General features: G+C 41.0%; 59 protein-coding genes and 1 tRNA gene. 19 read left to right on the top strand and 41 right to left on the bottom strand.

The window, feature by feature from the left end:
* Positions 1-202 (bottom strand): transposase (locus tag JMN32_RS17915; RefSeq protein ID WP_202857741.1); only part of this gene is annotated, 202 nt, incomplete at its 3' end.
* 803 nt (positions 203-1,005) lie between these two features.
* On the opposite strand from JMN32_RS17915, the gene JMN32_RS17920 reads away from it, so the two are divergent.
* Both JMN32_RS17920 and JMN32_RS17925 read left to right on the top strand, forming a co-directional pair.
* Complete coding sequence (locus tag JMN32_RS17920) at positions 1,006-2,133, top strand: hypothetical protein (RefSeq protein ID WP_202857742.1); 1,128 nt, start codon at positions 1,006-1,008, stop codon at positions 2,131-2,133.
* A 39-nt stretch (positions 2,134-2,172) separates the two neighbouring features.
* Positions 2,173-3,429 (top strand): MAC/perforin domain-containing protein, encoded by a 1,257-nt coding sequence (locus JMN32_RS17925; RefSeq protein WP_202857743.1) that lies wholly within the window; start codon positions 2,173-2,175, stop codon positions 3,427-3,429.
* A 17-nt stretch (positions 3,430-3,446) separates the two neighbouring features.
* Here the strand turns inward: JMN32_RS17925 and JMN32_RS17930 are convergent, their stop codons facing one another.
* The 29 genes from JMN32_RS17930 to JMN32_RS18065 form a co-directional block, all read right to left on the bottom strand.
* Entirely contained in the window at positions 3,447-3,587 is a 141-nt protein-coding gene (locus JMN32_RS17930; RefSeq protein ID WP_202857744.1) for a hypothetical protein, read from the bottom strand.
* A gap of 21 nt (positions 3,588-3,608) precedes the next feature.
* Positions 3,609-4,460, bottom strand: coding sequence for a toll/interleukin-1 receptor domain-containing protein (locus JMN32_RS17935; RefSeq protein ID WP_202857745.1), 852 nt, complete (start codon positions 4,458-4,460; stop codon positions 3,609-3,611).
* A 39-nt stretch (positions 4,461-4,499) separates the two neighbouring features.
* Positions 4,500-4,712: a hypothetical protein gene (locus tag JMN32_RS17940; RefSeq protein WP_202857746.1), complete on the bottom strand. Its 213-nt coding sequence runs from the start codon at positions 4,710-4,712 to the stop codon at positions 4,500-4,502.
* 99 nt (positions 4,713-4,811) lie between these two features.
* Positions 4,812-4,982: a hypothetical protein gene (locus tag JMN32_RS27385; protein WP_238354533.1), complete on the bottom strand. Its 171-nt coding sequence runs from the start codon at positions 4,980-4,982 to the stop codon at positions 4,812-4,814.
* Positions 4,983-5,828: 846 nt separating this feature from the next.
* Positions 5,829-6,152 (bottom strand): hypothetical protein, encoded by a 324-nt coding sequence (locus JMN32_RS17945; RefSeq protein ID WP_202857747.1) that lies wholly within the window; start codon positions 6,150-6,152, stop codon positions 5,829-5,831.
* A 268-nt stretch (positions 6,153-6,420) separates the two neighbouring features.
* Entirely contained in the window at positions 6,421-6,750 is a 330-nt protein-coding gene (locus tag JMN32_RS17950) for a hypothetical protein (protein ID WP_202857748.1), read from the bottom strand.
* A gap of 281 nt (positions 6,751-7,031) precedes the next feature.
* Positions 7,032-8,615 carry a S1C family serine protease gene (locus JMN32_RS17955; protein WP_202857749.1) on the bottom strand — a complete coding sequence of 528 codons (1,584 nt, stop codon included), beginning with the start codon at positions 8,613-8,615 and terminating at the stop codon, positions 7,032-7,034.
* Positions 8,616-8,628: 13 nt separating this feature from the next.
* Positions 8,629-8,853 carry a hypothetical protein gene (locus JMN32_RS17960; RefSeq protein WP_202857750.1) on the bottom strand — a complete coding sequence of 75 codons (225 nt, stop codon included), beginning with the start codon at positions 8,851-8,853 and terminating at the stop codon, positions 8,629-8,631.
* A gap of 603 nt (positions 8,854-9,456) precedes the next feature.
* Positions 9,457-10,617, bottom strand: coding sequence for a hypothetical protein (locus JMN32_RS17965; protein ID WP_202857751.1), 1,161 nt, complete (start codon positions 10,615-10,617; stop codon positions 9,457-9,459).
* Between the two features lie 200 nt (positions 10,618-10,817).
* Positions 10,818-11,075, bottom strand: a complete 258-nt coding sequence (locus JMN32_RS17970; RefSeq protein ID WP_202857752.1) for a hypothetical protein — start codon at positions 11,073-11,075, stop codon at positions 10,818-10,820.
* A gap of 291 nt (positions 11,076-11,366) precedes the next feature.
* Positions 11,367-11,438: transfer RNA gene (locus JMN32_RS17975), tRNA-Glu, on the bottom strand.
* Between the two features lie 77 nt (positions 11,439-11,515).
* A complete protein-coding gene (locus tag JMN32_RS17980; RefSeq protein WP_202857753.1) occupies positions 11,516-12,841 on the bottom strand; it encodes a cation:proton antiporter domain-containing protein in 1,326 nt (441 codons plus the stop codon).
* 10 nt (positions 12,842-12,851) lie between these two features.
* Positions 12,852-13,580 (bottom strand): thioesterase II family protein, encoded by a 729-nt coding sequence (locus JMN32_RS17985; RefSeq protein WP_202857754.1) that lies wholly within the window; start codon positions 13,578-13,580, stop codon positions 12,852-12,854.
* 108 nt (positions 13,581-13,688) lie between these two features.
* Positions 13,689-14,483: an aspartate/glutamate racemase family protein gene (locus JMN32_RS17990; RefSeq protein WP_202857755.1), complete on the bottom strand. Its 795-nt coding sequence runs from the start codon at positions 14,481-14,483 to the stop codon at positions 13,689-13,691.
* A complete protein-coding gene (locus tag JMN32_RS17995) occupies positions 14,483-15,430 on the bottom strand; it encodes a TauD/TfdA family dioxygenase (RefSeq protein WP_202857756.1) in 948 nt (315 codons plus the stop codon). The genes JMN32_RS17990 and JMN32_RS17995 overlap by 1 nt, the downstream gene beginning before the upstream one ends.
* A gap of 49 nt (positions 15,431-15,479) precedes the next feature.
* Positions 15,480-18,527 (bottom strand): cyclic peptide export ABC transporter, encoded by a 3,048-nt coding sequence (locus JMN32_RS18000; protein WP_202857757.1) that lies wholly within the window; start codon positions 18,525-18,527, stop codon positions 15,480-15,482.
* 93 nt (positions 18,528-18,620) lie between these two features.
* The gene (locus JMN32_RS18005; RefSeq protein ID WP_202857758.1) at positions 18,621-34,565 is read right to left on the bottom strand and encodes a non-ribosomal peptide synthetase; all 15,945 of its coding nucleotides are present in this window, start codon (positions 34,563-34,565) and stop codon (positions 18,621-18,623) included.
* A gap of 76 nt (positions 34,566-34,641) precedes the next feature.
* Entirely contained in the window at positions 34,642-36,201 is a 1,560-nt protein-coding gene (locus JMN32_RS18010) for an NAD(P)-binding domain-containing protein (protein ID WP_202857759.1), read from the bottom strand.
* An 80-nt stretch (positions 36,202-36,281) separates the two neighbouring features.
* Positions 36,282-37,745 carry a serine hydrolase domain-containing protein gene (locus JMN32_RS18015; RefSeq protein WP_202857760.1) on the bottom strand — a complete coding sequence of 488 codons (1,464 nt, stop codon included), beginning with the start codon at positions 37,743-37,745 and terminating at the stop codon, positions 36,282-36,284.
* Between the two features lie 64 nt (positions 37,746-37,809).
* A complete protein-coding gene (locus tag JMN32_RS18020) occupies positions 37,810-40,950 on the bottom strand; it encodes a non-ribosomal peptide synthetase (protein ID WP_202857761.1) in 3,141 nt (1,046 codons plus the stop codon).
* Between the two features lie 90 nt (positions 40,951-41,040).
* The gene (gene asnB / locus JMN32_RS18025) at positions 41,041-42,900 is read right to left on the bottom strand and encodes an asparagine synthase (glutamine-hydrolyzing) (RefSeq protein ID WP_202857762.1); all 1,860 of its coding nucleotides are present in this window, start codon (positions 42,898-42,900) and stop codon (positions 41,041-41,043) included.
* Positions 42,901-42,973: 73 nt separating this feature from the next.
* Complete coding sequence (locus JMN32_RS18030) at positions 42,974-44,086, bottom strand: cupin-like domain-containing protein (RefSeq protein ID WP_202857763.1); 1,113 nt, start codon at positions 44,084-44,086, stop codon at positions 42,974-42,976.
* Between the two features lie 47 nt (positions 44,087-44,133).
* Positions 44,134-48,732, bottom strand: coding sequence for a non-ribosomal peptide synthetase (locus JMN32_RS18035; protein WP_202857764.1), 4,599 nt, complete (start codon positions 48,730-48,732; stop codon positions 44,134-44,136).
* Between the two features lie 46 nt (positions 48,733-48,778).
* Positions 48,779-54,919 (bottom strand): non-ribosomal peptide synthetase/type I polyketide synthase, encoded by a 6,141-nt coding sequence (locus tag JMN32_RS18040; RefSeq protein ID WP_202857765.1) that lies wholly within the window; start codon positions 54,917-54,919, stop codon positions 48,779-48,781.
* A gap of 42 nt (positions 54,920-54,961) precedes the next feature.
* Positions 54,962-58,324, bottom strand: a complete 3,363-nt coding sequence (locus JMN32_RS18045) for a non-ribosomal peptide synthetase (protein WP_202857766.1) — start codon at positions 58,322-58,324, stop codon at positions 54,962-54,964.
* A 19-nt stretch (positions 58,325-58,343) separates the two neighbouring features.
* On the bottom strand, positions 58,344-72,110 hold the full coding sequence (locus JMN32_RS18050) for a non-ribosomal peptide synthetase/type I polyketide synthase (RefSeq protein WP_202857767.1): 13,767 nt from the start codon (positions 72,108-72,110) through the stop codon (positions 58,344-58,346).
* A 61-nt stretch (positions 72,111-72,171) separates the two neighbouring features.
* Entirely contained in the window at positions 72,172-74,541 is a 2,370-nt protein-coding gene (locus JMN32_RS18055) for an ABC transporter permease (RefSeq protein WP_202857768.1), read from the bottom strand.
* Positions 74,542-75,022: 481 nt separating this feature from the next.
* Positions 75,023-81,490: a non-ribosomal peptide synthetase gene (locus tag JMN32_RS18060; RefSeq protein ID WP_202857769.1), complete on the bottom strand. Its 6,468-nt coding sequence runs from the start codon at positions 81,488-81,490 to the stop codon at positions 75,023-75,025.
* Between the two features lie 492 nt (positions 81,491-81,982).
* The gene (locus tag JMN32_RS18065; RefSeq protein WP_202857770.1) at positions 81,983-82,861 is read right to left on the bottom strand and encodes a ParB N-terminal domain-containing protein; all 879 of its coding nucleotides are present in this window, start codon (positions 82,859-82,861) and stop codon (positions 81,983-81,985) included.
* A gap of 178 nt (positions 82,862-83,039) precedes the next feature.
* Between JMN32_RS18065 and JMN32_RS18070 the strand changes: the two genes are divergently transcribed.
* The 11 genes from JMN32_RS18070 to JMN32_RS18120 all read left to right on the top strand — a co-directional run bounded on the left by JMN32_RS18070 (position 83,040) and on the right by JMN32_RS18120 (position 95,332).
* Entirely contained in the window at positions 83,040-83,453 is a 414-nt protein-coding gene (locus JMN32_RS18070; RefSeq protein ID WP_202857771.1) for an avidin/streptavidin family protein, read from the top strand.
* A gap of 426 nt (positions 83,454-83,879) precedes the next feature.
* Positions 83,880-85,280 carry an MBL fold metallo-hydrolase RNA specificity domain-containing protein gene (locus tag JMN32_RS18075; RefSeq protein ID WP_202857772.1) on the top strand — a complete coding sequence of 467 codons (1,401 nt, stop codon included), beginning with the start codon at positions 83,880-83,882 and terminating at the stop codon, positions 85,278-85,280.
* Between the two features lie 456 nt (positions 85,281-85,736).
* Positions 85,737-87,080, top strand: coding sequence for an ATP-binding protein (locus JMN32_RS18080; protein WP_202857773.1), 1,344 nt, complete (start codon positions 85,737-85,739; stop codon positions 87,078-87,080).
* A gap of 21 nt (positions 87,081-87,101) precedes the next feature.
* Positions 87,102-90,455, top strand: a complete 3,354-nt coding sequence (locus JMN32_RS18085; protein ID WP_202857774.1) for a hypothetical protein — start codon at positions 87,102-87,104, stop codon at positions 90,453-90,455.
* Complete coding sequence (locus JMN32_RS18090) at positions 90,448-91,188, top strand: hypothetical protein (protein WP_202857775.1); 741 nt, start codon at positions 90,448-90,450, stop codon at positions 91,186-91,188. The genes JMN32_RS18085 and JMN32_RS18090 overlap by 8 nt, the downstream gene beginning before the upstream one ends.
* Before the next feature lie 41 nt (positions 91,189-91,229).
* Positions 91,230-91,742 (top strand): hypothetical protein, encoded by a 513-nt coding sequence (locus JMN32_RS18095; protein WP_202857776.1) that lies wholly within the window; start codon positions 91,230-91,232, stop codon positions 91,740-91,742.
* 281 nt (positions 91,743-92,023) lie between these two features.
* On the top strand, positions 92,024-92,695 hold the full coding sequence (locus tag JMN32_RS18100) for a hypothetical protein (protein WP_202857777.1): 672 nt from the start codon (positions 92,024-92,026) through the stop codon (positions 92,693-92,695).
* Positions 92,686-92,907 (top strand): hypothetical protein, encoded by a 222-nt coding sequence (locus JMN32_RS18105; RefSeq protein ID WP_202857778.1) that lies wholly within the window; start codon positions 92,686-92,688, stop codon positions 92,905-92,907. Before JMN32_RS18100 ends, JMN32_RS18105 begins: the two co-directional genes overlap by 10 nt.
* A 264-nt stretch (positions 92,908-93,171) precedes the next feature.
* Positions 93,172-93,591 carry a hypothetical protein gene (locus JMN32_RS18110; protein ID WP_202857779.1) on the top strand — a complete coding sequence of 140 codons (420 nt, stop codon included), beginning with the start codon at positions 93,172-93,174 and terminating at the stop codon, positions 93,589-93,591.
* A gap of 184 nt (positions 93,592-93,775) precedes the next feature.
* Positions 93,776-94,519 carry a helix-turn-helix domain-containing protein gene (locus JMN32_RS18115; protein ID WP_202857780.1) on the top strand — a complete coding sequence of 248 codons (744 nt, stop codon included), beginning with the start codon at positions 93,776-93,778 and terminating at the stop codon, positions 94,517-94,519.
* 51 nt (positions 94,520-94,570) lie between these two features.
* Entirely contained in the window at positions 94,571-95,332 is a 762-nt protein-coding gene (locus JMN32_RS18120) for a transglutaminase-like domain-containing protein (protein WP_202857781.1), read from the top strand.
* Positions 95,333-95,571: 239 nt separating this feature from the next.
* Here the strand turns inward: JMN32_RS18120 and JMN32_RS18125 are convergent, their stop codons facing one another.
* From JMN32_RS18125 to JMN32_RS18145, 5 genes are read right to left on the bottom strand one after another with little or no spacing between them, the layout of a single operon-like run.
* Positions 95,572-95,757, bottom strand: a complete 186-nt coding sequence (locus JMN32_RS18125; RefSeq protein WP_202857782.1) for a hypothetical protein — start codon at positions 95,755-95,757, stop codon at positions 95,572-95,574.
* 52 nt (positions 95,758-95,809) lie between these two features.
* Positions 95,810-96,649 carry a DUF6671 family protein gene (locus JMN32_RS18130; protein ID WP_202857783.1) on the bottom strand — a complete coding sequence of 280 codons (840 nt, stop codon included), beginning with the start codon at positions 96,647-96,649 and terminating at the stop codon, positions 95,810-95,812.
* A gap of 26 nt (positions 96,650-96,675) precedes the next feature.
* Entirely contained in the window at positions 96,676-99,159 is a 2,484-nt protein-coding gene (locus JMN32_RS18135) for a YbcC family protein (RefSeq protein WP_202857784.1), read from the bottom strand.
* A gap of 33 nt (positions 99,160-99,192) precedes the next feature.
* Entirely contained in the window at positions 99,193-100,875 is a 1,683-nt protein-coding gene (locus JMN32_RS18140; RefSeq protein WP_202857785.1) for a proton-conducting transporter transmembrane domain-containing protein, read from the bottom strand.
* Positions 100,876-100,909: 34 nt separating this feature from the next.
* Positions 100,910-101,206: a hypothetical protein gene (locus JMN32_RS18145; RefSeq protein WP_202857786.1), complete on the bottom strand. Its 297-nt coding sequence runs from the start codon at positions 101,204-101,206 to the stop codon at positions 100,910-100,912.
* Between the two features lie 97 nt (positions 101,207-101,303).
* On the opposite strand from JMN32_RS18145, the gene JMN32_RS18150 reads away from it, so the two are divergent.
* Both JMN32_RS18150 and JMN32_RS18155 read left to right on the top strand, forming a co-directional pair.
* The gene (locus JMN32_RS18150; protein ID WP_202857787.1) at positions 101,304-102,200 is read left to right on the top strand and encodes a LysR substrate-binding domain-containing protein; all 897 of its coding nucleotides are present in this window, start codon (positions 101,304-101,306) and stop codon (positions 102,198-102,200) included.
* Positions 102,201-102,481: 281 nt separating this feature from the next.
* On the top strand, positions 102,482-102,709 hold the full coding sequence (locus tag JMN32_RS18155; RefSeq protein WP_202857788.1) for a hypothetical protein: 228 nt from the start codon (positions 102,482-102,484) through the stop codon (positions 102,707-102,709).
* A gap of 271 nt (positions 102,710-102,980) precedes the next feature.
* Here the strand turns inward: JMN32_RS18155 and JMN32_RS18160 are convergent, their stop codons facing one another.
* From JMN32_RS18160 to JMN32_RS18175, 4 genes are all read right to left on the bottom strand, one after another.
* Positions 102,981-103,562 carry a DUF4303 domain-containing protein gene (locus JMN32_RS18160; protein WP_202857789.1) on the bottom strand — a complete coding sequence of 194 codons (582 nt, stop codon included), beginning with the start codon at positions 103,560-103,562 and terminating at the stop codon, positions 102,981-102,983.
* A gap of 337 nt (positions 103,563-103,899) precedes the next feature.
* Positions 103,900-106,158: a TonB-dependent receptor domain-containing protein gene (locus JMN32_RS18165; RefSeq protein WP_202857790.1), complete on the bottom strand. Its 2,259-nt coding sequence runs from the start codon at positions 106,156-106,158 to the stop codon at positions 103,900-103,902.
* 104 nt (positions 106,159-106,262) lie between these two features.
* On the bottom strand, positions 106,263-106,580 hold the full coding sequence (locus JMN32_RS18170) for a hypothetical protein (protein ID WP_202857791.1): 318 nt from the start codon (positions 106,578-106,580) through the stop codon (positions 106,263-106,265).
* 148 nt (positions 106,581-106,728) lie between these two features.
* Entirely contained in the window at positions 106,729-107,133 is a 405-nt protein-coding gene (locus tag JMN32_RS18175; RefSeq protein WP_262896727.1) for a DUF983 domain-containing protein, read from the bottom strand.
* A 476-nt stretch (positions 107,134-107,609) separates the two neighbouring features.
* Between JMN32_RS18175 and JMN32_RS18180 the strand changes: the two genes are divergently transcribed.
* From JMN32_RS18180 to JMN32_RS18195, 4 genes are all read left to right on the top strand, one after another.
* The gene (locus JMN32_RS18180; RefSeq protein WP_202857793.1) at positions 107,610-107,960 is read left to right on the top strand and encodes a MarR family winged helix-turn-helix transcriptional regulator; all 351 of its coding nucleotides are present in this window, start codon (positions 107,610-107,612) and stop codon (positions 107,958-107,960) included.
* Positions 107,961-108,021: 61 nt separating this feature from the next.
* Positions 108,022-108,711, top strand: a complete 690-nt coding sequence (locus JMN32_RS18185) for an NADPH-dependent F420 reductase (RefSeq protein ID WP_202857794.1) — start codon at positions 108,022-108,024, stop codon at positions 108,709-108,711.
* A gap of 24 nt (positions 108,712-108,735) precedes the next feature.
* Positions 108,736-109,536 carry an SDR family oxidoreductase gene (locus JMN32_RS18190; RefSeq protein WP_317191793.1) on the top strand — a complete coding sequence of 267 codons (801 nt, stop codon included), beginning with the start codon at positions 108,736-108,738 and terminating at the stop codon, positions 109,534-109,536.
* A 33-nt stretch (positions 109,537-109,569) separates the two neighbouring features.
* A complete protein-coding gene (locus JMN32_RS18195; protein WP_202857796.1) occupies positions 109,570-110,007 on the top strand; it encodes a nuclear transport factor 2 family protein in 438 nt (145 codons plus the stop codon).
* Between the two features lie 289 nt (positions 110,008-110,296).
* Here JMN32_RS18195 and JMN32_RS18200 read toward each other — a convergent pair whose 3' ends face one another.
* Both JMN32_RS18200 and JMN32_RS18205 read right to left on the bottom strand, forming a co-directional pair.
* Positions 110,297-110,488: a hypothetical protein gene (locus JMN32_RS18200; RefSeq protein WP_202857798.1), complete on the bottom strand. Its 192-nt coding sequence runs from the start codon at positions 110,486-110,488 to the stop codon at positions 110,297-110,299.
* A gap of 707 nt (positions 110,489-111,195) precedes the next feature.
* A partial coding sequence (locus JMN32_RS18205) for a DUF2326 domain-containing protein (RefSeq protein WP_202857797.1) occupies positions 111,196-111,733 on the bottom strand: 538 nt, incomplete at its 5' end.

Raw genomic sequence — 111,733 nt, forward strand, 5'->3', positions numbered from 1 at the left:
TGGCTCGTATTATTAAATGGCAGTGGTTACTCATCACAACCCACGCATATATTTCAAGGCCTTTTACCTTTTGACAATGCTTTAAACTGGCCAACAAAATATCTACATACTCAGGACGTGTAAATACATCTACCCACTGATGCACTGTAAATGTCACATAATGTACAGCCCCCTGATCTCGAACTACATATGCATATCCCATACTGCTAATTTAGCGTGCCACGTTGAAAACCCTACTAATCATTTTTTTATTATGTATGTGTGTCGCGTTGCAAACGCTACGATAAGGCTTCGACATTACAAATGTCGAAGAGCCAGGGGCTAGATGGGGCCGGCTTGCTTATAGCTGTTATTAGCGGTTCGGGCTTTTTTTCATTTGTCCGTAAAGTCATTTTTGTTCTGTCTAATGTAATCTACCAGAAATTGTTGCAAGTTTTCAGTCTGATAAAGTTCATAGAATTCACCTCCCTGTTTTTCAGAGCTCGTTGACCGATAGCTACTATGGTTTCTGCTAACTTCTTCCCCATGCCTGGAGCAGAACCCGAATGAGCTGGTAGGCAGTAGCTCTGAGTCCGGTTTTAGGAACTACAATAACCTTATCACACCTTAAAGGATACGAAAGTATGATGGGCTACTACTTGAAATTCAAACCCAAAATTCAATGAACCGCCGTATACGAGACCCGCACGTACGGTGGTCATACCTACATTTTATTCCGGTAGATAAATGTGAGAGGCGCACCGTGGGCTTATGGCTAACGGCCGTCTACTCATTTATGCTCTTTTCAAATTGATCAATTCTCCACCCCAGCTTTCATCGTACCCCAAAAGAGGTATCCACAAATACCCCCCTTTTACGGTAGAATTTCTATAAAACAATAGATCAACTTTGAAATGTAATCAAGAAACGAGATTCGATTGAGTAGCTATTATCAGTTTTTTGATTACAAAGGCAGGAACGGAAAAGCCTATATGAAATAATTAGAACTACTTAAAAAATAGAATTATGTCCAAAATAACTTGTTTCAAACAAACAACTAATCAAGTTTTCGAACTAGACACTAGCACAACTCTTGATAAGATAAGAACAACACTAACATCTGCAGGTTTTATGCCTCCTGATGATGAAGCTCAAAACATTGGTTACCGATTTGTCGCGTATCAAGCCAAAGACACCAGGAACCTTGATGATTGTTTAATTGCAAAAAGCGTTGAGCATCTAGTCCCTTTGAGTGGGGTTTTGGGACCAGCTCAACAGCTCATTATAACTAATGAATTTGCTACGTCTAAACCAGATTTAATGGGGATTGGCGTTGATTGGTGGTTCAATAGATATGTTGGAGCTCAGGTTACATTGAATCAGACTGATGCCAGCGCAATTGAGCAAAATCAAAAGATAGGGGCATTTCCTCCTTTGATGCTTACTAACGTAATACCTACAAGTAAAAATGTAACTGGAATCTATGATAACGTTTGCGTTTGTGTTGATGGTACCGTGGTGGATATGAGTCTTAGCTCTTGGGGGGCAGCAGGATATGCAGAATACATTGGTGCAGATTCAGGAGAACCAGTTGTAGATGGCTTGTTTTTACCCTACAATCAGAATGCCATTAACAGCTACTGTACTGGGGCACCATTTAGAAGATGGGCTGGTAACCCTCCTACCACAATTCAAATACAAGGTACGGATGAAGTAAGTATAGCACCCGGTAAAACTTTGTCATATCAAAGAGTAACCTTCAAAACAGCTCGAATAACTCATTGGAGCAGAGGGTCAGAAAGCGTAACTAGTAATGCTACTCCACCACCTTTGAATGCTCCGACAGAAATGGCCTTATTTGAAAATGGGCCAATGATGGCGATGGCTCATGAAACAGCTGCCTCGAATCAAAGGCAAATAGCTGATGCTAAGAAAGGCGCCGTAGTGGTACCCGGAAATGGTATAAAACCGGGAACTCCTACTCATGGAGGTAGTTCAAATCAACAATTTGGTAAGCCTATTTCAGTAACTGTAGATCCTTGGACCGATGCACTTGGGGAAGTGGTGGTTTATTTCTTCGTGTTTAAGAGTCACGCAGACGCTGTCGCCACTATTAATGGAATAAATGCTCCAGATCCCAATATCTGGAACTAATTGGAACCAATTAATTACAATTAAAGAAAAGAACAAAAAATGAAACTTATTACTGTAAATAACACGAACAGTGGCGCTGATAAAAGCGTCGAATTAGACATTAATGCAAAGCTTAGTGATACCAGAAAAACCCTTGAGAATTTAGGGTTAATGTCGCAAGAAGACTTCTTTCTTGAGAATGGCAAAACTGAAATTGAAAAACCTCAAGAACCACAAATTCCTCTATCGGAGGTAGTTTATGACGGGAAGTTGACCGTTGGAAGCCCTCAGCTCCCAGGAGGAAATGCTGTGGATCGTTACAACCAAATGTCAGTTGCAGAGAAAAATGCACTATTCTCAAATATTCAAATCTTTAGAGGCTTGACAGTTACTCAAGAGTTAGGCTTTGGGAAAACATTCAAAGATTTATACTATTGGAAAGACGGTAACATGCCAGCCGCAAACAACCCTCGTATCCTTACAGAGGTGGATTACTCGTATACCTTCAATAAGGTTACATCAATGCTTACCACTTTTGGATCTGATTCAGGATCTATCTCTTTTGAAAGTCCGTATGCTAGTGCAGAAGCTAACTTCAAATATGAGCAGGAACATTCAACTTCATCTGAAGAGGTGACTGAATATTTGAATGCTCGATTTATAGTAAGGAAGGTGGAATTGGATGTCGCTATGAACTCTCTCTCGGTGAATCCTGAATTCATCCACGCTATCGAAGAAGCAGTTAAGAATTGCGATCCAAATAATAACTCTCAAGGAATGCAGGGATACTCAAATCTTTTAGAAGTTCTTAATGAGTGGGGTTATTACGTTCCTTTAACGTTTACCCTAGGTGGTGTACTTTACTCTAGTGATACAACAAAGATCACTGAGTTTAGCGATGCAGAATCTAAAAAAGAGGAGTTTGGTGGATCATTTAAAGCTGCATTTGATGGTATCGGTGGTGGTGGCTCCTATCAGCATGCACAGGGATCAAGTTCTAAAACAACATCCTCCAGTAAATTTCAGGATATCACCATTGATCAGGTTGGCGGAGCAGCTGGATCAACTAACGACTATAATACTTGGGCAAAATCGTTAGATCAGGCAATAAACTGGAATCTTGCATCTGCTTCTAAGCTTTTACCAAGTTTGGTGCTGGTTAGCTTAGGAGATGAAAATGCAAAAAATGCTTTAAACACATGTTTGAGTTTACTCAATGGTTACAATTCTGTAGGTTCCCTTCAGTACCTGCAACCTTATCTGAATATGGGGGATTACTCAAGTGTGGTTTCATCTATTCTTAATCCTTTTGGTTAATCACGGACGGGACAAATTCATGTATTTAAAAGGTGTTCATTAGGAGCACCTTTTCTCTCGTCTCGCACATAGCCAAGCCTTGATTTAAATTTAAAACTTGTGGCGGACTTTCCAATCCCCACAAAACTATCCTGACCAATGAAATCCCATTCATTCATAGCATATGTTAGCAGAATTTTTTAGTTGACCAATTCCCTAAGTTCTTTGGCAATATCAGAAATACTCATTATTGACGAATTTAAGGCTACTTTGTCGGCCAGGGTTGGGCTGTATTGAATCACTTCATCTTTAGACACTTTATGCCAAATAGGAAGAATTACTTTTACTCCATTCATTTCCTTCGTGACAAGCCCATCTAGTTCATATTGAGTCCAGTTTTTGTTGAAAAATGCAGTTGACAAAACTACTATTCCATATTTCGAGTTCTTTAGTCCTTCATCGATTGATCTTCTTAGGCTGTCCCCGATTTTAAGCTGGAATTCATCATACCAAATTGAAAGACCTAAATCTGATAATCGGTCAGCAAGAAGCCTGACAAAGCCCTCTTTATCCTCTGATGCATGAGAAATGAAAAAATCATATTTTTTCTGGCTGGTAATTGTTTTGTTGATATTAATATCGGTTGAAAGAGACTTTTGTTTTTGAAGCTCGTAGGTGATTTGTCGGTGGTGATTTAGTTCCTCTTGGCGTCTCCTTTTATCAGCTTGTTCCGTTTTTGTTCTTTCTGATCTCAAGTCTCTATCAAGCTGCTGTTGATACTTTAGCTCTTGTGATTTTTTATCTGCGATTTTTTTAGTCAGATCAGCTTTAGTTTTGGCAATCTTGGCTAGATCACCCTGAATTCTAATCATTTGACTTTGTTTTGACTTTAGAGAACTGAGGCTAGTGTTCTTAGTTATTGACTTGTCAATCAGGTTTATCTGTTTAGTCTTGTCAAGTTCTTTTTTGGATTCGTCTGCTAGTTTCTTTTCTAACCCAGCAATATCCTTTCCAATCCGCGCAATATTGTCTTGATTAGTTTTTATACTCATGGGATAAACTATTTTAGCTAGTGATGATTAGCGAAAGTTTTAATAAAGTGTGTCAAAACCTTTTTCAGTTAATTCCAAAGTTTGAGGGTTGTTATCATGGTATATTAAATATCCTTGTTCTACAAGTTTGTTTGCGGCTTCATTAAATCGTTCAGCTTCCACAGGGTTTAGTTTTTGCAGAATTTTAAAGTTTAAGTTCTTCATCATGATTTGATGTCCAGCTCGAGAGTTTTGGTTTTCAAACTCATGCATAATTATGGTCTCGATTTCTTCTACAGATTTACTATTCGAGTAGAGTTGTTTGAACCCTTCCTCAGTTAGCCTTAAGCACTCTGGTCCATTAGTCCCATCTTAATAAGCAACAAAACCTTTGTCAATTAACCTATTAATTGAAGGTTCAATTTCATCTTTTTGTTTCGGATTTAGCATTCTAAATAAACTATGATTCAAGTTGCGCATCATTAAGACATGACTTGGTTTTGAATTGGTCTTTTCAAATTCTGCCATTATTAAATCTTCCATGGTTCTTTAGGGCTTCGATTATGAGTTGCGGTATTTCTGCTAACATCTATACCGACCTCAAGCGTTTACAAATGACTATAATCGGATATAACAAGCACTTTAATTTAATCAATTTGCTCAACAATGTCCTCAAAACTTTCCCAACAGCACAATCTACTTTCCGAAAGTCATTTTTACGCTTCCAAGCGGAATTTAAAGCAAATCATTACCAATGACTTTGTCAATACCCAACCTTGGGTATATTGAGGGAAAAATTAGGGTTAAGATAGAAATTCTGCTAAGATTGAGGGGATCCCGGAACTCCGCTACACTTCTTCCGGGAAGGCGAAACGCCTAAAAGTAAAAAAGCAGAGTTAAAACTTCGCTCTCGCTCTGTTTCTCGCTCTGTTTCTCGCTCTGCTTTTGTAGCCCGTGGGAGGACCGACCGTTAAGAAATAATCCGGTGGATTATTTTAGAGAGGGGCCAGCCTGCAGGGTGAGTTGTGGGAGCGTGGGCGTTCGATTCCCCATAAATAAAAAAAGGCCTGAATCTACAGATTCAAGCCTTTTATTTGTAGCCCCTCGCGGACAAATATCGAACCTTTTACTGGCTGATTTGGCTGCAATCAAGGTTTTTGAAAAAGTGGCATTGTAAATGACTGGAAAGATAGAGCCCATGCGGACGTATTGCGTTATTTCAATCCAAACTAATGGATACGTATCCTTTTCTATTTGGAGGTTAGGAGTCTATTTAATGTGTCTTGAACCTTAGTTAAAGCTGCCTCAACTTGCTTTTTAGAGTACTTGAATTCTCCTCCATGAGCTGCGTCATTTCTCATTTTTGCAAGTGCTTCTAATTCTGTAGCTTCAGGAAAGATGATAGTCAATTGCTAGTCCAAGAGAGTATTCATCTTTAGCAGATTTCAGAATACCTAGTGCAGCTCCTATATTCATCTTTTGACCAGGCCCACCAATAACCCAAATTTCAAATTGTTTAACGAAACGATTAGTAGATACAGACAATTTATCCAAAATGTTCAAACAACTAGTTGACCACCGTGTAAATGAAACAATATCCTCAATTATTCCCTTTTCATTTGCCCTAAATTCCTCCCAAAGTCTTTCTCCCTCTGAAATTAAAGAAGATAACCGTTCATGCACAGTTTCATTTATATAAGTCTTTTTATCCATCTAACTCAAATTCTCCTGAAATTGTCTCAATAACGACCAGATAGCGTTTGTGGCCTATTTGGTTATGAATAGCGGTGAAGGTAGTGAATCTGTCGGAGCGAAACAATAACTGGAGAGTAATGAAAAACACAAAGTAAAATGCCCAACAAGATGCAAGGAGCACAACGCCAGGAAGTATCTGGCGGTAAATTCATGGGAAAGTCCCGTTAAAGTAGGCATAAAGCAACGAGACCATTTGTGCTATTGTTTGTTACTTTCGTTTCAGGGTTCAAAAGATTCCTGATTGGGTTGTTAGCCACCAAACCAATAGACCAACTGCAACACCGATGAATATCTTCTTAATTGTTGTCACTATAGCAGTTGCTGTCGCTTTTGCAGTTTTAGGAGATGAGGATTTCAAGTGAGTTAACCCGTCCAGAGATATGGAAAATCTGTTGTCTACTGACTCAAAAATGTTTCCACTGTCCATAGTGACTGAATCCTTCACAAGTTTCTTTTTGTTCACGAGTCCCTTGTTCAGGAGTTCGTCCAAAAGGTCATATGTGGTTCGTATCTGGTCGGAGGTTACCCGCTTGGACTTGAAGAGTTTGTTAGCCAATTCATACTCGTTCAAAGAGTCCTCTGATTTGAGGGTTCGTAAGACATTCGTGTACATTTTCTCTTTATCCATTATCAAGATTTAAAAAAGGTAACGTTTGGCTATTTGCAGTGACTGGTTTTGAATCATCTTTGTCCACCGTCATGAAGGTAATAACGAAGATAAAACTTTATACTTACACATCAACCAGCCATTGCAAATAGCTGCTGTAATGTACACCTGTAGAAACTTTTTCCCTGGACGTTTTTCGACTGCTGACAATGTCGAATGACGTTTGGTACTTAGTTAGTCTCAATTATATACACAAACTCTTTTACAAATTTCACTTGGTCTGAAAGTACCTTGTTTGCTAACATATTTGATGTCGGGACAGCCACTTTATTTTTGACTGATTGAATTAAGGTCAATAGATAATTGGTTTTAATCGCGTAGGAAGCATTTTCAGCCAAGGCATGTTTTGCATTTATTATTCCAACTACATTTCCTTTAGAATCAAACAATGGTCCGCCACTATTACCTGGTTGAACAGGAACACTTATTTGATATGCGGTAACATCTCCTTGGAATCCCGTCTTTGAACTAATTATTCCATTAGTCAACTTGACTTCGTCACCCATAGTTGCCCGTAATGGATAACCAAGTGCAAATACAGACGCACCAACATCCGCTATGTTGTTATCTATTTTATATGGAAGGATACCAAGTGTTGTGAAATTTGAGTCTTCAATTTTTATGATGGCGAGATCGTTGTTCCTGTCTTCAATAACAACCTTCGCTTCATATGTTTTCGAGAAATCACCTTTTACTCCTCTTACTTTGATTTTTTTACCTTGTATTACGTGATGATTAGTCGCAATGTATCCGTCTTGTGATATTGCAAAACCTGTCCCTGATGTTAAAACTGAATTTCCTGAACTGAAATCACTTGATGTCGTTGGATATAATTTTAAAAATAACTGATCCTCACCTCCACCACTTTGAGTGACCTTCATAACGCCCTTGTCGAATGAAATGTACTGATCTTTATTTACAGTTTTATCGCTCATATACCACTTAGATTTGAACAGATTATGACTGGCAGTTCTCAATACCCGAGCTTTTATATCACCTGTCCTCCAAATTGGATTAGAAGCACCAGACAGGTAGATTAAGTCATAGTTCTCAGCATTCTTTTTTAATGCGAGGCGATACTTGGTATTGTTGTATGTCGTTGTACTTTCATAAATCCCCTCAACCAAATCCAAACCACTCTTTTCCCATTCACTTTTCAAAGTGAACTCACTCCAGTTTGTTTTCGGTGTCATGTCTGGGTTTCTTACCTTTATGCGAACCCATTCAAAGCCACCGTCAATAAGCTCCATTATTAAAATCTCCTCTACACCTGGAGAGAGCGGTGCAAAGCGCATCCAAAAATGAAATTTCTGTGTTTCGTCCTTCGATTTAATACCATATTTGGTATCCAGTTGCAAACCTTCGAGCTCGCGTATCAAGTTATGTCCACCCATTTCTAAAAATTGATTTTGAGATGCTTTTCTTTTGTCGGCAACGTCTCGCCAGATTGCAAGATATGATGGATCGGTTGAAGCTGGTGTAGGAATCTCCAAATCGAGATTCCTCAAGTCTGAAACTAAAGCGGCAGAGCTATATGGAATCAATATTGTCCATTTACTTATTTGAATCCAAGGGTTACCTTTCTTCTGTGCGTCCACCTCAACCAATACTCTTGTGTAGTCCTTGTCGACAATAACTTTCGATATTCTACATATACCACAATTTGTTGAACCCACGCTTGGGTTCTCGGTAGTAAATGGCTGTCCTAATACAGAGCCAGATAGAAAGATGAGCAATAGTGCTAATGGTTTCATGACATTATATTTTTTAGAAGTACACTCTCTTATAGTTGGCTTTGTAAGCTGTAGTAATATTCAACAATGTGTCTGGAGATGTTTCTCTTTTCATTTCCTCCAATGTGACTTCCTCCTCTGTAACCGGGTCAACAACTTTAACGAATGATACCTCACCGTCTTCTTTCTCATTAAATACATATCTCAATGTTCTCCTTACTTGAGTTAGTTGGTCGGTTTCAATATAAAATGACTTCATAACTTATCATTTACTTATCAGGTTGTTTTATTGTCGCGCTGGATTAAGCGGCAAGCAAATGTGCAGAGGTCTTCGAAGCACGGAATTGTTCCACTGCATTGTGCATAGCATTTAAAATATGTAACGTTGTACATATACAACAAACTTTTTACAGATGACTATAAACGGATATAACGCTTTAATCCAAACTAGTCACTCCACATCTCCAAAGCTTCCCCAAGCTAGTAAATACTGAATAACTTTCAATACCCAACCTTGGGTATATTGATAGAAAAAGTCAATAAAATTCGGACAACCCATACGAGGAAATCTAACCCCATAATTTACTTGTTACCAAATACTTACGAATAAAAAGGAAAATTAGCGCTGTTTTTAGAGAGGAACTATCGAAATGCGATATATGCTATAATAAACTGAATACCAATAACTTAAAATTAAAAAAGCCGACTATCTTGAGATAATCGGCTTTTCGTAGCCCCTAGCGGACAAATATCGAACCTTTTACTGGCTGATTTGGCTGCAATTGAGGTTTTTGAAAAGGTGGCATGGTAAGTGTTAAAGAATTTTCACCTAACGCTTGGCTAAACTGCGTTTTAATGCAGTTTAGGTTTTGTTATGCTCTTTTTTCTTTAATTCTCGTTCATTAATAATAAAGACACCACCTGTTGCTCTGATCCAATCATTAGCTACTGATGTCACTTCCAAAATTGCTTGAGTAACTGTGTTTAAATATTCAGTTTTTATAGTTATTAAATTTAGCATTTCATTTTCTGAAATATTTTCAAAATCCCCACTGTCTCTTACAATTCCTTCATTCTTTTTTGTTTTTTCGAGCAAAATATATCCATTGTCTGGATTATTTGGATTCATCTTCTTCCCAGAAACAACAATATATTTATTTGTCATTTCTGAATTTTTGAAAACCTCTTTAGATGTAAAAAGTTTTGAAAGTTTTTTTAGCTCCATAATGAATTGAGCAAGTATGTTTTTCTCTTTTTCATTGAAGAAGTGCATGTTTGAATCATCATTAAAGAATTCTTTGAAATCTGAGATATTCAAATTGTGATTCTTGTACAGCTGAAAGCCTAAAAATTCTTTTTCTTCCAATTCAGAAATCAACTCTTCTTTTGTGATGTGTAGTAGACGGTTATATTCATATTTCTTTATGTTTTCAGGATGGTCGAAATATAGTATCTTAAGTATATCAAATAGAATGGCTTGAATTCCTAAGTCTACCTCTCTTTTAATTGATTTATAATACTTTTTGTTACTAAGCTTATTGTCAATTATTCCTTGAATACTATTTGTTAAGGACTTTATGAATGATTCCTTATTGATTTGTTTATCAACTTTAGTATGAAAGGTAATTGGCTTTCTGTTTCGAATGTCAAAAGGAAGATTTTCAATAAGTCCGTAATCTGAATTAAAAACACAAATAGTTTTTTCCCAGCCAATCTTGCTACATGCATAACCTAATTCGATTAACACATTGGGATTGGGGGTTTTTCGAGTATTTACCTCCTTATTAATGATGGAAATATCAGCCACAAAAATATCGCAGCTATCAATTTTGCTGAAAATGCTACTTACAAGATCAGGGGTTCCTTCATCATCCCTACTATCACTTTCTATAGAGAATTCTGAAATAATCTCATTGTTTTTATATACTTCTTTTAATGCCTTTTCTAGACAGCTGTTAATAAACCCTCTATTAGAGTTATTCGGAAGATCAGACTGCCATGAGTAAAAGGTCTTAAGTTTCATGCAAGTTTGTTTCAGTTGAGCATAACATCTATATAACAGTATGCTTGTTATTTCACATATAGCTATTCACACGCTATAACCTGAACAGCAAATACTTAACCGATCAGAAACGTTTACAAACTACAAAAATCGGGTATAACAAGCGTTTAATTTAATCCATTCCTCAACAACTGCCGCAAAAACTTTCCTAACCTCACGATCTACTTTCCCAAAGCTGTTTTTACGTTTGCGAGCCGCTTAGTATTAAGATTTGATATTTTTTGATTAAATAAATGTAATTCAGATTTATATGTTTCTAAGGATTTATTTATTTCCAATCTATAAGCTTCCTGTTTAATATCTAATTGTTTTTCATAATAGGAAATGCTTTTCTTAAAAAAGCTTTCTATTAATGCTTTAGTTGAGAATGCTATTATACCAGCTAATCCCAAATCTGTTACTATTTGATTTATATCCATTTATCTACATTAAGAACTTTTTTATTAGTAATACTAAATCTAATCAATGACATATAACTTTGTCAATACCCAACCTTGGGTATATTGAGGGGAAAAGTCAGTAATATTAAGTCAACCCATACGAGGAAATCGAACCACACAATTATCTGAATTTCAGCAGATTATAAAATTAAGAAGATATATTGCAATTTTTAGACAAGAATTATCGAAACGAGAATCAAGAGTTAATTTGCTGATTCTAAGATATTTATAATCAAAAAAGCCGATTATCGAATGATAATCGGCCTTTCGTAGCCCGTAGGGGAATCGAACCCCTGTTACCAGGATGAAAACCTGGCGTCCTAACCCCTAGACGAACGGGCCATTTCGTTAATGGAGGTGCAAATATAATGGGCCGGATTTTAAAAACAAGGGGGCAGCATATTTTTTTATTATTTTTTTTATGGAACGGCCTCTAGCTCGTCTTCATGCACTTTTCCAGGTACCTTCATAGTATGAACCGACTCTGTACCGAGTTCTGCCTGCCCTTTCTTATATTTAGATGCCTTCATGGATAGGTTATAAATGGGCATGGCTCCCAAGGTGGTGACAATGGCCATCAGCACGAGGATTGAAAACAGGTCTTGCGTAATCACTCCATAAAGCAGACCGATATTAGCAATCAGCAACTCCATCAAACCCCTTGAGTTAATCAAACCGCCTATGGCTGATGACTCTCTCCATGAATACCCAGAGGCTTTCATGGTTACGGCACACACACCATACTTCCCTACAATAGAAAATAATAAAATGATTAGCCCTGGTAATATAATCGTCGTATTCTGAAACACGAGCAGGTTAGTGCTAAGGCCTGAGTAGGCAAAGAAAATAGGCAGGAACATCACAATGGTGATGTCCTTCAGCTTAACAGTCAATGTTTCAATAAGTCCGGCAGTGCGTGGGATGGCTAACCCTAACACAAACCCTCCAAATACAGAGTAAAGACCAATAACATCTGTAGCCAGTGCTGCTGCCAGCAGTAAAATGAGTATAAAGGCAAAGTGTGCCTGGCTGAGTTCTCCGTTTTTCTCAGTAGTCTTTGCCACACGTTTCAATATAGGTTTCACTATACCAAAAACTACTAATACAAATAAAAAGGCTCCTCCAAGGGTAACGAAGCCTCCACTGTAGCTTTGGCTAATGGCCATAGCGGTAACAAACGAAAGAAGAATCCAGCTGATGACATCCTGCACACTTGCTGCCAGCAACGATAGGGCTCCTATTTTTGAGTTGATAAGCTTTTTTTCGTGTAATATCCTGGCGAGCATGGGAAAAGCGGTGATGGCAAGTGCCGTACCCATATAGATTCCAAAGGTGCTCAGGCTTATGCCTTCCATAGCCAGTGTATCATGATACATTATAGCGGCCAGCACGCCCAGTCCGAAAGGGAAAAGTGTACCGGTAAGTGACAGTGCCCCGGCCTGCTTTATGGTGGATTTCTTAAAGAGCTTATAATCGATCTCTGCCCCCACCAGAAACATATAGATGGATAGCCCCAGGTTACAGAGCACAAAAAGTATAGGCATCACTTCTTCATTGAAAAGGCTTGCTGACAACTCAGGAAAGTAGTTTCCAAACAAGGTTGGTCCCAGCAACACGCCGGAGATCATCTCCCCTACCACTCTGGGTTGACCAATGAAAGTAATCAATTTGCCACAAATCTGGGCTGCCATCATAATAACGATAACGGCAATGGTAACAGCAACGAATAATTCGAGGTTGTTCATACAAATACGATTATAAATAGGTGATTAGGCTTTCTTTACAAACGCGATTTATGATTGTTGTAATCTTTTCTTGCTCACTGATCAGGAAAAAATGACCTCCTTCCAAGTAATGTAACTGGAAATTAGCCTGAGTATATTGGCTCCATCCATAACACTGCTCCTCGGTCAGGTCATCTTCTTTGCCAAAAAACAGGGTTATATCGCAGGTCAGAGGGGTAATTTCGGCGCTATGGGTGTAGTTTTCTATCAGTTTGAGATCATTCCTCAACAGGGGAAGAAACAGATTCATGAGTTCAGGGTATTTAAAAAATTCAGGAGAGGTACCTCCCAGGGCTATAACCTTACACTTTAACTCATCCGTTGACATTAAATGGTATTTCTTTTTATCAGTTCTGGTTACATGTGGAGCTTCCCTTCCCGATATAATCAGGTTCAACGGATCGGGAAGACCGTTTTGTTTTATTTTTTGAGCAACTTCATAGGCTACCACTCCTCCGAGGCTATGCCCAAACAACAAGTAAGGTTCATGCTCAATCTCCTTTGCTATTTGTTCATACACATCATTGATCATGGCATCTATATTATCGTAAAGAGGGTCTGCAATTCGCTTTCCTCTTCCTGCCAACTCTATGGGGCGCAACTCAATATAAGGCTCAAGGTAGTCTTTCCATTGATTATAAAGCACGGCTGAGCCTCCTGCATATGGGAGACAAAACAATTTTATCTTATTCATCATCATCAAGTACGTTGATTAGAAATACTACAGATATTTTTCACGAGAGTTATAAGCTTCCAACTACTCTAATCTCTCCAGGTCATTACTTTAACAGAGGAAAAAACCACCTGCCTATGTCAGTATGGGACTACCAGTGCCTTTTGCTTTGTCGTTAGCAAGTGATTCCCGGATCAGCGCTTTGGCCAGTACCTCCGAGGAGTCTACCAAAACAATATCGTTGGGAGTAACATAGGGTGCTACTAATGACAACTCTGTACAACCAAGTATAACAGCTTCTGCCTTTGCATTGGCAAAGTAATTCAAAGCCTCCCTCATCAGCTGTTTGGCATCGAAAGTGACCTTGTCCGGGTTGGCCTTTAGACCTATATTTTCATCATAGATCATTCTATGGATCACATCATTCTGAAATTGCTCATCGGGCAGAATGACCTCAAAGCCATACCCTTCAAGCAAATGCTTATACACTTCAGACCTATAAGTCCCGTTGGTGCTCATTACCCCTACCCTGCGTACATGTAAATGGTTTGATTTAATGTACCTGCAGGTCTCTTTAGGCATGTTTAAAAGTGATACCTGGCTGTTCATTTTACTAAGCTCGTCTAAAATCACACTATAAATTTCTCGTGCGTAAGAGGTATTGCAGGCAATACCTACCACCTTCGCCCCAGCCTGTTCCAGGTTCAGTATTACCCTGGCTATGTTATAAGCAGGGTTTGGGCGCAACGGGTCATCCAGGAAGGCTGTTCTATCAGCGATATGCCTGGGGAATGACATCAAAACTACGGACAGGTGATCCTGGTCTTTAGCAGCCTTAGTATAGCGCAGTATGTAATCATACATGGCCAGGCCAGCCTGGGGGCCTACCCCCCCGACTATGCCAATTACATTATCTTGCTCCAGATCCATTACTCAGTCATTGATACAAGTACACGACGCTCACCGGTGAAGGAGTTTCTTCCATGGCTTACCAGTTCGTTATCCACAATCAGCAGTTCATTTCTTTCCCATGGCGGAGCTATCGTCAACTTTTCAGTAGTATTCAAAATTTCCTTAACCATGGCTTCTGTTATTTGTGTACCATCGCCAAACTTAACGAACATAGGAAAATCTTCTGTTGATTCATACATAAACTGCATCATCTCATAAATCTCGCCGTCCAGATGGCTTGGGTGGAACTGATCGACCTGGTTAAACCACACTCGCTCTCCACTGCTTCTATGCTCAACGATCCCCTTACTTCTCTGTATTAGCCTCAGGCTGTCATCCTCTTTCCATTCAAACTCTATGCCATATTGCTTACAATATGCCTCCAGCTGTTCTTTATTTTCCGTCTCGAAAGTATCTTGCCATGAGGGGCCTATTCCTTTTCCTCCATGTAGATTTCTGATATAAATTACTCCCTTTTTGTCAATTTCATCGACAAGGTCTTTATCCATATGGTTCAATATTTCTCTGCTATCTGCCAGCAGTGTTTCACCTCCGGTATCTGATGGCTGCATACAGCTAAAGAACAGTTTGCCTGGCCACTTGGCAGAGTATGACAACTCGTTGTGCATGGTGATGCGTTGTGTTTTGTCATATTCTGTTGAGGTATAAACATTGCCCGACAGCTTAGTTCTGGGAGAGTTGCCATCAATATAAGCCAAAAACTTATTGGCTATTGAATTAACAATATGCTGAAAAACTTCCATAGACTCGATCTGGATTCCCTGGAATTTTATAGCCCCAACTTCCAATAGGTCTCTCTCGATGTCACTCTCATTCTTTTTGTAATAGGCAATGAAATCATCCGGACTTAATTCATCCAGTTGTATTGCCATTGGCAAAGTCAGTTTTTTAGTAGTTTCGCTCATCTCTTTTATTTTTGTCTTTTAGAATTCTTTAAGATTATTAAAAAATCTGTTAGCAGGCCATTGTCTCCTCTGTTTTGTAAGGCTCCAACTTGCCCTGATTCATTTTGTATATCCTGTCAGCCACATCAAAATAGTGGTCATCGTGAGTGATGGCTACAATGATTTTACCCATTTTTCTCATCTCCGGGAGCAATGTCCTGTAAAAGAACTTCCGATACTCAGGGTCCTGATCGGCAGCCCATTCGTCAAAGAGGTAAATGGGTGAATCTTCCAGGTAGCACTGAAACAGTGCCAGTCTTTTACGCTGGCCTCCCGAAAGTTCAATGGTATTGTATGTATTTTCTTTAATCACCACTTTATGGTCCAGCTGAAGTAATTTTAATAATTTATTCACTTCTTCCTCCCTATCCGTCACATTTTGACTGTATAGTTTCTCAAACAAATGTGCAGGACTAAATACGGTTGAAAAATACTCACTAACTTCTGCACTGTCAACAACTTCATCATTGATCATCAACTCGCCCTGATCGGGTGTATACAAACCGGTCAAAAGTTTGGCGAAGGTTGTTTTCCCACTTCCATTACCTCCGATCAAAAACAGGATCTCCCCTGCATAGGCCTCCATATCTATAGGGCCTACACTAAACTGCTCATCTTTATTCTCTTTCTTATAGCTAAAGCTCACCTGCCTGATCTTAATAGATTTTACCTCTGGGGGTCGGGGTGCAGGAAGTGCACTAAGATCCAGATTGGCTGGTATCTCCTCCCTGAAATGCTTCAGGCGGTTCCACGCCACCTTTAACTGCATCATTGCAGGCATGGCTCCAAGTATGGCATTGATGGGCCCTATCAGGTACAGAAGTATCACCACAAAACTCATTAAAACATAAAGCTCTATGTGGGGAAACATTTCCGGCATACCAAAGGCCACTACCCCCAGCAATACTACAAGCAAAGACTCTCCTACCAGAAAAGCATTAACGAATCTAATATCAGCAGTGGAGATTTTCTTTTTGTATTGCTCAGCACTAATGGCCACATCCTCTTTATAGGCGAGTTTTTTATTTCTATGCAAACTGATCTCTTTGAAGCCGTCTATCATACCATTGATCAACCGCATGAACACATTGCGTTCGTCTCGGGCATTTTCGTAATAAACGTTGGTACTCTTCCCCACAAAAAAGTAAATGGCCGACAGTGCCAGGATCAAAAAGATGGTGAGCAGCGTAGCCCAGAAGGCTATTGATGCCAGGTAAATAAAGGCTCCGGCAGCAGTGATGATGCTGGTGATCAGGGTAGCAAACACATTAGTCGACTCCCCGATGTAGTTGACATCGTCATTCAAAGCTGTATATACCCTGCCTCGGTCCATAGATTCAAACTTTTGATAAGAGGTGGAAAATATTTTATCTATCAGTTCTATTCTCAGGTCATACACCAACCCTCTGGCAAATCTGATGAGATTAACCTGCACAAATCTTCTCCCCAAAAGGTATACACCCAGTATAAGGGCATAGTAGAAGACTATATACCTGAGCTCTATATCGGAACCAATAGCCGAAGTTACCATTACAATTAGAATAACATTCGACAGTCCCGACAGTATACTCATCAATAGTATAACCGGAACTTTGCCAAGATATTGGTTTTTAAGCGGAAAACATAATGTAAAAAAATATGCTAAGTAACTGACTGCCATAGCAGTCAGTACCAATATGATCAATGCAGCAAAACTCACCGGTGACCATACCAGAATAGCCTCCCATGTAAAACCGGCAATGGCCTGTGGTAAGATATAAAAGGCAAATAAAAACGGTACTATCAGCAGCAAAGCTTTCAGGAATTTACCGACTTTGCTCCATGTAAGGGGAATATAGGCCCTTTCTCCTTTGAATATCGCCCTGATACCCATGACCGTAAAACCGATCACGATAAAGATATACAACACCAAAGTCAAAGATATCGATGAATAAACCTTATCATTTCCATCACCCGGATCAAATTCTCTGGCTATCTCCTCTCCGGCCATTGCCTTCAAAATTTTATGACCGATCACGGGGGTATACTTGCTATTTGAGTTAGCCAACACGGCAACCCCCATCTTCTCATCTGGCCTGAATGCTACATAAGAGGTAAAGTTAGGGTTAGCACCCTCGTGCAGTATTTCATCGCTACCATCGAGCTTTACATGCCAGCCACGGGCATATGAAGCCATATTATGCAGTGGAACGGTTTTATCTCTGAGGTGGGTCAACCTGGCCAGGGCATACATAGATGAGTCTCCCTGTCCCATCTGAAAGGTGAGCCACTTCGCCATATCATTGGCATTGGAGATTACATAGCCGGCAGCATAGTTTCCCCTATAAACAGGAGCATCATATACCTGAGGGACAAAAAAACCGATTTTATATCCGACAGCCATCACATTAGTATCCAATGGGTTACCTACTGTTGTATTATCCAGCCCCAGCTTGTCTATAATATTATGCTGAAGGTAGTTCTCAAATGACTGGCCTGATACTTCCTGTACAATCAGGGCCAGCACATCGTAGTTAATAGTAGCGTACTCATAGTTTGTACCTGGAATTTCATCCAACTCTTCTCCTATTAACTGTTTAACGGTACTCTCCAGGGCATCGTCATCTGTCGTCTCCGGAATTTTGGCTATGGTATTCCAAGGGATACCGCTGGTGTGATGGAGCAACTGTTCAATGGTTATAGTTTGTGGAGCTTCCTCATAGCTTACTTTAAACCAGGGCAGGTAATCAGATACGCTTTTGTCCAGGTCAATTTTGCCCTGTTCCGCCAGTTGGGTTACAGCCATCGCGGTAAATGCCTTGCTACACGATCCTAACTCAAAAAGTGTAGCTGGTGTAACTTTCTTCTCAGCCTCCAGATCCGAATAACCGAAAGTCCTGATGAACGGCTTTCCGTCTTTCACTATTACAATGCTCATTCCAGGTATATCACCCTCATCCATCAATGCTATTACTTCGGCTTCAGCCAATACCCTATCCAGATCATCGCTCTGAGCCAAAAGCACATTGGTACTCCATACTGCGACAAGGACGCAGATAATCATTTTTATTTTTATCATATCAGTGCTATTCATGTGGCTAGATCACCAGCATATTTTAACATTATTCTACCGAAGGTTCATTTTGAGCCTTCAAAAGAAATGGTCCTATTTTTATACTCCTTCCGGAATCGTTTTGTTTCGATTATTGAGGGTGACTTCTATTTCCTCTACAACCTGCTTCACCCTGGGATCCAGCAGTATAGAAAAGTGATCGCCCTCTATTTCAGTATATTTTATTTCACTTTCAAAGTACTCCGATACCTGATCAATGCTATAGTCTGTATCAGCGGCCTTCACATAAACCAACTTTGCCTTCAGTTGCCCTTTAATGCTGTATTGCAGCACTGCATTTTCCAGGGTTCTTATGGTATTAAGATACAACACCATCAATTGAGTATCGGTATGCTCAAAATCAGGTATCAGTGGCACGATGTCACGAGGTACCATCTTCTTCACCTGGTTCATATCAGGGAGTTCGCTGAGTAGCTCAACGGCTCGACCCCACACCTCTTGCAAGGTATCCGACTGTTGTAGTTCAGCATGCCGTTCATGAAGTATGTCTTTCAATAGCGCTTTTTCCTCTTCCACCTCAAACCGTGCCGCCGTTTCAGCATGTTCCAATGGCAGGATAGTGTCTATCATAACCAGAACATCAACCTTTTCACCAGCCGCTTCCAGTTGCCGTACAACTTCATAGGCTATGGTACCACCAGTACTCCACCCCACTATTTTATAGGGGCCTTCCTGCTGCACTGTTTTCATCTGATCTATATATAATGAAGCCAGTTCTTCAATGCTCACATTCAAGGGGTTAATATTTTTCAAAGACGGGCTTCGAAGCCCCCAACAGGTGTAATCACTGATATGTCTGGCCAGCGCCAGATATCCTTGAACATCTCCGCTTCCATCATGTATAAAAAAGAGTTTCTCATCAGGCGAATCCCCCAGCTTAAGAAGAGTCAAAAGCTCTCCATCCACCGCCAACCGTCTTTTGTTTCTTTGTATCTTATCACATATCGCAGCTATTGTAGGCGATGTAAATATGTCGACCAGGGAAATTTCACTTTCAAAAACCTTATTAATGCGATAAACCATTTTAGTGGCTTTGAGCGATTGTCCCCCAAGTTCGAAAAAGTTTTGGTTTACACCAATACGACTGCTGTCTATCTCCAAAATTTCCGCCCATATAGCAGCCAGTTGTTTCTCTTCTCTATTCGAAGGGCTAACAACTTCAACCTGAAGCTCCTTATCAGGATCGGGAAGTGACCTCCTGTCAAGTTTGCCATTAGAAGTAACAGGTAATTTGTCCATAGGAACAAAATATGCCGGTACCATGTAGGCTGGTAAGTTTTCCAGCAGATAGTCGCGCAGTTCAGCGCTCTCTATGTTATCGCTCACATAGTAGGCCACGAGGTACTTGTCACTTTCCCCACCTTTGGCAACCACTGCCGCCTCACTCACCTCTTGATGTGCCAAAAGCCATCTTTCTATTTCTCCAGGCTCTACTCTGTAGCCTCTTACTTTAACCTGGTCATCTACCCTACCTAAAAACTCTATACTACCATCGGGCATCCATCTGGCTAAATCACCTGTTCGGTAAAGGCGCTTTCCTGATACCTGTTTGCTTTCAACAAATTTTTCCAATGTCATATCCTGCCTGCCCAGATATTCACGGGCAAGCCCCTTGCCGGCAACACATAGTTCACCGGGCACCATTATCGGGCATAAGGTTCCACTGTTGTTTGTTATATAAACCTCCCTATTCGCTATGGGTTGACCGATATGCGACGTTTTGGTGATATCTGTTATGTGATTATAGGTAATACAAACTGTGGACTCCGAAGGCCCATAGGTATTATAAACGGGATATTTATTAATAAGCTTATCAACGTGACGCGGCAATAACAGGTCACCTCCACTTATAATAGCTCTGAGGCTGCTCAGTTCGTCAGCATGATGATTTAGCTCATTGATTACCAGCGGCGTAGTACTTAACAGTGTAGCTTTATGGGTCTTAATAGCCTCTGTCATATACTTGGTATCACGTCCACCCGATGGCATGATGACCACGCTTGCTCCTGAAATAAACGCAGGAAATACCTCCTCTACCACTGTGTCAAAAGAAATAGAAGCTTGCTGGATGACTTTATCTTCTGCTGTAACCGAAAAATGTTTGGCGAATGTCAGTGTATAGTCCAGAAGCGAATCATGTTCGATCACTATTCCCTTAGGTTTACCTGTACTCCCCGAAGTAAAGATCACATAAGCAGAGCTTTGGGGATCAATAGCTGCACATGGGTTTTCAGTTGGCATTTCATGGAGAATGTTCTTTCCCTTTGCCAAATTTACTGTACTAACTGTTGTCTCCAAGCCGGCCAACTGCTCGTACAAATCTGTAATAACCCACTTGGGTCTGGCCTCCTGAATCATGGTTTTTATTCTCTCTGATGGGTATTCAGGATCCAAGGGTACATAGGCTGCTCCGGACTTCAATACGGCCATCATGGCTATCAACATTTCCGGTGACCTGCTCACATAAATACCAATAATATCTTCTGCCTGTACCTGACAGGTGCCTAGTAGGTAGTTTGCCAGCCTGTTGACCTGCTCATTGAACTGATGATAAGTCAAGGTTTGTTCATCATAAATAATCCCCGGCCTGCTGCCATGGATGCTGACCTGCTTCTCGAAAAGGTCCACCACGTTGGTATCTGAAGGGTAAGTCACCGCAGTATCGTTAAACCTTGCAATCAATTTCCGATCGTCTTCAGACAGAATATTGATCTCTGAAAGTTTCACCTGACTATCGGAAATTACTTCATTCACTATAGACTTAAAGCATGATGCAAACCTTCTTATAGTCTCCTCCCGAAATAGTGCCGTAGCATACTCAAACCCAAGCTGGATATTCTCCTGTCCTTCGGTGCCTATCAGCGTCAGGTCAAACTGCGATACTACAGTATCCATTGGGTAAGGTTCGGCACTCAATCCTTTAGGTCGGTGCCCATCCTCCTCCTGCCGATGATGAAAAGAAAACATCACATCGAAAAGTGGATTCCTGCTGGTATCACGGCGAATATTCAATGCATCCACCAGCTCTTCATAAGGGTAAACCTGATTATCCAGTCCGGCAACAGCCACCGCCTGCATTTCAGATAAAAAGGTTTCGAAACCGAGTTCACCTTTAGGGTTAAAACGAAGAGGGAGTGTGTTAACGAACATACCGATCATGCTTTCCAGATCGCTATGCTCACGACCAGCCACGGGCGTGCCAATAACAATATCTTCTTGATTACCCAGTCTGCTTAACAGTACATTGTATATACCCAGGATGATCATAAACATGGTGGTACCCTGAGCAGCGGCCAATTCCCTCAATGCCAGGGTTTCCTCTACCCCCAATTCAAAAGTGTAATAAGCTCCCTGATCATGTTTTATCATGGGTCTTACATAGTCTGACGGCAGATCAAGCGCATGTATCTCGTCAGCAAACATATCCATCCAGAATGCCTTTTGACGTGCCTTCAGCTCTTGTTGAGCTGCACTTTGCTGCCATACGGCATAATCTTTATACTGAAGTCTTGGTTCTGGAAGTGTACTGCCATTATAAAGGGCTATTAAATCTGCCACCAAAATGTTTTGCGAAACACCATCGGTTATCATATGGTGCATATCCATCATTAAAATCTGGTCATCAACATTCTTATCCGGATTTGTTACCAACGCAACCCTGATCAAGGGGGCTTCACTCAGGTCAAATGGCCTGATGAATTCACGGATAATCCCTGGTACTTCTTTCTCTCCGGCTCTATAAAATTCCAGATTAAAATTTGTTTCAGTATTTATTTTTTGTTGAGGTTCGTCATTCACCACCACAAAAGAAGTTCGTAGGCTTTCGTGCCTCTTGATCAGTTGCTCAAAAGCAGCCTGGAGTTGTACCTTGTCCAGGCCTCCTTTAAACTTCACCACCTGTGGCATGTTATAAGCCAATGAGTCTTTATCAAACTCATACAAGAAGTATAACCTTCTTTGTGCGGCAGATAAAGGGTAGTATGCCTTTGATTCTGCCTTTTCTATGCCACTAAAGGATGATTTATCCAGTGACAGGATGTAGTGCCCGAGAGACCGGATATCCTGATGCTGAAATACTTCCTTCAAAGGCACTTCCACTGCCATCTCTTTATAAAGTTTATTTACAAGGGCCGTAGCACGCAAAGAGTGTCCTCCCAAATCAAAGAAGCTCCGGGTTACACTGATCTGGTCCTTATCGAGCTTAAGTACATCTGCCCAAACACTGACGAGTTCCTTCTCTATGTCATTGGCAGGTGCAACATACGCCTCCTTACCTGTATCAGGTTCTGGAAGGGATTTTCTATCTACTTTACCACTGGCTGTAAGTGGTATAGCCTCCATGTAGATATACTTTGCCGGAATCATATAATCAGGAAGCAAGCCTGACAGATGATTTTTTATAACTTCTGGTGCCAGTGACTGTGCTGCCACATAATATGCCACAAGCTGTCGGTCACCAGACTGCTCAGAGGTAATCACAACCACTTCGCTGATCTGCTCATGAGTCGCTAGCTGATGCTCTATTTCACCAAGCTCGATCCTGAATCCTCTGACTTTTACCTGATGATCTAACCTTCCGAAAAATTCCAAGTCGCCGTTTGAGTTCCATCTGGCAAGATCACCTGTTCTATAGATCAATGAACCCGGTGAGTACGGATTACTTACAAACCGCTCACTGGTTAGCGTCTCGTTATTGAGGTAGCCTAGTGCCAATCCCTCTCCGCCTATATAGAGTTCTCCAGTTACGCCTTTTGGTAATAGTTTTTTGTTGTCATCCAAAATATAAATGCTGGTATTGCCGATCGGTTTTCCAATAGACACTCTACCTGTTGTTTCCCGGGTAACGTGCTTTATGGTTGAGGTAACTGTGGTTTCCGTAGGGCCGTATTCATTATAAAACTCCCAGTTAGCATAAAACTTGTTTGCTATTTGTTTACGACATTCCTCACCTCCTGACACCACGCGTCTGACGGTGGTTGAAGCATTCAGTTCTACAGTTTCTAAAAAGGATGGTGTGGCATGTATGTGAGTGACTTTGTGTCTGGACAAGTAGTCATTAATGCTAATATTATCACTTAAGGCATTTTTATCTGGCAACACAAGGGCGGCTCCATTGAGCAGGGCCAGCCAGATCTGCTCTACTGAGGCATCAAAAATAATGGTAGAGAACTGCAATATTCTATCCTGCTCATGAACTCCGAACTGCTCGGTCTGAGATATAATCAGACTGACTACTGCACTATGTTTGATCATTACCCCTTTTGGCTTGCCCGTTGATCCGGATGTATAAAGGGTGTAGGCCATACTCTCAGCTGAAACGGATAGCTGTAGATCCAGCTTGTCTTCCCTATCAATGGCATCTTCATCAATATTAGTAACCGTTATGTGCTTTTCATAAACATTGACATAGCTGTCATTAGTGATCAGATTTACCAACCCGCTTTCACGGATAATATTCAAATTACGACTTTCAGGATGAGCTGCATCCAAAGGCAAATACGCAGCACCCGTTTTGAGTATACCTACTATACCTACGATCAGCTCCACGGACTTGTCCATAATTATACCTACGATATCACCCTCTACGACTCCCTGCTTGCGCAAATGGTTAGCCAGTTGATTTGCTCTATCATTTAACTGCTGATAGGTAAGGTGTGTATCATTATGAATTATAGCAATGTTTTCCTCTGATCTTCTTACCTGTTTTTCAAAAAGAGAGGTAAGTGTTTCTCCTTTTGGATAGTCTTTTTGGGTATTATTAAAACCGTAGAGTATCTCATGGGTTTCTGCATCTGATATAATGCTATCACTATCCATCACCTCGTCTGGTGTTCCCAGCATAGAGGTTATTACTTTTATGAAGTAATCAAAAAGCTTATTTGCTGTATCCTCATCCATAAACGAGGTGAAATAGCCCATCACGCACTTCAGGTCACCCTCTGTTTTATCCACGGCAAAGGACAATAGTGAGTTATCATATGCTCCCCCCATGCCTGACGGACTATTGCCTTCACCATTTGCTGCTTTTATCTCTTTCAGGTCATTCTTATCCAGACTATCATAAACATGGAAATCGGTATAATTAAAAATAATATCTGTAATAGGGTTTTGCCATGTAAAGGGCTCATAAATAGCCTCTACAATCCTGGAAAGAGATACCTTATCATATTGTTTCAATTTGCTAAGCTTCTCGTCTACCTGTAGCATATACTGTCCCCAGGAGATATCATTGGGTACATCAACCCTGACAGGAACTGTATTTAAAAAGCAGCCTATCACTTTATCTGCATCTTCCAGGGCCGGACGGTTATTAGCAATCAAGCCTATGGTAATGTCATTTTCATGTGTAAACATTTTTAATGAATACACAAAAGCGGCAAAACAAATATTTTTAATACTCACCTGCTGCTCCTTAGCCTTGGCGGCCAGCCTGGCATTGAGGCCTTTAGGAAATTTCTTATCGCAGATGATCAATTCATTCTCCTTACTATTGACATCAAATGAAAATCTCTTGTACCCTTCAAGTTCCTCTCGCCAATACCCGATAACGGATTGATCACGGGCAGCAACCAATTGTTCAAAAACAAAATCCTTATAGCTGGTTTTCAGCATTTCCGGTTTGAATTGAGGATTTTCATGAAGCGCAACATAAATATTGTTGAGTTCCGTATTAAATGAAGCATCGCTCCAACCATCAATGATAGCGTGATGACAGATAAAGCATACACAGTAGGTGTCTTTACCAAGGGCAAATGTGGTAAAACGCCACAAGCCCCGCTGATCTATTTTAAATACATCTGCCCTATCATTACGCAGGTAGTCGACAACGGCCTGATGCTGCTGGCTCTTACCCATACTAGACAGATCATAATGAGATATCTTCGCATCAGTTGTGGTATGCAAGATTTGGTATAGGTCATCCCTGTCCTGATAAAATCCAGTTCGCAGCATCTGGTGCTTTTCTACCATTAATTGCAGCGCATGATGTAACACAGTGAGATCCATCTCCGGGTATTTCACAATATTTACCCTCTGATTATGATAAGTGCCCGGTTCTTTCAGCGAATGAAAGAGCATCCCTTTCTGTATATCTGTAGCAGGATATATATCTTCTATTTTCGAGGCATCCAGCTCCTTATTCTGAGCCAAAATTTCCCTCTTTCTCTCCTCAACTTCCTGTTTTATTTCATTCAGCAAGTTTGTATTACCTGAAGATGATAATCCTGCTTTCCCTACACATTTGGAAAATTCCATTATGCTAGGGTGGGTATACAACTCTGCAACACTGACTTTGATAGCTAACCTCTTATTTACTTCTCCAATTAGTCTTATTGCTACCATGGAGTCGCCCCCAAGACTAAAGAAGTTACTGGTAATACTTACCTGGTCAAGTTTTAGCATCTCTGCCCATATTTCCTCCAGGCGTTCCTCCATCTTATTTCGTGGTGCAACGTAAAGACCTTCCTGCGATACTTCTATCTCAGGGAGCATTCTTCTATTTACTTTGCCATTAGAGGTCTGTGGTATTTTATCAATGACAGCAAAGTATGCGGGTATCATATAATCAGGAAGCACCCCTGCCAGGTGTGATCTTAATTCGGTTATGTCCACACCTTGCTCACTAACAATATATGCGTGAAGGGTAATGTTCCCATTCCTATCTTTCCTGTCAATAACTATCGCATCGTCCACCGGGTCATATTTCAGCACCTGGCTTTCGATTTCTCCGAGTTCTATTCTAAATCCTCTGACCTTCACCTGGCTATCCAGCCTACCCAAATACTCCATCTCACCAGAAGCCATAAGGCGCACTCCATCACCTGAGCGGTATAGCCTCTCATCAGGGTTATAGGGGTTTATGATAAATCGTTCACTGGTTAGCTTTTCCTTATTGAGATATCCTCTTCCTACCCCATCTCCTCCTACAAACAATTCTCCTTTTACCCCGAATGGAACCAGTTTTAAATGATTATCAAAAACATAACATGAAAGTGTAGGGATTGGTGTTCCTATGTTGCTGATATTATGCTCAATTTCATAGGCTCCTATTTCTTTATAGGTTACATGTACCGTTGTCTCGGTGATGCCATACATATTGATAAGCCTGGTATCGGGGTATTTCTGATACCATGATCTAAGCTGGTAAGGTTTTAAGGCCTCTCCTCCAAATATCACATACCTCAGACTTAGCCTATTTTTACTCTCAACACTATCAGCAGCAATCAGGTTATAAAATGCAGAAGGGGTCTGGTTGAGTATGGTAACTTTTTTCTCCAGCATAAGCTTTAAAAACCCTGAAGGTTCTCTGGAAAGTTCTTTAGGAATGATAATGAGCTTACCCCCGTAAAGCAGTGCTCCATACATTTCCCACACGCTAAAATCAAAGCAGTGGCTATGGAACATAGTCCATACGTCCCGGTTATTGAAGTCAAACTGTAATTCATCATTAAACAGCAGCCTGACCACATTCCTATGCTCAATTATTACACCTTTCGGGTTACCCGTGGTACCAGAGGTATAAATAATATAGCACATGTCAGCTGGCTGGTTAACATGTGGTGGGTTAGACAGATCATAAATCGATGTATCTGTCTCTCTTATATTTAGGGCAGTAACCTGATACTTCACTTCCTGCTCAGTGGTCAGGAGGATATCAACACCGCTATCCGAAAGCGTATATTCAATCCTGTCTTCAGGGTAATCCACGTCAATAGGCAAATAAGCTCCGCCAGCCTTCAAAATGGCCAGCATGCCAACTACTGTTTCTATAGTTCGGTCAGTCAGCAGTCCAACTATCGTATCCGGGCCTACTCCCTTGTCTCGCAGCAACCACGCCAGCTGGTTACTTTTCTCATTTAATTCTTTATAGGTAAGCTGTTCGTCCCTGAACTCCAAAGCCACGTTATCGGGAAAGTTGGCGGCCTGCTCTTCAAATAATTGGTGTATTAATTTTTCTTTAGGGAAACCTACATCCAGATAATTAAGCGCATGCAACAGGTGATCTTTCTCATTTTCAGAAAGTATCTCGATTTCAGATATTCTGATTTTGGGATCTGAAACCACAGCAGATACTATCTGCCCAAAATATTGAACAAACTTTTTAACGGTATCTTCTTTAAAGAGGTCAGTTGAATACTCAAAGCTCAAAGCAAGCTTTCCTTCAACCTCCGCTGCAGACAGAGTCAAATCAAACTTTGCCATGGCGTGACCGCTATTATAAGACTTGAGCAATAAACCGGGCAACTCAAGCGCGGGCTCCTCAAGGTTTTGAAAAACAAACATGACATCAAAAAGTGGGTTGCGCCCGGCATCCCTTGTCACTTTAAGGTGATCAACCAACTCTTCATATGGGTAATCCTGATTTTCAAAACTGGCCAGGGTATTGGTTTTGATCTGTGAAACAAAATCCACAAAGGAGAGATTACCTATAACCTGATTACGTAGCGGCAGGGTGTTGACGAACATCCCAATCATATTTTCCAGATCGGCATGGTTACGCCCGGCAATAGGCGTACCCACAATGATGTCTTCCTGGTTAGCCAGCTTGCTTAAAAGGATTTTGAACATGGAAAGAACTACCATAAACATCGTGGTTCTTTCGCCTTCCGTAACCTGCTTTAACCGGCTTGTATTTTCCTGATCTATTTCAAACGATACTGAGCCTCCCTGAAAAGATTTTGATAGCGGCCTTGTATAATCTGCAGGCAAATCAAGGGTATTCACTTCTTCTTCATACACCGCAAGCCAAAACTCTTTTTGCCGGAGTATGTTTGCCTTATGCTCTTCTTGCTGCAACCATTCTGAATAATCCTTGTACTGTAATTGCAGTGGTTGCAGTGCCTCATGGTTATAAATTGACATAAAGTCACTGATCAATATACTGAAGGATACACCATCCGAGATCAGGTGATGCATATCGACCATCAGTAGATTTTCTTCGGGCTCAATTTGAACCAAACCTACACGTATCAGCGGGGCTTTTCTCAAATCAAATGGCCTTATAAAGCCTTTTATGATGGCTGCTTCAGTGTCAGTGTCTGTATTAAAGTGCTCTATTTCAAATTGAAAGTTCTTCTCAACGACTTGAAAAGGCTCATTATCCACCATAATAAATGAGGTGCGAAGGCTTTCATGACGAATTATTAGATCTTTGAATGCCTTAGTCAGTTTTTCATGGTCTATTTCACCCTCAACTTTAAGTATTTGAGACATATTGTAGGCCAAAGATTTCCTGTCCATTTCATGCAGGATGAATAAGCGCCTTTGCGCTGGTGAAAGAGCATAATGCTCCTTTTCCGGTGCTTTGGTTATGGCCAAATGAGACCCCCGCTCCAGGGTGTCTATATAATGTGCCAGTGATCGGACATCCTGATATCTGAATACCTCTCTAAGGGGCACTTCCACTTCCATTTCGCGGTTGATCCTGTTGATCAAACTCGCCGCGCGCAAGGAATGTCCTCCTAATTCAAAGAAGCTTCTTGTAACGCTTATTTGCTCAGGTTCAAGGTTTAATATGACTGACCATATGTCTACAAGGGTTCTTTCTGTTCCTGTTTCCGGTGCTACATAGTCGCTGGTATCTGTTGTGGGTTCCGGTAAGGCCTTCCGGTCTAATTTGCCATTGGAATTGAGCGGCATCGACTCCAGGTGTATATAACTTGAAGGTACCATATAATCCGGCAAAAGGCTTTTCAGATAACCTCTTAATGAAGCCGGGGCTATCTCTTCATCAGATACATAATAGGCGGCAAGATACTTATCTCCTCCGCTTCCTTTGGCCATTACTACTACCTCTCTGATCTGATCGTAGGCTGCCAGGTGATGCTCTATCTCGCCCAACTCAATCCTGAATCCCCTGATCTTAACCTGGTGGTCAATTCTGCCCAAAAATTCTATCTCCCCTTCGTTTGTCCAACGTACCAGATCACCGGTTTTGTACATCAATGTACCATGGTTATAAGGATTGTCTACGAATTTCTCGCTGGTAAGGGACTCATTGTTTAAATATCCTCTGGCCAGACCCGCTCCTCCGATGCAAAGCTCGCCTGAAACTCCCAGGGGCTGTAACTTCAGTTGGTTATCCAATACATACAAGGTCACATTGTTTAATGGCTTGCCTATAGGTATACGCCCTGAAATATCAGCATTGGATGTTGAATATCCGCTGCTATAAATTGTCGCTTCCGTTGGTCCGTATATATTCTCCAGTATTATACCCGTATTCAGAGATCTAAATCCTTTAACCAACTCGGTGCTCAGGGCCTCGCCTGCCAGAAATACGTATTTAATGCTTCTGATTTTTGATATCCCTACCTTTTTGAGCTCATCTACGAAAACTGAGAACATGGAAGGAACAAAATTGAGATGGGTTATATTATTCCTGTCTATAACTTCAACAATTTTACCCGGGTCTGACTCTGCTCCTGGCTCTAACAATGTTAACGAGCCTCCCTCGCTGAACCAACCGAAAATCTCAGCACAGGAAACATCAAATGAGTGGGAAGTTTTCATTAAGTAGCTGTCTCCATGCTCTAAAGGGTATTTCTCCTGCATGCAGCCGATGATGTTTATCAATGACCCATGCTCGATCATTACACCTTTGGGCTTACCTGTTGATCCGGAGGTATAGATCACATAGGCCAGATCATCTCGCTTTATTTCTAAACCAAAAGGTTCGGCGGGTATTGAGGGAATTTCTTTCAGGGTATCCGCTGGCGTGATCATGGCTGTATCTGCTGAAAGTGCCCCTTCGTACATACCGGCTTCGCATATGATCAGCTTAACTCCTGAATCTGAAATAACGGCTTCTTTGCGTTCATGGGGATAAACTGGGTCTATCGGAACATAAGCGCCTCCTGATTTCAATATCCCAAACAAACACGGCACCAAATACTCATTCCGCTCCAGGATTATGCCTACAAGGTCTCCCCGGTCAACTCCGCAAACGGATCTTAAATACCGGGCAATTTTATCTGACTGCTCATCGACTTCCTGATAGGTTAACGCAATATCCCTGTACCGGATCGCTACGGCATCTGGGGTTTTTCCGGCTTGTTCCATAAAGCTGGAAATCACCGTTTCATGCTTCGGAAGTGGCTTTTCTGTGGCATTAAATTCCTCTAAAAGCTTCTGCTTTTCTTTGTCGCCAAGGATTTCTATATCACCGATCTTTATACTTGCATCTGCAGTTATTGCATTTACAATTCTTTCGAAATAGGTGATAAATCTCCTGATGGAGTCTCTGCTGAAAAGGCAGGTGGCATACTCAAAAGATAAGAATATCTGTTCGCCGTTATCCCCTGCCAGCAGGCTCAGGTCAAACTTTGACACTTTATGCCCGCTACCCATAGCTTCCATTTCTATGTTACGCATGCTCCGGTCTGAATCGTCGATATTCTGATAGGAGAACATAACATCAAACAGTGGGTTACGACTCGTATCCCGTTCAATTTTCAGGTCATCAACTAATTCTTCATAAGGGTATGCCTGGTTTTCAAAACCAGCCAATGTCCGGTCTTTTACTTCATGTAGAAAATCACGGAAGGTCTTATTTCCAGCTGGATAGTTGCGCAGGGGAAGCGTGTTTACGAACATACCGATCACGCGCTCAAGATCTGCATGCTGCCGACCTGCAACAGGGGTACCTATTACAATGTCTTCCTGGTTACTCAACTTACCCAGCAGTATGTTATAGATTGAGAGGATCAGCATGAACAGGGTCGTACCTTCTGCCTGCGATAACTCAACCAGCTTGCGTGTGATTGGTGCATTTAGCGTAAAATCTACACTGTCTCCCTGGCTACTTTTCACCAATGGTCGGGGCTTATCTGTCGGAAGTTCCAAAGAAGTTATTTCCTTCGAAAACTCGTTTATCCAGAAGTTTTTCTGCTCTGTGATATATGCTTGCTGGGCGGGGTCTTGCTGCCATTCGGCAAAGTCCTTATACTGAAGGTGCAGGGATTCAAGAACCTCTCCATTGTAGAGGTTTGTAAAATCTTGCATCAGGATACCTTGCGATACACCATCGGTGATAATATGGTGCATATCTACCACTAATATATGGTCTGTTTCGCTCAGTGCTATTACTGCAGCTCTCATCAGTGGTGACTGGCCCAGATCAAAGGGGGCTATGATGCTGTTAATCAGTGCTTCTGCTCCTTGTTCATCAGACTGATAGTGTTGTACCTGGAAGTTGACATTATCTGATATCTTCTGCACCAGTTGGTCATTCTCGATATGGAATGAGGTACGAAAGCTTTCGTGTCTGTTGATCAGCCCTCTAAAGGCTTCGTTTAACATTTTTTTGTCTAATGCACCTCTTAATCTTAACGTATAGGGCATGTTATACGCTGTGGAATTCTTGTCGAGCTGGTGTAGTACATACAGGCGCTTTTGTGATGACGACAGGGAGTAGTAGACTTGCTCAGGGGCTTTTTCCACCGGTTTGTAAGTAGTCTGCTCCCGCATACTCAGGTATTGCCCCTGACTACGGATGTCCGGATGACGGAAGATCTCGCGCAAGGGGATGGCTTTACCTAGTTGCTGGTGTATCTTATTAGTCAGCAGGTTGGCCAATAAGGAGTGTCCCCCCAGTTCGAAGAAGCTTCGCGTTACGCTGATGGCTTCGGGGTTAGCTTTCAGTAATTTTGCCCAGATGGTTACCAGTTGTTCTTCTAATTCGTTGGATGGTCCTACATATTCGGTACTACTTACCAACTCAGGAGCAGGCAGGGACTTCCTATCTATCTTACCGTTCGGAGTAAGCGGGAATTTGTCCAGGTGCATGAAGTAGGAAGGGATCATGTAATCGGGCAAGCTTTGGGACAGGTGATCACGAAGATCAGTAGGCTCTATCATCGATGCGGAAACATAATAGGCTACCAGCATCTGCTCGCCTGAATCTCCGTGAGCGTACACAACTGCTTCTTTGATCTCTGCTTTGGTCAATAGCTGACTCTCAATTTCGCCCGGTTCTATACGATAGCCCCGGATCTTCACCTGGTTGTCAATTCTACCCAGGTATTCGATGGCACCATTAGGGAGCCATCTTGCCTGATCTCCAGTGCGGTAGAAGCGTCCGCTTACTCCGGCAGGGTCACTCGCAAAACGCTCTTCAGTTAAGGTCTCATTTTCCCAATAGCCACGGCCTACTCCCATACCACCTATACATAGTTCTCCGGCTATTCCCACGGGTTGAAGGTGGCCTTCCTCTGCCACGATCAGCATGGTAGTATTGGCTATAGGAGTACCAATATCTATGTGCTTTGCTTTGGTGAGTTCCTGCACAGATGAATACACTGTGGTTTCTGTAGGACCATACATATTATAGATCCTACCCATATACTTTTCCCTAAGGTGGTTCAGTAGATTTAACGGAAAACTTTCTCCCCCTACCATCATCGTATCTATACATTGCAAAGCTTCTTCAATACGACTGGATGACAAGAACATTTTAAGGTGTGATGGGGTTACCTGCATCTTATTCACACCCTTTTCTTTGATGAGCTGACATAGGATATCAGGGTCTTTCTGATCGTCATTACCAGCTAATACTACCTGATACCCCTGAAGGAATGGGAAAAAACTTTCCAATACAAAGATATCAAATGAGATCGTGGTCAGGCAGAGTATGCGCGAGCCTTCCTTCATTGGAATACGGGCGGCTATACCTTCCACAAAGTTGATCACATTGCTGTGCTCGATCATCACGCCTTTTGGTCGTCCGGTGGACCCTGAGGTGTAGATCATATACGCCAGTTGCGACGGGGATATCGATACCCCGGGGTTAGTCGTACTTTCTTCTGACAAAGATGCTGAGGTAACGTCTATGGTTTTTAGGCGCTCTCCATATTGGTTTGCTCTTTTTCCCAGATCTGCATCGGTCAGCATCAGGCTCAGACCGCTGTCTTGCACGATGTAGTCTATGCGGTCTTCCGGGTAGTCCGGATCTATAGGCACATAGGTACAGCCAGCTTTCAATGCACCAAGGATGCTGATGAACAGGGCTTCGGTGCGGGGTAGCATGATCCCTACAATGGCCTCGGCAGGAAGATCCTGTTGCAAGATATTATGCGCCAGCTGGTTACTCCTGCTATTCAGTTCTTCGTAAGTAAGGTTTTTGCCTCCATAGGTCAGTGCTATGGCTTCTTTGTTTTTAGCTACCTGAGTTTCAAACGCGGTAACGATACTGCGGCTTTCATCAAAAGTAAGTACTGTATCATTAAAGTCGCTCAATATCAAGCCTCTCTCCTCTTCGGTGACCAGGTCTATATCCGACAGGCTGATGTTGACATCAGAGAGCAACTGATGTGAAAAACTGAAAAACAGACCTGCGATTTTTTCTATATAATCTTCGTCAAACTTAGCGGTATCATAAGAAACCCTCACAGAAAGGTTGTTATCTGCAGTAAAAACAAAAAGCAAATCAGGTGACAAGGGATCTAATGCCTCAGTGCTTTGAAGACCTTCCATCAACAATCCTACAGAAGATCCCAATATCAAATCATTCAGATTTTTGTCTAATATTCTTTCTACAGGATAGTTGCAGAATTTCATATCCTCAACAAAATTCCCTTTCACCTTCATCAGAAATTCGGCAAAAGATGAACCCGTAAAATCATTGGTTCTTACTGGAAGGATGTTGTTTAAGTGATGCGCTCCTGAATAGTCATTATAGAGAGATGTAAAAATACAAACATCACTAATTGAGGAGCATTTTTGAACAAAAACACTCAGTGCAGAAAGAAGTATCAGGTGCTTTCCTTTATCTGAAGCAGAGACTTTATGCAAAAGATCCGCTAAACTCTTTTCTGCTATCAAAGTAAACTCAGTCCGCTCATTGTCATGATGTATGTGGGCACTTTGGTATCCCTTAAAATAAGTCTGAAGCTGAAAGCCTTCAAAGCGATTCTTCCAATGGCTTTTAGCTCTTAAGTTATTATTGGCTTCCAGTGCCTTTTTATCAAGCATTGATTTTACTGACATACGTCTTCTATTATTATCAATTATTAAACAGACTGAGTTACTTAGCTTTTTCTATCCGGATTTATCATTATCGAAATCAACTCATTACAGCATCAGCATTAATCTGTGCCATTTCTGACTCCACATACTTTTTAAGCACACTTACATGCTTCTCTTCATTTTTCCACTCTCCAAACAGATCCTCAACCAGGTGTAGACATGACACCATTTCATCTCCATTGTAATGTCTGATAACCGGATGAAGGAAGAATGACTCTTCAGCTTTGTCGGCGGTTGGTTTTCTGTCTACCTGAAACACGTTTTCCTGACTGGCTCCAAACTCCAGAGAAATGGTAAAGTAATGCTGAGGGTTTTCTATTGGGTTATAACCTTTGGGCAACTCATAGAAGTATGTAGCTCCTTCATCAGCAATATCTACGAGGTCAAAAAGATATCCGAATTGCTGCCAAAGTGCTGAAGACCTGTTGATCCTGTTCAGTATCTCTTCTGCCACCGATTGGAAATTGCATTCCAGTTTTTTTGAAGGTAATGGCATTTGCTCATACTTATTTTGAAGAATATGGAACAAAGTCTTCACATTATATCTGAACCCATGAATAAACCCTGATGTGGTTTTCTTATATGAGTTTGACTGCATTAATGTGCCTGCAAAGTACATATGCGGTATATTCTTTGATTCCCAATCCATATTCAGAGCGGGCAATCTATCATCGATCACCGTTTCAGGCATACAGTTCTCAGCAAAGATGGATCTGTCCAATTTAAATCCGGTACATACAATCACTTTATCATATTCAATCACCTCTTCTTCCCCACTCGCATGAGCATATATCACATGTACTTCATACTTACCATCCTTCATGGTTATTCGTGTAATTTCTGCATCAAGCAGGGCGTTCTGAGATTTCAACTGGTAGGTATCCAGAAAGTTATTGTTAACGGCTCTCAGGTTTCCTACATAGTGTGTCTGCCATGCAAATTTCACCGAGTGAGGGCTTGAAACATGTATGAGTGATGCTGTATCTGTAAGGTAATCAGCAGTTTCGAAGCCTGAGTTACCTTTACCTAGCACCAATACTTTCTTGTTTTCAAACTCTTTTTTGTTGAGCGTTACATCTACATAATTATCTGTAAGCTCTATACCGGGGATGTTTGGTAAATATGGTTTTGAAAAACCTGTAGCTACAATGAGCTTATTGCAATAGAAATTCTCGCCCTCAGATGTTGTTAGTTGAAAGTTTCCTTCCATATCTTCTGATACTCTGGCAATACTATCAACCTTTTGATTAAAGCTGATATTTAGGTTAGCATCTTTGGCATAGTCTGCAAGGTAATCCACAAGAGCCGTAGCTTTGGGGAAATACTCGCTTGAATAATTTTTAAATGTCAGGTCTTCGTTTTCGCTCAACAAGGAATTCCAATCCCACCTGAGGTTAACTTCATGGTCGTCATACCCAGTGTGTACTTTGTTAATGGAGATCAGAGTTCCATGTCTGGGGAATTTTTTGAAGGCCGTTCCCGGGGCATCCCCTCCTTCTAATATCAGGTAATCGGAATTTTGCTTTTGTAAGAAATAGCCTAACTGTAAACCAGCAGGGCCTGCGCCTAGAATAATGTAATCGAAATGTTTTTTCATGACTTTTAAGTTTGCATTTAATGATTTGGTTTTGTGTCAGGTGATAATGCCTGATGTTTATTGATGGATAATAATACAGGTCAGTTTTTACCTAGCTTTTGAGCACAATAACTAATGTCAAATTCCAACGGGGCCATATCAAATTTCAACTCCTCTGCCTTCTTCAGACATTCATAGGCCACAGCGTACTCTTCCTGAGCCATATTGATTTTACCCAATACATAATAAGCTACCGATGACTCAGGATATAGCTTTACATTCTCTTCCACCAGCTTTTTGGATATTTCCATGCTTTCCGGCATAAAAACCCAGGCCAGTTCATTTAAGGTATTTATGCCTATATTGCCCTGGTGCTCTGCTTTCAACTCTTCAAGCCTTACAAACATGTCTTCGGCGTTGCTTCTGTTGTAAACTTTAAGCAGCTCAATGGCATTGCTGGGGTATTGCACGAATGGATCTGGCCCAAAATACGGTTCAAGGTTAAGGCCAGTGGTCATATCATTGATTTTTGAGGTCATTAGCGTTCCCCTGTCACTATTAGTGAGCAGTATAACTCCACGTTTCTTAGTCACGGAATAGCATAGCTGGGCCTTAAATCCCTCGTTGCTTCCAGCCTGGAAAATCACAGTATCATCCGGGCTGTAGGACACTTCAAAACCTGCAGCATAATATAACCCCGGATAGTCCTTCCCTACGGGCACCGCAGGTTCAAGCATAGTTTTTATGCTTGCAGGAGTTATATATTGGTTGTTAAATGTTGATACGATCAATCGGGCATAATCTGCTGAAGTAGTGTTAATCGTAGTGGACGGCAAAAACTTATCGCTTTTCCACTTCTCCATATGGCCTCCAAAAGCATCATGTCCTAATGCATAGTTATCAGGCTCCTCACCTCTACTCATAAAATATGAATAGGTATTTTGAAGTTGAAGGGGTTGATAAATTATCTTGTTGTATAATTCTTCAATGGACTCGTTGCGCAGCAACGCCATTACTTTGGCCAGGTAATTATAGCCTTCACCTGAGTAAACATACTCTTCTCCCGGGTTGCTCAAAATCTCCAGGGTATCCGGATTATTATTTGATTTCCAGTTTTCTATGCCTGAAGAATGACTCAGAAGCATACGCGGAGTAATCAATTTGTATCGCTCATCATGAGCCAGCTGGTCATGCTCCAGATACTTGTACATGGGTTTATCCAGGTCGAGCAGGCCATCCTCTACCATTTTAAAAGCGGCGAATACGAGAAAGCTCTTCGATAGTGAAGCTGCCTCAAACAAGGTATTCTGATCAACCTGACTCTCACTTTCCAACTGCTTGTACCCATAGTTATGAGAAAATACTACCTGGTTGTTGTCAATGATTGCTAACGACGCACCAGGTACGCCAACCTCGCTCATCATATGACTGATTTTCTTATTAAAAGCTTCTATTTCAATGGTGTTTCCATTAGCCACAAAAGTCTTTTGTTTTTGAGCCTTTGCTGTAAAACACCCATTGGCCAGCACTACTGCCAGCACTAAATATTTAAGGTTTTGCATCATAGTGTTTTGGGTTTCTCTTATTTTTTATTCTTTATTAAGAAGTCCTGATTGCTTCTATGCTTATCTATAGGTTAAAGGATATTTCTTCTTCCATGGCAGAAGATTCATCTTCTTCGGTCAGATATTCTAAAATACTCTGATCTGTATTTTCGGCAATTCTGTAAACCAATGCCTGGAACTGAGCAATGATCAGTTCGATATCAGACTGGGTAAAGTATGCCGTAGAATACTCAAATCGGAAGTTGAAAGTATCCTGACCTTCACTGGCATAAAGTGTAAGTGGGTATTTTGAAGTGGCTCCTTCTATTTCATATCGTTTAAAGCTGTCATTAGGAATGGCACTTTCATCTCTCTCAAAATTTTGAAAGATGAACATCACATCAAACAAACTCCTTACCGCTTTGGTCCGGTTCTCATTCACATCCCTCACAATGTCGGCCAGGTCATAAACCTGCTGACTGTTGGCCTGTACCAGTAGTTTGTGCGTATCTCTTACAAAATCTTTAAAGCTCATATTTACATCCATCTGCTGACGGATAGGCAGTGTTTTGGCAAACATCCCTACAACCCTTTCCACTTCGTGCTGCATTCTGCCTGAACTTGCACACCCAAGCACGATGTCATCCTGTCCGGTAAGCTGAGACAAATACAGGTACAATGTAGAGAACAGTACAGAAAAATGGGTGACCTCCTCTCCTTTTAGTACTTCAAGAACGGGCATGATTTTACTACGTTCAATCTCGAATATTGCCTTACCTCCATCTTCAGACATGTCATCGGGGGTTGCCGTTACCGGTAATTCCAGTTTAGGTATATCCCCTTCAAATTGCTTTAACCAAAACTCACGGCACGACACGTAAGCCTGATCTCTTTTAAAAAGGTGCTCCCACTCTGCATAATCTTTGTACTGAATATTCAGAGGCTCCAACTCCTGACCTGCATATACCTGAAGGAAGTCTGATAGCAAAATAACCTGCGACATGCCATCGCATACAATGTGGTGCGTATCCATAACCAGAATATGCTTCCCATCTTTCACGGCAATAATTGCGCATCTCAATAAAGGAGCCTTACTCAAGTCAAATGGCCTGATAAAACTGGCTATGGCCTCGTCTGCAGACTGGTCGCCGGCATTGATTTCGTCAACCTCAAATTTAATGTCCTCCTTAACGCTTTGAACGAGGTCATCATTTTCAATATAAAACACTGTTCTCAGACCTTCATGCCTTTCCACCAAGGTGTTCAGTGCCTTTTCTATTTTCTCTTTATCCACTGTACCTCCAACCCACCAGGCTAGCGGCAAGTTGTATGAAGTAGATGATGGGTTCATTTGATAATTATAGTGCATCCTTTCCTGGGCGGAAGAGGTGTGATAGCACTCCTTCTGCTCAGCCTTATTGATCACATAAAGGCTGTCTTTAGTAGCTTTATTAATCAGCTCTGCCTGTTTTTGTATGGTTGCATTGTTGAACAACTCGTTTAGTGATATTCTAATGCCGAACTCTTTGTAGAGTCGTCCGATCAAACGCATAATACCTAAAGAGTTACCTCCTATACTATGGAAGGTATCTGTTATGGAGATAGCCTTATCGCCCAGTATTTCCTTCCAAATGGCCAATATAGTGGACTCTACATCATTTGTTGGGGCGTCAATGGCGCTCTTGTCCTGATGCAGAAGCTCTACCAGTGCTTTAAAGTCAACCTTTCCATTACTCAGCAGAGGAAACTCTTTCACTTCCATTACTCTCGAAGGCACCATGTATTCTGGTAAATGTCTTCTGACATGGTCAATGATACTATTTTCCAGATCGGCATTATCCTGAACATCATCGCTCGCTATCACAAAGGCCACCAGAGTTTCACTGGTTGCTACTGGTGCACTTTCATCTGTATGTTTGATCAATACAGCATTTTTCACCTGATCCGCCTGAAAGAGTGCGTTTTCTATCTCATCGAGTTCTACCCTTATGCCTCGTATTTTTACCTGCCTGTCTTCGCGACCCATGAGGTCAATTTTACCGCCAGGCATCAACCTGGCTTTGTCACCGGTTTTATACGCCGTGGTCTCATCTGGCGTACCCACCCTGATACGGATGAACTTTTCTTTGGTCAGGGCTTCGTCATTCAAATAGCCTTTGGCGGTATAGTTGGTTATGATGTAAAGGTCGCCTGGGACAAGCGGGTTACATTTTTCCAGATTCTTGTTCGCTACCAGCAATTCAGTGTCCGCTATGGGCGATCCAATTGAAATTTTCTGTTGTTTAGCATCCTCTGGCTTTATTCTGTAAAAGGAGCGTACCATGGTGGTTTCCGTGGTACCATAGAGATTAACGAGTTGAATGCGGGAACCAAACACTTCATACCAGTGTAGCAATTCAGATGGAATGATCTTCTCTCCTGAAAGCAACACATAGCGGAGATCTTTGAAGTTTTCTTCTTTCAGCTCTTTGGTATTAAAAACGCGAAGCACACTCGGTACACAATGTATGTAGTTAATGGCGTTTTTATCAATCCACTGTACCATTTCTTCCGGAGTGAAAAAAGAATCATGATCAGGAGGTATGCATATAAGCCCCCCGGTCAATAATGGCACAAATACATCACGTAAAAAGGCATCAAAGTAGGGGCTAACAAATTGACTGAACCTGACGGGTTTCTTGATTTCAAACTCAGCAATTTCCCATTCCAAAAATTGTAGCAAGCTATCGTTACGGCCAACTACGCCTTTTGGTATACCTGTTGAGCCTGAAGTGAAATAAACATAGAGGCTGTCATTAGCACTATACTCAGGATACAGAATTTCTTCATCAGGAGTACCTTCAAGTATATCTTCCAGGTAATATTGATTGAGGTCATCATTACCGTTAAACGAAGCTGAGGTTTTGGATGTAATCAGGTATTTAAGGTTGAGATTTTCGCTCATTTTTTCCAGTCGTGCCTCCGGAAGTTTTTCATCGATAGGTACAAACACACATCTTGCATTCATCACTCCCACCATAGCACAAATGATATCACACCTGTCTTTGAGATAAACGCCTACTATTGCTTCATCAGTTGCGCCTTTGCTCAGCAAAAATGCTGTGATCTTATTGGCCGTGGATAAAAGCTCCGCATAACCAACTTCCTTCTCAGCCGTTTTAATAGCTTGCAGTTTATGGTCAGCACCGGCTTTTAGCTTCTCGATTAACTCTGTTTGAAAAATCATGTATTCTTTCTTAATTCTTTTACATTAAATATTTCTGGTGGCTCATCATTTGGCCTGATAGAGGTCTCAGAAGGACCTTTTATCTTTTAATCATTCGAAAAATTGCTCCAGCAAAATCCCAAAGGTTATCACCGTGATCAATAAATCAGTTTCGTATGGGGCATTAATGGTAAAGCCCTCCTGTTTATAGGTATTTTTAAGTTTCTCTATTTCGTCAGCGTTGAAATATCCTTGCCTTTTGATGGTATCATAGGACAAAACATCGTTGATGTACTCAATATTCTTTTGTAACAAATAGGGACTGCCCGGAGCTATGAAGTGAAACTTCTCTCTCTCAAAAACTTCTTTAGGCATAAATCTTCTGGCCATGGTTTTTAAGATGTACTTCTCCGTAAAATCATTGAGTTTAAGTTCGGAAGGCACCTGGGTAGAAAAAGCGATCAGTTCTTTGTCTAGAAACGGATATCTTGCCTCTACGGAATTGGCCAGCGCCATCCTGTCACCATGGTCAGATACCAAGTGATCAACCAGCCGGATTTTATAATCTATATAAGCTCTTTTGTTTAGGATATCCCTGTTTTGTACCCTATCCTTGTTAATCACATGATGATTGAGGCAATTAATTTCATCAAAAGACTCATTCAACGCGGCTGAGTAGAGACTCCTTTTAGTTACGTCATAATCCAGAAAGTTCCTTTCATAGAAGAAGGACTCATCTCCCCAGAGGTCATATCTAAGCTTTTCCTCCTCAGGAGTTGCCTCATTTTGGACAAAGTTCATTTGTCTCATCTTATCGAACCTGTAGCCTACATAGCCTGCAAAAAACTCATCGGCTCCTTCTCCTGACTGGATAACTTTGATCCCGTTAGACCTTACTTTTTCCGATAAAGCCAGTGATGCCGTATTGTAAGTTTCCTTTATGGGGCATTCGCTGTGATAAACCGAAAGCTGTAACCGCTCGCTGATATCTTCATAGAAAAATGTTTTTTGATTCAGTCTGGAGTTACTCTCTTTGGCAATTAATTTCTGGTAGATAGACTCTGAGTGCTGTGAGTCAATGAAGTCGATCGAAAATGCCTCCTTCTCCACACCAGGCACCAGTTTATTCACCTTCATGGCGATCATGGATGAATCGAGGCCTCCACTTAAATAGAAACCTGAGGGTACATCAGCTCTAAGGCGAAGTTTGATGGAGTTTTCAAACAGTTCTTCGAGTTTATCGACATAGTATGTTTCCGGCTTTCCATTCATCTTCATCTCCCCTTCAGGATAGATCAGATCCCAGTATTCGTGTTTGGCAACTGTTCCGTTATCATCCACTTCAATGAAGTAACCATTTTCCAGGCTATGAATGTTCTTAAACATGGTTCTCGGGCTTATCAGCCCGGCAAATGTCATGACCTGATCAAGCCCTACAGGATCCACTTCACGTTTTACAAAGGGGTGCTCCAGAATGGCTTTTATCTCCGATCCGAAAATGAATGTCTCCCCAACTTTGGTATAGAAAAATGGTACAATACCCATCTGGTCACGGGCGCAGAACAGAACTTTTCTTCGCTTATCATACAAAGCAAACGCAAACTGTCCATTCAGGTCATTGAGAAAACCAGTGCCTTTTTCTTCATAAAGGTGAAGTATAACCTCTACATCGGAACTTGTTTTAAAGGAGTGTCCTCTACTCTTTAGTTGCTCTCTCAGCTCTATGTAATTAAAGACCTCTCCGTTGCATATCAGCACTAGAGATTCATCCTCGTTGTATAACGGCTGCATGCCATTTTCCAGCCCTATAATGCTAAGTCTGCTGAAACCTAAGGCTACGTTTTCAAAGATGAGGGAGTCCTGAGCATCAGGTCCCCGGTGGATAAGCTTTTCATTCATCTTGTCCACAATCATTTTATCTTCGCCAGAGGCTCTTTGATCAAACTTAATAAACCCGCAAATACCGCACATATATTGTTATTAATTGGATATTGTTTACAAATTAAGAAGACATGTTTTGTCTTACCGGTTATCTACAAATGCCTCAAATAGTAAGGCTAACTGTCTCATTCCCTGGCTTGAGTTCTTCCCAGGCATCCCACTGCATACCTGCACTAATGGAGAAAACATTGTCTACTGCATAAACACAATGCCACCAGAAAGCCGGAATGACTAATAGCTCACCTGGGCCAACGATAACTTCAAGTGCCCTGGTTTTAGCAAATGATGGAAACTCTTCTGTATTTACGCCTATTACGTTCTTGATCTCACAGGTCTGAAAAGTGTTGAATGCTTTCAATGCATAGAGATATTCCGTCTGCTCAGGAGAGAACAGAATCATTTTCTTTCTTCCAAAAATATTGGCCAACATCCCGTTGCAGCAATCTCTGTGTAGCGCTGTACAAGGGGTATCTCCAGACTTTGCCCCCATCCAGATCTGTGGTGTGGTAAAGGTTTCAGGGCTAAAAAATGGTAACCTGAATTTAGACCACATAGCCGGTGGCAAGTCGCAGCCCCCCGTATACACGATATCACCACTTGTATTCTCTACCTTTTCGATGAAATCACCCATAGTTTCAAAGCCTTCCTTGCCTTTTTCAAGAACAGGACGCAGACGGGTATCGCCGTACTTCTTCTTGATTTCCTCCATGCTGGATGATAAAAACTCCCAGTCATCCAATACGCCTGTCATCACAAATGGCATGGATTCATCAATCAGATTGAGTACTTCCTCTTTTGATGGTTTATGAATTCTTTTAATTTCAGTCACACTGTCTTTATAGTCCTGACATTTGGCCTCGGTCTCCCGGATCAATTCATCTACTTTTTCAGAAGGTCTTTTGATCAGGTTGAAAAGATAGCCAGCCAGATCAAGATTGCCCTCAACTGATACCTGCATCAAAAAGTTAGGGTCTCTCAGGTCAAAGTGGTCCAGATTGTCCAGTACCCTCGCCAGTGTTTCCTGCTTCATTTTTACGACAACATCAGTTTTTTGAGGAGCTTCTTCAGAAAACTTCAGTTCATTATTCTCAAGTTCAATAAATGCAGAAACACGGTCTCCATTATCATCCAGGGTGACTTCACAAATGCCGGATAGATCCGTTTGACAGATGGCATCCTGCATTAGGCTAAACAATTTCTTAAGTAAGTCTTGCATAATTCTGTTTTAGAGGTCTTTTGTTATTTTAAATTTTCGTCTTCAGCTCAGGCATAGTCAAGTGCATCATGCATCTCTACATCCCCGAGCATGATGTCAGTATCATCCAGGACAACCTGTAGTATATGGTTAAAATACTTCATGAGAAGCTGAATGGTATCCTTGTCATAGTATTCCGTATTGTAGATGAAATGCACAAGGAACCTGTCTTTTTCGTCGATAGCATGGATTTTAAACTCGAAATGAGAACTCTCTGCCCATTTGACCTCAACGGGTTCAAATTTCAGTTCATCTAATGCTACGCTTTCATCATGATAATTGACCAATGCAAAGTGAACATCGAAGAGGTTAGTTTGCTTAATACCCTTTTCATTGAGAGCGGCTATCATTTGATCGTATTGGAAATCCTGATTATCAAAAGCTTCCAATACACAGTCTTTCACTTTTTCTAAAAATTGACTGAATGTCAGATCATTATCCACTTCAACTCTGAGTGGTAGCAGATTAACGAATGTACCCACGATGTCTTTTAACCTAGGGTGTGTCCTGCCTACTACATCTGTACCGATCACGATATCCGTACTGCCGGATATCTTTGATAAAAGGATGTAGTATGCGGAGATCAGGAACATAAAATCAGATGTATTGGCCGATGCTGTAAACTTTTTGATTTTAGCATAGAGGTCTCCGGACAAAGACATTTCTTCAAACGTGGCTTCGTTACCGCTAGATGCATCGCGCTCTTTGAGCATAGGCATTTCCAATGCAGGAGCTTTATCTGATAGTTTCTTCAGCCAGAATTCCTTTTGTCTGTCAATGCTATTGGTTGCATGTTTTTGCCAATAGGCATAATCAACATATCTTATTTTCAATGAAGGTAGCTGTTCTCCTTTATAAAGCCGTTTGAAATCGGTCATGAGTATGTTTTTCGAAATACCATCGCAAATAATATGATGGATATCCAGAAGCAAAAAGTTGCCCAGATCCGGGTGCATAAACAAGCCGCACCGCATTAATGGACAGGCAGAAAGGTCAAATGGCCTGACAAAATCATCCATCACTTCTTCAATGGTATTATACTTTTCAGGATCAGGCATAGCCAGTTCAAAGGTGACGCTATCTTTTATCCTTTGAACTATACTACCCTCATCGGTCTGGAAGAAGCCGGTTCTTAAACTCTCGTGCCTGTCGGTCAGCTTTTGAAAAATAGACTTCAGCTTGTCTACATCGATATCTCCAATTATTCGATAAACATTAGCAACATTATAAGTCAGGTCTTGTTTGTCGCGAGAATGCTCTATATAAAGTCTCTCCTGAGCAGATGATGTCGGATAATATTCCTGATCAGCGATTCTTTTGATATCTTCCGCCTGGCTGACCTGCGTTTTTTCTATTAGCTCTGAAAGTTTCTCTATCGTAGGGCAATCGAAGATCTGCCGCATATGCAACTCAACAGCAAACTTCTGCTGTATAATGTAGTTGAGTTTAATGGCATTGATAGAGTTACCTCCCAGATCAAAGAAATCGCTATGGATACCTATCTGGCTTTCATCAATACCCAACAGGCTGGCCCATATCTCAACCAGTATTCTTTGTTGATCATTTTCCGGCCCCACAAATCCACCTGTATTCATTTCAGGGTCTGGAAGCGCCTTACGGTTGAGCTTGCCATTAGGTGTCAGTGGTAATTCGCTTAGCCATACATAATGTACAGGAACCATATAATCAGGGAATACTGCTGATAAGTAGTCTTTTAGCTCGGCCGAATCTATAGCCTCAGCGGATACATAATAGGCCACCAATTGCTTTTCATTATTATTGGTTCTTGCCATAACCACCACATCTGATAGACTATCGTGTGATATCAGCTGTTTTTCAATCTCACCCAGCTCTACTCTGTATCCTCTGATTTTAACCTGATCATCTATTCTTCCCAAAAACTGAACTTTGCCATTGGCCAGCCATCTGGCCTTATCCCCTGTACGGTAAAGTGTAGTAGTAGTCAGAGGGCTATTGACAAATCTTTCTTGGGTAAGTTCTTCTGCATTCAGGTAGCCGTGGCTCACGCCATCTCCTGCTATGTAAAGTTCACCAGCCACGCCTACAGGCAGTACACTGCCATGCTGGTCAAGAATGTAAAGTTTTGTATTGTTAATGGGCCTTCCTATTACGGGTTGCTCCACAAACTCCTGCCAGTTAACAATCTTCTCTGCAACTGCTCCAATGGTAGTCTCAGTGGGCCCATAATGATTAATGAACTGTATTTGGCCATAAGCATCGCTGACCTTTTGAACATCCTCCGTGCGGATAGCCTCGCCACCCAGCAGGATATGTTTCAAGCTATTCAGGGCACCCGGCTTATTATCCACTACTCCGCTAAAGGTTGAGAACAATGATGGTGTAACCTTCAGGTAAGTGATGTGGTTGTTGTGAATATAATCCAGCAGTTGATCAGGAGACTGGTACGTTGTTTCTGGTATCAGGTGCAATTCACCTCCGTATAACAATACGGGGAAGATTGAAGTATACCCCAAATCAAAGGCATAAGACGATGTAAGTAACGATTTATCATCAGGGGTCAGCTGTGTTGCCTGTTTAAACCAGTTAACATAGTTTACCAGGTTTTGGTCGTTTATTTTTACTCCCTTAGGCTTGCCTGTACTTCCTGACGTATAAACCACATAAGCGAGGCCCTGCTTACGAGGAGCAGGTTTCACTACCTCCCCTGACATGTCTGCTTTGCTATCCACGATCACTTTCTCTCCTGAAAAATCGAGTTTACTTTCCAGGTGCTGACGAGTAACTAACTTGCTACTGCCACTTTCCTTCAAAATGATGCTCTGTCTGTTGGGGTTCTGATTGGCATCCAAGGGTAAGAACCCTGCACCGGACTTCAGTATTCCGAAAATCCCGATGATCATTTCCAATGAAGGATCTGAATACAAAGCCACCAGCTCCTGTCCTTCTCCTATCTGTGATGCCAGATAATTGCTTCGCTCATCGAGTTCCTTATAGGTGAGTTGCTCTCCATCAAAGGTAACGACCACTTTATCAGGATGTGATGCCACTTGCTCGTCAAACAGGTCTAGTACGGTTTTGCTTCGGTCATACTCAACATCTGTATCATTGAATGCTGCCAGAATCTGTTCTCTTTCAGCAACCGAAAGCACATCTATATCTTTAAGTTTAATGTCCTCGTTGCCAATGATGGCAGAAACCACCTGGTGGAAGTAGTTGACAAACCGCTCTACGGTCTCCTTTTTGAACAAATCGGTTGAGTAGTTAAAACTCATTCTGACCTGCTCCCCTGCATCAACATACAGCGTAAGGTCAAACTGCGATACTTCACGCTCTAATTCAAAGGGCTTTAGCGTTAAGCCAGGGATTTTAAATTCGTTCTTCTCATAGTTTTGAAAAACAAACCGGATATCATAAAGCGGGTTACGCCCTGAATCTCTTTTTACCTTTAATACATCAACCAGTTCCTCATACTGGTAATCCTGATTTTCAAAGCATTCGAGGGTCTTTTCTTTAACTTCTTTCAGAAATTCGCGGAAGGCCAATGTTCCTTTAGGGAAGCTTCTTAAGGTTAGAGTATTCAGAAATATTCCAATCATATTTCTAAGCTCAGCATGCTTTCTGCCCGCCGTGGGTGTACCGATCACGATATCTTCCTGGTTGCTTACTTTGCTGAGGAATACATTGAAGATGGATAAGATGACCATGAACATGGTGGCTCCTTCTTTGTCCCCGATAGCCTTTAACTTTTGGGTTTCTTCCGGAGTAAGCTCAAACTGAACTGTGCTTCCTTTAAAGCTTTTGACCTTTGGTCTTGAGAAATCATAAGGCAAGTCCAAAGCAGATGTTTCTTCGGCAAATTCCTTTAACCAAAAATCTTTCTGGTTGGCAGTATCTACTCGCTGCTCCTCACCCAAAAGCCACTCTGCATAATCTTTATACTGCAAATGAAGCTCGGAGATCTGCTCTTCATTATACAGAGCCATAAAGTCATTGAGTAATATTTCCTGCGACACTCCATCCGTGATGATGTGGTGAATATCCACCATAAGGATATGTTCTTCAGGAGTTGTTTCGATCAGTCCGGTCCTGATCAAAGGTCCTTTGCTCAGATCAAACGGACGGATAAACTTTGATATTACCGACTTAGCCTCCTCTTCTGTAGACTTGAAATGCTCCATTGAAAGGTCAATGTGTTGAGCAATTTTCTGGAAAGGCTGTTTGTTGACGACTTCAAATGTTGTGCGAAGGGTTTCATGACGATCTGCGAGCTGGTTAAAGGCTCGCTCCAGACGCACTTTATCTAAGGCTCCTTCCAGCCTGACAACCTGCGGCATATTGTAGGCTGTGGAGTTACTGTCTAACTCATAAAGAAAATATAACCGCTTCTGGGCCGGAGAAAGTGGGTATCTGCTCTTTTCCGCGGCCTTTTCGATGGTACTAAAGCCTTGTTTCTGGTTGATACTCTTGAAAAAAGCAAGGATCTCAGGCTTGCGTTCCTTCAACTCTGCGATAATTGCGGGGGTCAGGTTCTTTTTCTGTCCTTGAATTTTCAACTCGTCGCCCTCAACTACCAGGCTGATCTTATGGTTTTTTCGCAGGTTGGTTATGTATTCGTCAATTTTCATCTTAAATCAGTTTTATGAGTACAGTCATCAGCTATTATCTTGTTATTTAAATGGACATCTCCAGAATTTCCTCGGAGGTATCCGTGTTTATATTGATCTGTTTTGCCGTAATAATATAGTCAGACAGGCTTTCAATGTCCTGTTTTGTAAAAAGCTCTTTCAATGGTATCTCCAGATCAAATCCCTTTTGAATCTCAGCTACCAACTCTGTTGCTTTTAATGAATTACCTCCCAACTCAAAGAAGCTGCGGGTTACACTGATGGTTTCAGGGTTGGATTTCAATACATCTGCCCAGATGTCTACCAGTTGTTCTTCTATTTCGTTTGATGGCCCTACATACGCTGCACTGCTCACCAGCTCAGGGGCGGGCAGGGACTTCCTGTCTATCTTCCCATTTGGGGTAAGCGGAAATTTGTCCAGGTGCATGAAGTAAGAAGGGATCATGTAGTCGGGCAGGCTTTGCGAAAGGTGGGCGCGAAGGTCTACAGGTTCTATCATCGAAGCCGAAACGTAGTAGGCTACCAGTATCTGCTCGCCAGAGTCTCCGTGAGCGTAAACAACTGCTTCTTTGACCTCTTCATGGGTCTGTAGCTGGCTCTCTATTTCACCCGGCTCGATACGATAGCCTCGTATCTTCACCTGGTTGTCCATTCTGCCCAGGTATTCGATAGCGCCATTAGGCAACCATCTTGCCAGATCTCCGGTGCGGTAAAATCTGCCTCTTACTCCGGCAGGGTCGCTTACAAAGCGCTCTTCTGTTAAGGGTTCATTTTGCCAGTAGCCTCTGCCAACTCCCTGGCCGCCTATGAGAAGCTCTCCGGCTATCCCCACGGGCTGAAGGTGTCCTTCTTCACTTGCGATCAGCATTGTGGTATTGGCTATCGGTGTACCGATATCAATTCGTTCTGCGTTGGTAAGTTCCTGAATCGATGACCATACTGTAGTCTCGGTAGGGCCGTACATGTTAAAAATCCTGCCCTCGTATTGGCTGTGCAGGGTCTGAAGCAGGTCCGCAGGGAAGCCTTCTCCGCCCACCATTAGCGTGTCTATGTTTTGCAAGGCTTCCGCCGCATGGCTGGAAGACAGTAGCATCTTCAGATGCGATGGGGTGATCTGCATCTTGTTGACGCCACCCGCATTTATAAGTTTACAAAGCGCATCGGGGTCTTTCTGATCGCTGTTGCCTGCCAGCACAACATGATACCCCTGTAGTAATGGCAACAGGCTTTCCAGTACGAAGATATCAAATGAGATCGTGGTCAGGCAGAGCATCCGTGAGCCTTCCTCCATCGGGATGCGGCCGGCTATGCCTTCTACAAAGTTGATCACATTGCTGTGCTCGATCATCACGCCTTTTGGTCGTCCGGTAGACCCGGAGGTGTAGATCATATACGCCAGTTGTGATGGTGATACCGATACACCAGGGTTAGCTGTATTTTCTTCTGATAATGAGGCTGAGGTAACGTCTATGGTTTGTAGTTGATCTCCAAATTGCTTTGCTCTTTTTTCCAGGTCTGCATCGGTCAGCATCAGGCTTAGACTACTGTCCTGAACAATGTAGTCTATGCGGTCTTCCGGGTAGTCCGGGTCTATAGGCACATAGGTACAACCGGCTTTCAATGCTCCAAGGATGCTGATAAACAGAGCCTCGGTGCGGGGTAGCATGATCCCTACAATAGCTTCGGCAGGAAGGTCCTGTTGCCGTATCTTGTGCGCCAACTGGTTACTTCTGCTGTTCAGTTCTTCGTAGGTAAGGCTTTTGCCTCCGTAGGTTAGTGCAATGGCTTCCTTATTTTCAGCTACCTGTGCTTCAAACGCAGCAACGATGCTGCGGCTTTCATCAAAAGTTAGTGCCGTATCGTTAAAGTTACTTAAGATCAGGCCTCTCTCCTCTTCGGTGATCAGGTCTATATCCGACAACCTGATGTTGACATCGGCCAGAATTGTGGAGACGATCTGATTAAAATAGCTTATAAACCGCTCTATGGTCTCCGGCTTGAACAATGCAGTGCAGTACTCTAAACTTAATGACAGTGAGTCTCTTTTATCTATGGCAAACAGGGTTATATCAAACTGCGAGAGTACTTGTCCTTTGTCATAAGGCCGCAGGGTAAGACCTGGTATTTCGTGTTCCGAGGCCTGGTCTGTCCGGTAGGAGAACATCACATCGAACAATGGATTATGACTTGTATCTCTGGCCAGATGCAGTTCGTCTATAAGCTCCTCATAGGGATAAGACTGATGATCAAAGCAGGCCAGTGTCCTGTCACTGACATCGGTCAGAAACTCTTTAAAACTCATGTCTCCATGAGGTGCGTTTCTAAGCGGAAGTGTATTGACGAACATCCCGATAATCCTTTCCACATCGCTGTGCTGTCTGCCTGCGGTTGGGGTACCTACTACTACATCGGTCTGGCTGCTTAGTTTGGCCAGCAATACATTATACACTGCCAACAACATCATATACATGGTTGTACCTGACTGATCGGCAATAGTTTTTAACTGTCCTGTAACATGGGTGTCAAGTTCAAAGTTTTCTACAGCTCCTTCAAAGCTTTTTATCACCGGTCTTTGAAAATCTTCTGGTAAGTTGAGGGGGTGAACTTCTTCCTGGTACTGCTTCAGCCAAAATTCTTTATGGAGAATGGCCTGCTCTTGTTGTTCGTCACTTTGTTGCCACTCAGCATAGTCTTTATATTGTAGCTGTGGTAGTGGCAGATCGGCTCCATTGTAAAGCTTCATGAAATCTTCAATCAGGATGCTGAAAGACACGCCATCGGAAACCATGTGATGGATATCGACCATCAAAATATGTTTCTCCTGTCCTGTTTTAATCAATCCCACTCTGAACAATGGCTCCTGACTCAGGTCAAATGGACGAACAAACGCTTCGATTATCGACGCAACACCTGCTTCATTGCTTTCGAAGTATTCAATTTCAACATCAACGCTATCGCTTATTTTCTGAGCAGGTTGTCCATTGGCTACTTCTACGAAGGTTCGCAGGCTTTCATGGCGAAGTGCCAATTGGTTAAAGGTATTGGTAAGTTTATCCCGATCTATTTCGCCAAGCACTTCAAATGCCTGGGGCAAATTGTACGCCAACGATTCGCTATCAAATTTATGAAGGAAGTACAACCGTTTTTGAGCAGACGATAATGCATAACCATCCTTTTCAATGGCACGAGGTATTGGTCTGTAATCGTGCGTACCACCTTCTGGTTGGTTGCGTCTTGTTTCATCAATTAACTGACTCAACCGAGCTACGGTTGGATGCTGAAAGAAGTCGTTTAACCTTATCTCTACATTCAGCACCTGATGAATGCGCCCTATCATGGTCAGCGCCTTGAGCGAATCCCCTCCTACTTCAAAGAAATCGTCTTCTACTTCTATATCTGATTTTCCAAAAAAGTTGCACCATAAAGTCAGCACTTCTTTTTCTGTTGGCGTAAGTGTATGGTTTTCAATTTCACTTTTAACTTCCTCTACCGGCTCAAGGTCAAAACTGTTAAAGTCTTTATCTCCCTGACTCAGTTTAGCGGTGATCATTTCGTAGGCATCAACCGCCACCGGGTACTTGACTTTGTCAAAGCCATAAGGAGGCAATGATACTTTTAGCCTTAATTCTTTTTCATAGAAGCTGCTCCAGTCGGGAGCTATGCCGATTTTCCACAACTCACCCAAGCCTGCCAGTAGGTATTCCATATCATGACATGTCTCTTTGGGCGGGCGCACAAGGTTAACCACTTTATGGTGTTTCTTGCGCTCCTGATTTGAACGTACAAAGGTACCCAAGGCATTACCGGGACCTATCTCAAGAAAGCAGGTATGTCCACTTTTCAATAACCCCTCGATACCCATTGAGAAATTCACGGTATATCTAAGGTGGTCCAGCCAGTATTGCGCGGACGAAATTAATCCATGCGTCGCTTTCTCTCCTGTGAGGTTCGATATAAATGGAATTTGAGGCTCACTGATGACTACTTTATCCAATTCAGCACCATACTCCTCGAGCATGGGGTCCATCATGTAGGAATGAAATGCATGAGAAGTATGAATACTCCTGTTTTTATATCCTAAAGCATTTAGTTTGGCGGCAAAGCTGTCAATTGCATCGGCAGTACCTGACACTACACATAATTCGGAGCTGTTAACAGCTGCCAGTGATATTTTTTTGTGCTCATCAATGAGTGGCTTCAGTGTTTTCTCATCAAGTGAGATACTCAACATAACGCCTGCCTGCATTCTTTGCATCAACTCTCCTCGCTTTACTACCAGACTAAGGGTATCCTCCAGGGTGAATACCCCACTGAGGCAGGCTGCCACATACTCACCAATGCTATGACCGATCATTACATCGGGTTTAATTCCCCACTTGATCAATAATTTCGCTAATGCATATTCCGTAATAAATAGTATCGGTTGGGCGTATTCCGTATTATTGATTTCCTGTGCTACATTGGTTTCAAAAAGAATAGCTTTCAGGTCTTTCCCGAATTTTTTACGGATCAGGTCAAAACAGGTATCGGCTTCGATCTTAAAGTCTTCTTCAGCTTCATACAAGCCCTTGCACATGTTGGCATATTGTGACCCTTGCCCTGAAAACATAAATACCTGGGTACTTTGAGGCTTATTTATAAATGAAGCTGTATCTTTCTTTGAAGTAAGCTGATGTACGGCATCCTCTGAATTCTGACAAACAAATGCCTGCCGGTGTTCAAGGTGGGTACGTCCTGTCTGCAAGGTATAGGCAATATCTGCGAGTTTGATGCCTCTATCTTCCCGAATATAATTTGCCAGGTTTTCAATATTACGATTTAAGGCTTCCGGGGTCTTACCGGAAATCAGTAGCAATTGATGGCTCCTGCTATGGGATGACTCCTCTCTTTCGGGGGCCTCTTCCAATATCACATGAGCATTGGTGCCTCCAATACCAAATGAACTCACTCCTGCCCTTAAGGGGTACTTTTCACTTTTCCATTCTTTTAAACCAGTATTGATATAAAAAGGGCTACCGGTAAAGTCAATTTTAGGGTTGGGCTTGCTATAGTTTAGTGTAGGAGGAATTTGTCTGTTTTTCAGCGCAAGTGCAGCTTTGATCAGACCTGAGGCTCCTGCAGCTGCATCCAAATGCCCAAAGTTGGACTTAACCGAGCCAATGGCGCAGTATTGATCTTTACTTTTCCCGAAGGTTCTGTTTAAGGCTTCAATTTCGATGGGATCTCCCAGTTCGGTTGCCGTACCATGCGCTTCTATCAGGCTAATGCTTTCAGGCTCAACTTTAGCCCATTTTTGCGCTCTCATGATGGCCTCGGTCTGGCCGTCGACAGAAGGGGCTGTATATCCAACCTTTTGTCTGCCATCATTGTTTATTCCACTGCCTTTGATAATAGCATAGATATTGTCCTTATCTCTAAGTGCATTTTTCAAGGTCTTCAACACCACAACCGCTGCACCTTCACCTCCAATGGTACCTGAGGCATCCACATCAAAGGTGCGGCAATGTCCGTCTTTGGAGTAGATCATCCCCTCCTGATACTTATAGCCTTTCTTGAATTTGTTGGTAATAGTAATACCTCCGGCTACGGCCACATTACAATCCATCGTCAGCAAACTTTTACATGCTTCATGAATGGCTACCAATGATGTGGAGCAGGCCGTGTCCATATAAACGGCCGGGCCTCGAAGATTCAGACAATATGAGATCCGTGATGACATGAATCGCGGACTGCTCAGCTGTGTGGCTGTAAAAGGATCAACAAGCCCCTTTTGGTTTATTAACTGAGAGTATACCTGCCAATTAATATTGGCTGAAGATCCGGCAAACAGGCCTATCTTGTTTTTGGTGTCTTCAGGGTTACAGGCAGCATCTTCTAATGCCTCCCAAACACACTCGTGAAATAGCCGGGTCTGAGGGTCCATGATCCTGGCCTCATCGGGCCTGTAGTTAAAGAACTGCGCATCGAAATACTCTTTGTCTTTCAGGTAAGCACTAGCCTTGACATATGCGGGGTCATTTATATTATCGATATCTTCTCCTGCCTCCCGGAGTTCATCATCTGTAAAAAAGGTTACAGACTCCACTCCATCTCTCAGGTTAGCCCAAAAGTCGTCAATATTGTTAGCGCCCGGAAACCTTCCTGACATACCTATGATTGCGATCTCCAATCCTGTATACTTTCCCATAATGCCTATAGTCTATTTCACTAATAGATGTTATCGATCTTATTAATAATCATCCATTTGATTAAATATGCTTAGATTGTCCTCCGCTTCCATGAGGTCCTCATCCAGCTTTTCTGCCATCTCTTTAACTCCGGTATCTCCATTGATAATGTGATCGGCAATCTTCGAAATGGTGGTCAGCCTGAACATGGCTGCAACTGAAAAGTCACTGTTAAAATGTTCATTGACCTTATTTTTTAACTCTATTATTCTTATTGAATGTCCCCCCAACTCGAAGAAGTTGGAGTTAACTCCTATCTTATCCGCGTCAAGCCCCAGAATTTCCGACCATATTTCTACCAGTTTGGCCTCCACATCATTGGAAGCCGCCTGATAGGTATCAGAAGTTGTTATTTCTGGTTCCGGAAGAGCTCGTCTGTTCAGCTTGCCATTAGCAGTAAGGGGCAGTTCTTCCATTTGAACAAACGAAGAAGGTATCATATAATCGGGCAATGCATTAGATAAGTACTCCCTCAGTACTTTGGCATCTAATGTTTCATTAGCCACATAATAAACTACCAGGTATTTGCTTCCACTCTTATCAATATCGATGACAACACTTTCATTAATAGACGGATGAACGGCCAGCTGCCTTTCAATCTCTCCCAATTCAATTCTGTAGCCCCGGATTTTCACTTGTCGGTCGATCCTTCCCAAGAATTCGATATGACCATTTTTCAGCCATCGTCCCCAGTCTCCGGTTCTGTACATTCTCCATTGGCTGTTAAATGGATCAACTCCAAATTTTTCATGGGTTAAATCCAGGTTGTTCACATACCCTTTGGCAACCCCTGCTCCGGACACACATATTTCTCCGGCCACTCCAACGGGGAGTAGTTCATTGTTTTTGCCCAGAATAAGTATTCTTTTATTGGCAATAGGCATGCCAATGCTATAATGATCTCCAGAGTAAGGGTATGCGCATGAAGTTGTCCAGATAGAATCTTCGGTCGGACCATAAAGATTAAATACCGCAAAAGGCAAATCTTTTTCAGACTTATAGTTCAGCCTGTCCCCCGCAATGTTCATCACGCGTAGGCTAACGTTACTATCCTCCCAGCTCGCCTTTAAGAGATATTCTGCTATGGCAGTAGGCTGGTATGTAATTTCAATGCTATTATCAGCCAACCAGGATTTCATCAGTGCGGGGTCGAATCTGATTTCGGCAGGAGCTATATTCAAGACTCCTCCAAAAGCCAATGCGGGCCATATCTCGAAAGCAGAAGCATCGAAAATGATGTTGGCAACCTGACTTAACCGGGTACCTTCAACAACATCAAATTTATGCTTAAAATGGTACACCATGTTCAATATTCCCTGATTCATGACCTCCACGCCTTTAGGCTTACCGGTGGTACCGGATGTATAAATGACATAGATGGGATCTTCAGGATTTACCTCAACTGCAATTTCTTGGGATGCCTCCGGTATTTCTTGGTTGACATACACGACCTTCTCCTTTTCAATTCCTGATAAGAAATCTGACTGATGGCTTTTTAGCTCTTCATGAGTCAACAACAATTGAGCCTCGCAATCCGAAAATTTGAGGATATTTCTGGCATCAGCCTCATCAGGCGAGAGGGGCACGTAAGCACACCCGGTCTTCAGTACGGCCAGCATACTGGCGATCAACTCTACCGAAGGGCCGAAAAGCAAAGCGATCCTTTTCACTCCATTCTTATCCCAGATCTCATGGATCTGATGAGCAATTTGATTGGCCTTATGATTTAACTGTCTGTAGGAGACATGATTTTCTCCATATTGTACGGCTATACCTTCAGGGTTTGTTTCAACCTGCCTTTCAAACATGGAAATAACTCCCTTCTCTATCGGGTAATCTGCCTTGGTATCATTAAACTCTTGTAACAGCTGTTGTTTTTCCGAGGTAGTGAGTATATCAATATCCGAAATTCGGATATCCATATCTTCGATGACTGCACTAATAATTTGTTTAAAATAGGTAACAAACCTTTCTACGGTATCGCTTTCAAACAACTCTGTAGAATACTCAAAACTAAACGACAACCCTTGCTCTGACTCCTGGGTTGAGAGTGTAATATCAAATTTTGAGGTTTGGCTCTTCCATGCCTGAGGCTCAAGGGTAAGACCGGGAATCTCAAGTTCGGTCTGACTAAAGTTTTGAAAAACAAACATCACATCAAACAAGGGATTTCGACTGGTATCTCTTGTAACCTGCAAGTCGTCGATCAGCTCTTCGTATTGATAGGTTTGGTGCGCAAAGCATTGATGTGTGTTTTCCTTTACGGAAATAAGAAAATCTTTAAAACTCTGGCTGGAGACTGGGTAGTTTCTCAGGGCTACTGTATTGACAAACATGCCAATCAGGTTTTCCAGATCAGCATGTTGCCTGCCAGCTACCGGTGTACCTATAACAATGTCTTCCTGATTACACAGTTTGGCCAGCAATATGTTATAAATTGCCAGCACTACCATAAACATGGTTGCTCCTTCCTGGTCAGCAATAGTCTGAAGTCTGCCTGCATCGGCTTTGCTTATTTCAAAATCTACAGCCGATCCCCCATGCTTTCTCACAGGTGGTCTTTTATGATCCAGCGGCAATTCCAATAAAGCCGGTTCGCTGGCGAATTGCTCCTTCCAGAAATCTCTTTGTTTAGCAATTTCCTCCTGCTGTTTCTCGCTCTGCTGCCACTCTGCATAATCTTTATAGGTTAATGCTATCGGAGGCAACGTTTCATTATTATAAAAGGTCATGAAATCCTGAATCAGAACAGCTTGCGAAACTCCGTCTGTCACAATATGATGTATATCGACAATCAGCAGATGCTCTTCCTGAGTAGTGCTTACAATACCCACCCTAACCAGAGGGGCGCTTTGTAAATCAAATGGCCTGATAAATTTCTCTGTGGTCAACTGCAATTCACTTTCTGAACATTCTAAGTATTCGATTCCGAAATTTACCTTGTCATGTACTTTTTGCAAAGGCTCATTATTGATCAACTCAAATGAAGTTCTCAGGCATTCGTGTCGCTGTAAAAGCTGTTGAAAAGCATTGTTAAACCTTTCTTTATCAATCGTCCCGGTTAGTCTGACCGTTTGCGGCAGATTATAAACCGTAGATGTACTATCGAATTGGTAAAGGAAATACAAGCGCCGCTGCGCAGAAGACAGCCTGTAATATTCCTTATTTTCTACCTTATCTATTTTTACAAAACTGTTTTTACGAGCTACATCTTCCAGATAGTTTATTAGATACTCCTTATTTTCTTTAATTTCTTGTACCAAGTCGTTGGTCAAAACACCCTGCGGGGCATTTATTTTCAATTTCCCATCGACCAGTGTGAGATTAACGTTAAGCTTCCTAAGTTTTGTTATTATTGCTTTCATTATAAAATATTAACCTTCCCTAATCGAGAATAATCTCGTCACTCATAACCACATCACTCGGCTCTCCGTTTTTAGCCCAGTTTTCATTATCTATATATTCAGACATCATTTCAATGGTGTTAGAGACAAATATCTCTTGCAACGGTATCTCAACATTCAGTTCTCTAAAAATTCGGTTCGCAAGAACAGTAGCTCTTAAAGAGTGTCCTCCCAGTTCAAAGAAGCTGACATTGATACTGATAAGGCTTTGGTCCATCTTCAATATCTCTGCCCATATCTCTACAAGTTTTTTCTCTGTTTCAGAGGAAGGCGCTACATATTCCCTTGGTGCTACCTCTGGCTCTGGCAACGCTTTCCTGTCTACCTTTCCGTTGGTGCTGATTGGCATATTCTTCATATGAACGTAATATGAAGGAATCATATAATCAGGCAGCTTATCCGATAAATAAGTACGTATGCTGGTCGCAGCTAGTTCACTCTCTGCCACATAGTAGGCTACCAAAAATTTATCGCCCGATCGTTCTTTAGCCATAACCAGAGCATCTTTGATCTGATCATGCTCATTCAATTGCACCTCGATCTCTTCAGGCTCTATCCTGAACCCTCTTATTTTTACCTGATTGTCAACCCTGCCTAAGAACTCCACTTCTCCGTCTGACGTCCATCTCGCCAGGTCTCCGGTTTTATACATTTGCTCGCCTGCCCTAAATGGATTCTCTACAAACTTTTCCTGGGTAAGGGTTTTGTTATTGATATAGCCTCTGGCTACTCCAACACCTGCAATGCATAGCTCTCCGTACATGCCTATCGGTAGCAACTCTCCTTTTTGCCCCAGAATATAAATAGAGGTATTGTCCATGGGTTTTCCTATGATGGAAATATTGGTTTCTACGAGGTTATTATTGCAGGTTGCCCCAACGGATGTTTCTGTAGGCCCATATTCATTGCTGATCTGGGTATGGGGTAATGACTTTTTGCTCTTTTGCAATAATTCAGGGTTCGCTTTTTCTCCGGCAAGCACCACGAGTCTCAGACTTGCGGCCTCCTCTTGCTTCAATTCTGTAAGGATAACCTCAAATATGGCAGGTGTCATACCGATATAGCTCACATTTTCACGGTTAATGGTATTGACCAGATACTGGGCATTTAAGCGGTTCTCATTACTCAGTAATACTGTGGTTCCTCCGGCCAGCAGCAGAGAATACAAGTTACTACCGTAACCATCAAAATGATAAGACACGACCTGCATAGTAACTTCACTGGCTGTGAACTCAAAGTTTGAAATTCGCCATGACAGGTAGTTGACCATACCGCCATGCTCTACCTCTACACCTTTAGGGTTACCGGTTGTTCCTGAGGTATAGATCACATATATGAGATCATGAGGTGCAGCTTTTTGGGGTATCACATCCACGGCATTGTCAGCCATGAGATTTTCGTCAACAATCACAGTCTTCTCCGTATCAAACCTGAAGTCTTCCAATTCAACTGCCTCGTGCGTAAGCAATAATTGAGCATCACAATCGGCAAGGATATATTCATTTCTCTCTGCCGGAGCTTCTGGAGATAGTGGCACATAGGCGTGCCCGGCTTTCATCACTCCAAGCATGCTGGCGATCATTTCAACCGACGGGTTGAACAGCAAACCTATTTTATTGTTCCCTTCCGACACCTTGTTCAGGGCCACCTGGGCAATACTATTCGCCATGGCATCAAGGTCCTTGAAACTGACCCTTTGATCACCATAAACTACCGCAATATTATCAGGGTGGAGTTTCACCTGTTTCTCAAACAGGGTGACTATAGTTTCTTCTTTCGGGTAGTCTACACCCGTGTTGTTAAACACATTCAACAACTGCTGTTTCTCTTCTGTAGAAATGATCTCCAACTCAGACAAACACTGATCGGCATCAGCTGTTACTGACTCTACTATTCTCTGGAAGTAGCCTATAAAACGGGTGATTGTTTCAGGGTTAAACAGGTCCGATGAATACTCAAAGCTCAACTGCATGCCACCCTCCTCTTCTACCGCTGTCAGGGTCAGGTCAAACTTCGACACTGTACGACTGCTGTGGTACGGGATCAGCTCCAATCCTGATATTTTTGATTCAGCTTCTTCTTGGTTCTGGAACACGAACATCACATCAAACAATGGATTTCTGTTTACAGCTCTGTCTGCTTTCACTTCATCGATCAGTGCTTCATAAGGGTAGCCTTGGTGCTCCATGCTCAGCAGTGCACGCTCTTTTACCTCGTGTAGAAAATCCCGGAAGGTCTTATCGCCTGCGGGGTAGTTGCGCAGTGGCAGGGTGTTCACAAACATACCGATCACACGTTCAAGGTCTACATGCTGTCTTCCGGCGACAGGGGTTCCTATCACAATATCTTCCTGATTACTCAGTTTGCCCAGCAGTACGTTGTAGATCGAGAGTAGCAACATGAACAGGGTCGTACCTTCTAACTGCGACAGCTCATGGAGCTTGTGGGTAGTTGCCTCGCTCAGTGTGAAGTCTATGCTGCCGCCTTTGCTGCTTTTTACTAGTGGACGAGCTTTATCAGTCGGAAGCTCCAGGGAGGTCACCTCTTCAGAAAACTCGCCTAGCCAGTAGGCCTTCTGGTCACTGACCGCAGCTTGTTGAGCCGGGTCTTGCTGCCATTCTGCATAATCTTTATACTGAAGGTGAAGGGGCTCCAGCGCATCTCCGTTGTAAAGGCTTGTGAAGTCCTGCATCAGCACGCTTTGCGAAATACCATCAGTGATGATGTGGTGCATGTCTACCACCAGTATATGGTCGGTCTCGCTCAGGGCAATTACACCTGCACGCATCAAGGGAGATTCGCTCAGATCAAAGGGAGCGATGATGTCCCTGATCAGTTTCTCCGCTCCTTCTTCGTCGGACTGATAGTACTGCACTTCAAAATCGTGGTCCTCTGATATTTTCTGAACAGGGTGGTCATTCTCCACATGGAAAGAGGTACGAAGACTTTCGTGCCGGCTGACCAGCCCGCTGAAGACCTCGTTGAGTTTTTCTTTGTCCAATATGCCGCTCAGCCTTACGGTGTAAGGCATGTTATACGCCGTAGAGTTCTTGTCTATTTGATGAAGTACATACAGACGTTGTTGTGATGACGACAGGGAGTAATACGGTTGTTCGGCCGCTTTTTCTACTGATTTGTAAGTAGTCTGCTCCCGGTTGCTGAGATATTGTCCCTGACTGCGGATGTCCTGATGGCGGAAGATCTCTCGTAAGGGGATGGTTATGCTTAGTTGCTGGTGTATCTTATTGGCCAACAAACTGGCCAGCAGGGAGTGTCCTCCCAGTTCGAAGAAGCTTCGTGTTACCCCGATCGCTTCGGGGTCCGCTTTCAGTACTTCTGCCCAGATGTCTACCAGTTGTTCTTCTATTTCGTTTGATGGCCCTACGTACGCTGCACTGCTCACCAGCTCAGGGGCGGGCAGGGACTTCCTGTCTATCTTCCCATTTGGGGTAAGCGGAAATTTGTCCAGGTGCATGAAGTAGGAAGGGATCATGTAGTCGGGCAAGCTTTGTGAAAGGTGAGCTCGAAGGTCTACAGGTTCTATCATCGAAGCCGAAACGTAGTAGGCTACCAGTATCTGCTCGCCAGAGTCTCCGTGAGCGTAAACAACTGCTTCTTTGACCTCTTCATGGGTCTGTAGCTGGCTCTCTATTTCACCCGGCTCAATACGATAGCCTCGTATCTTCACCTGGTTGTCCATTCTCCCCAGGTATTCGATGGCGCCGTTAGGCAACCATCTTGCCATATCTCCGGTGCGGTAGAAACGCCCGCTTACTCCGGCAGGGCCACTCACAAAGCGCTCTCCGGTTAAGGACTCATTTTGCCAGTAGCCCCGGCCTACTCCTTTGCCGCCTATGTAAAGCTCTCCGGCAATGCCTACAGGCTGAAGGTGTCCTTCTTCGCCTACGATCAGCATTGTGGTATTAGCTATCGGTGTACCGATATCAATTCGCTCTGCCTTGGTAAGTTCCTGAACCGATGACCATACGGTGGTCTCGGTGGGACCATACATGTTAAAAATCCTGCCCTGGTATTGGCTGTGTAGGATCTGAAGCAGGTCCGCAGGGAAGCCTTCTCCTCCTACCATCAGGGTATCTATATTTTGCAGGGCTTCTGCCGCATGGCTGGAAGACAGTAACATCTTCAGGTGCGATGGGGTGATCTGCATCTTGTTGACGCTACCTGCATTTATCAGTGTACAAAGCGCATCAGGGTCTTTCTGGTCGCTGTTGCCTGCCAGCACAACATGATACCCCTGTAGTAATGGCAACAGGCTTTCCAGTACGAAGATATCAAATGAGATTGTGGTCAGGCAGAGCATGCGTGAGCCTTCCTCCATTGGAATGCGCGCGGCTATGCCTTCAACAAAGTTGATCGCATTGCTGTGCTCGATCATCACGCCTTTTGGTCGTCCGGTGGACCCGGAGGTGTAGATCATATACGCCAGTTGTGATGGTGATACCGATACGCCAGGGTTAGCTGTATTTTCTTCTGATAATGAGGCTGAGGTAACGTCTATGGTTTGTAGTTGCTCTCCAAATTGGTTGGCTCTTTTTTCCAGGTCTGCATCGGTCAGCATCAGGCTTAGACCACTGTCCTGAACAATGTAGTCTATGCGGTCTTCCGGGTAGTCCGGGTCTATAGGCACATAGGTACAGCCGGCTTTCAATGCTCCAAGGATGCTGATAAAAAGGGCTTCGGTACGGGGTAGCATGATCCCTACAATAGCTTCGGCAGGAAGGTCCTGTTGCCGTATCTTGTGCGCCAACTGGTTACTTCTGCTGTTCAGTTCTTCGTAGGTAAGGCTTTTGCCTCCGTAGGTTAGTGCTATGGCTGCTTTGCTTTCAGCTACCTGTGCTTCAAACGCAGTAACGATGCTGCGGCTTTCATCAAAAGTTAGTGCCGTATCGTTAAAGTCACTTAAGATCAGGCCTCTCTCCTCTTCGGTGATCAGGTCTATATCCGACAGCCTGATGTTAACATCGGCCAGAATTGTAGAGATGATCTGATTAAAATAGCTTATAAATCTTTCTATAGTGTCTCCTTTGAACAAGGCGGTGCAGTACTCGAAATAAAGAGCCAATGCTCCTTCATTTTCATATGCCGTTAACGTCAGGTCAAACTTGGAAACAATATGATTGTCATCGTACTGTGTGATCTTTAGTCCGGGTATTTCAAGCTCTGAACGCTCGAAGTTCTCATACGAGAAGAGTACATCAAACAAAGGATTTCGGCTGATGTTTCGCTCCAACTTCAGGTCATCTATTAAATATTCATAAGGGTACGCCTGGTGGTCGAAGCTCTCGAGTGTTTTGCTCTTCACCTGATCCAGGAATTCTCTAAAACTTTGTGTACCCTCAGCTTGGTTTCGCAAGGGCAAGGTATTGATAAACATCCCCATCATCTGCTCCAGATCAGCATGTTGCCTTCCTGAAATGGGTGTCCCTATCACTATATCTTCCTGATTACTCAGTTTGCTTAGAAGAATATGATAGGCAGACAAGAGTATCGTAAAGAGTGTCGTTCCTTCACCTTCGGCTATCTTTCTTAGTTTTTCTGTGTTAGCTGCGCTGATTTCAAATTTCCTGATGTCTCCTTCAAAGCTTTTTATAGCGGGCCTTACATAATCAGCAGGTAAGTTGAGTGGAGTCACCTCACTGTCAAATGCTTCTAACCAGAAGGCTCTTTGCTCCATGAGCTCCTGCTGAAAATCACTTCCCTGCTGCCACACGGCATAGTCTTTATAATGTAGCTCAAGGTCCTCTAACGGCTGCCCTTTGTAAAGTGCCATGAAGTCTTTAATCATAACACTCTTAGAGACGCCATCTGTAATGATATGCGGCAAATCAACCATTAAGACATGTTCAAGCTCAGATACTTTCACTAACCCTACACGTATCAGGGGAGCCTGGGTCAAATCAAATGGCTTAATAAAATTGTTAATTACTGAGACTATACCCTCATCCGTGGCGGTATAATGGTGTATGTCAAAATCAACTTGCTCAATTATAGTTTGGCAAGGCTGCTCATCTATAATCTCAAACTTTGTTCTGAGGGGTTCGTGCCGCTCAATAAGTGTTTCAAATACCTTCTTGAGTTTTTGATGATCAACTGCCCCGCTCAACTGAAGTGCTATGGGCATGTTGTAGGCTACGGAACCATTGTCAAATTCATTGAGGAAGTATAGCCTTCGTTGAACTGAGCTCAATGGGTAATGCGCACTGCTTTCCGCCTTGGGTATCACTGTATATTCAGCCTGTTCATTCGCTTCATTCTTTCCTAACGATGTACTTAGGTATGCACTTAGTTCTTTGACTGAAGCATGTTGGAAAAATTCAGTTATCGAAAGCTCTATGTTAAACCGCTTATGTATACGACCAATCATGGTAAGGACTTTCAAAGAATCGCCTCCCAATTCAAAGAAATCATTAGAAGGTCTGATATCCTCCATGCCGAAGAATTCTTTCCAAAGCTGAAGCATCTCCAACTCAATATTATCCTCGGAGGTAACCAGTGCCAAGGCCTTATCTTCCTGACCATTCACCTTGTTTTTAACCCATTGGGATACCCTTTGATTGAGATCACCAACAGAAACCACTACTTGCGGCAGGTGTGTCAGCGCAGTAACTCTCTCAAAAACCTCTAATAATTCATCCGGCCTTATTCCTTCTCCCGGGTTATCATCAAACGCAAGTCCATCCAGGTTCACGCTAAACCAATTAGGAGACTCTGTTTCATGAATGGTATTCAACTCATGATCCAAAGCCATGTTGGCCGAGGCATATGCTCCAAATTGAAGCCCGCCAAGCACTGATGAAATAGAGGATATGGCGAGGCAAAAATCGAGTTCTCTGTTGCCCATAACCTTTTTCAGGTTATGTATACCGGTACATTTTGTTCTGAATTGTTCACGGTAGTCATCGTCTGTGAGGTTATCGATCAGGTTTATGCTTTTTCCCTGAAGGGTACCTGCGGCATGGATAATACCGTTTATTTCGCCGTATTGCTTTTCAGCAGCATCTACAACAAATTCAAGGTCGGTGTGGCTTGAAATATCTGCTTTGAAATAGCTCGCTTTACCAGGGCCGTTATTCAGTTGATTGACCTGGTCTGCTTTAAGCTTCTGATCTGTTCTGCCCAGCAACACAACACTGGCCTGATATTTTGTAGTCAGGTATTGCGCCAGGGTGTACCCCAATTTCCCAAGACCACCGGTGATCAGGTACACGCCTTCCTTCTTTAGCATTGACCCTTCGCTCCGCAAGGCAACCTGTTCGAATGATTGCTCCCATCGTCGGGAATTTCTCAACGCCAATGACAGACCATTTTTACGCTTTACAAACTCACTCGTAAGCTGGTCAACATTTTGTTCAACCTCCTGCATCAAAAGGTCAATATGACCTGTTGTTACAGGGTACTCCTGTGCGATTACTTTAATGGCTGCCGGTAATGCAGCTCCTGATGCATTGACTTTTTCAACGCCCAACACATCATATAAATTACTAGTAACCAAAGTTAAATGCACTCCCGAAAGCGACTCCACACGATGGGCTGATTTTACCATATGGATGAGATCATAAAAATCAGGATAATGATCGGTGTATTCACTAAGGTCGTCGGTCAGATCGTCTGAAGTGCTGTTGTAAATTATCTGATCGTATTTAAAGCTTTTATCTTTCAGGTCGCTGAAGAATTTTGTCAGGTCTTCAAGTGAACCGGGATTTACAACATATTGGCTATCTGATACTTTCTTATATTCATTTCCTTTAATGACAGATACATAAGGTACCCGCTCCTGATCAAATTTCCCGATCAGCGATGTCTGAAGCTTGTTATCCTTTCCATAAATAATATAGCCACCAACATTATCCACTTTCTCTGGCAAGGCAAATGAGCTCTGCCAACCTGGAATGTAGAACCATTCGTTGATATTATTTCTTATTGGTTCCGGGCTATTTTGCTGATGGCTACCTTCATCTATACGTACAGGATACTGGACTTTTTCAAATGAATAGGTTGGTAGCGGAATTCTTCTTCTTTGTTCTTCCTGGTAAAAATCTGCCCAGCTTACTTCCACGCCTTTTTCCCATAGCTTACCCAAACTTCCCAATAAATACTGCTGATCATCAACATGCTGTTTGGGGTGCCTAACCAGGGCTACAACTTCATGACTGCTTAATCGATTTTTATGGGATCGCACAAAAGTACTCAGTACATTGCCCGGGCCAACTTCTATAAATACCGACTCCTCAGCCTCCATCATTTTGCTTACCCCTTCTGAGAAGCGTACTGTTTCTCTGAGGTGCCTTACCCAATATTCAGAAGATCCGAGGGTTTTATCATCGGCTACCTCTCCGGTTAAATTGGATACCAGGGGTATCTGCTGCTTATGGAATTTTATGTTTTCAAATACGGATTTAAACTGATCCAGTATGCCATCCATCATATAGGAATGGAATGCATGGGATGTATGGATTACTTTGCTATTATATCCGCTTTGTTGAATTTTGTTTTGAAAGTCTGCAATGGCCTCTTCAGTTCCGGAAACCACGCAGTGAGCAGAACTGTTTACTGCGGCCAGTGAGATGTTGTCGTTATCAGTTATTAAAGGGAGTAATTCTTCTTCTCCGGCTGAGATACTGAGCATTGCTCCTGGCGCTACCTGCTGCATCAACTGACCTCTGCTGACGACCAGCTTTATGGCATCATGAGGTGTAAAGACTCCTCCAATACAGGCCGCTACGTACTCTCCTATGCTATGCCCTATCATCAGGGTAGGTTTAATTCCCCACCGGATTAGCAATTGCGCCAGGGCATATTCGATAATAAATAGTGCAGGCTGTGTATTTTCTGTCTGATTTACCTGATCAGCGTCTTCGGAATTATCTCCAAATAGTATGGGTTTAAAGTTTTTACCGGATACCTCTTCTGCAATTTTCAAACAGTGGTCTACCGTTTCCTTAAAATATTTTTCTCTGGCATACAGGTCTGCACACATACCTCTATATTGTGAGCCTTGCCCTGAGAACATAAACACAATGTGTTCTCTGCTTTGCGGTGCAGGTATATCTGCAACTTCATCTGCCAGGTCTCTCAGGAGCTTTACAGAATCGTCAGCATTTCTGACACTCAGGCTTGCTCTATACTGGAAGTGCGCTCTGCCGACATGAAGTGTATAGGCTGCATCGGCAATATTTGTATCTCCATTCGCTTGTAGAAAATCTGCCAGATTATGGATGTTTTTTTGAAGGGCATCTGGTGTTTTTGCCGAAAGTGTTAATAGTTGGTAGTCTCTGGATACTGATGGTTCGGTAACCGACGGTGCCTCCTCTAAAACCACATGTGCATTTGTACCTCCAATACCAAACGAGCTCACCCCTGCACGTCTTGGGTATTCGCCATTCTTCCATTCCCGGAGGTTTGTATTAACGTAAAAGGGGCTGTTTTTAAAATCAATGCTGGCGTTGGGCGTCTTATAATGCAGGCTGGGAACCAGCTGTCTGTTCTTCAGGGAAAGAGCTGTTTTGATCAGCCCTGCTATTCCTGCGGCAGCATCCAGGTGGCCAATATTGGTCTTGACAGAACCTATTGCACAAAATTGTTTTTTGCCGGTATTAAAGGCCTTTGTAAGTCCTGCTATTTCAATAGGGTCACCCAGTGAAGTTCCCGTTCCATGGGCTTCTACATAGGTTATGCTTTCCGGGGCAATATTTGCATTTCTAATGGCCTCGCGAATAGCAGCACTTTGCCCTTCGATGCTTGGTGCTGTAAATCCAATTTTTTCGTGGCCATCATTATTGGTGGCTGTACCTTTGATCACGGCATGTATGGTATCTCCATCACGTATCGCTTCATCGAGTTTCTTCAATACCACTATGCCTGCACCGTTGCCACTTACTGTTCCTGATGATGTTGCATCAAATGCTCTGCAACTTCCATCATCAGACAATATCATTCCCTTTCTATGGGTGTATCCTTCATTGTCATGGAGTGAAACTGATACCCCTCCGGCCAGGGCAACATCACACTTACCGGCCATCAGCTCATGACATGCCGTGTCCACAGCTACTAGTGAAGTAGAACAGGCTGTAGCGATATTTACACTGGGGCCTTTAAGGTTAAGCTTGTATGAGATTCTGGGGCAAAGGAAATCTTTATCCGCATAAGTAATGGCTTCCCACTTTTCTACCCAGTCGTCATCGCCATTGGCTCCGACATTAATATTGAAATAAGGATTAGCCGATGCTCCTCCGTAAAGACCTATTGTTCCTTTATAGGTACTAGGATTATAGCCTGCATTTTCTAAAGCTTCCCAGGTACACTCGTGGAATATGCGCATCTGAGGATCCATTTTTGCCGCCTCAGAAGGAATATAATTAAAGAAGGTCGCATCAAAGGATTCATATCCCTCAAGAAAGCCTTTGGCGTATATCAAAGGATCGTTCTCCTCTTTCTCTTTTCTTGTAATAGACTCTTTCCCTGATTGCAGGTTTTGCCAGAACTGGTCTATATTCTTTGCCTCCGGGAACCTGCCAGCCATGCCAATAATGGCTATATCGAAGGCACCACTCCTGCTTTCGAGGCTCGCCTTCTGTTTAACTTCTTCCTGCTCTGTTTTTTCCTCGACCGTATCGCCCTTTTTGCTGCTTATATATTTAGCAAGGGCGCGAATGGTTGTATAATTGAAAAGTTCTGTAACGGAAACATCCTCGTCAAAGACCACTTTGATTTTTGAACTCACACTGATCAAATGCAGCGAATCTCCGCCTACATCAAAAAAGTTTTGGTTCGCACTGATCTTATCATGACCTAGTACTTCTTTCCATATGCCGAATAGTTGTTTTTCTACTTCACCGGTTGCTACGACATGATCCTTGTTAAGCATGATCTCTGGCTGCGGTAATCTGGTCTTATCCAGCTTACCATTCGGTGTCATAGGCAACGTTTCCATCTCCATAAAATAAGATGGCACCATGTAGCTAGGAAGGTGTTCTGACAAATAGCCTTTTAAACGATCTGCATCTTCTTGTTCGCCAGAGACATAATAGGCTACCAAATGGTTGTTACCATGAATCTCACGGGCTACAACCACACATTCCTCTATAGCCCCATAGTTGGATAAGTGGCTTTCTATTTCGCCGGTTTCAATTCTATGGCCTCGAATTTTAACCTGAAAATCTGTACGACCGAGGTATTCTATAGTACCATTATCCAACCAACGAACAAGATCACCGGTTTTATAAAGTTTTTCTTCCGGGTTAAAGGGGTTAGGTACAAAGACCTTATCTGTTAATTCCGGATTGTTCCAGTACCCTTCGGCCAGGCCATCACCTCCTATGTAAAGCTCACCGCTGACTCCTTTTGGCTGTAACTGCCTGTGTTTGTTCAGCACGTAAAGCTGTGTATTGCCAATGGGTCTGCCTATAGTTATTTTATCTTCGTCTGTAAGATCTATCAATGATGACCATACCGTGGTTTCGGTAGGTCCGTATACATTAATTATTCTTGCCTTAGCAGCTGCTTTCAGTTGCTTCAAAAGTTCGGGTGGGAAGGCCTCTCCCCCAACCAGCATGTATTCCATACCACTCATACCTGCTTTGAAGGCAACTTCATCACTGGTTAGCAGTTTGTAGCGCGATGGTGTGGTCTGCATCATCGTAACACCATTCATGGCTATTGTTTTAAACAAAAGCCTGGGGTCTTTTTGGGCCGCTTCATCTGCTATAACCACCCGGGCACCACGAGTAAGTGGAACCAATGACTCCGTGACAAATATGTCAAAGGAAAAAGTTGTTACAGAAACAATAGTAGTTTCTTCTGTGAAGGGAACGCTTTCCGACAACGATATGATATAGTTATGTACTGCTCTATGTGGGAGCATTACACCCTTAGGCCTTCCTGTTGACCCTGAGGTGTAAATTACATAAGCGAGGTCATCAGAATTATTGACATGGGGTAAGTTTTTAGGCTCTGACGCCAATTCTTCGCAATCAACCGTCAGAATATCAAGATTCTGCTCAACGCTAAATACTTTTCCGTCCAAGTCTGGCGTGGTCAGAAGTACTGTAGCATTAGCATCTGACATCATATACTCTAAACGCTCTTTGGGGAATGTGGGGTCTAAGGGAAGATAACAACCTCCGGATTTTAGCACAGCCAACTGGCTAATGAATAGCTCCAGTGAGCGGCTGGTGTACAATGCTACAATTTGGTTAGGGCGTACTCCCCGGGCTCGTATATCTGCTGCCAGGCTATTGGCTTTTTCATTAAGCTCTCTGTAGCTCAATGCCTGTTCGCCAAATACAAGCGCTGTATGATTCGGGGTTCTGGCTGCCTGCTCCTCAAAAAGCTGAACAAGTGTTTTCTCAACAGGATATGCCAGGGCTGTTTTGTTGAAATCGTATAGCAATTCAGCCTTTTCGCTATCCGATAGCAGACTGACTTCTTTTACTTTTTTACTGCTATCATGAAGTATGCTCTTAATGACCAAAGCAAACTGTGTGGCCAGTGAACGCACAAAAGATTCACTCAGGTTTGTAGTTTGATAGGCAAACTCGATCTCTACTTCCTCATTAAAGAAGACGGTGACCACGAGTGGAATCCCTGTATTTTCATAAACGGTTTCCAGATGTAGCTTAAATTCGGCGTTACTGTTTATTTTATCAGTATCAAGCGGATAGTTTTCAATGATAACGACGGAATCAAACAAGTCATTACTGGGCTTAATATCCAGCATGCGCTTGATTTCAAAATATGAAGTGTTGTTGTATTGGCTTCTTTCTATCAAATCCTTGCTGATACTTGCAACAACATCCAGCAAGGTACTGTTTTCCACTTGCCTAAGCCTTAATGGTATGGTATTGATAAAGTTGCCTATTACTTTGTCGTTACCTCTTACAGCCGCATCTCGGTTGGATACCGTGGTTCCAAAAACAACATCAGAAATGTCGTGGTATTTTTGAAGCAAAATACCATAAGCTGCATAAACCACGGATGCCTTGGTAACTTTATTTGCACTGGCAAACTGATCCATTGTGGCATTGGAAACCTTCCGGGTTATCTTAGCTATTTCATTTTTCTTCTCCAGATCAACGATGCCTGAAAAGAATGACATTATATCATAGTCTCCAAGATAATTTTTCCAATATGCCTCAGCCCCCTTTTTGGCAGGCTTTGTTAGGTGCCGCTGCATCTCTTTATAAGCAGGCTTTACTCTGACTCTAGCTGACTCACCTTCGGCCAACTGTTTATATGATGTAAAGAGTTCCTCTAACAAAATCCCTGTACTCCAGCCATCATACAAGATGTGATGATGGGTTATATTCAATGCATATAGCCTGGCAGAAATTTTAATAACGGCTATTCTGAAGGGTACCTCTGTAAGGGTGAACCTTCTGTTTTGATCCTCTTCGGTATATTGCCTTACCTCTCGCTGTACGCTTTCTGACGACACTTGAGACAAGTCTCTGTATGTGAAATCAACAGGGCTTTTCTTAAGAACAATTTGTACCGGCTTACTTATTTTCTCCCACCTAAAGATCGATCTCAAAGCTTCATTTTGAGCCTGTACAGCTATTATTGCTTGTTTTAGTGCATTTACATTTAGCTCTCCTTCTATACGAAAGGATAACTGAACATTATATACGTTGTTATCTGCCTCATTTAAAAAGTGAAAAAGCATTCCACGCTGCACTGTTGTCAGCTCTAGAATTTCCTGTACGTTAGACTTATCTAATTTATCTTTCACAGCTGATTTTTTCTATCGTAGCAAAATTTTGAGATGTTCGGTCAGGTTGTTCTATGCTAAATCATTCGGTTTTTAAACATTTAACAGGGCTCACCATTGCCGCTTTAATGGTTTGCATACTTACGGTAAGCCACGCTATCAATAGGGTAATAACTCCAGCTCCCACAAAATACCATATCTCCAGTTCAATGCTAAAGGCAAAATTGGCAAGCCACTGTTGTGTCATAAAATAACTGATGGGTATAGCCACTAAAATAGATGCCATCACCATTTTGGTAAAGTCAAGTGATAGCAGGTAAATAATAGAGAAATTATTTGCGCCTAATGCTTTTCGAATACCTATTTCTTTAAGCCTTCTTTCCGCTGTAAACGTTGCCAGCCCGAAAAGCCCCAGGCATGAGATAATAATTGCCAAGGCCGCAAAATATTTGGAAAGAGCCGAAACTCTTTTTTCAGAAGCATACTGTGCTTCATAAGCCGCATCCAGAAACTGATAGTCCATGGGGGAACCCGCAAATTCCATATAAAAATCTTTGAGTTCGTCAATAGCTTCTACGGTTCTTCCAGCATCCAGTTTCACCAATACAACACTGGTTTTATGAGGTGCCAAAATGAAAAACAGGGGTTTGACTTGTTCGTGGAGTGACTCAAAGTGAAAGTTTTTCACCACACCAATTATTTGCCTATTGCCTCCCCATAGGTTAACGGTCTGTCCAACAGGATTCTCCATACCCATCACCTCAATAGCGGCCTCATTAAAAATAATAGCCTCATTGTCTGAAATGAAGTCCTTGGAAAAGGATCGTCCATCTAATACTTCTATACCCAGGGTTTTTATAAAATCGTAGTTGACACCCACATTTTCAAATGACACTTGGCTTTCTGTATTTTTTCCTGGCCATTCCAGGCTACCGGTAGTCATAAAACTTCCCATCGTACTTCCCATCCTGCTCGAAGCGCTGGACACTCCCGGAATTTTATTCACTTCTATCAGGAAGCTTTCCAAGTTCTCAGCTACCTTTCCCTCCTTTTCAAAATAGATGACATTGTCTTTACTATATCCAAGGTTTTTCGATTGTATAAATTTCATTTGATTATAAATAACTACAACCGAAACAATGAAAATCACTGAGAGTGTGAACTGAAATATCACCAGTCCTTTACGTGCCCATAGTTCTCCCAATGAGCTTTTGAACTTACCCTTGAGGATGATTGCCGGTTTGAAACCTGACATGTAAATCGCCGGATAGCTACCCGAAATCAGTCCGGTGAACAGGGTAATCCCTACCATGGAGGTGATCAGAGAAGTATCAAAATGCATGGCCAGATCTTTACCCGTAATTTCATTGAATTTGGGCATAAAGAGAAAGATGATCAAAACGGCGAGGGCAAGTGAAATAAATGCCATTAAAACTGATTCTGCCAAATATTGTACAACCAAAGACTGACGACTTACACCGATTGCCTTTTTCACTCCCACTTCTTTGATCTTCCTTGATGCCTTGGCAGTTGACAGGTTCATAAAGTTTATGCAGGCTATTAAAAGGATAAAAACAGCGATTATAGCAAACATCTTAACATACTCAATCCTACCTCCTGCCTGCACTCCATTTTCATAGTTACCATACAGGTACCTGTCTTCATACTGCCTTGCAAAAAGCGTTACATTAGACTCCGCATATTTTTCCTTGATGTAGCCAGATATCTTCGTGTTGAATTGCCCAACGTCTGTGTTATCCTTTAAAACCACATAGGTATGAGGACCATTATTACCCCAATTAGGCTCTCTATGAAACATGTTTGCGAATAGCTCAAAAGACAGTACAAAATCAAATTGATCTGATGAGTGTCTGGGTACATCTTCAAAAACACCTGAAATCACCGCGTCTTTTTTAAACTGCAGCAGTTGCCATTCGACTCTTTTTCCAATTGCCTCTTCCGCAGTATTAAACAGGCTTAAAGCCAGTGACTCAGAAATTACAATAGAATTTTGGTCTTCCAGCACATTCTTCTCATCACCATGTATAAGGTTATAAGAAAAAACGCTGAAGTACTCCTTACCCACAAACTGCCCTGCCCCTTTAACACTTTTTTCATCAACTGTAGTTATTGTAAACTCCTGAAACCATGACAATGGAGTTGCCAGGGTTGCATATTCTACTTCAGGAAATTCATCTTTTAAAGCATCAGCCAAAGGATCTGGTGTATTTTCAACAGTTTTAATGAGATCAGCATTCTCCTGATGCTCCATGACCTGATAAAGTCTATCACCTTTGTCATGGAATCTATCAAAGGCTAGCTCATCGCTCACCCACATGTAGATAAAGAAAACACTAGTAAGGCCAGCTGATAGGCCTATCAGGTTAATAATGAAGGTAGTTTTAAAGCGTTTAAAACTCCGTAATATTAAGTAAAGGTTATGTTTTAACATATTTAGTTGGTTTCTATTCCGGTCAATTAGCTTTAGTTTAACATATCAGTTTAAGCTGGTAAACAGACACATGCCTGTTCATAAACAAAATCTATTACTCTTTAAATAAATACAAGAGATCTAAAGATTATTTGCCCCGCCTTATATAATCATCTGTTTTAAAGTATTAAGTCTAATGATCACCCCCAGGTAAAACCATCAAAAGGCAAATAATAGAGCCATTATCTACCTATCCTAAAGTGTCAAAATATACCCTGCAACTTCAGGTTTTACAACCTATGAACTTGAAGTTTAATCGAAAGTTCACCCTGACCCTTCGATCGATATGTGATCATTAGTGTTCGCTTAACAAAGCTGTGATTGATTCTTAGACACGATAGTTACCAAACAATATAAATGGATTTATGAGAAAGTCCAAACGTAATAATTAAAAAATACCTCCAAAAACGGTAAATACATGATATTCAGCTAGATTAAATTATTAGCTAAATAATATATCAAGATCCTCCTCAGAAAGCTCAGCACTATCAAAATCAGAAGGAGAAAAATGGACATCACTCTGTTTTTCAATATGTTCCAGTACTCTTTCTATGTTTTTCAGGTATGAATCTTTAAACCAGCCCATGGTAGTTTCGGTGTGAGCTTTCTCATTATAGATAATATCTATCGTTAGCTCACCATTCATCACCATAAGGTTTATTTCCAACTTGGCTGTCATTTCATTCTCGGGTGCTGTTTCTCTGCCATGAAACTCGCTACTCAGAGAAAACAGATCGTTATTCATTTCACCATCAAACTGCCCGAGGTAATTGAACCTGATTTCTGCCCCAGACTTTTCTTCAATGAGTCCATTCATATATTTGGCTATGCCATAGCCCATACCATATGTTGGTACAGACCTCATTTGTTCTTTTATAGATTTTATCTGCTCACCCATGGTATCTTCCTTCAATTTCAGCTTTACAGGGTACATGGATGTAAACCAGCCAACTGTTCTTGAAGTATTTACCTCGGTAAGGTGGCGACCATGATTCTCATGCTCTACCACAAAAGATTCTGCTCTGGTCCACTCTTTTAAAGTAATAGCCAAGGCCACATTGAGCAGAATAGGAACATCTGTATTGTATGTATGATGTGCTTCTTTCAACAAATATGATGTTTGAGGCTCAGGCAAAACACCGATCGCTTTCTTTAGATTGGCACATGTCCAGTCTTCCGTCTCATTATCCACAGGTATTGAAAAGTCGATATTCTCCACTTCATCCCAATACTCCTCTGACAATTGAACCTCTTCTGACCTTGAAAACTCTAGCAACTGATCATACCAATCGATAAGGGAACCGGTCTTAGCAGACAGCTTGGCTACCTCACCCTGCTCCAAAGCAGTATAGCACTTATACAAATCTTCCAGCAGCACTCTCCAGGAAATACCATCAACTGCAAGGTGATGGGCAGTGATCAACAACCTTTCTCCATCATTAGCATACTGAACAATGCCAGCTTTTAGCATCAAGCCATTTTCAAGATCAGTTTGTTGTTTTAATGATTCACAAAGTTGTTGTAATTCATCAGCATCTTTAGCCTTATGCTTCGAAATGGAAAAAGTTGATCCGAAATCTATATTACCATAAACAAGTGTGTTATCAGCAGAGTCAAAGTTCAGCCTTAACCCATCATGATGCTCAATAACCTGCACAAATGCCCTATTGAGGCTATCAGGATTAACCTTTCTATTTAGTTTTAGAAGCACAGACTGATTATAAAAATCAGGGTTTTTAAACTCCTGAGAAAAAAACCACCCCTCAATAGGTGTTAGCTCTCTTTTACCCTCAACCAACCCCTGCTCATACCTGCTCTCACCGGCCATTTCTGCATACTGACTGATCTGCTCTATGGTATGATAGGTCAATATGTCTTTTACATTCAATGAAATACCCTCTTCATTTAACCTTGAAGAGATTTGTACTGCCTTAATAGAATCCCCTCCCAGCTCGAAAAAATTATCCGTCACTGATAAGTCTTCCTCCCCAAATACCTCAGACCAAACCTTAAGGGAAATTCTTTCAACATCATTTTTAGGCATGCTACTGACACTATCTTGCTCTCTTCCCGTCTGTTCTGGTTCGGGCAAAGCACCATAGTCTACTTTTCCGTTTTTTGTTAATGGAACAGTATCTATCTTTACAAAATAGGCAGGAATCATATAGTGTGGCAACTGATCTGCTAAATAGCTTCTCAGCTCTGATATTTCTTTATCAGAGTCACTTATAAAATAGGCATAAATAACTTTTTTATCTTTTTGATTCAACTTGGCAATAACCAATGCCTCGTCAATGCCTGAGAACCCCATCAGGCAATTCTCAATCTCAGCCAGCTCAATACGATAGCCATTGATCTTAACCTGCTGATCTGCCCTACCAATAAACTCCAACGTACCATTAGCCAGTCTCTTTGCAATATCACCGGTCTTGTACATTTTTTGTCCCACAATAAAGGGGTTCGCAATAAACCTTTCATCTGTCAACGCTTCGCTGAACAGATATCCTCTTGCTAACCCATCACCGGAAATATACATTTCACCTTTTACCCCTGTCGGCACTGGTTGCAGAAAGCGATCAAGAATGTAAACCTGAGTGTTGCTGGCAGGTACACCTATAGGCACTGTATTTGTATGCTCTGACGGATCAAACCTATGGATCATACAACCGACTGTAGCCTCTGTTGGACCGTACTCGTTACATATATCTATTTTCCCTGAAAACTTATTATAAATATCATGTGCCAGTCTTTGTTCAAGCTCCTCACCCCCTACTATAAACCTTTTTATACTACTCTCTACAGGAATTTCAACTTTACTTTCTGTAATAAGTTTTAAATGGGAAGGTGTAAGTTTCACTACGTTAACCTTATTATCCGTTACAATCTTGTTGATCAACAGATCGTTGTTAACATCCTGATAGATCATAAGCTTATTTCCTGTAACCAATGGTGTAAAAATCGAAGTAATGGTAAGGTCAAAAGAAATGGATGTATATAAAGGAAACGTTGCCTGCTCTCCCCCAACGTACTGATCGGAAGCCCAACAGATGTAGTTAACCAGTGAATGATGCTCAATCATTACTCCTTTAGGCTTACCCGTTGTTCCCGAGGTATAAATAATATAAGCCAGGTCGCTGGGCTTATTAATATTCTTTATTTCGTTATTGTCTTTCGCAATTAAAGACTCTTTATCCAGATTTAATATAACGGGGTTTAAATCCGTTGCCCCTAATTGCCAGTTCAATAGCCGGGATTCATGTGCTGTTATGGTTATAGCTATATTACACTGGCTATGAGTGAGAATATAATTTACCCTTTCTTCAGGCAGTTCGGTATCTAAAGGCAAATAACTTCCGCCAGCTTTTAGTATCCCCAGAATAGTAACAACCAACTCAGGGGATCGGGGTAGCAAAACCCCTACCATATGGTTAGCTTCAATACCCTTTTGCCTTAAAGTGTCTGCAAGGCAGTCTGCATTATCATTCAATTGCTGGTAGGTGAGGGTTTCTCCTTCAAACTCTACTGCTATGGCATCGGGAGTAGCCTTTACCTGCTCTTCAAACAGTTGATGTATTACTTTACCCTTAGGATAGTCCCTTTCCGTTTGATTATAGTTTTTAACATACCAGTCATACTCACTTGCGGGGAGCATTGAGATTTGTGAAATATCTGCTCCCGGGTTATGAACAATAGTCTCAACTAAACTCTCAAAGTGCTTCCTTAGCCTTAGTATAGTCTCTTTTTCAAAAAGCTTATCCGCATATTCAATGGCATATTTGATGGATTGCTCATAATCGAAGACTTCCATTGAAATATCAAATTTAGAAAACCCGGGATCGAAAAAATGTCTGGTCAATGAAAAATCTGATGTATATGCCTTGGGAAAACCCATGTTCTGATAGATAAACATGGTATCAAAAACAGGGTTTCTACTGACATCTCTTTGATCGTCAATTTCATTGACTAACTGGTCAAACGGATAATCCTGATGTGTAAGGGCCTCAGAAAGACGGTCCTTTTCAAACTGCAGTAACTGTTTGAATGAAACATTTTTAGGGATTGAACTCTTTACAGCCATGTTGTTAACAAACATCCCTTGCATTTTTTGCAAATCAGGATGCTTACGACCAGCCACGGGTATACCTATAACCAACTCTTGCTGCCCCGTATATTTTGACAGCAACACACAATAAATGGTGTACATTAACACATGAAGGGTGCAGTTATTATCTTTAGCCAGTTGCCTGAGTCGTGAGCTTATATCAGCTTTAAGTTCAAACTCTATTTTTGAACCCTCGCTATCAAATATCAATGGCCTAGGGCTATCAGTAGGCATTTCAAGCACCGGCAATTCCCCGGCCAACTGGTTAAGCCAGTAGCCACGCTGGGCCTCTACTTTGGGTGAGGTTAAATACTCCTTCTCCCACAAAGTAAAATCCTTATAACCAATCGCCTGCCCAGAAGGGAGTTGCCCTTCATAGCAACGGGCTAATTCTTCCAGAAAAGAATAAACAGACAGACCATCAGAAATGATATGATGAAAATCCAGAAATAATATAGGATCATGATTTTCTATTTCAAGTATTGCTGCCCTGAAAAGCGGTCCTTTCTCCAAGTCAAAAGGCTTGACCATATGCTTCAGCTTCCCGGCGGTTTCATTGTAATAACATGCTGCCACGTCCAACGTAAATTCTACCTTGTCAGACACTTTAAATACTGGTTTTCCACCAGACATTTTAAATGTCATCCTCAGAGAGTCATGCGCCTCAGCAATCTGGTTTATACTACGCTCTAATTTTTGCTTGTCTATTTTTCCTGACACATTAAAAGCGATTGGCGTGTTGTATGCCACAGCCTCCTTATTCATTTGCCACGCATAAAACAATCTCCGTTGAGGGCTGGATAAAGTATACTCCGATTGATCTTTTGCTACCGGGATAGATTTATATTCCAGTTTTTCAAGGTTAGGGATTTCGTCAACCAACTCTCTGATCGTTGGTTTTTCATATAAAACCTCCAAAGGCATGTCGGCCTGAAACTCCCTGGCGAAAGCCATAGACATTTCTGCGGCCTTCAGAGAGTTGCCTCCTATCTCAAAAAAACTTTGAGTAACTCCTATCTGCTCAAGTCCTAATATGCCTTTCCAGATATCCGCCAGTTTATGTTCATTATCATTTGCCGGCTCCACCTGTGGCACCGTCAGGCCAGCCTCCTGCAACAACTCATTAACTTCAATCTCTATTTGTTCAAATTCGCCATTTTTGTACTCCTGCAACAGCTTAAACCTTTGCAGCTTTCCACTGGTGGTTCTGGGAATATCTTTAACCGGTATCACCCGGTCAAGCTCAAACCCTACATTAGTGTTTATAAATGATTTAAGTTCCTTCAGCAAGGGAATAAACTTATCCAGACCTCCTCTATGGAATACAAATGCGACAACCTCTTCTTTTTGTTTTTCGGGATTAAAGTGGCCTACTACTGCTATTTTGTTAAGTTCAATGCCCTCTATTTGTTCTGCCACCCTTTCAATATCATGAGGGTAGAAATTCTGTCCATTAACAAAAATAATATCCTTAACCCTTCCAGTGATATAAAGGCTTCCATCCTTAACAAAACCAAGATCTCCCGTTCGTAGCCAGTTGCCTTCTACAATGGCACTTTTGGTTGCTTCCTGATTATTATAATACCCTGAAGTTACATTATCTCCTTTGATCTGAACATGTCCTATTACTTCATCGCCTACTTCTTCATTATCGTCATTGGTTATTCTGACCTGGCAGTCATTGATAGCCTTACCAACATTAACAAATGAAACAGAGTGGTCACTTTTCTGAACGACAACGACCTGATCACCAAAATTCAAAAGGTCTCTGTCAAAGTCATATGAAATTACTTCGTCTTCAAGGTTCGAAATAGAAACGGCTAGACTGGCTTCTGCCAGGCCATAAACCGGACACATGGCATTACGTGGTAATCCAAATTTTGTCAAAGCTTCTATAAAATCACTGCTTAATTGCACGGATATAGGTTCCGCACCATTGTAAAGAAGCCTTACTGATGACAAGTCCCACCCACTATCTTCCGTCACATTACAGTGCTTCAGTACATACCTGTACCCAAAATTTGGGGAACATAATATACTTACTTTATGCTGCGTAACCTTATCAAGCCAAAGAGCCGGCCTTCTAACAAACAAGTTCGTAGGCATGAGGTAATGATTCATTCCTATAAACAATGGGTTGATATGAAATCCGATCAGGCCCATATCATGGGTCAATGGCATCCAACTAATCATGGAGTCATCATTAGTGTAACCGGAAGCTGCACTAATGGCCGCAACATTCGTGATCAAATTTTTATGAGTAAGAACTACACCTTTTGGGCTTCCCGTGGAACCCGAAGAGAATTGAATGAAAGCTATGTCATCTTCATGAACCTTATATATTTCTCCATTCTCTTTTGAAGAAATAACATCATCCTGATCTATGGAAGAACTCTTGATCCTGTCAAAAGTCTTGTCAAGTCCATTTTGGTTAGCATAGGCCTCTAATCTGGTCAATCCACTTTTGGAGGAGACCACAAAGGGATTATTAAGTATCTCCCATATATTGAATAGCTTTTGCTTATGGTCATCATTTTGCCCTATAGTTAAGGGAACGGGAATAATACCTCCCAACAAGCATGCCCAATAGGTAATAACAAAGGTTTTATTATCATCAATCTGAAAAACCAACTCATCCTTTGGGCTCATACCCATTTTCTGCAAGTGAGACAAACTCCTTAATGCAGAATGGTAAAGCTCCTTGTAGGAAAGGTAGTTCTCCTGTTCACCGGAATTAATAAAAGTGATTCCTGTGTTACTCTGTCTACTTCTCTGTTTTAATACTTCTATTAGGGTAGTACTTGACATTGACTATATCGGTTCAAATTTGTTGTAAATCTATTTTGTTACCAACCTGCAGGCACAAGAAGTTGGTCAACTTAATATCATCACCGTGAATATTTGAAGCATTATATCAAGATTATACCCAGGTGATTATTTCTACATAAGGTTTTAATAATATCATCCCATTTTTCTTCATTAAAGAAACAGTTAAGTGAATGATATTGCCCTTAAAATACTGTAAGCAGCCTGAATAACAAAATTTAAGTAAGAAAAGCAGCATGATTAAGCAAAAAAATAACATTTTTACCCACTCTTCTTTTTCAAAAGGTTTGGTTTGCCTGGAAACTATAAAGTATACCTGTGGGGTATTTATACACCTTGCCCCTCATCAAAGGTTCATTATGCTCTTTCAATCAAAAAGAAAAAGTCTTGCTCTTATAGTCCATTAATTAAATACATTAAAATCCGTACTGGGGCGCTTTATTCAAAGTTGAATACGGAATTTAGTTTTAGAGCTCAGGAAAACAAAAGACTCTCCAATCTTTCTATTAGCTTTCGTAATTCATCTATCGCTTCAATATCCCTTTTATTAATCGCTCTATTAATGGCAGAAATTATCTTTCCTTTAATCCGGTTTACCTGATCATCTTTTTCCTGAAAGATGGGTTCCGTTGATTTGAAATACTCCTGAGCCTCCTCTACCTGCTTTTCCTTTATCTGGTTCAGTGTGGTTTCTACTTCATTAAGTAGGTTATCCTTAATGATCTTAGCCTTATTATATAGATCAGCCTCATTTTTAATGCTGGCAATAAGCTTCTCATCTCCCTCACTCAGAAGGCGTATATCAGACTTGTTTACCTTGATCTCTCCCTTAAGGATTTTCAATTTCAGTGCCGGGTTAGATTTCCCAATGATATCGAGTCCTTGTGTGAATTTGGCATCTCTTTTAATAGTGCTCTCACTCACTTTAAAGTCAGCCGCCAGCTTCTCTGAAGTCGAAGGTTCTTTCTGACCCTTCGATTGAACATTCTCATATCCCCCCCTCTGGTGCTTCAATGAATGATACTTCAGACCACGGTAATAGCTTAATTGGTCAGGAGTTAGATTCCTTCTTCCCAGTTGATTGTTAAGCATCCATAATCTTGCCTCTTCTTCATTTTCGAAAGGGAGCTCTTTCGACTTATAAGGGATATTGTGCTCAGTACATATCTTTAGCCTGTTATGCCCATCGATGAGAACCAACCCTTCATTGGTTTTCCAAAAAATTAACGGATCTCTACACCCCTCATTGATAATATTGGTTTCTAATTGAGCGTACTCTTCATTGCTAAGGGGAACAATGAAACTTTCCAGCTCTTTTTTAACCACTACATCTCCGGTTTTAATTTTATTCATACTGTAAGTTTAATTGAACTATTTTACCTATGTAAGGTTTTATAACTAAATTGACAAAAAAACATTAAAAAAAACAATAACTTTATAATTGCTTAATGGATAAAATCACTTTAAATCAATAACTTGGTAAAATCCATTACAACATTACTTATTACTAAACCTAACAAATTCAACAATTATGAAGTTTCCCCTTTGCTTCTATGAAAAGCATAGCTTTTCAGTATTTATTGATTCGTTAAATCAACATTCTATTTCAGGACGTTTTAATGCGAATGACCTTGATTCAGAGTCTATTCACACATTCAACGGTCTTGTTTATCAGCTAACTAATAAAGTTTACAACTTTACCTTCTCTATTGAATGGGAACATGCTGATGTACCATCTTTCACAACTTTCACAGGAATCTTACACCTTGACAAGAAAACAAATCAAAACATACTTGATTTAAAATGGTTACTGGTGATGGGTTCCCAAAACGAAAGTCTTCAAGGTTTTTCGCGCTTACATGAAGAATTCGATCCTCGTGATCATGCGAAAAAACTTCTTCCATTTCCAAACAATAAATTAAACTCGAAAGCTCGGTCATATTAAAATTCCATATTATGACTTACATCACAAATAAATACATTAATAACACAACTTAATATTGTTTGTTTTCCTGGCCTTCAACTTTTGAACGGCCAGGAAAGCAAATATACATGTTTAACCTCATAATCAGGCCCTTACAACTTCAATTATTTAAAAGTACACCCTCTCTCAACATCCCGAATAAGGTCTTACAGGAATCATTCTATTAATTAAATAACTAGCTATCAAAAAGTCCAGTTTTATTAGCAATAATAAATAAGAATAATATAACTCAAAAAAATATTATTATAAATAAATTCTAATTTTATTACAATTATATAATTACCTACTTTAAATAATGAAAACAAAAGCACCCTTTCGATTATAAAAAGGCCTCTATTCACCCCAACCAGTAATTGTCTATAATTTTTTATCTTGTATCTTAACCCCATGAATGTAAGAGTAAAATTCCTGGGAGGAGCTAAATCTGTTACCGGCTCTAAATATCTGCTTGAAATTGACGACAAGAAGATACTCATCGATTGCGGACTTTTTCAAGGTTTAAAGTCACTAAGGCTACGAAATTGGGATACCCTTCCTGTAGATGCATCCACTATTGATGCAATTATATTAACCCATGCCCACATCGATCATAGTGGCTATTTACCCAGGGTTGTGAAAGAAGGTTTTCAAGGACCAGTGCACTGCACTACTGCTACTGCAGGTTTGCTCGACATTATGTTGCTGGACGCCGCAAAACTACAAGAAGAAGAAGCTCAATTTGCACAAAAAAAAGGCTACTCCAAACATAAAAACCCACAACCCTTGTTTAACACAAAGGATGCAGAAATAGCTCTATCATTGCTAAAGGGTCACCACTATCAGCAAAAAGAGGAAATCTGCCCGGGTGTAATGGTTACATTTCATAACGCAGGACATATACTGGGGTCATCTATTGTGGAACTGGAAATTCATGGCTCCACTCAAACAAAACGTATCATATTCTCTGGCGATCTTGGCAGATATGACAGACCTATATTACATGACCCTTCTGCTATTAATCATGCGGATATCCTCTTTGTGGAATCAACATACGGTGACAGAAGAAACGAAAATGAAGGTGTTGAAGAAAGATTTGCAGAAATCATTAATCAAGCATTGGACAGGGATGGCTGCCTTCTGATACCTGCATTTGCCATTGGCAGAACACAACTCCTTCTTCACTATATCAAAACTTTCATGGAAGAAGGTAAAATACCTAAGGTTCCGGTATATGTTGACAGCCCTATGGCTATTAGCGCCACCAGGCTATATCAGGACTTCCCAACGTACCATAAACTCACAAGTAAGGAATTGAGTAATCCTTCTATATTTGATTACAACCAAATAAAATATTATAGAAGTCAGGAAGCTTCTACCAGTCTGAACAACCTGGAAAAAAAAGCCATTATTATTTCAGCAAGTGGAATGTGTACAGGAGGACGTATCCTACATCATTTGTATCACCGCCTTCAAAGAAAAAATGACACGATACTATTTGTAGGGTATCAAGCTGAGGGCACCCGTGGCAGACGGTTATTAGATGGCGAGCCCACTTCAAGAATATTTGGTATTGATGTTTCTGTAAAATGCAACATAGCACACCTCAACGGTCTATCTGCGCATGCTGACCGTGATGAGCTTCTTAAATGGCTAAGTAATTTTAGCGAGCCCCCAAAAATGACTTTCATTATACATGGCGAAGAAAACAGTTCTACCGCGTTTAGTCAAAGCATAAAGAAGGAACTGGACTGGCCAAATATTGTTATCCCTGAATACCTGGAATCATTTGAATTATTCCAAGGGGTTTAGAACTTACCCAACTGGATTTATAAGGCTTTATGTATCCTATAAATGGTTTTATCATTACAATACCTTAGCATATGCATTGTAGCTTCCTTTTAATGTTACAGTCAAGTACACCTCCTTCAACATAAGCATTTGGCTGGATCATTAAATCAAAATTCCCCTAACACAACCCGTTAATTAATTTCTGAACGAGACTGATTCTGATATTAATGAACACAGGTGCCTGGGGAAAGTCTCCGCTAGGAATAGGAATAGAAAGTATTGGAAATAAAGGTTTTTTTTCCTAATTAGCCTACAAATCGCTAAACAAGCTTATAGACTTGACAACTGCTGCTCCGCCCCTACTATCAGATCATCAAGTTGTTTGATTTTAATCACATTCTATTCATCAAAATATTTTAAAATATTATTATTACAGTTCGAGCGATAACACAATTTTATTAAACCATTACCCGGCATATGATTGAAGCGGACATCGAGTGGGCTAAAAATCTGATTAACAAAAGATTAGAAGAATTAAATAGTACCAATACCGGCCAATGGCCTCTGGAAGACCTCCTACCTCCGCAATGGCCACCTCATACACCTTTTGGTGACCTGTTTGAATTATTTAGACAAGAAACGGGCTATGATGATGCCAACGCACTTATCGCCGAGCGATTAATCATACTTTTTGCGCTGTCTCCCTACTTAGCTCCCACTTTACTGGAACCTTTTACCAAAGCCTTACAAAGTGGGCAGGGTCTCGATACGCTTGGAGGTGTGCAAAGTGAAACACAGTTTGGTTTTATACCTACACTGCAAACGGTTTTATTTATAGTTGCAGGTCATCACATCGACTCCCGTAAAAACTTACTCACTACGGTTTTTAGCGAATTTCATCCGCTGTGGTCTATGGGGGTAGTCGATATCCACGTAGATCCTCGAACGAACAACCGTTTATTAAGTCCATTTGCTCTTAATGAAGAGTTTTACAATGTTCTTATTCTCAACAGGTCTTACAGACCACAGTTTAGCAGAACTTTTCCTGCTCAACTGGTACAAACTCAAGAAGACTGGGACGACATGGTGGCCCCCAGTGATACGCGTGTAGCCCTGGAAGAAATCAATATCTGGCTAAAAGAGCGTGAGAGGCTCGCTCAGGATGAGGTTATCAGCAGAAAGGCCAAAAGAGGTTACCGAGCGCTGTTTTACGGTCCTTCAGGCACAGGGAAAACCATGGCTGCCTGCCTCCTGGGTAAGGAAGCGAGTTTGCCGGTTTATCGGGTAGATCTTTCCATGGTGGTCAGTAAATACATCGGTGAAACAGAAAAGAACTTATCGATGATCTTTGAGAAGGCAGAAAACAAAGAATGGATTTTGTTTTTTGATGAGGCTGATGCTCTTTTCGGCAAGCGTACACAAGTGAGTACTTCCAACGACCGTTACGCCAACCAGGAAGTCTCGTACCTGCTACAGCGAATTGAAGATTTCAATGGACTGGTTATTCTATCAAGCAATTTTAAAGCAAATATTGATGGTGCTTTCACGCGTAGATTCCAGTCTATTATCAAGTTCTCCATGCCTAACAAAACGCTACGTCTGGAACTATTTAGACGTGCTTTTGAAAAAAAATATTTACTGGAAGACCTGACTCTAATGGAAAATGTAGCCAATAAATATGAATTATCAGGAGCAGAAATTAACAACGTGTTTCAATATTGCGCCATGATGTGTTTGCATAAAGGAGAGAAAAAGGTATCTAGCGAAATATTTTCGCAAGGTGTAATCAAGGAATTAAGAAAAAAAGGAAAAACGATCTAATACCACAAGCCCAAGCATGCTATGCCCGGAACAGACGATAATGTAAAAGCGACAAAAAAGACTGCCGATCCGCAACACAACACGCGCACTCGAAAGCACCCAGCCAATGGCCGCGTATTGGGCATTAATACGGCCAGCTTAACTTCCAAGGTTAAGAATATGCAGTTGGGGGAGAAAATCCCTGGTCTAATCGACAACATCAAAAACTCTTCTTTACTGAACCACAAGCCTGAAGTGCCTCAGGAAGAACAGGAGCATTTGAAAAACGAGTTTACGGTCTACTTTAATACGAAAAGGAAACTCATCACTAACCCGGAGCAGCTGGAGGATTTCAATAAGAAGGTTGAAAAATTCCTCAAACGCATGGATGGCAGAGCGCATGATCATTGGGGTAGCGACCGCTATTTCCGTTTATTGGAGAAATGGTTCCCTGATTATGGCGAAGTGATCAGTGGCAAGGTGAAATCCATTAAAGAAAGTATTGGGCTACAGGTAAACTCTCTCAATGACCGAATTCTGGAAATTACCGCTAAAACCAAAGAGGCTATGCAACTGGCAGGTACTGATGCAGGAAAAGCCAGGGAATTGCTAAAACAAACCAATGATAAAATAAGCGAGGCTCAGGAAAAAACAAAAGCCGCAGCTGCAACCTTAACCGAATTCGGTACAAAAGAGCAACAAGCTCAATTTGCTGCTTCATATAGTAAGATCATCTCCAGTTACGGAGCCCTGGTTAATACTATAGAAGGCAGTATTGAAGGTATGGGCCAGGACATCGCCAGGTACCAAAGCTTAATACCACAACTCGATGCTCAGGCTGGTAAACTTAAAGACTTCAACAGTAAGGTACAGAAAGAGCAGGATGTACAGGCATTAATTCAAATACAGCAAACAGAGTTTACCCTCATCAATAAGGATATCCAAAGTTTTATTGAAGGAATTAACCTAAGCAGGGGAACAGAAGCTGTTAATGAGGAGAAGGTAGATCAGGAAATCAAGCAGGAAAGTGATTCACTATCAGAACTTGACGGACAGGTAGCTGAGGTAAAGTCTAAAGAGATAGCCCGGCGTGAAGAGGAAAAAAGACGCAAAGCTGAAGAAGAAAGGAAACGAAAAGAAGCTGAGGCTGAGCGACTTAGGAAAGAACAGGAAGCTGCCAAGCTTAAACCTTCCGACAAAAAAGATGAAGATATAGAAATCACCGCGGAGAATAGTGCTAGTTCCAACATTGCCTTACTGATTTCTAACTGGAAAACTCATGGTGATGGAGATAAACGCAAACTCGCCTATATTCTCGCTACAGTAGAAGGCGAATGTGGATTTAGATCGAAAGCTGAGAAAAAACAAGTAACGGCTAAGACAGAGAGGCAAAAAGAACTCATTCGTCTGCAAAGCAGATATTGGTCGAGCGGTTATTACGGTAGAGGATTTGTTCAAATCACCTGGAAAGCCAACTACGAAAAAGCCAAGGAACTTACCGGAGTTGATGTGGTAACTTATCCAGACAAAGTACTGTCTCCAAAAGTTGCTGCGACCATAGCAGTTAAGGGTATGATTGATGGTATGTTTACAGGCAAGAAGTTGAGTCATTATTTCAACGACAAGAAAACGGATTGGGTAAAAGCAAGAGCTATTATTAATGGTAGTGACCATGCTGACGATTTTGCTGACAAAGCAAAAGCTCATTATGATCGGTTAAAATCTAAAGATGGAGGGGCTGCTTATTACAGAGACTACCTGAATTTTGCAGATAAACAAACCGTGCTCAAAGCAGAAGGTTTATATACCGGGATAATTGACGGAGTAAGAGGACCTAACTCCAACAAGGCTATTAAAGCATTTAAGGACAAGTATGATCTTAAGGATGAAAATGCTTTCAATAAGAAGATCAGGGAATTACTACATGGTAAAAAAGAAAAAGCAGCCCCTAAGGAAGACAAGAAAAAAACTCCATCAGCAAAGGAAAAAGTAGAAGCACTTTATGCTCAGTATAAAAAGGATGAGATTGATATGGTGCAATTAGGTAAATCATTGATCCCATACGCCTCCAATGACGGGGCCACTCATGTACAGGCCATTCTGGAAGATCTTGGAAGAACTAATGACAACCTGGCCTATGCAATGGTAAGCAATACGGATGACAGTGTTCTACGCCTGTTTAACAAAGACCTGTTAGATGATCTGGCAGATGCACTTGCTCCGGAAAACAATTACGTAAATATTGACAAGAAACGAATTCTTTACAACCGCATAACTGCGATTACTGAACCTGCCAAAGAAGAAAAAACAACTGAACCAGAGGAAACTACTAAGGTAACTAAACTAAGTGCCAACAAAATATCAGCGAGCGTAGGTAAAGGAGGCACTAATAAGGCCAAAGATGTTCAGTTAATACAGTCCTTCCTGGTTACTTTTGGTTACCTATCCAAATCGTGCAGTGAAATCGACACCGTAAAAGGACTTGTACCTCAAAACACCGTTGTAAAAGACGAACAGCTTACAGAAACTATTAAAGCCATTAAAGAATATCAAAAATATGGCGCTACTGCTTCTTACAGCAAAACGGAGCAAAAAAGTGTTTATCAAGGAGACGGCTTGATTAGCAAGGGTGGGAATACTGATGCCTCCATTCAATCCATGACAAAAGTTCATAATAGTTACTCAGGCGAAGAACCACTTGAAAAAGAAGTTACCTTGCTCAAAGATTCTCAGTGGGTTAGTCAATTCCGTTATGGCTGTAATTTTTACAGTGGTGACACTGAAAAAGAGTATATCGACTACGTAACTGAATTGACAGGATACGAAGATGCCAATGAACTCCATAAAGCATCCAGTGAAATAATAGAAAAAGTAAAAAAGAAGTTCGAAGATAAAAAACATAAATGGTTTGATATGACCGATTCCAAAAATCACGCCTTATTTACCAAGGACAAAGCTTACGAGAAAAAAGGCAATATGGTATGTTGCTTCGATGCTGCTAACAAAATGTTGGGATTTACAGGTGCTACTGCCGAAGGAGCTGCGAGTAAAATTCAAACATTTGTGGAAGAAAGCGGAAAAGGAGGCGAATTCACAAAACAAGCTGCATTAGGTATAAAATACATAGATGGCCAATTACGTCAAGGAAAGGCAGTATTTGTTGCTGTTGACAAGGTAGAAGAGGGTAAAGTTCAACGCAATGAAGGAACATCAGATCATTTCATTATTATTATGGGGAAAGCCAAAGATGATGATGGCTGGTACTATAAATATTTTGAACCTGGCACTTCTTATATGAAAAGAACCGGGGTTAGTAGTGATAACAAATTATATATTACCAATAATAAGGTTAAGAACAGCAGTTATAATTTATCCCAAATCCGCGTAAATGAATAACAACATATTATTTAAAACCAAAGAATCCATGAACTCCAAACTAATTAAGTACTTACTCATTATCCTTCCAGGAATTTTCATTATTACTTTCAGTTGTACTGGAAGTAACAACAGTTCAGGTGATGGTCATGATTCAACTAACACGCAGACCATTACAGCAGCAGAAGAAAAAGCAGATGCTTTGAATGATGAAATTGAACCCAAAACTAAAACGCCTGAAACTAATATTTCGGATGATTTTGCAAAAACAATTCTTGAGGCTATTGATTATGAATTCAATCTCGTAGAAACTGACCAAGGGTATGACTATGTAAAGGCAGACTTTAACAAAGATGGATATGATGACGTTGCGGCTATTTTTACCAAAGAATCGAATCCTTCTTCTTATGATTTTGACACAGAGGCATTTATTATCATTTTAACAGGAGATAAATTTGAACAACTACAACAATTTGGATATTCAGATAATTTAGGAGGAGAAAGCATCAAATATAAAGACTATAAAAAACTTGTCTGGGAAAATGAGACTTTAACCTACACGCACCAGTCTATGCGGAACCATATGAATGTTGATATAAAATTTGTAGATATTAAAACTAAATTAATCGACAAGGTTTCAATCTGCTATTATAACACCTCTGGATGTAAAGATCTCTTTGTCGCCTCTGAAAAGGATACAGTAGAATTAATTGAACTGAACAAAGAATTCTTACTTAAAATTATCCACGAATAAATTTGACTGTTCAATCTGAATCTATTAAAGTAAACATATACTTGATACACGCAAAAAGCAATTTATTAACCGCACTAGCTTTCGTTATTCTTTTTATTTTAGGCTGTTCAGAACGCTCTTCCAATACTGATACAACAGACTCAAATTCTAATGAAGAAAAATCTTCCATTGAAACCGACAATGATAGAATTGAAAAAGAAATGATGAATGAAGATATGATCAATAATTTAATTGGTTCGTTTGTAGTAAAATTGTTTTTAGAATCTGATGAGGCTTCAGAAATTTGGGAGGAGACTGGTTTTCAAGAGAAAAGGAGTGTGTCTTTTTGTTATGACACCGTTCATTTTCATGAATTAGTTATTGAAGGGAACATTGATTCTCTGCAAATAGATTTTGTTCAGCAAGAAGAAACAATTTGGTCAAAGACAATTTCAAAATTAGAAGGGAATGTAAAATTTGCTGATTTGCCATTTTTAGAAAATGGTAAATTGCTTTTAAGTACTGGAAATAAAATATTTTTTGAAGCCGATCTTGTCGGAGAGAGTTGCATGTAGCTCTTTAGATACAATTAGGAGTAGGGAAAGAGGCGTTTGTTACGGTGGATAAAACAATTGAAGGAAGTGTCAACAAAATGACTTTTAGCTATTTTATAGTTATTAGGGAGAAGCCAAAGGTGATCGTATTATAAATACTGAGAATCTAGAATTACTTTTAAATAGTAAATAACACAATAAAAAAATTAATACAACTAATAGTTGCGACACTGTAAAATACAACGACAATATCAAGAACTGAATTCATACATAAAAAACTATACAGCCTATCCACTATTGGAATGATATTATTTTTAATAATTGGATGTGGGGGAAGAACGAACGAAACAGAAAGCAAAACATCAGCCGAGAATGAAGAAATAAAAGAAGATATTGTCGACAACCTAAGATTTGGAGGTTGCGGAAAATTCAGAAATGAAGAAGGTGATGAGGCCTACATGTCAGTTACCCATACCGAAGGTGAAAAACAATTAAAAGGTATTTGTTTTGGCCAAAACATGAATGAACCCATTTGGACAGGAGAATTTGCAGGGGAAGTTATGTCTTCCGATGATTATCTTTTTGAAATAGAGGTAGCCTACCAGATCAACGGAAATACAGTAAAGGTTAAAGAAAAATGGAAAATTGTAGATAACATGACTTTTGAATTGGTAGAAGGAGATCCCAATCGCCCTAAGCTACCTACTGAATATGTATTGATAAATTGTATTAACGATTTCCCCGAACAGCAAATGTTTATAGAGCATAACAAAATGGATTACTCACATATTAAAGCAGAAGAAAAGTATTACAAAGCGATAGACGTAAACGGGTCAGTAATTGTAAAACTTAAGTATTATGAAGGAAAGGCTGAAGTCACCGGAGATGTATTAGGAAAGGTTGGAGAAGGTGAAATATGGACAGGCTTGATTACGGGAAATTGTATCAACGGAAAAAAGATAGTTTGCGTATAGAGGTAGAATACTTTGAAAGTGGCGATGAGTATTACACAAGCTCGCAAACCTGGTACTTCAATGAGGGATTCCCATCATTGAATGTTGCCCCCGATAACCCAGGCGACAGTAAGCCAGGGTGGGTATTCACTCCAATAGAATTACCCAATGGTTTTCCCGATAAGGAGACTTTTGAAAAAACTTATATGGAGTATCATAATGAAATTGATTAAAGGTCCTATGGAACCTTCTCTATATTTACACCATCTGTTAACCTTGGACATATCTATTTACTAACCGCTTGATTTTTGATTTTCAACGTCTACAGATACCTTGCAATCGGATGTTTATAAAGAAAGCTACTCCATGTACCCTCAGCATATCAAAGCTTGTAAAACTTACTTCCAATGGAGAAAATGAGCATATAAATTTTCAAACCACTTACTTAAAGTTCATTTTCAGCATTATGAGGTTCATAATACGACCGTAATAACCATATGGCCTCACATTTGGTAAATCAGCTTACTTCAAAGTCCAAAACGCCACTTCGCATAGATGCTATAGGTGCCTTACTATCAGCTTTTCTACTCGGAGTTGTATTGGTCAGGCTGGAAGGTTTTTTCGGCATACCCGTAAATGTGCTTTATATGCTTGCCTCCATGCCTTGCTTCTTTGTTGCTCTCGATTTTTTCTTCTTAACTAAAACCAATGAGCGTGTAGATCTATACCTAAGAATAATAGCACTTTTAAACATCAGTTACTGCGTCATGTCATTGGGGCTTATTATTGCTCATTTGGATAGTATCTCATTTTGGGGTTTGAGCTACATTATTGGTGAGATCATCGTAGTTTTTGGTTTGGCAAGACTTGAGCTACACGTAGCTATGAAAGTAAAAAAGGATAATCATACGGTGTAAGCCTAAGGAATAATCTTCTGTAACACAAGCTTACTTGCATGACTTCCTTGATGTTAGTAACTTTATAATAGGCGGATCGGCAAAACCAACTTCCGTCTATTTCCAAATACCCTTAGAATCAATAGAAAAATTATTGAAGCCTACAATCATCAAAACTTCATCACAAACATCCCCCCTTCAAAGAATGTTTAACGCGACTTATATAGAGAAAGACTTTGGATGGTTCGTAGGTACTTTCGACAACAATCAAAAACATCAGCATTATGCCATTCAGTTAAGCATCCCCATTAATGCTCCAATCAGTATACTCACCGACTTGGGAGAAATTACGACCAACAAACCTATTCTTATCAAGCCTAGTATGGTTCATCAGATTGTTTCAAACTCTGCTCATTTTGTATTCCTTGTCAACCCTGCATCTACTATCGGCCATTTCTGGAATAAATCCAGCAGAGATGAAATAACCGAATTCACGGATCCTCCTGCTACGGAGTTGCAAAACATTCTTCGCAACAAAACCTCAAATTCCGCAAAGCTTCAAACCAAAATTAATGAGCAGATAAAATCCTATGATTGCCGCTGCAGTTCCTTTCTTCATCAGGGAGATGCAAGGATCGATGCAGCCTTAAACTTTTTAAAAGAAAACACGGACCGGGTAGTCTCACTCGAAGAAGTCTCTGAACATTGTCACATATCCCCCAGCAGGTTCCTTCACGTGTTTAAAGAACAGACAGGCATTACTTACCGCAGAGCTCAGCTTTGGTCAAAGCTGGTTTATGCCCTTCAGCATATGGGCTCACGATCTCTTACAGAGGCTGCACACAGTGCAGGATTTTCAGACAGTGCCCATTTTAGCAGAACATTTAAAGAAAATTTTGGTTTCAGTCCGCGGGATTTCCTAAAGCTTAGCCGGTTTATTCAAGTTTAGGGCACACGGACCTTTGATATTTGTACTATCAAAACAGTATACTCAAAGGACATGAAAAAATACCTGGAAAGAACTCCCATTTTAGACTATGACCATGCGCTCATTCAGGGCTTAGTAGCAAAAAGGGGTTGGCATAATTTAGAAGACGAGAAGAAAATAGAAAGCATCTACAACTTCGTCAGAGACGAAATACCATTCGGTTATAATATTGATGATAACATCTCTGCCTCCAGTGTATTGAAGGATGGGTATGGTCAGTGTAACACCAAGTCCAATTTATTCATGGCTCTTCTCAGGGCTGTTGGTATACCCAACAGAATCCACGGTTTCACAATAGACAAAGCGCTGCAAAAGGGAGCCATCACCGGAGTGTGGTATGTACTCTCCCCAAAAAACATTTTGCATAGCTGGGTAGAAGTTTACTATAAAGGTAATTGGTATAACCTTGAGGGCATCATCCTCGACAAGCCGTACCTGTCTGCTCTACAGCAAAAGTTCTCTGACTGCAAAACTACTTTTTGCGGTTATGGGGCATACACAGATAATTTCGAGAACCCTCAAATTGACTGGAATCTCAATAACACTTACATTCAGGATAAGGGGATCAATCAGGATTTTGGCGTGTTTGATTCACCCGATGATTTTTTCAAAAAGCACCAGCAAAAACTCAACTTGGTTAAACGGTGGCTTTTCAGAAATTACATCCGGCATCAGATGAACAGAAATGTAAGTGAAATAAGGATGGCCGGAATCCACTCTAATCAATCTCTGGAAAGTAAGCTTCTTATGAATTTGGAAGGCAAAAGCCGATGATCGGCTTTTACTCCTACGATTTCTACCGCTGACATCCCACCTAGGTACCACGACTACACCTTTGCTATCAAACCATCTTAGGTAAAATACCCTATATTGTTGGCTAGTAAGCCAACAACGGGAAAACCAGGTTTTCTCCTATTGGAATCAATCCGTTACATCCTATAACTTCAGGTAAACAGAAGTTTTCGAGTCAATTGTCAGCCCGATATGCATCAAATATTTAATTAAAACTATTATCAAGAAGTTCCTTTTTGATTGCCTAAAGAACAAATATGCATTACTGTCATACCTGTTATAATGGTCAAAGATTTCGATAGCTCATTTAAAACAACATTTTCAATATAAAAGGATAACATTAGCCCGGTTAGCATTACAGCAACGGCAAAGAATAATTGAATTTCTAATAAGTTTTTATTTTTCATAATCAGATTTAACTTTTACGATTTACGTTAGGTATCAAATTCAACAGGGATATCATGGATTGCAGAAATCACAATACATTGGTTCCTCAAATGACTTATGCGGATCAGACAACTCTTTGAAAAAATGACACTTAGGACAAGAGTATATGTAAGCCTGTATTGATCTTGTTGGGAGGTTACATTGACGGCACCTCAACCCTGACTTTACATCGCTAATACCAAAGCCAGGGAAATTACACGCTTCACAAGCAGTAACAGCTTTGTCCAGCATCACCTCGGTAGCTTCAGCTATAACATCCATTCTCATTGGGTTATACATTGCCCTCATATCAGTTTCTACAAAAGCCTGCCCGTACCTCTCGTTTAAAAACCGGAATTTATCCAACAACTCGTCCTTATCACGTATACCCTTAAAAAACCGAGGTTCAGACTTTTTAGCACTTCTCAGTATAAGGGCATGTAATGGGAATTTCACTCTATCGGCGAAATCGAGTAGGTCTTTTGTTGTTTCACATAACTGTCCTCCGAAATTAGTTTTAGTACTAAACTGCCTGCCTACAATCTCAAAATCATGCTTTCTATCCAGGAGAAGTATTAACTCTTCATCACTTGGAACAAAAGAAAGTAAGGGATGCATGCCAAATGAACCTTCATTAGCAATAGCCAGGTCATACCCTGTCATATCAAGAGCCATCTCACACTTCTTTCTTGCTGTAGTAAGCGGGTCTGTTATACGCTCTACCTCTCCGGTGAATGTACCTAACTGATCGGTATTCAACCCCTGCGGAACCAGGGGAATCACCCCTAGGCTGGAGGCTACCCTTGAAGCTATTACGCTTTCCTTACCATGCATAGTAGCTATCGCCAGATGCCTACCCTGAAATATCTGCATGCCTGCCATGTAATTGCCCTAAATATTTACAGGATTTCTTCCCACTTCAAGTTTCCCTCGTAACGATGTGAAACTTTCCCTTCCTCATTTAATGCAAGCAGATGAAGCCAGCCATTGTCACACAGGTCTCGGACTGACTGGTGTTTTTGGAGTATTATATTTATTGCCTCAAGGGGAGCTTCAATAATTACATTCAGTTTCAATGGTTCATGCACATAGTCCTCTCCATCATGCACTGATTGCATTGGTAAACCTACTCTTAAGTCTCCTGAATAACCTTCAAGCACACCAATCCCCGCTGTTACGTTGTGTAAGGCCTTGTTGCCCGAGCCAAAGTGCTTATTATCAACAGCAGATCCATAGTATTGCAAGTTTATCCAACTGGTTACAACCATGGGGGCTGTCATGATGAGCTCAAGAACTGCAAACCCCTGATCTTTTTTCCAATCATACGAGTGCAAAAAGCTTCGCCCCTCAAAGTCTATACTTTTGGTTCTGTCTCTTTGAGCCACCACAAATGTTGAACAGCCAGCCAGTCCCCACTCCGGTCGGATTTGCGACCAGTCTTTACTTCTCATTTTTATTTCTCTGTCTACATCACCATCAATCATCATTTTAAATGCCCTTTCTCTTCGGGAAGCACGCCCGGCACCAGCCAGTGATTCCTTTAGTGTTACTAATTCTTGTCTTTGAGCATTAGGCACATCATTCTCATTAAAAATCCTGATTTCATCCGTGGTGGTATCATGAAGACAAGCCAGAAATGTGGCACTATCCGGTATGACTATTCCAGCATTCCTCAGGTGTCCCCTTACTACTCTGTCGTTGAGTATTGCGGCTGCCACTTTTGCATTCGCTTCTCCACTATGCCCTGCGCAAGCACCACAGTCCAGTCCTGTTGCATGTGGATTGTTTACAGAAGTAGACCCATGGCCAACAATCAATACGTATTTGGCAAAATTCTCTGTTAAAGACATGGCATTCAGTGCATTCTTAGCCATTTGTACGCGCTGGTCCATCGGAATTCCGACAGTTTGATTGAGATAGTCCGAAACCTCAAGACTGACACCTTTTTTTTTGATGTATTTGTTTTTCAGCCCGACCTTATCTGGGTGTGGCACTGGTCTGGTGAGCCCAAATGAATCCATGAAGAGTTTAGGCAAATAAGATAGCCCTACCGGACTCACAAAACTAAAACACGTGATCGCCCCTGATTTGAAAGCTTTCCATATTTGTTTGAGTCTGTATTTGCGTATTCGATCGTTGACGGCACTACTATTTTCGCCACCTGGAATTTCCTCTAATACAGTAGATCCGGGTTTTAAAAGTACCGGGCATTGCTCTTGGCCATCTGCATGACCTATAGGTACATATTTAATGGGGAAGCCAAAAAATCCTGCAAACCCAAGTGTTTCAATTTCACTATCTACTCTTTCCAAATTTCTTCGGAAAACTTCCGACCTCACATCAATACAAAAAACAGCCTGTACTTTACTTTGCTGACCTCCTTGCTTTTGAATAGGCTTAGCATTGTGGAACTTGTTAATAATCTCACGTTGTGCAGCAAGGTCGAAGGCTTCCTGAAGAATTAATTTTTGCACCAAGACCTGGTTGAGTTCTTTTTGAACTGATGAAACAGACAAGATTATCTTTGCCTGACGCCATTTTTTCTCAAGCTGCTCATGATTTATACAATCTAGCATGCTCGCCTCCCAACATGTCAAAACCGCCAAAAAGTTGATCAGTTTTCCATCATTTCCGCCGTTCAACTCACTGTCGTAATCCAGTCGTGCTGCATAGGCCGACCAGCCTCCAACTTTTAACAATAGCCGGTGAAAGTACATACTTAAAACATCCTCTGGTATCCTGAGTATTTCCAGGGCTTTTAATGTCGCCTCCAATGGGTCATTAGGGTAAGCCTTAATCTTTTCTCGAAACTTCTTTAGCCCTGTTATCTCCGGCGCACGGTCTATTTCAGCCTCAAATTTCCAGGCTTCAAAAAGATCTGCATCCTGATTTGCTGCTACCCAGGTTGCCTGTCCTTTGTCAAAATAGGAAGCTGCCCAAGCCGAGATCCTTGAAGTTATGAAGCTATTCCAGTCTTTTCCAGTGAGCTGGGTAGCTATGTCTGCAACGGTCGGAACTGGTGTGGTATCCCTATTTTCATGATCAGAAGTTTTCACGGCCCGGATAAAGTCATCTACACTTGTCTCTGAATAAGATGAATCTTTCCGTAAAACAGTTTCTATATCCTCTTCACTGATACTTCCTTCATCAAACTTTTCCAGGTAGAATGAAACAGGTAAAGTCATTTGTACTCCTCCTGCAGTGGCCAACTCCTGTGCTGCATTTTCAAACTTCTTGTGTGTAAGTCCTAAATATGGATTTACAGCCACGAAATTTCCCAAAGGCCATACAGGGGCGATTTTTTTACATGCCCGACGCATTGATTTCAAGAGTGTACTGTATCTTGTATCATTAGAGAGTTCTAATATATCGTGATGCAACATGAATTAATATTTGGGTTTAGGGTATACTTTTCTTTACAGTTTATTTATAAAGACAGCTTGTTCTTTGAGCTGGTCCATTTTTAAGTATTCGACTCTCCGCAATTGACGGTCCTGTTGCTGTACTACCAGTTTGTTTTCAGGAGAATGAATTCTAAGAGCACTAACTACCCTATCAAAAATGGTATTGACATACAGCCCGTTTCGCAGATGAACCGCCAGGGTCAGAAAAATCGGATATTTCGATAGCGTGGGTGCAATAACCTGGACTAAAACTACGGTCCCAAAGACTAGTAAAAGCGCTCCAACCAATAGAGCCTTGCCAACCCCGGGGGTGTGCAACTCCGGAACCTGAGACGACAAGATATAATGAGCACCTGATTCGAGAGAGAAAAAGGCGCCCGCTACGAATAATACCATCAGACTTGCCCTCATGAACAAGGAAATCCCTCCATTTTTATCGATTGCCAGAATAAATATTCGAGATAGTCCCATAACCAGTATTGAGCCTATAGCCACCAGGGGGAGTTCTCTGTATACATCTATACCCCAAACTATGATGAAGCCACTGTAAACTACCAAAGCCAATAAAATACCCGCAGCAATTTTGTACAGGGAGTATGACTTTGGTAATGATGCTATCTTATTCCCTTTGATCACGTCTATTGCACTTCCTGATGAAAGAAAGGCATGGGCTTTGTAAAATGAGTGCCCGACCAGATGAAGCATAGCTGCAGGGAATATCCCAAAACCACATACCAACAAGCTAAAGCCCATATGAGCAATGCTGGAATAGGCTAATGCCGTTTTAATAGAAGTTTGAGTCAGGTAAATCACTGAACCAAATAACGCAGTGAAACCACCAACAATAATAAGCAGGTAAGGAGCGTATACACTGGCATCTATTATATGAGCCATTCTGATAATTAAAAACGGCCCTGCATTTAGAAGTCCTGCATGTAACAGGGCAGAAACCGGCGTTGGGGTCTCCATAACCTCAATTAACCATCCATGCGTAGGGAATTGAGCTGATTTCAGAATAGCCACCAATACTAGCAAAACAGCGACTCCCTCCATACTGGCAGGCAACAGCCCCAAAGTATTCCTTTCCTTTATCATGGCAAAAACCATCTCAAAATCACCTGTTCCAAACTCCCGATACAATAGAAGCACCGCCACCAACAAGCATAAATCTCCTAACCTCGCCAGTATATACTTCTTTCTGGCCGCAACCAATGCACCTGGCCTGTGAGCATAGAAAACCAACAACCGGTGTAAGGAGATACTGGTAAGCACCCATGAAATCAAGAGAACAAACAGATTAGCCGATAAAACAAGTAATTGCACTGAAGCTATTGTAGCCGCTAATCTGCCAAGGAAAGCTCCCTGACGCTTATCCCCGTCGAGATAATTGAGGCTGAATTTTACAATAATAAAACCAAGTAGTGCGATCATAATCAGCATTGCGACACTTAGTGCATCCAGCCTTAAGCTAAAGCCAAGACCATTGAATCCAACCAACTTGGTTTGTAATATGCCGTTATTTGCTACGGCAATACCACAAACAATGGCAATCAATATACTCGTCACCGTTGACACCACACTCATACGCTTGACAATTGCCGGGCGAATTCCTGGTTGAAACCGGGAAACAAGCGCAGTAGCAGCAAAAATTGCAGGTGATAATACTGTTATAAACGCAGGGAGATTTTGAAACATGGGTTAAAGTTTTATTATGGTTTAACGAATGTTTTTAGATAAATTCTACCGAAAGGTTCGACTCTAACTTCAAGTTCCTTTCTGATAATTTAGCTTTCTTAACAAGCTCCTGTAAGGTTACAAGGGAAGCTTTAAGCTCTTCAATTCTTTGAAGGGATGTTTCATCTTTTAATCCAAATCTTATTTGTTGACTGAGATCTCTCATCTCATGAAAGTTGATTTTTTTCATAAGTAAGTTGGTCATTATTTCATGAGCTTCTTCCGGAGTAAAAACTCCTTTGATAAGATCAAACCTCGTCTGTTCTGTTACCATTTCTTGTGTTTCTCTCATTGTTGTCATGGTTAAAAATTTGTTGATGATGCGAAATTGGGTAAAACAATTCATAAGTTTTTATTTATATTTGTTATAAAACACATAAATAAATTTTATGAATTACACGATTCATCAGCTTCAGATATTCCTTAAAGTGGTTCAAAAACAGAGCATTACTAAGGCTTCCGAAGAGCTTTTTATGACCCAACCTGCAGTCTCTATTCAGTTAAAAAACTTTCAGGATCAATTTGACATACCACTTACTGAAGTGATAGGGCGCAAGCTTTACATTACCGATTTCGGAAATGAAATTGCACTCATGGCAGAGCGGGTGCTTCAGGAGTTAAACAACATTAACTATAAAACTCTGGCTTACCAGGGAGTGATGACGGGAAAGCTCAGTATCTCATCAGCCTCCACAGGCAAGTATGTGATACCCTACTTTCTAAATGGATTTATTGAGAAGCATGCAGGCGTTGACCTGGTACTGGATGTCACCAACAAAACCAAAGTGGCAGAAAGCCTGAAAAATAATGAAACAGATTTTGCTTTGGTTTCTGTAATTCCGGAAAAGGTGAACATCGAACAGGAATTATTAATTGAGAATAAATTGTATCTGGTGGGCAATACTCCAGAAAGAAATAAGGCTAAACCTTTGATATACAGGGAAGAAGGATCCGCAACACGGATAGCCATGGAGCAATACTTTGGAGAGCATGAATCAGGGATAAGAAAAAGAATGGAACTCACTTCTAACGAAGCTGTAAAGCAGGCAGTTATTGCAGGGATCGGATATTCAATCATGCCCTTAATAGGCATACGCAATGAACTGATAAATAAAGAGATTTATATCCTACCAGCTGATGATCTCCCTATTAAAACGGAATGGAGACTTGTTTGGCTCAAGGAAAAAAAACTTTCTCCAGTCTGTCAGGCCTTTCTTGAGTTTATCAGACTCGAAAAGCAAAATATACTGCATAAAAGTTTTGAGTGGTATTTAAATTATCTTTAGAAGCTCAAGTAATCCGGCGCTGACTTATCAACTGGCAAGACATATTCATCAATTGAAACAGGCTATCGATCAATTTTACCCCTAATGGCTATTTGGATATAGGTAAATTCATAACATCAAAAGTTGGGTAATCAGACAACAAAAAGTCTATAAATTACCTAAGGAGTCTTTCTTATGAGAGAAAGGTTTCAGAGGTGTATCCTCTGAATTTTAGGACCATTGATGTAACCGGGTGGTGCGCATTATACTCGTAAAATACTGTTAACCTAACCTATTTAAAAATGAAAAAGAAAAAGTTTAACCTTCAAAAATTAAAAGTAACCAGCTTGATTACTAATGTTACGCCAATTGGTAAAGAAACAGAAACTATTAAAGGAGGAGCAGATATTCCCAGAACAACAATTTGCACTGTTACCAATGCTCCCTACTGCTATACATTGCAGATTAATTGTGATTTAGCGACTGCTAATTGTACTAAAACACATTTCCCTAATTGTATTAACCATTAGAGAATAACCGTTAACGTACTATGGTTTGAGTGTGGCGCACCAAATATAGAGCACCCTTCAGGGGCTAACCTGGCTGTAATAATAAGTCTGTAAACACGGAATCCTCATGGTGCTACACTCAGGATGATAATATAATACCTTAACAGGAAGAGTTGATGGTCACTGAATCATCAACCCTTTTTTATCATAACAAACTTTTAAACTTCAGATAATAACCTAGAATCGGGCACTCAAATAAAACGCTGTTTTTAATACTTACAGTTAAGCGCATTTAAAAACGCTCCAACACTTTATTATGCCAATATGAAGAGTTAATTTCTACCGAAACTCTTTTAAGCATCTCCAGATCTTCTTTACCTGGATCTCCAAATTGCATTCCTAAAAATAGATTTTCAGTAAATAACTCATCATTAAACGCCCCCTCCTCTTTTAGTTTATTCATTGTTTCAACTATTGCTTTACTAAAAAAAGCAGCAATGAACTCCCAAAGTTGTTCATCATCTAACACCTCCAGATCAACATCCTCAAACTCTCCTTCATAAAATTCATTGTAAGCACGATCAATAAAATGGTTAACTTCATCAAACAGCTCATAATGTTCATTTACGTATTCCCACGCTGAAGCGTCAATTTCATATGTCATTTGGCTATCTATAGAAGCATTTTTTGATTTTCTATTCAGACTTTCAACTGTGGAAATTGCACCTCCCATACTTCTGCATCCTGAATCACAATAAACAGCTACTGCATATACTTTCTCGTTTTGCAGTTCATTTAACTTGACCGACAGGTAATCTGTCAATGCTTTATAAAGCAACTTTTGAAGCTCTGTATTTAATTGCTCACTATTCATACCGTTCAATAGTTGGTTATAACTTCCTCGTTATACCGCATGCAACCAGACCGCAAGCGTTATCAACCGACCCGAGATAAAAGTACCAAAAACTTTGTTAGAACATACACAATAGAAGTGAATCTCAGCAAGTAAAAAATGATTAGAACAAGAGCTTTCAGCTCACCGTCTACTATCTCAGTCGATAAATTTCCATGGTATAAACTGGGTGATAAACCTCCCCCTCTATACTTTGGAGATCAATATCATTATAAGTATCTAAGACAATTTTTCATTCAACCTCCAACAAATAGTCCTTAACAAGAGGCGGAGCTTCATATACTCCGCCTATTTTAGTTTAAAATTTAAAATTCAGGTTAGCAAAAACATTACGACCCAGAGCAAAAATAGGGCTATTACCTCCTCTTACCGACCTGTTCAAATGCTCATAATAATTTTCATTAAGCAAGTTGTTAACTCCAATATTTGCAGATAAACCTTTCGAAATCTGGTACCCCACTTTTACATCCAATAAACCAAAAGATGGAGTTTTAGTCTCTCCAAATTCTTCTGAAATTCGTGATTGCTCAGCTACATACCGGAAAATAACCTCTGGTCTAAGTCTACCTGCGAAGTAACTACCATAAAGTGCATATCGAAAGTCCAATGGGGCAATTTCGGGCAAAGGTTCATTCCGCTCTAAATCCTTCCCATAGGTATAAGCAATTCCCAAACGATGTACCAAGCCAGCTATTAGTTTTTGATTCCAGCTAATCTCAAATCCTGACTTCAATGCTTCATCAATATTTACATATGATCTAACGCCCGGACTCATAGGAAGTCTGGGAATAAGCGCGGTGTCAATTGTAGATGAGATATAATCCTGCAAATAGGCCGCAAATAGGTCAATATTAATAACTGATTCCTCCTTTATGCTCCACTTGAAATTAAGGTCAGCCTGATAATTTGTCTCAGGGTGGAGTTGTGGGTTTCCCAGCATTTCATATGGATCCTGCCCAATGGGAAAATAGTTGATATAGCGCTCCGCTAAACTGCCACTACGTTGTGCCCTGGCTACCCACAAGCCAGTTTGAAGCTTACCATCGAAGTCTTTCAACAACCCTATACTAAAATTAGGATTAATTTGTGTTATCTGAGTTTCCGGATAGACCTGTGTAAACTCACTGGTTGGATCATTTACATTAGCCGTATTAAATTCCAGTCTACCGGATATAACATAGTCAAAACTCCCACCATTGATCTGATACTCTGCAAAGAATCCGTTTTTGATGATCCTCCCATCCTGCCAGGCATTGTCCGTAGCAATATTACCTGCCATAGGTCCCATCAGGTATTCTCTTACGCGTGTGCCCTCTGCACCCTCTATCCTTACATCTGCACCTGCATATAATTTATTGTTCTCCAAAGCCCACACTGCTTCAGTTCTTCCTCCATAATTATATGTTTTCGCTAATGTCTGGGCATTTAGCATTCTTGGATCCAGTGGCTTAAGGAGATTGTCCATCAGGTGATCTACGAAAGAACCGAATAAGGTTGTATTCCAGCTTTGAAGTCTCTTACCCTCAAACAGGATGTCATGTCTTGCATTGAACATCCACGTATTGTCTTCTCTCAAGTCCATGGCTAATGCAGGAAAATCTGTATCCCGAGCTCTATTATAGATAGCCGACAAGCGTAATTGCTGCTTTGAGGATAATCTAACACCGATGTTAGTACCAAAACTTTCTCTTTCAAAACCTGCCTGTACCGTCTCATCATCTCCGGTAGTGTAGTCCGTACCTTGAGACCATGACGTAAACAGGCTAAGGTTGTAACTCTTACGACTAGAACCTATTTGGCTTTCTCCTCTGATTACATTCCCATTGCTCTCATAACCGCCAGATAATCTACCATAAAATTCAGGTTGACTACTAAAACGCAACTGAGCCGGAATAAAATTAATGGTGGCTCCAAGCCCCGTCCCAAATCGTAATGCATGCGGACCTTTCAGAATTTCAATTCTCTCCATCATATTGGGTGCCATTTGACTCGTAGGTGGATCCATCCTATTAGGACAAGCAGCCGTGACACTTTGAGCTCCGTTCACTACTACATTAAGCTGATCATACTTAAATCCTCTAAAAACCGGATCAAAACCATAATTACCTCCCTTGCGAATACTATTAAAGGCAGGTGTTTGATTCAGTATATGGGCAGCATCATGCTCTAAACGATCCTGATACTCAATTTTAAGCTCCCCCTTCGGCTGGGAGCTTTGGCCTTTCATGGCGATGATTGTAACCGGAAAGAGGTTCACTGTTACAGATCTCCTGTAATCCACACCTTTGCTACTAGCCGCTTGAACCTGCTGGTCTGTTAACGACCACGTACCATAGTTTATGTGAGATAACTTCATTATGGCTCCTTCCTTATAACTGAAAATAATTCTACCATTTTCATCAGAAAAACCGTTTTCACCATCATAATCAAAGGTTGCCTGTACAATCGGCATCCCACTCTCAATGTCGAGAAATCTGATTTCTTTTTGCTCAGATTGAGCAAATATGTTGATCGACAGCATGCTAAATACTGCCAAAATAAAATATTTAAGACTCATTTTGATTATTTAAAAATTAGGAATAATAAATCAGGGTAAGAACAAAACATACCCTTTAACGCACTAGCCATCAGGCAGGTGCTCCACAGTTAAAACCAAAAAAATTAAATCAAATTGAGTTTCGGTGGGCGAAATATATCAACAACAAAAGAAGAACTATACAAGCTATTATTATACGCCGCGTTGAGTTGGTCAAGATACCTGTAAGCAATTATCAACCCGTTAAAAGAACTTTTGACATAGTAGTAAACAACTTTCTGTCTTTGTTCCTTACTCGTTGGCGCTTGTTTGTCTTCCTTTTCCTCAGCTTTCTTAAGCTCCTTAGAAAGGTAGCATTTTCCATTACAGGTAGTAATCGGCTCATCCTTATTAATGCAAAGTACCTTTGCGATAAAATCCTGATTGATTTTAAAATCGATCATTATTCCAATTTTTGTCAAATTGGGTAGCATGACTGCCACTATCATTAATATGGAAAATGTCTTTTTCAAATGCTCTTGGAGAGAATGCCGAAAATAGTCAATCTAGTTATTTTCAAATGATGTACTTCATTAATAAAACAGATATTCTCTACATCTTACAATTCAACTCTAACCCATCATGATCTTTTGAACAACCCGAATAACTTTTGTCATACTTCACAAAAAAGTGTATCCATATAGATCTACTTAACCTGAGCACTAGAGGAAGGAGAAGAAGAACTGCACTAATGATCCCAATTACATACCATGAGGTAGGTGCCTGAGGCGCCAATACTATTAGAGCCACTGATACAGATGTAAAAATAGCAACCTGTAAAGCATAACTGACATACATTGCTCCATCATAGAAAGCCGGCTCTAGCTGATAACGTTGCTCACAGCATGGACATTTATCATGCATTTTGGCAAATGATTTTAGGTTATATACATTATTAGTGAACAACTTTCCTTGTCTGCATCTAGGACATTGTTGTTTAATAATATTCTTTAGCATCTCATTTTTGCTGCTAATATGCTAATCTTATTTGTCGATTATCGTAACAATTGTTACACGAAACCCTATTTTAAGGCTTCGGCATAAACCAGGTAGCTTTATATAAGCTTTGCGCTGAGTCCTGATTTTAATTCAAAGAATATTGTCAATAACATGAACTTTATGATTAATTAAAGAACTTGCAGAGCTATGAAAAGGAGAGCTATACCAAACCAACAATTCAACGTAAGCCATTGAAAAACCATATTTTAAAAACAAAATAGCCGGTTATTTTCCAATAACTGGCTATTTGTAGGTATTCCCTACTAGTCCTCGGACAGTTGAATTATTTAACTTTAACGATAAAAAAATCAATTCATTGTTTGTATGTACAAACATTTGTTATATACTTGCTCCATCAAATGGAAAATTGTAAGTCAAAATATTGTGGTTGTTTATATTATTCTGCGAATGCTTTAGCTAGAATAATGACAAAAATGGCCGATGAAGAATTTGCAACTACAGGTTTAACGTCTTCGTATGCTTTCTTACTAATGACAGTATGTGAAAAGCCGGGGATTCAACCCAAAGAAATTAGTCACCACATGCAATTAACACCTTCAACAGTGACTCGATTAATTGAAAAAATGGAATATAGAGGATATTTAAAGCGTGAACATATTGGAAGAACAACCGCAGTTTACCCAACTCAACTAGGCGAGGACTTGCATCCTAAAATTAAAGAAGCATGGAAAAAACTTTATCAACGTTATTCCAACATCTTAGGTAAAACTGAGGGCGATAAACTCACGGAATTAATCAACGAAGCAAATGAAAGGCTAGAATAATTTTTTTTGTATCTCAAATATTGCGTGTACAAACATTAATAATAAATTAATAAATAAAATCATGAAAATCACAATTTTAGGAACCGGAATGGTAGGACAAACAGTAGCATCAAAACTGTTTAAATTAGGACATATCGTAACAATGGGAACAAGAAATCCCGAAGAAACTAAGCAACGAACACAAGCCAATCAAATAACTGGTGAATCATTTTCAGATTGGTTTAAAAAACAGGAAGGTATTAAGTTAACAAATCTCGAAGAGTCTGCTCTAGAGGCCGACTTCGTGATAAATGCAACCAGTGGGCAGGCATCAATTGATGTATTGAAAAAAGTAGGGGAAGCTAACTTATCCGGAAAAGTTCTTTTAGACATTGCAAATCCATTAGACTTTTCACAAGGAATGCCTCCCAGCCTTTTTGTATCTAATACCGATTCTTTGGGAGAACAAATACAAAAGGAATTTCCAGAATTAAAGGTGGTTAAGAGTTTAAACACAATGAACATGCTTATAATGATGAATCCTGAAAGCATCCCTGGTAACCATAATGTTTTTGTAAGTGGCAATGATGCAAACGCAAAGGAAAAGGTTAGTGGCTTGTTAAAATCTATCGGCTGGAAACAAGAAAATATCATTGACTTAGGTGATATTACTACAGCAAGAGGAACTGAAATGTTACTCCCAATCTGGTTAAGATTATGGACCGCATTAGGACATGCTAATTTCAACTTTCATATTCAACAATCAAAATAACTCATTCAACAACTAAAATTTAATATTACAGGAGCTAGTGGTGGCTTTGGGAAACTAACCGTATTGTCATTATTGGAAAAGGGACACCAGGTGGCTGCAACAATGCGAAACCCTCTTGGTAAGAACAAGAAAATAGCCACTGAATTGAAAGATGCAGGGGCAATTATCATTGAAATGGATGTAACGGATACCGAAAGTGTAAACAGTGGCGTTCAGCAAGCTATTGATGCTTTAGGTGGTTTAGATGTTGTAGTGAACAATGCCGGGAGAGGTGTTTCCGGAATGCAAGAGCATTTCACTCCTGAAGATTTCCAACAAATATTGGATGTAAATGTAATCGGCGTTCAACGCGTAAATAGGGCTGCGTTACCCTTTTTAAGAAAGCAGGGACGTGGATTATTAATTCACATTTCAAGTTTACTTGGAAGAATTGCTCTTCCATTTTACGGACCATATCAATCTGCTAAATGGGCAGTTGAAGCAATGGCTGAAAATTATCGTGTTGAGTTGTCAGGTTTTGGCGTTCAATCAACCATCATTGAACCGGGTGGATACCCAACCTCATTTATGACTAATCTTATGACACCTTCAGATAGTAACAGGAACGAAAGTTATGGTGATTTTATGGATGTACCTGCAATGGCAGCAGCAGGATTTGAGGAACAATTAAAAAATACTCCTGAACAAAATCCACAAAAAGTGGCAGATGCAGTTGCACATTTAATTGAAACACCCGCCAAAGAACGTCCCTTTAGAACCACATTGTGGATTTTATGGGTTGGAGAGATGGAATTCAAAACTACAATGACCAGTTTGAACAGTTAACACAAGGTATGTTACAAGTAAAAAGTTGATTAAATGAGAAACTTCACAGAACGAGAACAAGTGGTTGAAACTGTCAACCGCTTGTTTTATTATACTGACTTCCAGCAATGGGAAAAGCTGATAAAAGAAGTCTTTGCCGAAGAGGTAATATTAGACATGACCTCATTGGGTGCACCAGCAATTGAAACCTTAACCGGAAAGCAAATTTGTGAAATGTGGAAAGAAGGGTTTAAAGAATTGGATGCAATTCATCATCAATCAGGGAACTATATCATTGACATTGAGGGAGATATTGCTTCGGTTAAAGCATATGCCATTGCAAGTCATTATAAAAAGAATGCTACCAAGGGAACAACCCGGGAATTTATCGGGAGTTATGACTTTCGATTGGTCAAATTTAAGAACAACTGGAAAATTGACAGATTTACCTTTAACCTGAAATATATGACAGGAAATACAGAGCTTAATTAAAGCACGAAAGTTCAATCGAATAGACCGCTCTGACTCGAAATGAGCCAGGGTACGCCTCTCACACCACCGTACGGGTCTCGTATACGGAGGTATTGAATTTTAAGGTATGAACTTTCGAATAGTCTTGTATCATACTTTCATAAGCTTTCCTTTTAAGCCGTGACAAGGTTATTGTAGTGCCAGTTTTTAATAAAAGATATATAGATTTTGCCCACTATCGAAGTTTTTGAAAAGTTTGCAGTTCACTCCTAAAACAATTCGAAGAATAGTGCACAAGTGGACGTATGCGCTAGATGGGGTTTGTGGGGATTTCCGCTATAATGTAAGGAACCGCATCTTCACTGGCAATTTTATCCAAAATCCGGTCAATACTTTGAGCCATATTATTATCACCATCAACTGGCAGGTCCAGCACTTCAACATTGTCGATACAAGCCGCAACTCTTCTTGCCTGGTCGTGGTTCCACCGTAACAGTAGCAAACAAGGCTTCAAATCACTCTAAAAATTGAGTCTTGGCCAATTTTTCATCACAAATATCCAGACGGTGGGTGGTTANATCCCACGATTGCTCACCCCATCGCCATGTAGATTGATTATTTGCTTTAAGTCCATTACATCTAGTTTGTTCGCCATACATTTTTTTGATGGCGATGTTAACAGTTAATGAACTCTTAAAGTGGCATAAATAGAACCGAAATACGATTTGGAATGTCATTATAACTGGCACAAATCGAACCGTTAAGACAATACGCTAACTGGCATATTTTGAACCGTAATCACTGGCATAAACACTCCGAAATCAGTGGCATATTTCAAACCGTTATATCCAAAATGAAATAATTTCGGGGTGTTGAAACTTTTCCCATAGACCTATGCTATAACCGAACGATGGTAAATAGTCAGTTGCTCTATGAGAATTACAGTTAACCCATACTTGTCAATGTCTGACCTAGTTTTGTCATCATTTCTGCAGTTATGATCTTCTTTGTTGTTCATACTGACTTAGAAGAGAATTGTCACTAACGTTCCATGTATGGTGTCGTAGCTATCCCGCAGGGTAGCTATGCACTATACATATTGTTGTGTTTTCGTTCTTTATTTTCATTTTTTTGTGCGTTGGCTTTGCTCTTTGCTACCGCAGGTACGAGGATGGCAATGTGCAAATAGCGTTGGCAAAATAACATGAGTTAAGTAAAAGCTCTTTTAAATATCATTTCATTAGGTGAATCTGAAAATTCAGCTACAATCATTGATTTCCAATCAAATTCATATTTCCCGTAAACAGATTCTTTGTCTTCGGGAATATAGATTTCATCTTCATTGAAAGTTACTAGGTATTGAAAATTTGGACTAGATAAGAATTGATGATAAATATAGTTCAACGTATTAACTCTTGTGTTATTTGCAATTCCATGAAACACTCCATCATGAGCAATAAAGTCGGGTAAGTTTCTATTTGTTCTGATATTATGAAGGAAAACCATTAAATCATAAGCAATAAGCCTAAGCCTTAATTGTCCTAAAGCGTCATCTTTTGGAATCTCAACTTCAATTTTAAAAGGAAGATGTTCCCTATTAGATTTGCTTTTAGATGAAATATCAAAATAAGCATGAGAATAATCTTCATCAAGAAAAATGGAACTTTTAAGTATTTCTTGTGAAGACTTCCCAAAAAATGGGACAATGTTAAAATAGGAAAAAACACTAACTTTAATATTGTAATGA

It is taken from the genome of Fulvivirga marina (genome assembly GCF_016775155.1).
Lineage (GTDB): Bacteria > Bacteroidota > Bacteroidia > Cytophagales > Cyclobacteriaceae > Fulvivirga > Fulvivirga marina.

Excerpts from the sequence above, each read along its gene's own strand:
- asnB (WP_202857762.1), bottom strand. The coding sequence starts at position 42,900 with ATGTGCGGTATTTGCGGGTTTATTAAGTTTGATCAAAGAGCCTCTGGC.
- JMN32_RS17970 (WP_202857752.1), bottom strand. The coding sequence starts at position 11,075 with ATGGATATAAATCAAATAGTAACAGATTTGGGATTAGCTGGTATAATA.
- JMN32_RS17980 (WP_202857753.1), bottom strand. The coding sequence starts at position 12,841 with ATGAACAACCTCGAATTATTCGTTGCTGTTACCATTGCCGTTATCGTT.
- JMN32_RS18030 (WP_202857763.1), bottom strand. The coding sequence starts at position 44,086 with ATGCAAGACTTACTTAAGAAATTGTTTAGCCTAATGCAGGATGCCATC.
- JMN32_RS18010 (WP_202857759.1), bottom strand. The coding sequence starts at position 36,201 with ATGAAAAAACATTTCGATTACATTATTCTAGGCGCAGGCCCTGCTGGT.
- JMN32_RS18110 (WP_202857779.1), top strand. The coding sequence starts at position 93,172 with ATGGCCTCACATTTGGTAAATCAGCTTACTTCAAAGTCCAAAACGCCA.
- JMN32_RS18040 (WP_202857765.1), bottom strand. The coding sequence starts at position 54,919 with ATGGGAAAGTATACAGGATTGGAGATCGCAATCATAGGTATGTCAGGA.
- JMN32_RS18195 (WP_202857796.1), top strand. The coding sequence starts at position 109,570 with ATGAGAAACTTCACAGAACGAGAACAAGTGGTTGAAACTGTCAACCGC.
- JMN32_RS18060 (WP_202857769.1), bottom strand. The coding sequence starts at position 81,490 with ATGTCAAGTACTACCCTAATAGAAGTATTAAAACAGAGAAGTAGACAG.
- JMN32_RS17960 (WP_202857750.1), bottom strand. The coding sequence starts at position 8,853 with ATGAAGTCATTTTATATTGAAACCGACCAACTAACTCAAGTAAGGAGA.
- JMN32_RS17925 (WP_202857743.1), top strand. The coding sequence starts at position 2,173 with ATGAAACTTATTACTGTAAATAACACGAACAGTGGCGCTGATAAAAGC.
- JMN32_RS17965 (WP_202857751.1), bottom strand. The coding sequence starts at position 10,617 with ATGAAACTTAAGACCTTTTACTCATGGCAGTCTGATCTTCCGAATAAC.
- JMN32_RS18065 (WP_202857770.1), bottom strand. The coding sequence starts at position 82,861 with ATGAATAAAATTAAAACCGGAGATGTAGTGGTTAAAAAAGAGCTGGAA.
- JMN32_RS18130 (WP_202857783.1), bottom strand. The coding sequence starts at position 96,649 with ATGCAGATATTTCAGGGTAGGCATCTGGCGATAGCTACTATGCATGGT.
- JMN32_RS18090 (WP_202857775.1), top strand. The coding sequence starts at position 90,448 with ATGAATAACAACATATTATTTAAAACCAAAGAATCCATGAACTCCAAA.
- JMN32_RS18175 (WP_262896727.1), bottom strand. The coding sequence starts at position 107,133 with ATGCTAAAGAATATTATTAAACAACAATGTCCTAGATGCAGACAAGGA.
- JMN32_RS18155 (WP_202857788.1), top strand. The coding sequence starts at position 102,482 with ATGAAAAAGAAAAAGTTTAACCTTCAAAAATTAAAAGTAACCAGCTTG.
- JMN32_RS18085 (WP_202857774.1), top strand. The coding sequence starts at position 87,102 with ATGCCCGGAACAGACGATAATGTAAAAGCGACAAAAAAGACTGCCGAT.
- JMN32_RS18185 (WP_202857794.1), top strand. The coding sequence starts at position 108,022 with ATGAAAATCACAATTTTAGGAACCGGAATGGTAGGACAAACAGTAGCA.
- JMN32_RS18005 (WP_202857758.1), bottom strand. The coding sequence starts at position 34,565 with ATGTCAGTAAAATCAATGCTTGATAAAAAGGCACTGGAAGCCAATAAT.
- JMN32_RS17920 (WP_202857742.1), top strand. The coding sequence starts at position 1,006 with ATGTCCAAAATAACTTGTTTCAAACAAACAACTAATCAAGTTTTCGAA.
- JMN32_RS18080 (WP_202857773.1), top strand. The coding sequence starts at position 85,737 with ATGATTGAAGCGGACATCGAGTGGGCTAAAAATCTGATTAACAAAAGA.
- JMN32_RS17940 (WP_202857746.1), bottom strand. The coding sequence starts at position 4,712 with ATGCATGAGTTTGAAAACCAAAACTCTCGAGCTGGACATCAAATCATG.
- JMN32_RS18170 (WP_202857791.1), bottom strand. The coding sequence starts at position 106,580 with ATGATCGATTTTAAAATCAATCAGGATTTTATCGCAAAGGTACTTTGC.
- JMN32_RS18165 (WP_202857790.1), bottom strand. The coding sequence starts at position 106,158 with ATGAGTCTTAAATATTTTATTTTGGCAGTATTTAGCATGCTGTCGATC.
- JMN32_RS18180 (WP_202857793.1), top strand. The coding sequence starts at position 107,610 with ATGGCCGATGAAGAATTTGCAACTACAGGTTTAACGTCTTCGTATGCT.
- JMN32_RS18150 (WP_202857787.1), top strand. The coding sequence starts at position 101,304 with ATGAATTACACGATTCATCAGCTTCAGATATTCCTTAAAGTGGTTCAA.
- JMN32_RS18000 (WP_202857757.1), bottom strand. The coding sequence starts at position 18,527 with ATGATAAAAATAAAAATGATTATCTGCGTCCTTGTCGCAGTATGGAGT.
- JMN32_RS17930 (WP_202857744.1), bottom strand. The coding sequence starts at position 3,587 with ATGAATGAATGGGATTTCATTGGTCAGGATAGTTTTGTGGGGATTGGA.
- JMN32_RS17985 (WP_202857754.1), bottom strand. The coding sequence starts at position 13,580 with ATGATGATGAATAAGATAAAATTGTTTTGTCTCCCATATGCAGGAGGC.
- JMN32_RS18140 (WP_202857785.1), bottom strand. The coding sequence starts at position 100,875 with ATGTTTCAAAATCTCCCTGCGTTTATAACAGTATTATCACCTGCAATT.
- JMN32_RS18055 (WP_202857768.1), bottom strand. The coding sequence starts at position 74,541 with ATGTTAAAACATAACCTTTACTTAATATTACGGAGTTTTAAACGCTTT.
- JMN32_RS18145 (WP_202857786.1), bottom strand. The coding sequence starts at position 101,206 with ATGAGAGAAACACAAGAAATGGTAACAGAACAGACGAGGTTTGATCTT.
- JMN32_RS17935 (WP_202857745.1), bottom strand. The coding sequence starts at position 4,460 with ATGAGTATAAAAACTAATCAAGACAATATTGCGCGGATTGGAAAGGAT.
- JMN32_RS17955 (WP_202857749.1), bottom strand. The coding sequence starts at position 8,615 with ATGAAACCATTAGCACTATTGCTCATCTTTCTATCTGGCTCTGTATTA.
- JMN32_RS17990 (WP_202857755.1), bottom strand. The coding sequence starts at position 14,483 with ATGGATCTGGAGCAAGATAATGTAATTGGCATAGTCGGGGGGGTAGGC.
- JMN32_RS18070 (WP_202857771.1), top strand. The coding sequence starts at position 83,040 with ATGAAGTTTCCCCTTTGCTTCTATGAAAAGCATAGCTTTTCAGTATTT.
- JMN32_RS18115 (WP_202857780.1), top strand. The coding sequence starts at position 93,776 with ATGTTTAACGCGACTTATATAGAGAAAGACTTTGGATGGTTCGTAGGT.
- JMN32_RS18135 (WP_202857784.1), bottom strand. The coding sequence starts at position 99,159 with ATGTTGCATCACGATATATTAGAACTCTCTAATGATACAAGATACAGT.
- JMN32_RS17945 (WP_202857747.1), bottom strand. The coding sequence starts at position 6,152 with ATGGATAAAAAGACTTATATAAATGAAACTGTGCATGAACGGTTATCT.
- JMN32_RS18100 (WP_202857777.1), top strand. The coding sequence starts at position 92,024 with ATGATATTATTTTTAATAATTGGATGTGGGGGAAGAACGAACGAAACA.
- JMN32_RS18160 (WP_202857789.1), bottom strand. The coding sequence starts at position 103,562 with ATGAATAGTGAGCAATTAAATACAGAGCTTCAAAAGTTGCTTTATAAA.
- JMN32_RS27385 (WP_238354533.1), bottom strand. The coding sequence starts at position 4,982 with ATGGAAGATTTAATAATGGCAGAATTTGAAAAGACCAATTCAAAACCA.
- JMN32_RS18035 (WP_202857764.1), bottom strand. The coding sequence starts at position 48,732 with ATGAAAATTGACGAATACATAACCAACCTGCGAAAAAACCATAAGATC.
- JMN32_RS18120 (WP_202857781.1), top strand. The coding sequence starts at position 94,571 with ATGAAAAAATACCTGGAAAGAACTCCCATTTTAGACTATGACCATGCG.
- JMN32_RS17995 (WP_202857756.1), bottom strand. The coding sequence starts at position 15,430 with ATGAGCGAAACTACTAAAAAACTGACTTTGCCAATGGCAATACAACTG.
- JMN32_RS18125 (WP_202857782.1), bottom strand. The coding sequence starts at position 95,757 with ATGAAAAATAAAAACTTATTAGAAATTCAATTATTCTTTGCCGTTGCT.
- JMN32_RS18045 (WP_202857766.1), bottom strand. The coding sequence starts at position 58,324 with ATGAAAGCAATAATAACAAAACTTAGGAAGCTTAACGTTAATCTCACA.
- JMN32_RS18015 (WP_202857760.1), bottom strand. The coding sequence starts at position 37,745 with ATGATGCAAAACCTTAAATATTTAGTGCTGGCAGTAGTGCTGGCCAAT.
- JMN32_RS18075 (WP_202857772.1), top strand. The coding sequence starts at position 83,880 with ATGAATGTAAGAGTAAAATTCCTGGGAGGAGCTAAATCTGTTACCGGC.
- JMN32_RS18020 (WP_202857761.1), bottom strand. The coding sequence starts at position 40,950 with ATGATTTTTCAAACAGAGTTAATCGAGAAGCTAAAAGCCGGTGCTGAC.